Genomic DNA, 111,111 nt, shown 5'->3' with positions numbered 1-111,111 from the left:
GGGAGCTGCTGACCCGGGCGACCGAACTGACCCTCGCCTTCCGGGCGGCACAGGAGCGGGCCGTGGAGTTCCAGGCGCTGGCGGCCGCCCAGCTGGCGGATCCGCGGCGCTTCGACCGGCTCTCGCCCGCGGTGATCGCGGAGCAGGCGGAGTGGACCGAGGACTACGCCCTCAAGATGATCGAGTTCGGCGAGACCCTCCAGCGCGGAGCCGGTACGCCGTAGCGGGGCCGGGCCGACCCGCTGCGCGGAGCCTCCTGGGGCTCCGTCCCAGACCCCAGACCCCGCGCCTCCATCGCCGGGGCGGGGCCGGATGGGGCTGGCATATGCGGGGCGCAACATACCGCAGCGAGAGCCGCCGCGTCCCGGTTTCTGGTAACTCCTGGAAACCGGGTCGCTACGGCCGGTAGACCTTGGCATATGACGACGCTGACGACGGCTCCCGGTCCCACCCTCACCGCACGGCCCGCGCACGCCACCCACGTCACCCCGCAGGGCGCCGCCTGGCTCGCCTCCGCCTCCGCCCACCCCCGGAGCACCCTCGCGCTCTGGGAGGCACGGCCCGGCCTGCCCGCCACGCTTCCCTGCGGGAGCGCCTTCGACGTCGTCAACGTCCCGCTCGTCCTCGGCCGTCGCGTCCTGGACCTGCTCTGGGCCGAGGGGCCCGGCTCCGGTCCGGTCGCCGTGCACCGCGGCCGGATCCTCCTCTTCGCCTCCCCCGGCACCGCCCACCGGCTTCCCGCCCTGCTGGCGTGGGAGGAATGGGGAGCTTCCCGTGCCGCCCCGGTGCCCCTGTGCCACGGCCCCGGCGACGCCGTGACCGTGCCGCCGCTGGCCGCCGCCCCCGGCCCCTCCCGGTGGCTGGTCGCCCCCGACGCGCGGACGCCGTGGCTTCCCGGGCCCGAGGCCCTGCTCTGGGCCTTCGTACGGGCGGCCCGCAGCCCCGCACCGACCGGACCTGGGGATATCGATTTTTCGTTCCGCGGATCCTCCTGCTAATGTCTTCCTCGTCAGCAAGCGCCGCTAGCTCAGTTGGTTAGAGCAGCTGACTCTTAATCAGCGGGTCCGGGGTTCGAGTCCCTGGCGGCGCACAGACAAGAAGAAGGCCCCCACGCGAGTGGGGGCCTTCTTCGTCGTGCCACGACCGCGCACGACCGCCCCGCGGCCGCCCCGCGGCCGCGCCCCGCTCACGTCGTGATCTTCACCGTGTACGCGCCCGACCGGGTCCGGTCCGCCACCTCGATGGTGATCCGCTCCCCCGGCACGGTGTACGTCTCGCCCACCTCCAGCGGCGCGTCCGCCAGCGGCGGGTACACCGAACGGTCCCAGCACGCCTCCGTGTCCGGGTGCGCGTCCATCACCTCGATGGGACCGCCGCCGGACGCCGCCTCGTTGCGCACCCGGTAGACCAGGACCCCTTCCGTGCAGGTGTCCCCGTCGTTGCCGGCGGAGCCCCGCGCCTCGACGGCGATGGCGCTGCCGGGGCCCGTACGGATCACCGCCAGCCGGGTCCCGCCCGTGCCTCCGCTCGGCGGGGCCTGTGCCAGCGGCTGGAGCGTGTGCAGGGAGGAGCCCGACTGCACGCAGTCCACCTGGGAGGCGTCCAGCCAGCCCAGCTTCCACTTGTGCCAGGCGAAGAGGTCCGGGGCCATCCCGAACTGGCTGCCCATGACGTCCCAGTCCCCGACGTACGTATCCCAGTCGCCCTTGCCGTCGGTGGGCCGGTGGTAGAGGTCGGGGAGGTCGAAGACGTGGCCGGTCTCGTGGGCCAGTACGTTGCGGTCCGGCGGGTGGCGCTCGAAGACGGTGACGATCCGCCGCAGTTCGGTGCCGTCCGCGACGATCGGGCGGTCGAAGTTGACGACCTTGGTGGCGTCGGAGTCCACTCCGGGCGCGTCCGGGTCGGCGACGAAGTAGACGATGTCGTACTTGGCGAAGTCCACCTCGGCGTCGGCCGCCCTGACCGCGTCGCGCAGGTAGGTCGCCCGGTCCCCGGGGGCCCAGTCCCGCCTTATCCCGTACGCGGTGGACGGCTTGGGCATCCGGATCCACTGCTTCTGCGGGTGCGGGGCGAGCCGGAACCGGCCGTACGAGGCCTGCTCGAAGAACTCGCTGGTGGCGGGGAAGTGGTCGCGGGCGAGCTCCGTGGTCGTGAGGGTGGTGCGGTGGTCGGGGAAGGAGAGGAAGACCATGACCGCATCGAGCGTGCGCTCGGGCTTGGGGTAGGCGCCGTTCCAGCTGTCCAGGCCCAGCGAGTGGTGCGCGCCCGTCCGGGTCAGCGCGCAGGGGCCGGCGCCGGAATCGGCCACCGCGGGCCCCGCGACGAGCGACATGGCGGCGAGCGCGGTGAGGGAGGTGAGCGCCGCGGCGGTACTTCGGATGCGGGAACGGTCCACTCCCCCGGGTGTCTGCTGTCGCGCCACATCGACCTCCGGTGGTGGATTCGTGCCTGTTTAGCCACCTTGAGGCGATTGTCTTACTAATGCCCTGTTCCGCTGCCCCACACGAGTGAGCGATGAGGCAAGCCGGTGACCCCCGGACTTCACGCACCTGCCTACAGAACGTCACGACCGATCACCCGAGATCAGCCAGGGCTTTCACATGTTCACAGCCGCGCAGAAACGATCAAGCGATCTTGGTCCGGCAATCCGTCATCACGCCGAACTCCCGGGGCTCACGCGGCGACGCCGCTGGATAGGGCCTCCCGGCAGCCTCTATGATCGGCACACTTTCCTGCACGGACACTCACGAACACTGCGGGAGCCAACGGTGAGCGGAACCTCAGAGGGAACCGGTTCGGCGGCCGATAGCATCCGATCGGCCATTACGGAGCGTCACTTGGCAGTGCCGGCAGCGTCGGCGGCGCCGTCGCGCGCCGGCGAGTCGGAGCGGCGCGATTACCGGGCCGCCTTCAACGCGGCCCACCTCGCCATGGCGGTCGTGGACCGCGACGGCTACGTGGTCGCCGCCAACGAGGCCTTCGCCGGGCTGCTGGGCAGCGAGCCGCAGGCCCTCGTCCACCAGTGCGCCGCCGACCTGGTGGACCTGGCCGCGGAGGCCCGCACCTGGGCCGCGTACCAGGAGGTGCTCCGCGGCCGGCAGGCCCGGCTGCGCTGCACCCGCCGCCTCAAGCACCCCGACGGGCACTCGCTGTGGACGGAGGTCACCCTGGGGCCCGTACCCGGGACCGGGGACGTCCTGCTGTCCGTCTCCGACATCAGCGACCGCCGCGACCTCCAGGCCCGGCTCCGGCACCTGCAGATGCACGACCCGGTCACGCGGCTGCCCAACCGGGCGCTGTTCTTCGAGCGGCTCTCCGCCGCCCTGGAGGCCTCCTCGTACGAGCACGGGGGCACCGGCCGGATCGGGCTGTGCTACCTGGACCTCGACGGGTTCAAGGCCGTCAACGACACCCTCGGCCACCGCGTCGGCGACCGGCTGCTGACCGCCGTCGCGGCCCGGCTGACCCAGTGCGCCGACCAGTCGGGGTACGGGCGTACCGGCGGGCACCTGGTCGCACGGCTCGGTGGCGACGAGTTCGCCCTGCTGGTCGAGGACTCCACCGGCACCGAACAGCTCGCGGACCTGGCGCGGAGCGTACTGGCCGCCGTGCAGGAGCCGTTCGACCTGGCAGGGCAGCGGCTGTCGGTCTCCGCGTCGATCGGGGTGGTGGAGCGGACCACGGCCGGCACCTCGGCGACCGGGCTGATGCAGGCCGCCGACACGACCCTGTACTGGGCCAAGGCCGACGGCAAGGCCCGCTGGACCCTCTTCGACCCGGAGCGCAACGCGCACCGCATGACCCGGCAGGCGCTCTCCTCGACGCTGCGGCCGGCGGTGGAGCGCGGGGAGTTCGAGCTGGAGTACCAGCCGCTGGTCGACCTGGAGAGCGGAGTGGTGCGCGGGGTGGAAGCCCTGGTGCGCTGGAACCATCCGCAGTTCGGCACGCTCACGCCGAATCGGTTCATCGGAATCGCGGAAGAGGACGGATCCATCGTCCAGTTGGGACAGTGGGTCCTGCGGACCGCCTGCCGGCAGGCCCGGCGCTGGCAGATCGAGCAGCCCAGCGACGCACCGGTCTTCGTGTCGGTCAACGTGGCCGTGCGCCAGGTGTGGGACTCCGACCTGGTCGGCGACGTCGCGGAGATCCTGGCCGAGACGGGCCTGGCGCCGCAGCTGCTCCAGCTGGAGCTGACCGAGTCGGCCGTCATGGGCTCGGCGGGCCGGCCGTTGCAGGCGCTCCAGGCGCTCAGCGACATGGGCGTGCGGATCGCGATCGACGACTTCGGCACCGGGTACTCGAACCTCGCCTACCTCAGCCGGCTGCCGGTCTCGGTGCTGAAGCTGGACGGCTCCTTCGTACGGGGCTTCCGCTACGAGGAGGGCACGCACCCGAACCCGGCCGACGAGACCATCGTCGAGGCCCTGGTCCAGCTCGCCCACCGGCTGGGCCTGACCGTGACCGCGGAGTGCGTGGAGACCGCCGGGCAGGCGGCCCGGCTGCGCGGCGTCGGCTGCGACACCGGGCAGGGCTGGCTGTTCTCGCGCGCGGTGGCCCCGGACGTGATCGCCGGCATGATCGGGCGCCAGACCGCGGCCTCCGAGGCCTCCGCCGCCTCCGCGGCCGTCTCGGAGGCGGCCGCCGCGCAGCCCGACGGGCCCGCCCCGCAACCGCCCGGCCCCGGACTGTGAAATTCGTCGGAGTGTGGAACCGAACGGCCTAGCCCGGTGGGCAGTTGTCCGTCGTACGCCCCCTTGTGATGATCTTCCTGCTGTCGAGAACGGACAGTCATTCGATCGAGGGGGAACGATGAAACTGACCCGCGCCGCACTCGTGCTGGCCGCGGGCGCCCTGGCGCCCGCCCTGCTGCTCTCCACCCCGTCCTTCGCCGCCACGCCCGCCGCCGTGCCGGCGTCCGCGTCCGCGTCGGTGGACTCGGACACGGAGAACGCCGTCGCCATCGCCAAGATCCTGGCCGACCCGGCCAGTGGCAAGGCGGTCAAGCGGGAGGCCGACAAGGCTCTCAGCGGCACCCCGGCCGACCGCGTGGCCTTCCTGACCACGGGTCTCGCGAAGGCCCAGGACGAGGACAACCTGGTCGCGATCTTCAGGATCCTCGGCGACCCGTCCACCGGCAAAGGCGTGAAGCGCGAGGCCAACAAGGCCATCGACGGCACCCCGGCCGACCGTGTCGCCTTCCTCGCCACCGGCCTCGCCAAGGCACAGGACGAGGACAACATGGTCGCCATCCTCAAGGTCCTCCACGCCAATCCGGCCACCGGCAAAGCCGTGAAGCGCGAGGCCAACAAGGCCCTGGACGGCACCCCGGCCGACCGGACCGCCTTCCTGAAGACCGGCCTGCGCCTGGCCCAGGCAGAGGACGACCGCGTGGACGTCGTGCGGATCCTGGCCCGCCCCGGCATCAGCGACGCGCTGCGCGCGGCGGCCGAGAAGGCGCTGAACGGCACCCCCGAGGAGCTGCGGTACTTCCTCACGGTCGGCCAGTCCCAGGTCTGACCGCCGGCCGGACCCACGAGCGAAGGCCGGACCGCCCGACGGGGGCGGTCCGGCCTTCGTTCGCGTGGGGGCTATCCGTTGACGACGTTGTCGTAGCGCAGGGCGACGTAGCCGGAGGCGGCGTGGCCCGCGATTCGTCCGTCGCTGCCTCCGTTGAGGTAGTCCTGACCGCGCATCATGTCGTCGTTGGTGTTGGCCTCGTGGATGTACGAGAACTTGCCGGCGGCCTTGTCGACCCACTTCTCGAAGAGCACCACGTGCCCGTCCTGGGTGTTCAGCGCGTCGCCGGGCTGAAGGTCGGACTTGGAGATGGTGGCGGCGACGCTCGGCAGGCTGTAGGTCGTGTAGCTGCTGGCGGCGTGCCAGACCATGGAGACGAAGCCGGAGCAGTCGGTGCGGTAGGTGTGGTCGCCGTCCGGGTCGGGGGCGTACGCGCCCTGGTTGTAGGGGATGTCACGGCTCAGCCAGTTCGCGGCGCGGCTCATGATCTCGCTGCGGGCGATCTGCCCGCCCTTGGTGGAGGGCGTGGGGGTGGGGGGCGCCGGCGGCTGGTAGGTGCAGTCGTTGGCGAAGGCGGAGAGCAGGCTCTGGGTCCAGCCGCTCTCGTCGACCGGGTCGGCGGGGTGGTAGGCGATGTCGTCGCCCTTGCCGTCGGTGGGGTCGGCGTCGTGGTACCAGTACATCCCGCCGTTCGTACGGCCGTAGTAGAGGCCGCCGCCGGGCGAGACGAGGTTGTCGACCGCCGACCAGCCGGAGCTCTTGAGCACCGAACTCTCCCAGTCCCCGACGCCGTTGATCTGGTACGAGAGCAGGCGGCCGTCGGCGGTGCTGGCGATGAGGACGTCGTCGCCGGCGGCGGCGAGCGTCTTCAGGACGAAGCCCGTGTCGATCACGGCGTGCTTGGCGATGTGGGCGGGCCCGCTGGGCTTGGCCTGGGAGACGTTGTAGCGGTGGAGCTCGCCGCCGACCGTGCCGTAGAGGTGACCGGCGCCGTCGTAGGTCAGCTTGTCGAAGGTCCAGCCGCTGTCCCAGATCTTGGTGACACCGGCCAGCGCCAGGGCGCTGTCGTTGGTCTGGATGTCGACGCGGTACAGCTCGCCGGCCGTCGAGGTCACCAGGACGGTGTTGAAGTTGAGGGTGGCCATCGCCTTGGGCGTGAAGCCCAGGTCCGCGCCGATCAGGGTCTTGACGCGGTCGCCGGTGTTGGGGGCTATCGCCGTGTAGGTGAGGCGTCCGTCGGGGAGGGTGCCGTAGACCGACACGTTGCCGCCGCAGATGGCGGCGGCCTGGGCGGGCGCCGAGGTGAGCGTGACCATGCCGAGGGTGGTGGCAGAGACGGCCAGGGTGGCGGCGAGACGGCGCTTGAGGGACGACGAGGACATGGGTGTCTCCGGATTCTGGGCAGCCCTGACGTACGCGCGTCGGGCCGGGGAGGTGAGGGGAGGGAGAAGGGGAGAGCGGGCGTGACTCGGGCGCCGCTCAGTACCAGTTGTTGTTCAGGAAGTGGGTCCAGGCGCCGCAGGGCGTGCCGTACTGGCCGTCGATGTAGGACAGGCCCCACTTGATCTGGGTGACCGGGTTGGTGCGCCAGTCGTCACCGAAGGCGTCCATCTTCGAACCGGGCAGGGCCTGGGGGATGCCGTAGGCCGTGGAGTTCGGGTTGTCGGCCCAGTAGCGCCAGCCGCTCTCCCTGTCCCAGAGCTGCTCCAGGCAGTTCCACTGGGCGGTGCTGTTCCAGGCGCCGCCGTCGTGCTTGTTCATCAGGTCGCGGCCGGCCGCCTTCACGGCGGGTATGTCGTGGCCGTCGAGCGGGTCCGCGGTGGTGGTGCAGGCGAACGTCTCCGGCTGGGCGGAGAGCAGCTGCTGCGTCCAGCCGCCGGTGTTGACGGGGGTGTCGTTGTGATACGCGATGTCGCCGCCGCTGCCGTCGGCCGGGTTGGCGTCCTTGTACCAGTACATGGCACCGGTGGTTTCGATCCGGCCGTAGTAGAGACCGCCGCCGGGCGATACGACCTGGTCGAACCCGGACCAGCCGGAGGTCTTGAGGTCGTCCCGGTCCCAGGTGCCATCGCTGTTGATCTTGTAGGAGTAGAGCGCGCCGGCCGACGTGGTGGCGAGCAGACGGTCGTCTCCGGCGGCCGTGAGGGTCTTCAGGACGAAGCCGCTGCCGATCTCCGCGCGCTGGCCGATGTGCGCCGAGCCGGTCGGCTTGGGCTGTGAGACCAGGTACTGGAGCAGGACCCCGCCCGCCGTGCCGTACAGGTGGCCGTGTCCGTCGTAGGTGAGCTTGTCGTGGGTCCAGCCGCTGTCGAAGATCTTGACGGGCGGGCGTTCCAGGACGAGGGACTCGTTGTTGGTGAGGACGTCGAGGCGGTAGAGCGCGCCCGTCGTCGAGGTCACCAGCACCGTGTTGAAGTTGAGGGTGGCCATCGCCTTGGGCTCGAACCCCAGGTCCGCTCCGACCCGCACCTTCTTCAGCGCACCGGTGGCCGGGGTGATGGTGCTGAAGGTGAGGCGGCCGTCGGGAAGGACGCCGTAGATCGAGGCGGTCCCGCTGCACGTGGTCGCGGCCTCGGCGGCCGGGGCGGCGGCGACGGCCGCGGCGGTGAGCAGTCCGGCGCCGAGGGCGGTGGAGAGGACGGCTACCGCGCTCTTACGGGCAGCCTGGCGGAGGGTGGTGGTCACTGCGTTCTCCTGAGGAACGTTCGCGGCGCGGCTCGGTGGGGCGGTAGCCGTGCGCCCGCAGCGGGGCGCGGGCGCCGTCGAGGATCGCGTGGGCCTGGGTGAGGGCCGCGGCTTCGGAGGCGGCCCGCAGGAAGAGGTAGACGTCCACGCCGTCGGCTGCGGCTTTGGTCCGCAGGTGTTCGAGGCCGTGGGCGGCGGGCGTGTGGGCCCAGATCAGATCGGAGACGAGCGCGAGCACGCACTCCTGGTCCGGATCGGCACGAGGCCCTGAGAGTGAGGCTCGGACGACACGCATCCCGGCTAGTCCCAGTTGATGCTGTCCTCGACCGACGCCGGCGCCGTGTCCCAGTTGATGCTGCCGTCGGCGGAGGCGCTGACCCGGTGGGTCTCGGCGGCGGCGGTCACCGAGGCGGTGGTGACCGCGCCGGCGCACAGGGCGGTGAGGACGGCGGCGACAGCGGCGAAGCGGGCGGTGCGGGCGGTGCGGGACATGGTTTCCCCCAGGTCACAGGCTCGGAAGCGATGCGTTCGGTGCGGTGTGCTGCGCGCTGATCCGGATCGTCCTTGCGGCTCTGGCCTGAGTCGGTGACTTTCGTCCCCGCCGTCCCGGTGAACACAATGTTGCTGCCGCCAGGACCCGCGAAGAAGAGGTTTCGGCTGTCACCAACAGGCCTGGCACCTTGGTGACAGACTTCGCCTACGATCACCGAGGCGGCGCGCGGCGGGGGCCGCCCAACTACTGCCGGGGGGCTGGGAGATGCTGCAAACGCTGGGGCTCGGAGCCGACGTGGAAGCCGTGTACCGGGGCATGCTGGCCGACCCTTCGGGAGGCATCGCCGAGCTCAGCGCCCGCCTCGGCCTCACGGAGACCCAGGTCCGCGAGGGCTTGGACCGGCTCGTCGACCTCGACCTGCTCAGACCGTCGCGGGACTGCACGGGCGGCCTGCGCGCGGTGAGACCCGAACTGGGCCTGGAGCTGCTGCTGCGCCGCCAGGAAGAGGAACTGGCCCGGCAGCAGCAGGAGCTGGCCCGCAGCAAGGCAGCCGCTGCGCAGGTGGTCTCCGAGTTCGCCGAACTCAGCCCGAACACCGAGGTCGACGGCGCGGAACGGCTCGTGGGGATGGACGCCATCCAGGGCCGTCTGGAACAGCTCGCCCACGGACTGACCCGGGAGTGCCTGGCGATCCTGCCGGGCGGCGCACTGTCCGAAGCGAGCCTGGAGGCCTCCCGGCCGCTGGACCGGCGCGCGCTGGACCGCGGCATCGAGATGCGCTCGGTCTACCAGGACAGCGCCCGCAACGATCCGACGACGCTGGCCTACGCGCGGTGGCTGACCGAGCAGGGCGGCCAGGTGCGGACGAGTCCGCTCCTGCCGCCGCGCCTGCTCATATTCGACCGCGCGGTGGCGGTCGTCCCGATCGACCCGGACCACTCCCGCCTGGGCGCCCTGTGCACCAGCGCGCCCGGCATCGTGGCCTCGCTGACCACCCTGTTCGAGCAGACGTGGAACTCGGCCGTACCGCTCGGCGCGGACCGCCCCCGCCCCAGCGACACCCGGCCCACCACGACCGAACTCGAACTGCTGAAGCTCCTGGCCTCGGGCATGACCGACGAGGCCGCCGCCAAGCGCCTCGGGGTGTCCCTGCGCACCGTCAGGCGCCAGATGGCCGCCCTCATGGAACGCCTCCACGCGACGAGCCGCTTCGAAGCCGGCCTCAAAGCCGCCCAGCAGGGCTGGCTCTGACGGTCAGAGACTCCGCACGAAGACGCCGAACGCCTCTGCCGTGACCGTGAAGACCGGCCCGCCGGGGTTCTTGGAGTCCCTCACCGCGACCTGGCCGTCTCCTCCGGTGGTTCCGCCGTACGAGGCCTTGCGCCAGGCGGCTCCGCCGAGGGGGGCGCACTCGACGCACTCGCCGCCATTGGTGCTGCTGTAGGTCGACTTACGCCACTGCACGCTCCTCAGGTCCACACTGGTCCCCATAGCGTTCCTCCATTACGCGTGCGATCAGAAGGGCCGACTCCTCCGGCGAGAGTGCGTCGGCCTGCAGCCGAGCGTAGCCGAGGGAACGCTCCCGGATCACGGGAGGATTGGCCGTCATATGGCCCGAGTCATAGCTCTCCGTGTAGAAGAGATCGGGGTCGTTGTCGAACCGGAGAAGGGTGAACGATCCTGTCATCCCTGTGTGTTCGCCAGCCGAGAAGGGCATCACCTGGATCTGGACCCACGGCCGCTCGCAAAAGGTCAGTAGGTGGGCCAGTTGTTCCCGCATGACGTCGCGGCCACCGACCTTGCGATGCAGCAGCGCTTCGTCCAGCACCACCAGCAGGACCGGCGGGGTCTCGCGGGCCAGTATGCGCTGACGCTCCAGACGGGCCGCCACGATCTCGTCAACCCGCCCCGAATACTCCACGCTCAGCAAGGCCTTCGCATAGGCCTCCGTCTGGAGGAGTCCGTAGACCACCTGCGACTGGAACGTGGAGATGTACGTGGCCCGGGCCTCCATCTCCGCGTACGGCTGGAACCACGTCGGCAGCACGCTCCGCAGAACCAGTCCCACCAGTCGGGAGAAGTGCCCGTCCGTGCCGAGCGCAGCATCCACCCGTTCCGAGAAGTCGCGGGTCGGCACCCGCTTCGTGGTCTCCACCTGCCCGATCAGGGAGCCGGTGCAGAAGATGATGTCGCCCAACTGGGCCTGTTTCAGCCCGGCCCCTTCCCTGAGGCGGCGCAGCTCGTAGCCGTAGTAGTCCAGCGGCGAGGCGCTGGGGTCGAGGTCGCGGGCCAGGACCATGGGACGGTCACCCCCATGCAAACGCGGGTCGGAGCCGGATTCGGCTTGTGGCCGAGCGTAACGACACCTGCACGCAGAGATGGCGCGAATCCCGCAACCATGTCACACACCTCCGCCCCGCCCCCGGAGAGGGGACAGGGCGGGGTGTCGCTCGGCGCGGGGTGGGGGGAGATCAGCAGGCGCCGAGGTCCTTCCAGACACCCCATTCACCGGTGGTGCCCGGCGTCTCGTTCTGCGTCCACCACTGGGCCTTGTACTTGCGGCCGTTGTGGGAGACCTCGTTGCCGGCGGTGTAAATGGTGCCCGCGACGTACGCCGGGGTCGAGCCGCAGCCCGTGGTCGGCGGGGTCGTCGGAGGCGTGGTCGGAGGCGTCGTGGGCGGAGTCGTCGGAGGCGTGGTCGGCGGGGTGGTCGGCGGGACCGTGGTGCCGCCCAGCGCGTCCGAGATCTGGTTCAGCAGCGTGGTGTTGTTGTCCAGGCCGAGCAGGGAGTACATCATCGCTCCTGCCAGGCCGCGCTGCTTGCCGTAGTCGACCCGGGCCTGGATGGACTTCTGGTTCAGGCCGGTGAAGAACTCGCCGTCCTTGTAGAAGTACGAGGCCTTGGCCTGGTCGTCCCAGAAGGTGGTCGCCGGGTTGTCGACGAGGCCGCCGAGCTCCTTGTAGTTGGCGATGCCGGCCTGCTGGCTGGTGGGCCGGGCGGCCGAGGCGCCGGTGGCGGACTGCGCGAGGCCGCCCGCGGTCCCGGCGGGGACGCCCTTCCAGCCGCGGTAGTAGAACTCGTAGCCCAGGGTCAGCTTGTTGGCGGGGAAGCCGCCGGTGATGCCGTAGGCCGGGTTGCCGTCGATCCAGGAGTCGATGGCGTTGTCGATGCTGTACTTCTGGGTGCCCGGCGCGATCGGGTCGGTCGGGTCGTTGGCCCCGGAGTACAGCGGGGACTGGTGGTACGTCGGCCCGTCGCCGTCCCAGGCTCCGTGCATGTCGTACGTCATGATGTTGGCGTAGTCCAAGTACTGGCCGATCTTGTCGGTCTCGATGTACTTGATCTTGTCCTGGCCGGCCGGGAGGGCCGAGGTCAGCAGGTACTTCTTGCCGCCGTTGGCCGCGCCGTAGGCGTCGAGCTGGGTGCGGAACTCCTTGAGCAGGAGCGTGAAGTTCTGCTTGTCCTCGGGGGCGTAGTGGTTGCCGAGGTGGCCGCCGGAGGAGCCCGGGTACTCCCAGTCGATGTCGATGCCGTCGAAGATGCCGGCCGCGACGCCCTGGCCGCCGTAGCCGCCCTCGACCGGCAGGTTGCCCTTGATGTACTGGTCGATGCAGGAGGACACGAGCTTCTTGCGGGAGGCGTCGGTCTTCGCCGCGTCGCTGAAGTACTTCGAGTAGGTCCAGCCGCCGATCGAGATGTTGATCTTCAGGTGGGGGTACTTGGCCTTCAGCTGCTTGAACTGGTTGAAGACGCCGACGATCGGCTGGTCCCACTTGTCGGCGACCCCGCTGACGCTGTCCGCGGCGCTGAAGGACTTCTGGTAGTCGGCGTACGAGTCACCCGCGCCGTCACCGGCGTTGGGGTTGTTGTCGTCGCCCGCCGCCTTGTTCGCCTCGAAACAGGTGAGGTCGGTGGGGTGGATGTTGCCGAACGAGTAGTTGATGACGTCCAGCTTGCCCGCTATGCCGCGGGTGTCGAGGTGCTTGGGGTAGAAGGCGTTCCCGTACACGCTCCACTGGTCGTAGTAGGCGATGCGGACACCGCCCGCCGCGGCGGTGGTTCCGGCGTCGGCGGCCTGGGCCGTGCCGAGTCCCGCGAAGGAGGCAAGCGCTCCGGCTGCCAGCGCGGCCGTGGCGGCGGCTGCGATGAGGGGTTTACGGATGTGCATGAACCGCTCCGTGGGGGTGGGAGGAGAGAGCAAGAAGTTCAGGTGAGAGAAGTGATAGCGATCACTCCGACCCGGCGTCAATGGTTCGGACCAAAGAAGGACTAGACCACTCCCGCGCCATCTCCCCAAGTCAGAGACCTGAGCGCACAGCAGAAACCGCTCGCCACCCCGGGTGACGAGCGGTTTAAGGCTGCCTTCAGACATCCCCCCGCAAGGTTTCGTCAACAAACCAGCCAAACCCCGTTCGCGTACGGTCAGTCGGCCGCCGGTGCCTGCACGGGCATGCCGTACGCATCTGCGACGAGCTCGTACGAACGCAGGCGGGCCGCCCCGCTGTGGGCGTTGGCGGTCAGCATCAGCTCGTCCGCACCCGTCCGCTTGGCGAGGTCGTCCAGTCCGGTGCGGACCTCGTCGGGGGTGCCGTGGACGATGTTCGCGAGCCAGCCGTCGACGAACTCCCGCTCCGCCGGGGAGAAGGGGTACGCCGCCGCCTCCTGCGGCGTCGGGACCAGCCCGGGCCGCCCGGTGCGCAGCCGCAGCATCGACAGCGCGCCGGTGAGCACCTGGGCGCGGGCCTCCGCGCCGGTGTCGGCGGCGAGCGCCGAGACCCCGATGACGGCGTACGGGGCGTCCAGCACGGCCGAGGGGCGGAAGCTCTGCCGGTAGAGGTCGAGGGCGGGCAGGGTGCCCGCCGCCGAGAAGTGGTGGGCGTAGGCGAAGGGGAGGCCGAGCTCGCCGGCGAGCCGGGCGCTGAAGCCGGAGGAGCCGAGCAGCCACAGCGGCGGCCGCCCGGCGGGGCCCTGGACCGGGCCCGGTACGGCGTGCACGCGGGCGTACGGGTGTCCGTCCGGGAAGTCGTCGTCGAGGAACCGGGTGAGCTCCATGAGCTGCCGGGGGAAGTCGTCCGCGGACTCGTCGAGGCGCCCGGCCCCGCGCAGCGCGGCGGCCGTGCGTCCGTCGGTGCCCGGGGCCCGGCCGAGCCCGAGGTCGATCCGGCCCGGGGCGAGCGCCTCCAGGGTGCCGAACTGTTCGGCGATGGCGAGCGGGGCGTGGTTGGGCAGCATGACCCCGCCCGATCCGAGCCGTATGCGGGAGGTGTGCGCGGCGAGGTGGGCCAGGATCACGGCCGGCGAGGAGCTGGCGACGCCGGGCATGGAGTGGTGTTCGGCCACCCAGTGGCGGTGGTAGCCGCGGGACTCGGCGAGCCGGGCGATGGCCACGCTGGTGCGCAGGGAGTCGTGGGCGGTGCTGCCGGCGCCGACGGTGACGAGGTCCAGGACCGAAAGCGGTACGGTCGCCCGGCCCTGCGCGGCACCCCGGATGCCGCCGTTCCTGCCATGCTGTCCATGTGCGCCACCGGTGTCACTCATCGTCGCTCCCGTTTCGCCGTGTCGTCCGTACGAAGAATTCGAACCGTGAGCGGCGGCCGGGCATTCCCGGCGCACCGGGGACAGCGCGCATGACCATGGCATATGCCAATGGAGTAGATCCAGGCAGACAGATATGATTGAGCCATCAATCTCCTCAACAGGCGCTCCACATGGGCCTCTTGATGGCTATCGTGGTAGGGCAAGCGGTAACAACCTGCTAGGGGGAAACCGTGGCGCTGAAGCCCGAGCCGACCGCGCCGTTCCACTCGGTGCAGTACGCACTACGCGTACTCGAAACGATCGCACGGCACACCGGTGGTGTGACCGACGTGCAGATCGCGCGTGAGACCGGCCTGCCCGCCGTCCATCTCGCTCCGATGCTGCTCATGCTGCGTCGGGAGGGTTATGTCCTGCAGGTGTCCGACGGCGCCTACGCCATAGGGGACTCCCTCGTCCTGCTCGGCTCGGGCATCGACCGGCAGCAGGCGCTGACGGACAAGCTGCAAGAGACCCTGGACCGGCTGCGCGACTCGGTCGGCGCGGCCGTCTACATCAGCCGGTACGTGGACGGCGAGGTCAGGATCACGCAGTTCGCGGACAGTCCCCGCACCCCGAAGGTGCACGAGTGGGTCGACTTCCGCTCCGCCGCGCACGCCAGCGCCGTCGGAAAGTGCCTGCTCACCCAGCTGGACCTGAACGGGCGGCGCGACCACCTGTCCCGGCACAAGATCGCCCGGCTCACGTCGAAGACGATCGTGAACGAGCGGATCCTCTTCTCCAAGCTGGACGCCCAGCCGGCGACCGTGCCGATGCTGGACCTGCAGGAGTACGCCGTGGGCACGGTCTGCGCGGCGGTCCCGATCACGGCCGGGGCCTCGGTGGGCTGCCTGGCCCTGTCGATGCCGGTCGAGCACGCGCACCGGCTGCGCGCCGCGGCGGACACCCTGAACCGGAAGGCCGCGCCGCTGCTGCTGTCGCTCACGCTCTGACGGCGCGGGCAGTCGGCGGGCCGGAAAACACTTCGGGCGGTTCCCGGTGAACCGGAAACCGCCCGAAGGACAGGTGCGCCGCCAGGGACTCGAACCCCGGACCCGCTGATTAAGAGTCAGCTGCTCTAACCAACTGAGCTAGCGGCGCCTGCTGACAGAGAAAATACTACCTGGTCCTCAGGGGTGCTCAAAACCAATGGGAAGGTCCCGGCGAGGGGCCCTAGCCGCGGAGGTACGCGAGGACCGCCAGGACCCGGCGGTGCGTCTCCTCGGCGGGCGGCAGGTCGAGCTTTCCCAGGATGTTCCCGATGTGTTTGCCGACGGCCGCCTCGGAGACCACCAGCGCGCGGGCGATGGCCCCGTTGGACTTCCCCTCCGCGACCAGGCCCAGCACCTCCCGCTCGCGCGGGGTCAGCGCGGCGAGGGGATCACGCCGCCGGCGCAGGAGCTGGCGCACGACCTCCGGGTCCACCACCGTGCCGCCGCCGGCCACCGTGACCACCGCGTCGAGGAACTGCTGCACCTGCCCGACCCGGTCCTTGAGGAGGTAGCCGACGCCACTGCCGTCGCCGGAGTCCAGCAGGTCGGCGGCGTACGAGCGCTGCACCTACTGGCTGAGCACCAGCACGGGCAGACCGGGCCGGGCCGTCCGCAGCTCCACGGCGGCGCGCAGTCCGTCATCGGGTGTGGCCGGGGGGCATCCGTACGTCGGTGACGACGATGTCCGGGTCGTGGTCGGCGACCGCGGTACGCAGCTCCTCCGCGTCCCCGACGGCGGCCGCCACCTCGTGACCGAAACGCGTCAGCAGACCGACGAGGCCCTCGCGGAGCAGGACCCCATCCTCGGCGAGGACGATCCTCAGGGCCTGCTCGCGGGGCTGCGCGTGGGGGTGCTCACCGGGCACGGGATCTCCAGGCTCAGGACGGTCGGCCCGCCGGGCGGGCTGGTGATCGTCAGCGTGCCATCGAGGACCGCGATCCGGTCCGCCAGTCCGGTCCGCCCGGATCCGGCCGCCGGATCCGCTCCGCCGCGACCGTCGTCCCGTACGTCGATCAGCAGCGCGGCGCCGGTGTGCCGGGCGGTGACGGCGGCGCGGGCGGCGCCGCTGTGCTTGCCGATGTTGGCGAGGGCCTCGCAGACACCGAAGTAGGCGGCGGCCTCGACGGACTCGGGCAGCCGGCGCAGGCCGGCGGCCAGGTCGGTGTCGACGGGGACGGCGGAACGCTCGGCGACATCGGCGAGCGCGCCGGTCAGGCCGTAGTCGGTGAACACCTGGGGGTGGATGCCGTGGATCAGCTCGCGCAGTTCGCCGAGCACCTTGCGGCGGGCCGGCGTTTGAGGCGCGGGGGGCTGGGGGCCGGCCCCCGGCAGTGGTGGGGCGGCTAGCGGTGCAGGAGGTCCGCTCGGCCGTGGGACTCGTACGTCGCGAGGAGGGCGGCCACACCGGCCTCGGTCAGCAGGGCGTAGCCCCCCGCAGGGGAGCGGCGGTGCCAGACCGGGTCGGTGCAGCGGAAGGCGGCCCGGCGGAGGGAGACTCTGTGGATCTTGTTCGTGGCCGTGACCGGCATGGCCGGGAGGATGCGGACGTAGCGCGGGGACATCTTCGTGCCCAGGTCCGGCTGCGCAGAAAGGAAGGCCTCGAAGGAGGCCGGGGAGAACACCGCGCCCTCCCGGAGGGTGATCGCGGCCATGACCTGGTCCCCCGCCACCTCGTCCGGGACGGCGTAGACCGCGACCGCCGCCGCGTCGGCCCAGCGGGCCAGGATGTTCTCGATCACCGCCGCGGCGAGGTTCTCGCTGTCGACCCGCAGCCGGTCGTCCGTGCGGCCCGCGAAGTAGAGGAAGCCGGCCGCGTCGCGGAAGAAGAGGTCTCCCGTCCAGTACCAGCCGTCCCGGGTGCGGTCGGCCTCCGCGGCCGGGTTGCGCCAGTAGCCCTCGAACAGGCTGCGGCCCCGGTTGACGAGTTCGCCGATGGCCGCGGAGCCGTTGAGCAGGCGGCCGTCCCCGTCCAGCACCGCGGCCGGGCATTCCGCCCCCGTCTCCGGGTCGATCACCGCCAGGTCGTCCCCCGCGCCCGCCCGGCCCAGCGCGCCCGGCGGGGTGTCGGGGGTGCTCTGGACGGAGGCGCCGCCCTCGGTGGCTCCGTAGCCCTCCACCAGCCGGACCCCGAACCGCTCGGCGAAGCGGGCCGCGTCCACCGCCCCGGCCTCGGTGCCGAAGCCGAGCCGCAGGCTGTGCGTGCGGTCGTCGGGGCGGGGCTCGGTGGCCAGGAGGTACTGGATCGCCCGCCCGACGTAGGTGAAGTAGGTGGCCCCGTACGCCCGTACGTCGTCCAGGAACGCCGAGGCCGAGAAGCGTCGGCGCAGCGCCACCGCGGCCCCGCCGACGAGCGCGGGGAGCCAGTCGGCGATGACGGCGTTGCCGTGGAAGAGCGGCATGCAGATGTAGTGGACGTCGTCCGGGGTGACGGAGAACCGGCGGGCCAGGGCGGCTCCGGCGGCCGCGAGCCGGCCCTGCGTGCAGAGGGCGGCCTTGGGGGCGCCGGTGGAGCCGGAGGTGAAGTAGAGGAGGAGGCGCGAGTCGGGCGCGGGGGTGCGCAGGGCCGCCTCGCCGGGTTTGGCCGCGGCGTACGGCGCGAGCAGGGCCTCGTACTCCTCGGTGCCGGTGACCAGGACGCGTACGCCCGGCAGGTCCAGCCCGCGCAGCAGCGGCAGGTGGGCGCGCTCGGTGATCAGGATCCGGCAGTCGGTGTGCAGGATGTCGCGCGCCAGCTCGGGGCCGCGCCGGGTGGGGTTGATCCCGGCGACGGCGGCCCCGGCCAGGGCCGCCGCGCCGAGCCAGAACGGGAACTCGGGGGTGTTGTCGAGCAGCACCCCGAGGTGCGGCTCGCCCCCCGGGGGCATGAGGTCGACGAGGAGCGCGGCGCGCGCGGCGGCCTGCTGGGCGGTCCGGTGGTGGGTGAGGACACCGCCCTCGTGTTTCAGCCCGGGCCGGTGGTCGCCCCATTGGCGCGCTATGAGCTCCGCGACGGTTTCGGGTGCAGTCGTCGTCCGCATGCCGCCGGAGGGTAGCTGACGTTCCGTCAGAACTGAACGTCGGAGCAGGCGTAGAAGGCCATCGGGGTGTCGTTGACGGTCCAGACGGCCAGGATCAGGTGCCGGCCCGACTTGCCGCTCGGCATCGCCCCCTGGTGGACGGTGGTCATGGCGGGGCGGGCACCGTTGTAGGCGACGGTGAGGAAGGGCTGGGGTTCGAGGTCGGCGCGGGTGAGGGCCTTGGTGCCGGTCCAGCCGTTCTTGGTGACGTAGTACTTGAAGTCGGTGGTGGAGTGGTTGGCGGTGAACTGCCACCGGAAGGCGTAGCTCTGCCCGCTGGTCACCTTGGTGGTGGGCCAGGCGCCACCGCGCGGGTTGTCGAGCTCGGCGAACTGCGAGAGCCCGCCGGAACATATCTTGCCGTCGGCGGGGCCGGCGGCCGGGAAGCCCTTGAATCCCTCGACGCTCTGCGGCTCCCACTGGATCGCGCCGCAGTCGGAGACGGTCTTGTTGGCGCAGAGCTTCTGGCGGCTGATGGGGGTGTCGGTGTAGCCGTGGCTGCTGGCGCTGGGGGCGCCGATGAGGGTGATGCCGGCGACGAGGCCGAGGCCGAGCGCGGCGACGCCGGCCCGTCCGGGCATGCGGACGTTACGCATGATGCTCCTTGAACGTGGGGGGAGTTCGACGAGAGCGCGCGCTTGTGTGTGTGCGTGTGCGTGTGCACGTGTGGGGATTTCAGGTCTAGACCAAGTCCCAGATTATTGACGAGAGTTGGCCATGTCCATACCAATGGGAGAACGGGTGGTCCGGTTGCTTCCGGCCACCCGTTCTCGTCCCGCTCGTCCCGCTCGTCGTGCTGCCCGGGGTGCTACTCCGAGCGCCCCGTGTAGAAGGCGACCGTGAGGTCCTTCACCAGGGCCTTGCGCTCGTAGTCGTCGAGCTCGACCAGCCCGCGCGAGGTCAGCCGGTGCACGGTGTCGTCGACCGCGTCCACGACCGAGGTCAGCACGGTGTCCCGGTGCTTGGCGTCGATCGCCGCGACCCGGCGGCGGCGCATGGCCTCGGCGACCTCGGCGGCGTACTCGATCCGGGTCGGCTGGGCCGAGAACACCTCGATCCCGACGGCCTCGGTTTCGGCCGCCAGCATCCGGGTCAGCGCGTCACCGACGGCCTCGGCGTCGCGCAGGGTCGGCGCGTCCTCGTGGAAGGCGTCGGCTGGGAGCTGGGACAGTACGCGGGCCATGGCCGACTCGACCTGCTCGGCGAGGTACTCCGTGTGGTCCTCGACGGCGAGCATGGCCCGGGCCGTGTCCTTGACCTGCCAGACGACCTGCACGACGACCTGGAGGGCGAGGCCGCCGGAGTCCACGGCGGGCATGGGGTCGCTGCGCCAGTGCCGCAGCCGTACGTCGACCCGGCGGCGCAGCAGGAGGGGGCTGACCCAGGTCAGGCCGGTACGGCGGACCGTGCCGCGGTAGCGGCCGAAGAGGGTGAGCACCCAGGCGTGGCCGGTGCGGGCCCGGCCGAGGCCGCCGAGCGCGACGAGGGCGACGACGCCGAGGAAGGCGAGCGGGGGCCAGTGGGTGGCGCGCAGGCCGTGGTAGGCGCGGGGGGTCGCGCCGAAGGCGGCCACGAAGGGGGCGGGGACGGCCCCGGCCCGCCAGAGCACGGCGGTGCAGCCGGCGAGGGCGATGCCGCCTACGGCCACGCCGATCCAGCCGGGCAGCACCGGGCCGCGGCGCTCCCGCAGCCGGTCGTCGCCGCGGGGGACCCGGCGGCCGGGGGCGGGCCGGGGGGTGGCCCGGGACCGGCCGGGCCGGGGGGCGGGCGCCGGCATCGGCTTCGGGTCGCCGCGGAAGGGGAGGTGCACCGGCACCTCGGTGACGGAGGTGCCGCGTTGCCGCCCGAAGCGGGGGACGTCCTCGCGGTCGCCCTCCGCCGGGGGCTTGTCCAGGCCGCGCGACACGGCCTGGGCGACGATCTCGGCCGCACCGGGGCCGGGCACCCCGGAGTACGCGGCAACGGGCTCGGGCTCGGGGCCGGGCTCGGGGCCGGGCTTGGGCTCGGGCTCGGGCTCGGGCTTGATGGTCCGCAGGCTCAGGGTGGCCACCCCGGCGGCCTGGGCCTCCGCGTCCTGCGGGTGCGGGATCTCCGGGCCGGCGGCGGCCGCCGGCTCGGACTCGGACTCGGACTGCGCCCGAGCCGCCGGCACCTCCGGACCGTGCGACGGCACCGGTTCGTCGGCCTGCGCCGAGCGGTCCACCGGGGCCGCGGTCCAGCCGAACGAGGTCTCCGCCGGGGCACCCGCCCCGGCCTCCTCGCGCGGCGCGCCCACGGCCGCCGTTGCGGCCGGGCCGGACGAGGCGGAGGCCACGGCCAAGGCCTCCGCCTCCCACGCCGGGTGCTCGCGCGGCGCCTGCGCTGCCACGCCGGAGTCCGGGCGCGGCACGGCGACGGCCACGGCCGAGCCGTGCGCTCCGACGACCTCGGGCTCCGCCCCCACGGACCGCGCGGCGCGGCCGGGCCCGCCGTGGGCGACGGCGACCTGCGCGAAGTCCGGCCCGGGGACCGGCTCCGGCCCGGCCGCCGCCCACGCCGGGCGTGCCTGCGGTGCGGCCGGTGCCGGGCGGGACGGGGCGGCGGGGGCGGGTGCGGCCGTACGAACGGGCTCCGGCTCCGCGGCCGCCCACGCCAAGTGGGAGCGGGGCCCTTCGGATGCCGTCCGGGAGACAGGTGCGGGCTCGCCCCGGCCGGGCCCGGCTGGGGCGACGGCTGCCGACGCCGTACGGGGGTCCGGGCCGGGGACGGGCTCCGGCTCGGCCGTCCGTCCCGCGCGGACCTGGGCGCCGGACCCGGATCCGGCGGCGGCAGCGGGCGCGGGCCGCAGCTCGGTCGCCCACCCCGGGTGGGAGCGCGGCCCTTCCGGTGCCGTCCGCGAGACGGGCGCGGGCCCGCCGTACGCGGCGGCGGCCGGCTCCGGGAACGCGCGCTCCGCGCGGGGCGTGGATACGGCCGCGGGAGCGAGTGCCGCCGGCTCCGGCTCCGCGGCCGGCCACGCCGGGTGGGAGCGCGGTCCTTCCGGTGCCGGGCGGGACCCGGGCCCGGCCGGCGTGCCCCGGCCGGGCCCTGCTTGAGCGGCGGGGGCCGGCGCCGGGTGCGCGCGATCCGCGGCCGGGGCCGTGTGGGCGGGCTCCGGGCCGGCGGCCGCCCACGCCGGGCGGGACCCGGGCGCGACTCGGGCGGCGGGGGCCGGCGCCGGGTGCGCGCGATCCGCGGCCGGGGCCGTGTGGGCGGGCTCCGGCCCGGCGGCTGCCCACGCCGGGCGGGACCCGGGCGCGACTCGGGCGGGTCCGGCCGGGACGACGGCGGCGGGCTGCGGCACCGCCGGCCGCGCCGTCGGCGGTACGCGGAGGGTGCCCGTCGTTGAGGTGGTGCGCGTGGGGAACATCGTTACCTCCGTCATGCGAACAGCCGGCGCCAGGTTTCCGGGCCCGGGTAGCCGTTGGCCGAGGCGCCGCGCCAGCCCTGTGCGCGCTGGAACGCCTCGACGTTGCGGCGGTCGGCCTCACCCCAGCGGGGGCCCGGGCCGGATGTGTAGTACTTGCCGAAGCCCTTCTTGACCAGCTGCCGACCGAGGGCCTCGACGGCCGCGTTCGACTGGCCCGGGCGGAACAGCGCGGCCCCCGGGTAGGCCCGTACGCCGCCCGGTCCCGGGGCCGCACCCACCAGCGGCGCGATGTCGCTGCCCTGCTTCTCGACGAGCAGGCGCCAGGTGTGCGCGCCGGGGATGCCGTCGGCGTCGGCGCCCGACCAGCCCTGGGCACGCTGGAAGGCCTGGGTGGCGAGCTTGTCGTGGTCGCTCCACGTCCGGTCCGCCACCCCCTTGGGGTAGAAGCGGTACGCGCCGCGCTCGATCAGCATCCGGCCCAGCTGCGCCACGAAGTCGTTCGTGGCGCCCGGGGCGAACTTGTCCGCGCCCGGGAAGGTCTTGGCGTCGCCCGGCTTCGGGCCCGCCGCCGGAGGTTCGGGGACGACGCCCGGGACCTCCGGAACGAGCCCGCCCGTCACCCCGTTGAACCGGTACGGGACGTACTTGGCCGCGTTGCTCCAGTATCCGTAGGGCGTGGCCAGCTTCCGCGTGTTGGGGCGCGTCTGCTCGTAGGCGACGTAGTGCGTGCGCGTCTCGTCGACCCAGCCGCCGAAGAGGACCACGTGCGAGCCGTTGTTGGGGTCCGCCGGGTTGTGGAAGAGCAGCATGTCCCCCGGCAGCAGCTCCTCTTTGGTGATCTTGGTGGCGAATTTGTCGAGGCTGCCGGTCCACTCGTTCGAGCCGAGGTTCCAGGCCATGGAGACGTAGCCCGAGCAGTCCTGCCGGTAGCCGTCCGTGAAGTACGTGGACATGCTGTACGGGACCTGCGCGTCCAGCCACAGCTTCGCCCGGGTGATGATCGTCGTGCGGTCGATCCGCTTCACCGCGCCGGGCTTGGCGGGGGCGCCGGGCCGGCCGACCGGGCCGCCCGGGCCGTGCAGCGGGGTGCGGCCGCCCTGCGGGGAGCCGGGGTCGTCCAGGGCCACCGGGCCGGTGGCCGGGGTGGTCACGGCCACCGCGGCCGCGCTTCCACCACCCAGGACCACTCCCGCGGCCGTGGCCAGGACCAGCACCCGGCGGGCGCCGCGGACCGCGGGGTGGCCCCCGTCACGCAGGGGTATGGCCCGCGCGCGGGCGAGGGAGCGGCGGCGCTGGGCGCATCCCCGGCACACACAGTCACCCGCGGGCTCGTACTCCTCGAAAGCGGGCATCGGCATCTGCACATGCGTCGGAAGCTGCGTCGTCATGCGGATCCGTCCACTCCCCTGCTCGTCCCCTGCTCGTCCACTGGTCGCCCGGGCTCGCATCTGATAAAGCATCAGATGTGCACGGCGCAGACATATCGTGCACGATAGACCCTTCAAACATGGGTTAATCGGACAATGCGGGCGTGGCTGGTCATGAGCACCCGCGGAGGTGGGGTAGAGTTTTCCCTGTCAGCAAGCGCCGCTAGCTCAGTTGGTTAGAGCAGCTGACTCTTAATCAGCGGGTCCGGGGTTCGAGTCCCTGGCGGCGCACAGACGGAGGAAGCCCCCCGCAGCGAAAGCTGCGGGGGGCTTCTTCGTTCCCGGTCCGACTGCCGTTCGGGCCACCGCCGGTCGGACCGCCGCCGGACCGCCTCAGACCGCCGTCAGACCGCCGTGCCCGGGCGGGCTCCCACGCCCGTCAGGTAGGCGGAGACCACCACGTTCGCCGTGTACTCCTTGGCCGCCTTGTCGTAGGTGCCGCCGCAGGTCACCAGCCTCAGCTCCGCCCGGCCCCGGACCCGCGGGCCGTACGCCTTGTGCGCGTCGAAGTCCGCGCGCTCGTAGACCCGTACGTCCTCGATCGTGAACTCGGCGACCGATCCGTCCGCCCGCACCACCCGCACCTTGTCACCCGGTTGGACCGTGCTCAGGCCGTAGAACACAGCCGGCTTGGAGCGGGTGTCCACGTGCCCCACCATCAGCGCCGCCCCGGCCGTCCCCGGCTGGGCGCCCCGCCCCCACCAGCCCACCGTCCCCGGGCTCTCGTACGGGGGCGGTTCGAGCGCGCCGTCCTTGTCCAGGCCCCGGGAGATCACCGGGGCCTGGATGCCTATGGAGGGCACGTCGAGGCGCTGGGGCAGGGCCGCGGCGAGCGGGGCGTGCGCGGCCGGCAGCCCCGGGCCCACCGCTCCGCCGGCCTGGCCGGCCGGCGGGGCGGGCGCCACGGTGAGCTGGCGGCCCCACAGCCACAGGCCGAGCACCAGCACGGACCAGGCGGCGAAGGTCAGCAGCCGGCCGCCCCCGGAAACCCTGGCCTCACTCATCCGGCCCCCGCTCGTCCGGCCCCCGCTCGTCCGCCGTCCGGCCCCCGCTCATCGGCCCGCCTCATCCGCCGACCGCCTCACTCGCCGCTGCGGCGGCGGCGCAGGGCCAGCGCCCGGCCCGCGACGGCCAGGGTGGCGACGGCGGCCAGGATGGCGCCGATCACCGTGTGCGGCAGGCCCGGGCCGTCGCCGTGGTCCTTCTTGGCCGCCGCGGCGGCCGGCTTGCCCGCCTCCGCGAGTTCGGCGGACATGCCGCCGCCGCCCGCGTGGACCGGCCAGACCGGTGAGGCGTGGTGGGTGGGGTGGCGGTACTCCGAGATCTGGACGGAGCCGGTGACCTTGTCGTGGCCGTCGCACGTCACCCGGATGGAGTGCCAGCCGGGCGAGGCGTGCGAGCTGATCATCGCCTCGCCGTAGAGCGGGCTGCGGCCGCCGTCGCGGCCGTAGAGCTCGACGTCCGCGACGAAGACGGCGGACTTGGCCGCCCCTCTGGTGCCGTCACATCCGTTGACGCGCAGTTTGACCTGCGCTCCGGGGTGGGCCGGATCCGGGTCGACCGTGATGCTGCCGCGGTCACCGCGGTCCTCCTCGCCCGCCAGGGCGACGGGCGCGGACACCGCGGAGAACGCCGCCAGGGCGACGGACACGGCGGCGGCACGGACAGCGTTCGGGACACTGCGCATGGTGAACCTCCTCGTCAAGGAGATTCACGCGCGGCGCGCCGCTCCGCATCCGGAGCGGCGCCGTACGTGTCAGCCGTACGCCTCGAACGGGGTACGCCCTGTCGGCCGTACGCGCCCTGCGCGCCGCACGCGCCGTACGGCCGTACGCCTCAGACGAGGTCGACCAGGTCCGCGATCGAGTCAACCGTCTTGGTCGGGCGGTACGGGAACTTCTCGGTGTCCGCGACCGAGGTCAGGCCAGTGAGGACGAGGAAGGTCTGCATGCCCGCCTCCAGCCCGGCCAGCACGTCGGTGTCCATCCGGTCGCCGATCATCGCGCTGGTCTCCGAGTGCGCGCCGATGGCGTTCAGGCCGGTGCGCATCATCAGCGGGTTGGGCTTGCCGGCGAAGTACGGCTGCTTGCCGGTCGCCTTGGTGATCAGCGCGGCGACCGCGCCGGTGGCCGGGAGCGGGCCCTCGGTGGAGGGGCCGGTCTCGTCGGGGTTGGTGCAGATGAAGCGGGCGCCCGCGTTGATCAGGCGGACGGCCTTGGTCATGGCCTCGAAGCTGTACGTTCGGGTCTCGCCGAGGACCACGTAGTCGGGCTCGTGGTCGGTCAGGATGTAGCCGATGTCGTGCAGGGCGGTGGTCAGACCGGCCTCGCCGATGACGTACGCGGTGCCGCCCGGGCGCTGGTCGTCGAGGAACTTCGCGGTGGCCAGCGCGGAGGTCCAGATGTTCTCGACGGGCACGTCCAGACCCATGCGGGACAGGCGGGCCTGGAGGTCGCGCGGGGTGTAGATCGAGTTGTTGGTCAGGACCAGGAAGGGCTTGCCGGACTCGCGCAGCCGCTTGATGAAGGCATCGGCGCCAGGGATCGGGGTGCCCTCGTGGATGAGGACCCCGTCCATGTCGGTGAGCCAGGATTCGATCGGCTTGCGCTCTGCCACTGGACTGTTCTCCGCTCTCGGTGGCCCATGACCTATGGCCTCTGGCCTCTGGTCTGTACCACCCTATCGGGGCCGGGCTGTGGACGCCCTGGGCGTCCACAGCCCGGACCGCGGGGGCCCGCTCAGCCCAGCCGGGCGTTGTCGACGGTCCAGTACCAGTTGTTGTTCCCGCTGTAGCGGAAGCGGATCTGGAGGTCGGTGGCACCGGCCGGGACCTGGAGCGCGAGGGACTCGGCCTTGGCGACGGCGTCGGCGGGGTAGGACTTCACGACGGTCGGGGCGCCGCCGTCGTAGGAGACCAGGACCTGGGCGCTCTGACCGGCCTCCTGCCGGTAGTGGGTCTGGAAGGTCAGATTGCGGGTGCGGCCGCCGGTGACCGCCCACTTGGGGGTGATCAGGGTGGAGTCGAAGGTGCCCGTGTGGCTCGTGTCGTCCCACTCGTCGGAGTCGGCGACGGCGAAGACGTCACGGGAGCGGACGTTCAGCTCGCGCCACTGGTCACGCTGCGACCGGCTCCAGAACTCGTCGGTGGCGAAGGCCCAGCCGGCCCACTCGGTGACACCGCCGGTGCCCAACTTGGAGTTGTCCACGGACCAGCCGGCGGGCGGGGTGTGCGTGAAGCCCTTCACGCCCGCCGGGATGCCCGTCTCGTCCACGCGCGCCCGGAGGTTCGGGCGCAGGGTGTCGAAGGGGTCGTCGTCCGGGGCGTTCAGCGGGACCCCGTCGATGCCGGGGGCGCTCACGCCGACTTGGGCGAGCGCGGTCGCGGCCACGTCGACCAGCTTCACGTCGTCGCGGACCGAGCCGGCCGGGATGCCCGACTTGGGGATGCGGCCGTGCCCGGGAATGGCGGAAAGCACGGGTGAGCCGGGGCGGTGGCGCGGGGTCTGTTCCAAAGGTCGGGGCTCGGTCGGTTTAGGCCGGCGGGGCGGCCTGTTGTGGCCGGGGCCAAAGATCGGGGCTCCGCCCCGGACCCCGCGCCTCAAACGCCGGCGAGGCTGGTTTGGTGCGGCGGGGCCTGCTCGGGTGGGGGCCGGTTCCGGCGGGGCCGGGCAGCCGGGAGGGGGATCGGCAGGCGGTCGTGGGGACGGGGGCGGATCAGCGGCGGTCGTCAGGGTGCCGGAGTCGGCGGGCGCTCAGGAGAAGGCTGCCGCCGGTGGCGAGCGCGGCCACGGCGCCCGCTCCGTACGCCCACTCGCGCGGGCCGGTGTGGGCGAGGGAACCCGCTTCAACGGGGTCCTCCGGGCTCTCGACGGAGAAGCGGTAGCCGCCGGCCTCGCCGATCCAGTCACCGTCGTCGCCCTTGCGCTGGACGAGGGCGGCGTCGGCGAGGACCTCGCCGGTGGGGGCGTCGGGGGCGAAGGCCAGGCCGACCCTGACGGTCAGGGACCCGCCGGGGCCGACGGTGAAACCGGGGAAGGCGTCGCCGCCGTCGAAGACGGCGATGATCTCGTCGCGGTCGCTGCTCTCCAGGGTCGTGGGAAACGTGCCGCCGGGCGCGTCGAACTCCATCCGCAGGTGGGCGGGGCGCAGGGCGCGGGCCTTGTCGGTGAAGACGACGACGGGGTGGATGGCCGTGCACTCGGAGTCGGTGGTGTTGGTCAGGTCCAGGTACCAGGTCTGCGGGTCGCCGCCGGTGCGGTACACGGCCGGGCCGCCGCGGATGCGCGCACCGATGGGGAAGGCGGTGCTCTTCCCGTCGCCGCAGGTGGCCTGTGCGCGGGAGGGCAGCGCGGGTGCGGGTCGGGCCCCGCCGCCGGTCCCGATGTCCGCGGCCGCGGTGGGGGCGGTGGTGGCCACGAGTACGGCGGTGAGGGCAAGGGCTTTGCGCAGTCGCATGGAAGACCTTCGCTGCTCGCCGGACGGGATGATGATCGGACCAGGTGACTATCACCCTGGCCTGCCCGCACCGTGCCACGCCCGCGGACCCCCACCCCACGCGCCACGCCTGAGCCGTTCCGGTTTACGCCCGATGGGGTGATCCCCGCAGGGCGCCGAACGCACTTCCGCCCAGCTCTCCGACCCCTCGTCACGTTCGGCGCCCGAGGAGACGCCCCGGCGCGCGCCCGGCCCCGCCGGAACCGGCCCCCACCCGAGCAGGCCCCGCCGCACCAAACCAGCCTCGCCGCACAACTCCAGCCCCGCCGCATCAAACCCAGCCCCGCCGGCGTTTGAGGCGCGGGGTCCGGGGCGGAGCCCCGATCTTTGGCCTCGGCAACAACCGGCCGGCGCCAGAAAACCCGGCCCAAGCCACAGGCGGCGGAGCCGAGCCGCAGGCGGCAAGGCTAGCCGCGCCCGAACACCCGGCCCAGCACCAGCTCCGCGGCCCCCTCCGCCACCCCCACCTCCGCGAGCGCGACGAGAACCTCCGCCCCCCACCCCCGGAGGGCCAGCACCGACCGGATCCCCTCCAGGAACACCCCCGGCGCACCCGCCACCACCCGCCCACCGAGCAGCACCTGGTCGACGTCCAGCAGTGCGACCAGGTTCGCCGCCCCCTCCCCCAGGATCCGCGCCGCCTCGGGAAGATCACCCCGGGCCACCGCCCCCAGGCACAGCGCCTCCACGCAACCGCGTGCCCCGCACCGGCACGGCGGGCCGTCCAGCATGAGTACCTGGTGCCCGAACTCCCCCGCCGCCGAGCGCTCACCACGATAGACCTCGCCGCCCAGCCACAACCCCGCGCCGAGCCCGGTCCCGACGTGCAGGTACACGCAGGTGCGGGGTCCACCGCCGGCAAACGGATACGCATGCGCACCCGGCGCGGCATCGGCGACACGCCCGGCAGCCACGTCCCGCCAGGCATCCACATCCACGTTCGAAGCCGCATCCACATCCGCATCCGGCCAGGCGGCCCGGAGCCACGCCCCGGCCGCCGCGGCCGCACCGGCGTTCGTGTCCTTGTCCAGCAGCACCGGCAGACCCAGCCGCCCCTGCAGCACCCCTCGCAGTGGAAAGCCCTTCCAGCTCGGGAACCCCGTCACCCGCCCCATCGTCCCGGCCCGGTGGTCGAGTGGCCCCGGTGCGGCCACCCCGACGCCCAGGGGCGGCAGCCCGGTCGGGTCTCCGACCCGCGCGACCGCCCGTACGACCGCCTCCACCGCCGATTCCGGGCCGGCCCCGAAGTCCAGCGGGCCGGCGCCCTCGGCGACGACGCGGCCCGCCAGGTCGACCCGTACCGCTCGGAGCTCGTCCCGGTCCAGGTGCACTCCGACGGCGTGATGCACGTCCGGCACCAGCCGGAGCAGGGTGCGCGGTTTGCCGCCGGTGGACGCGGCTCGCCCGGCCTCGGCGATCAGCCCGTCCGCGCCGAGCCGGGCCGTGATCTTGCTGACGGCCTGCGGGGTGAGTCCCGTACGGGCCGCGAGCTCGGCGCGGCCCAGGCCCGCCGGGCCGGCGCCGCGCAGCAGGTCCAGCATCAGCGCCTCGTTGTACCCGCGCAGCGCCGGCAGGTTCACCCCGCCGCGTTCGTCACCGCTACCCCTGTTCACGAGTCCATTGTCCACCTTCCTTGCACTTCAGCAACACTGTTGCCAAAGTGGTGCCATGAGCAACCCCGCTTCCCCCTCCTCCCCCGCACCCCTCCGCGTCGGCCTCATCGGCTATGGACTCGCCGGTTCCGTCTTCCACGCCCCCCTCGTGGCCGCCACGGACGGACTCGTCCTCGACACCGTCGTCACCTCCGATCCGACCCGCCAGGCCCAGGCCCGCGCGGAGTTCCCCGACGTCCGCATCGCCGCCACCGCCGACGAACTGTGGGACCGGGACCTCGACCTCGTCGTGGTCGCCTCCCCCAACCGGACGCACGTCCCGCTCGCCACCACCGCCCTCGAAGCCGGGATCCCGGTGGTCGTGGACAAGCCGCTCGCCGCCACCGCCGCCGAGGCCCGCGCGCTGGCCGCCCTCGCGGACCGCAGCGGGACCTTCCTCTCCGTCTTCCAGAACCGCCGCTGGGACAACGACTTCCTCACGCTGCAGCGCCTCCTCGTGGAGGGCGAGCTCGGTGAGGTCCAGCGCTTCGAGTCCCGTTTCGAGCGCTGGCGCCCGCAGCTGAAGGGCGGCTGGCGCGAGTCGGGCGCCCCGGAGGAGATCGGCGGCCTGCTGTACGACCTCGGCAGCCACGTCGTGGACCAGGCGCTCGTGCTCTTCGGTCCGGCCGTACGGGTCTACGCGGAGACCGACGCGCGCCGCCCGGGAGCCGAGACCGACGACGACACCTTCATCGCCGTCACGCACGCGAACGGGGTCCGCTCCCACTTTTACGTCAGCGCGACCGCCGCCCAGCTGGGACCGCGGTTCCGGGTGCTCGGTTCGCGGGCCGGCTACGTGAAGTACGGACTCGACCCGCAGGAAGGCGCCCTGCGTGAGGGGCTGCGGCCGGACGGCGAGACGCCGTGGGGAGAGGAGCCCCCGCACCTGTGGGGGCGGGTGGGTTCCGGGGAGTCCCCGCTGACCGGCGGCGGGACCCCGCTGCCGACCGAGCCGGGCGACTACCCGGCGTACTACGCGGCGGTGGCGGCCGCCCTGCGCACGGGCGGGCCGGCCCCGGTCACGGCGCACGAGGCCGCGCACTGCCTCGACGTACTGGAGGCGGCGCGCAAGTCGTCCCGCGAGGGCGTGGTGGTGGAGATTCCCGCCGCACCGACCGGTTCGGAGTGAAAGACCGCGCGCGTACGAAAGGGGGGCGGGACCGCCGATGGCAGTCCCGCCCCCCTTTCGGGTGTTCCTAGGCGCTCTTGAACTCCTGGCGCTGACGGCCCAGGCCCTCGATCTCCACCTCGACGACGTCACCGGCGCGCAGGTACGGCTTCGGCTCCGGCTGGCCCATGGCCACGCCGCCCGGCGTACCCGTGACGATGACGTCGCCGGGGTAGAGGGTCATGAACTGGCTCAGGTACCGGACGACCTCGCCCACCGGGAAGATCTGGTCCGAGGTGTTGCCGTCCTGCTTCAGCTCGCCGTTGACCCACAGCTTCACGTCCAGGACCTGCGGGTCCGGGACCTCGTCGGCGGTGACCAGCCAGGGGCCGAGCGGGGTGAAGGTCTCGCAGTTCTTGCCCTTGTCCCAGGTGCCGCCGCGCTCGATCTGGAACTCGCGCTCCGAGACGTCGTTGACCAGCACGTAGCCGCCCACGTGGGCCAGGCCCTCCTCGGCGGAGGACAGGTAGCGGGCGGTGCTGCCGATGACGACGCCGAGCTCGGCCTCCCAGTCGGTCTTCACGCTGCCGCGCGGGATCAGCACGGTGTCGTCCGGGCCGACCACGGTGTCCGGGGCCTTCAGGAACAGGATCGGCTCGGCCGGCGGCTCCGCGCCGATCTCGGCCGCGTGCCCGAAGTAGTTCAGGCCGATGCCCACGACCTTGCCGACGCGGCCGACCGGCGCACCGATCCGGAGCCCTTCGGCGCCCAGGACCGGAAGCTCACCGGACTCGGCCGCGTCCCGTACCCGGGACAGCACGGAGTCGTCGGCCAGCAGGCCGCCGTCCACATCCGTGATCAGGCCGGACAGGTCACGCAGGGTCCCGTCCTGGTCGAGCAGCGCGGGGCGTTCCGACCCGACGGGTCCGACACGCAGCAGCTTCATGGGCATTCTCCCGTGGTCGTGGGTGGTCGGCCCATGGGCGTGCCACGGGCCGGCCGATGGGTTGCGGCCATCGGAGGATTGGTTGATCCTCCAAGAAGTCCGCCCCATCCGCAAGACCCTGTTCACGGACTGGAACGCCCTACTCCGCCGGCCGTCGCCACCCGCTCCACCTGCTCCGCCCAGGCCGCCTACGCCGCCTACGCCAGCTGTGCCACCTGTTCCGCCTGGCCCGCCTTTTCCGCGCGCTCGGCCCGCTCCTTGCGGTGCTGCAGCCAGATCCGCTCCGCCACCGACCACGCGGTGGTGGTCAGCAGGTACAGCCCAGCGGCCAGCGGCACCACGGCGGCCGTGATCAGCGTCCCGAACGAGAGCAGGGGCAGTACGCCGCCCAGCTTGCGCATGACCTCCTGCTGCTCGGCGGTCACCTCGGCCACGACCCCGGGCTTGGCGCCAGGCTTGGCGCCAGGCTTGGCGCCCGCCTTGGCCTTCGCCGCCCCCGGCTTGGCCTTGCCGCGGCCGGCCGGTGCCGCGGCGGCGGCAGCGGAAGCAGCGGCAGCGGAAGCAGCGGCCACGGCCGCCGCCTTGCGGCCCCGTACCGCGCTCCAGGCGGCGACCACCGCAATCGCCGCGAACAGCCCGAGGAACACCAGCCCCTGCGCCCCGAACGGGCCGCCCTCCCCCAGCGCCTCGGTCCACCGGGAGCCCAGCGGCGCGGCGAAGAGCCGGTGTCCGAGCAGCTCGTTGGCCTCGCCGCCGACCTTCGAGGAGGAGAACGCCTGGTACATCACGAAGAACACGGGCAGCTGGAGCAGCAGCGGCAGGCACCCCGCCGCCGGCGTCGCCCCGCGGAAGGCGGCCCGGCTCAGCGGGTGCAGGGCGAGCCGTACGAGCACGGTGAACAGCACGATCGCGGCGGCGGTCGCGGACTGGGCCAGTACCGGCTCCAGAAGCCGGCCCAGCTCAGCAACAAGGTGGGTGAAAACGGACACGTGGGCCCTCCGAAGGGTCTCGTCGAACGTCGAAAGACATGCATTTCGGCGTGACGACCCGCGAGGGGCGACAACAGTGATCAGTCAGCAGAAGGCGAGAACAAGCACGACAACAGGATGTACTGCGCGCCCCTACGCGGCCGTCAGGAGGGCGCGGCCGGGTGCCCTGGGCCGGGACCGGCCCGAGGCGTCGGGATCACGCTGCGGCAGGAACGCCGTGCGCTGCTCGCGATCACGTATCGCGGTGCGTATGCGGTGCGGCGGCACGGGCCGCACGAGCCGTGTGGCGGCGGCCAGGGCCTCGGTGCCCACGGCGACGGTGGCCGCGAGGGCGACCACGACGGCGCCCAGCCCGCTCTCGCCGGCGAACAGCCCGAGGACTCCCCCGAGCAGCACGAGAGGGAGCAGCACGGCGAGGGCTCGCGAGGCCCGGGCGAACACGTTGGCCATACGGACCTCCCCCTCTCCACTCCGGACTCCGGCACGCGCGTTCACGTACGCGTTCGATGGTAACGGGCCCCGCTGACAACGGAACCGGGCAGGGAGGACCTGAGGGTCAGGAGGGCCGGCTTGCGGGTCAGGAGGGCTTCAGGGTCCCCCAGACCACCAGCCGGTACTTGGAGCTGTACTCGGGCGTGCAGGTGGTGAGGGTGATGTACGCGCCGGGCTCGGCATATCCCTGGTCCGGCTTCACCACGCTCCGCGGCACGGGCGCGATCACACCGGTGTCCCGCTCGGTCGTCTCGCCCAGCGTCCTCCCGACCACGTAGGTGAACCTGCGCCCCCGTACCTCGACGATCAGCTCGTCGCCCGCCCGCAGCCGGTTGATGTACCGGAAGGGCTCGCCGTGGGTGTTCCGGTGGCCGGCCAGCGCGAGGTTCCCCCGTTCCCCGGGCCCGGCGGTCCCGGGGTACTGCCCGACGTAGCCCTTGTCGAGGACGGCCCGCTTGTCGATCCCCTGCGCGACGGGGACGACGAGCCCCAGGCGCGGGATGCGCAGGACGGCGTACGCCCGGTCCCGCTGCGCGACGGCGGGCCGGGCGGACCGGGACGGCCCGGCCCCGAGCCCGGCCGTCTCGGCGGGGACGGGTTCAGGTCCAGCTACGGGAACGGTCACGGCCGGCTCCGGAAGATCAGGTGCGCCAGACGGGCCAGGTGCGCCAGGTGCGCCAGGTGCGCCAGGTGCGGGATCCTGCCCCCAGGCCCGCTCCAGGGCCTGGACCCGGTCCTGCGCGGCGGCCGCGGCCTGCCGGTTGGTCCACCACACCTGGTGCACCACCAGCAACAACACCACCACGCCCACGGTGACGGTCAGCTCGGCGGCGGCCCACAGCACCCCCACGAGACCGGCCCGGCGCGCCCGCCGACCACTCCCCTGAACCACCACCGGTATGTGATCCCGCACGGGCGGCACCTTAAGTCCTCCCCCGTCAACTGACCAGCGGCAGTACGGTGTGAACCATGCGCCCCGACACGCCTGCCGAGCACATCGCCGAAGCCGAGCGCCTCATCCGCACGGCGACCCGCTACCCCGAGGACCAGGAGCCCTTGCTCCTCCAGGCCGCGGCCCACCTCGAACTGGCCGACGCACGCGACCGGGCGAGCGCCCTCTACGACCAACTCCTCTCCTCCTCCCCTTCCGACCCCCATCTGATCAAGGCCCTGCAGGCGGCGAACCTCTGGGAGTACGGCCACGAGCCGGAGGCCCGCGCCCTCATCTCGGGCATCCGCGCCGCCTCACCCAAGGACCCGGCGCCGTGGGAGGTCATCGCGGAAGCCCTGGAGGCCCACGACGAGTTGGAGGCCTCGCACGAGTGCTTCACCGAAGCGGCGACCCTCCTCATCACGGAGGACGACCCGCTCACCCAGGCCACCACCGCCCTCCTGACGGGTCGCCACCGGGTACGCCGCCTCCTCGGGCGCACGCACGACGACTGGGACATGGTCGCCGACACCCGTCACATCGGCCCGATCCCCCTGGACGAGCTCCACGACCCGAAGCGCATCTGGGCGCTCGGCTCCGACGACCCCGCCGAACTGCGCGCCGAGATCGCCCGCCTGCGCGCCGAACTGGGCGACCGCCGCGCGGCCCTCTCCCGCCCGTTCCCGGTGGCGATCCTCCACTGGCCCGCACGCGAACTGGCCGAGCTCGTCACCTCGTACCCCACCCTCGCCACGGAGTACGCCTCGCACGAGGCCCACCTGAGGGAGATCGAGACCTCGCTGCGCGCCCTGGCCGCCTCGGGCACCACGAACCTCGGCATCGTCACCGCGAGCGTCCCCTCCTACGAGGCCTTCGCGGCCTCCGAGAAGACCTCCCCGGCCTCCCCGTCCCTCCTGGCCGAATACGCCACCACCCTCGCCGCCCGCGGCAAAGCCACCCCCTGGCCCCCCACCCCCACCAACCCCTGCTGGTGCACGTCGGGCAAGCCGTACGCGGAATGCCACGGGGGCTGAAGAGCCCCGGGGGCGGCAGCCACCACGCTCCCACCCCCTAGGGGAGCCGGTTCGCCCACCGCTCGCGGTGCTTGCGCGCAAACTCGATGCCTATGTTGTGCCCCTTGGCTTGCGCAAGCGCCGCGCGGAACCGACCGGTGATTCCGTCGATCACGTCGAGTTCGTCCGTCAGCTGCAGTGCGCCTCGGTCGAACAACGCGTGGCAGTTGGGGCACAGGCACAGTACGTTTTCGATCCTGTCCTGGCCCAAGTGCGGCTTTCCGACGGCCTGTATGTGCGCTGCTTCGCTGTACGCCTCACCTTCCAGGGAAACGATCAGCCGCGCGCGACATATCTGGCAGGTGTTGTCGTACATCTTCTTCACCGCGCGCACGACCGTGGAGTCCCGCACCAATCGGTCCTGCGAGATGTAGCGCCGGGCCTGCTCCTCGAAGGGCGTCTCAGCGCAGCCCAACGGGTCCACCGGTTGAGGGGTCGGCAGCTGCCCAGGCTCGATCTTGAGCAGCTGGAACTGGCAGATGACGAAGCCTTCCTGTCCGACCGTCAGCCAGTGGTCGGCCACCCTGAACAGCCCGCGATAGCGGTATCCCTGGGTTGCTCGGCGGCGCTTGCCGCGGGTGACCCCGAGGCCTTCGATCACTCGTACGGGATGTCCCATGGCCTGGGATACGACCAGCGCAGCGTTGCCCCGCTCCCCAAGGGACTGATCGGCGACCATCCGCCCCGAGTCCCGGTCGCGGCCCCCTTCGCCCGTATAGACGATCACGTCGCCTTCATCGCGATCGTCTATGTACCCACCGGAGAGCACGATGGAGTCGGCGCCCGTCTTCTCGGTGCCCGCGATTCCGCGGCCGCTGAAGCGATGGACTCCGTGGGCGTGGAGCTCTACGTGCCCTTTGAACCAGTCCCCCTCAGCCACACCGTCAGGGGTACCGAACGCAACGGATCTTGAAGGCGCAGTCATGCGCGCATCATGCCAAAGGATCAATGGCGGGTCAGCGGTCGGCCGTGGTGTAGGCGGCTGCGGCCATTGTGGTGGCGGCGGTGAAGACGGCGGGCCAGGGGCCGATCTTCTTGGCCAAGGGGTGGGAGGCCGCGAAGGCGGCGATGTAGGCCGCGCCGAGGAGGGCCGTCGTCGTCGGGGTCGTGCGGCGGTGCCATTCGCGGGCGGCGACGGTGCCGGCGGCCGCGAGGACCACGCCGCCGAGGGGGCGCCTGCCGGTCCAGCGGGCGGCGGCGTAGCCGCCGACGAGGCCGGCTGCGGCCACGAGTGAGGTGGGGATCTGCGCCATGGTGGGGGCCTCCGGCCGTTCGGACGTCATCGGTCGAGGCTAACGCGCCCGCCGGGTGAAGCGGCGCGCGGCCGCCACCCCCAGCACCACGACGGCTCCGCCGAGGACACCGGGCGGGAGGGAGTCCTGAACGGCGCGGGGGAGCACCGCCATCACCCCCAGGATGATGAAGAACGCCACGGCGCAGCCCCCGAGAGCGACCAGGAGGCGGGTGATGAGGGTGTTCGTCGGCACGCTGGGCTCCGGGGTGTCATGCGAGTCGTACGGGTCCTGCGGGTCGTACGGGTGGTCCGGGTCCTGGGGTCCTGCGGGTCTGCGGGTCCTGCGGGGCCTGCGGGTCTGCGAGTCGTACGGGTCCTGCGGGTCTGCGAGTCGTACGGTCCTGCGGGTCTGCGGGTCTGCGGGTCTGCGAGTCGTGCTGTTCCTGCGGTTCCTGCGGGTCGTGCGATGCGTTCGGCTTCGCGCTCCACCCGTTCAACGTCCGCCCGTACGCCTCCGATACGGGCCGTCCGCGACACCGTACGGAAGTCGGATTTGTCGCACACCCTCCGGATCCGTGCACCTGCTCTCCAGGGAACCTTCCCGGCGTAGATTCACTCTCTGAGAGGGGCGATACGACCGAAGCCGCCCAAGCCGGCCCAAGGAGCTGCAAACGTGATCTGTTATGGACGGGCCGTCCTGGACCTGTCGGACGAACTCGCCGACGCCTACAGCGAGGTCTTCTCCGCTCCGCCGTGGAACGAAGGCGAAGAAACCATTCGCCAGTTCGCCGCCCGGCTCCAGGCCGACAGCCGCCGCACGGGGTTCCGTACCGCCTTCGCCCAGTCGGCCGTCGGCATCGACGGATTCGCCACCGCCTGGCTGACCCCCAGGACCTTCCCCACCGACCGGGCCTACGGACAGGTCACCGCACAGCTCGGCCGACCGCGCGTACGGGAACTCCTCATCGGCGCCCTGGAGATCGACGAGCTCGCCGTACGCCCGCACGCCCGCGGCCACGGCACCGGCCGCGCCCTCCTCGCCGAGATCACCGCCGACGCCCCGGACGCCCGCGCCTGGCTCCTCACCGCACGCATGGCCACCGACACCGTCGCCACCTACCGCCGGCTCGGCTGGCACGAGGTCACCCCGCTGCCCGGAACGGAGAACGGCGTCGTCGTCTTCCTCGCCCCGAACCACCCTTCGGCCTGAGCGTCGCCCGCACCCCACCGGGCATACCCCGGGCATGATCACACGCGTCGCCGTCGCCCAGCGCCAGCTCAACATGGCCACCCACCACCAGCTCAGGCGGGCCGGGATCCCGGCCGCCACCATCAGCGGCCGCAGCCGCCGCGCAGGGCCCTGGCAGCGGCTCCTGCCACGCGTGTACCTCCTGCAGACCGGCCCGCCGGACGCCCGGCAGCACGCGCTGTCCGCCGTCCTGTACGCCGCCGCGCCCGCCGCGGACCCGCTGTCCGGGGCGACCGCCGCCCTCACCGGCGGCGCCGCACTCGCACTCCTCGGCATCCGCGGCGCCCCGCCCGACCCGCTCCACGTCCTCGTACGCTCCCCGCGCACGGTGACGGCCACCGGCCGCGTCCGGCCCGCCCCGACCGCCCGCTGGCCCGCGACCATCCACATCCACGGCGTCCCCAGCGCCCGCCCGGTCCGGGCCGCCGCCGACTTCGCGGCCCGCACGGACGACCCCGACCTGGTGCGCTCCGTCCTCGCGAACGTCGTCCAGGGCGGCTGGTGCCACCCCCACGACCTGCACGCCGAACTGCGCGCCGGCCGCGTCCGGCACCGCCCCGCCGTCCGCGCCGCCGCCGCGGAACTGCTCGCCGGGGTCCGCTCGATCGCCGAGGGCCGCGCCCGCGACACCCTGTCGGCCACGGACCTGCCGGCACCGCTGTGGAACGCCCGCCTCTACGCGCCCGACGGCACGTTCCTCGCCACACCGGACGCGTACTGGCCCGAGGAGGGCGTGGCACTGGAGGTCGACTCCGCGGAGTACCACTACACGCGCGACGCCTGGCAGGCCACGCTGCACCGCCGGCTGCGCCTGGAGTCCCACGGCGTCCTGGTCGCCAGTACCACCCCGGCGATCCTCCGGGACCGGCCGGTGGACGTGATCGGCGCCCTGCGCGCCCTCCTCGCCCTGGGCGCGGCCCGCCCCGCGCCGCCGGGCGTCACCGCCCGCGGGCACGCCCAGCTGGAGCTGCCGCTCCCGTAGCGTCCTCTCCGGGGGCTACGCCCCGAAGGCGCGGGACACCGAATGGATCAGCAGGCCCGCCAGGGCGCCGACCACCGTGCCGTTGATCCGGATGAACTGCAGGTCGCGGCCGATGTGGGCCTCGATCTTGCGGGAGGTGTGCTCGGCGTCCCAGCCCGCCACCGTGTCCGTGATCAGCGAGGTGATCTCGGTCCGGTAGGTGGTGACTACGTAGACGACCGCGCCCTCGATCCAGCCCTCCAGCTTCGCCTGCAGCCCGCCGTCGGTGGCCAGCCGCGCGCCCAGGGAGATCAGCGAGGCGCGGACCCGCAGGCGCAGCTCGCTCTGCTCGTCCTCCGCCGCCGAGATGATCATCGAGCGGATCGCCGACCAGGCCGAGGCGATGACGTCCTGGACCTCGTCGCGCGCCAGGATCTCGGACTTGAGGCGCTCCACCCTCGCGCGCGTCTCGGTGTCCGACTGGAGGTCGGCCGCGAAGTCCCGCAGGAACCGGTCCACCGCCCCGCGCGCCGGGTGCTCGGGCACGTCCCGCATCTCCGTGACGAAACGGAGCAGCTCCTTGTAGACGCGCTCGCCCACCTTGCGGTCCACGAACCGCGGGGTCCAGCCGGGGGCGCCGCCCTGGACCGCGTCCGTGATCGAGTCCCCGTGCGTGACCAGCCAGTCGTGGGCCTTGGCGCAGATCAGGTCGACGGCCCGGCGGTGGCCGCCGTCCGCGACGACCCGACCCAGGGTCTTGCCGATGCCCGGCGCGATCTCGGCGGCCTCCGCGCGCCGGGTGATCGCCTCGCCGACGACGGCCTGCACGTCGGAGTCGCGCAGTACGGTCAGCGCCCCGCGCAGGGCGGCCGCCAGCTCGGCCGTGACCCGGTCCGCGTGGGCGGGCTCGGCCAGCCAGGCCCCGAGGCGGCCGCCGATGCCGAGCGCGTGGAGGCGGGCGCGGACCACGTCGGAGGAGAGGAAGTTCTCGCCGACGAACTCGCCGAGGGTGACGCCGAGCTGGTCCTTCTTGGTCGGGATGATCGCGGTGTGCGGGATGGGCAGGCCGAGCGGCCGCTTGAAGAGGGCGGTGACGGCGAACCAGTCCGCGAGCGCGCCGACCATGCCGGCCTCGGCCGCGGCGGCCACGTACGCGGCCCAGCCGCCGGCGCCCCACGCGTGCTGGGCGTACTTGGCCAGTACGTAGACCAGCGCGACCAGGATCAGCAGGCCGGTCGCGATGGTCTTCATCCGCCGGACACCGCGCCGGCGCTCCTCGTCCGCGGCGTTGAACACGAACGCTCCGCGGGCGGGCGGCGCTACGGGTGGTGGCGCCGGCGGCGGGGCGGTGCCTCCGGCTGTGCTGCGGTTCTCCACGTGCTCCTGCCTTCCCCCGGGGCGCCGGTTTTGTCTCCATAGCATCCGACTCCTGGGTAGCCCGAGGAGTTCCCGCCACGCCCTTTCGCTCCTGCGGGGGCTGCGGTACGGGAGGCCGCGCCCGGCCTCCCGCTCCCAGCGGGCCCCTGTACCGGAGCCCGAGCCCGGGCTGCCGCGCCGCGACGGGCCGTACGGTCGCCGCGCGCCGTGCCGGGCTGCCGCGCCGCGACGGGCCGTACGGGTCGCCGCGCCGTCCCGCTCCCGCGCGGGCTGCGGTACGGGAGGCTCGGTGCCCCGTGCCGTACGACCGGCGGGCTGCGGCGGGGAGAGCACCCCGGCCCCGCACCCCACGGGCCGCCGGCCCGGTAGCAGGCCGGGCCAGGGCCACGGTCCCTGTCCGGGTAGCTGCCACGACGGGGGGATGTCGCCCCGACCCCGAGCAACGGCACCCGGCGGCCGAAGCCGCACCACCGAGCGGCTCCGTCCGGGCCCCCTGGCGGGCGGTGCCGCAGGCCGGAGGCTTCGCGGGAGGCGCGGCGGGCGGAACACGGTCCCGTGCACCGCTTCTCGGCGCGCGGGCTGCCGTGAAGCATCGTGGTCGACGGGCGCCCGCAGGTGGCCATCGGACCGGCGTTACAGCTCCTTGCGGAGCGAAGGGCCGTCCAAGGGGCGCTTCGGGGGCTTGACCTTGATTTCGACGCCGCCCCAGAAGGCGAAGCCCGTGATGACGACCCGGGGGGCGCCCGGCACGGACGGGCCCGGGCTGTGGCGCTGGTCGAAGGCGCCCATGAAGCCGAAGCCCCGTACGTCGAGCTCCACCCCCGGCGGCACCGTGATCTCGATGCCGCCCATGATCGCGACGCAGTTGATCACCACCTCGCGCTGCGCGAAGTCCGCCTCGCGCAGGTCCAGTTCGCCGCCGCCCCAGAACGCCACCGCGTCGAAACGCGCGGGCACCGTCCAGCGGCCCTTGCGCTGGAACCCCGACATGACCGCGACCGCCGGCGTGGAGGTCCCCGCCCCGCCGATCCGCCCCGACCACGGCGCAGCCGCCGACCCGGCGGCCGGCACCGGCTGCGCGGCCGGCCCCGCCGCCGCCGGCAGGTCCCGAGTCAGCGGTTCCAGTTCCGCGTACGTCCGGGACTTGTACGCGACCTCCAGCCGCTCCTCGAATTCCTCCATGTCGAGCCGGCCCTCGGCGACGGCGTCCCGCAGACGCTCCGCCACCCGGTCCCGGTCGGCATCCGACGCCCTCAGCTCCGGCAACGGCTTCTCCGGCCGATCGTCACTCATGCGGACCAGACTATGCAGGGTTTCCCGGGAGTTGTACGGGGAGGACCTGGGCAGGTCCCTGAGATCGACCCCGGTTTTCCCCTGACCTGATCGGTTGATCGAGCCGCGGTGTCAGCCGCGGCCCGCGTACATGCGCGCGATCACGTCCTCGATGTCCGGCTCCCGCACCGACAGGTCCACCAGCGGGTACTCCGCCGCCACCGCCGCCACCAGCGGGGCCGCCGACGTCCCCGCCGGGAACGCCAGCCACTGCCGCGGCCCCTCCACCTTCACCACCCGCGCACCCGCCACCTCGATCGGCGCGAGCTCCCGCTCCAGGTCCACCACCAACGTCCGCTCGCCGGCCGCCTCCGAGCCCGCCGCGTGCAGACCGTCCAGCACCCCGTCGTACATCAGCCGCCCGTGGTCGATCACCATCACCCGCTCGCACAGCTGCTCGATGTCCTGGAGGTCGTGCGTGGTCAGCAGCACCGTCGTCCCGAGCTCCTCGTTCAACTGCCGCAGGAACCCCCGTACCTTCGCCTTGCTCACCACGTCGAGCCCGATCGTCGGCTCGTCCAGGTACAGCACCTCCGGATCGTGCAGCAGCGCCGCCGCGATGTCCCCGCGCATCCGCTGCCCAAGCGACAGCTGCCGTACCGGTACGTCGAGCAGCTCGGCCAGGTCCAGCCGGTCCACGCAGCGTTCCAGGTTCTCCGCGAACCGCGCCGCCGGGATCCGGTACATCCGCCGCATCAGCCCGTACGAGTCCTTCAGCGGCAGGTCCCACCACAGCGTGGTGCGCTGCCCGAAGACCACTCCGATCCGGTGCGCGAGGCGCATCCGCTCCCGCGACGGGTCGATGCCCGCGACCCGCAGCCGGCCGCCGCTCGGGGTCAGGATGCCGGTCAGCATCTTGATGGTGGTCGACTTCCCGGCGCCGTTGGGCCCGATGTAGCCGACCATCTCGCCCCGCGCGACCTCGAAGCTGATCCCGTCCACCGCCCGCACCTGGCGTTTCTCCCGGCGCATCAGACTCACCCGGCGCCGTACGTCGAAGACCTTCTCGACCCCGTCCAGCGAGATCAGCGCATCCGCGTCAGCCACAGCTAGCTCCCCGTGCTTCGGTACGAACGGACTCCCGCGCGCCACGCCAGCGACGCGGGCAGGAACACCACGAAGGCCACCAGCGGGCTCAGGTACGCGGCCCACCCGGGCAGTCCCAGCGGATCGGGCCGCCCCAGCACGTACAGCGCGGGCAGCCAGTTGACGAAGGCGAGCGGCACGATGAAGGTGACCCCGCGCAGCAGGTCCTTGGCGAAGATCGTCGGCGGGTACTGGAGCATCGTGCAGCCGCCGTAGGTGAAGGAGTTCTGCACCTCGGCCGCGTCCCCGGCGATGAACTGGAAGGCCGCCCCGGTCACCATCACCGCCGCGAAGATCGCCGCCCCGGCCACGATCATCACGGGCACCATCAGCGCCTTCCCTGCCGTCCAGTCCACGTCCAGGGACCAGAGCGCCCAGCCCAGCACCCCGAGCCCCTGCATGACCCGGCCCAGCCGGCGCAGCGCGAACCGGTCCGCCGCCACCTGCGCGAGGACCGGGACGGGACGCACCAGCATCGTGTCCAGCGAGCCGTCCCGGATCCGGGCACCGATCCGGTCGGTGTTCCCCATCAGCAGGTCCGCCAGGCCCAGGGAGGCCGAGCAGGACCCGTAGAGGAGGGCGATCTCGGGCAGGGTGAAGCCGCCGAGGACGTCCACGTGGGAGAACATGATGGAGATCGTGACGAAGTCGAGGAGGGTGATCGCGGCGTTCCCGACGGCGGACAGCGCGAAGGACGCCCGGTACGTCATCGTCGAGCGGATCCACATCGCCACGATCAGCCCGTAGCCGCGCAGCCCCTCCCGGACCTGCCGTACGCGAGCGGACCCACCGAGCGGGCGCACCCCGGCCTCCGCCCCCGGTACCGCCCCAGGTCCCGCCCCCGGTGCGCTCTCACGTCGCGCCCCCGGCGCCGTCAACTCCCGCCCCGGCGCCGCCTCGACGGCCTCGAACGCCTCACCGGCTCCGGCCCCCACCGCTTCCTCCGCCTCGGCCTCAGCCACCCTGGACCACCACCTTCCGCGTCGCGGCCGACTGCAGCAGCCGCCCCGCGCCCAGCAGTACGAGCGCCCACCCGGCCTGGAACCCCAGCGCCCCGGCCGCGCCCCCGGCCCCCGCATGCTTGCCCAGCAGGACGTCCATCGGCACCTGGAGCATCGCCGACCACGGCAGGACGCGCACGAACTCGCCGAAGCCGCCCGGGAAGACGGTCAGCGGCAGCAGCATCCCGGAGAAGAAGATCGAGACGACGGTCGCCATCATGTTGATGCCGGACCCGTCCATCAGCCAGAAGGCCAGCAGCCCCAGCAGGAAGCGCACCGCGAAGCTCACCACCAGCCCGAGCACGACCGAGACCAGGAACAGCAGCCAGCGCAGCGGATCGGCGGGCAGCGCCAGCCTGAACGCCAGCGCCCCCGCCGCCAACGGGACCAGCCCGCGCCCCAGCAGCTGGAAGCCGGCCCGCCCCATGTCGGCGGCGAGCCACCACATCTGGAGGTCCGCCGGCCGGTACAGGTCGACGGCGATGTCGCCCGTGCGCACCCGCTCCTGGATCTCCTCCTGGAAGCCGCCCCCGATCAACGCCCCTGCGGCGAGCAGCGACTGGCTCACCCACACGAAGGTGAGGGCCTGCGCCTGGTCGTAACCGCCGAGCCCGGGGCGCTCGTCCCACAGCGCGATGTACGTGTACGCCACGATGAAGCCGAACGTGGTGTTGGTGAAGACCCCGGCGGCCGTCGCCGTTCCATAGGTGGCGTACCGCCTGAATCCGCCTGCCGCGACCGCCAGGTAGAGACGCACTCTCCGGCGCACCGTATCCCTCCGTTTTCCACGTCGTTCCTACGTCGGCCAAAGCGCGCGAGCTTAGTGCGGAGGGGCGAGCCACGCGACCGATTTACGCCCGTCCGGAGCGGAATCACCGGCCATCGGGTAGACACCATGAGGTACAGAAGTGGATATTTCGAACGGCGTCGAGGAGTCCTGGAGATGAGCGACCAGTCACCACCCCCGGGCTGGACCCCTCGCGACCCGGACACCCCGCCCGAAGCACGGCAACCACGGGCGAACCAGCGGCCCCGACCGGGGCCGCAGACCCGGCGCCAGCCACAGCCGCAACCCGGTCCGCCCGCACCGGGGAAGAAGCCCCGCCGCAAGCGCACCGGCTGGCGCCGCCTCGTCCCCACGTGGCGCATGGTCCTGGGCGTCGTCCTGCTCCTGGCCCTGCTGATCGGCGGCGCCCTCGTGGCCGGCTACCTGCTGGTCGACATCCCGCCGGCCAACGCCGCCGCCACCGCGCAGTCCAACGTCTACCTCTACTCCGACGGCTCGCAGATCGCCCGCGACGGCGAGGTCAACCGCGTCAACGTGCCGCTCTCCCAGATCCCGCGGACCGTGCAGGAAGCCGTACTGGCCGCCGAGGACCGGGACTTCTACTCCGAACGGGCGGTGGACCCCAAGGCGATGCTCCGCGCCGCCTGGAACACCGCGACCGGCAAGGGCACCCAGTCCGGCTCCACCATCACCCAGCAGTACGTCAAGAACTACTACCTGGGCCAGGAACAGACGATCAAACGCAAGGTCAAAGAGTTCTTCATCGCGATCAAACTCGGCCGCGAGAAGTCGAAGGACTACATCCTCGAGGGTTACCTGAACACCAGCTACTTCGGCCGCAACGCCTACGGCATCCAGGCCGCCGCCCAGGCCTACTACGGCAAGGACGTCAGCAACCTCACCACCGCCGAGGGCGCCTACCTCGCCACCCTCCTCAACTCCCCCAGCGCCTTCGACGTGGTCGCCCACCCCCAGAGCCGCCCCCGCGCCCTCGCCCGCTGGAACTACGTGCTCGACGGCATGGTCAAGAAGGGCTGGCTGTCCGAGACCGAGCGCGCCACGACGCGGTTCCCCGAGCCCGGCAAGGTCCGCACGGCCGCCGGCCTGTCCGGCCAGCGCGGCTACCTCGTGGAAGCGATCAAGGACTACATCGTCGAGAACAAGATCCTCGACGACAAGACCCTCGCCGAGGGCGGTTACCGGATCGCCTCCACCATCGACAAGCGCCGCCAGACCGCCTTCGTCGAGGCCGTCGACGACCAGATGATCGGCAAACTCGAACCGGAGACGCGCAAGGCGGACCGGCTGGTGCGGGCCGGCGGGGTCTCCATCGACCCGGCGACCGGCAAGGTCGTCGCCATGTACGGAGGCATCGACTACACCAAGCAGTACGTCAACAACGCGACCCGGCACGACTACCAGGTCGCCTCCACCTTCAAACCGTTCGTCTTCGCGTCCGCCGTCGAGAACGGCTCCCGCACCCAGGACGGCCGCCGGATCACCCCGAACGCCCTCTACAACGGCGACAACAGGCGCCCCGTCGTCGGCGGCCGGATCCGCTTCAACCCCGAGAACGAGGGCCAGGTCTCGTACGGGAACATCACCGTCAACACCGCCACCGACCTCTCCGTCAACGCCGTGTACGCACAGATGGTGGTCGACGTCGGCACCGGGAAGGTCAAGAGGACCGCCATCGCCCTCGGCATCCCCGAGGACACCCCGAACTTCGTCACGGGCCCCGCCATGGCGCTCGGCACGATGCAGGCCAGCGTCCTGGACATGACCCAGGCCTACGCGACCCTCGCCGACCACGGCCGACGCACCCCGTACACCTTCCTGGAGAAGATCACCAAGGGTGGCGACACGATCGGCCTGCCCGAGCGCACCCCCACGCAGGCCATCAGCCACGAGGCCGCCGACACCACCACCTCCATGCTGGTCAGCGTCGTCGACAACGGCACCGGTACGGCGGCCCTCGCCGCCGGCCACCCGGCCGCCGGCAAGACCGGCACCGGCGAACTGGACCGCTCGGCCTGGTTCGCGGCCTACACCCCGAACCTGGTCACGGTCGTCGCGATGATGGGCCAGGACCCGGACACCGGAACCCTGCAGTCGCTCTACGGAGCCCTGGGCGAGCCCCGGATCGGCGGTGGCGGCTACCCGGCCCGGATCTGGGCCGCGTACACGAAGACCGCGCTGGAGGGCACCGACCCCGTCGACTTCGACCTGGAACTCCAGCCGGGCGCGGCGCAGCCCCCGCCGCCGCCCTCCCCGGAGTCCAACCCCCCGCAGGAGACGCCGGACGACGAACTCACGCCCACGCCTCCGCTACGGCCGACCCCGCCGACGGGCGGCCGGGACAACGGCGGCCAGAACCAAGGCGGTCAGGACAACGGGGGCCGGACGCAGGGCGGCCAGAACCAGGGAGGACAGAACAACGGCGGCCAGAACAACGGGGGCCAGACCCAGGGCGGGCAGAACAACGGGGGCCGGGACAACGGCGGCCAGACGCAAGGCGGCCAGGACAACGGCGGCACCACCCAGGGCACCCAGGGCACCCAGGGGACGACGGGCACCCAGGGCGCCGACGGCGGGCCGGGCGACGGCCTGCGCCCGCCACCGTCGGCGTTCCTGGAATGACGGCCGCCGCGGGCGGTCAGTGACCGGAGGTCGCCTTCAGCCCGACCACGGCGACCAGCAGCAGACAGATGAAGAAGATCCGGGAGGCGGTGACGGGCTCGCCCAGCACCGCCATGCCGAGTACGGCCGCTCCGGCGGCGCCGATGCCCACCCACACCCCGTACGCGGTACCGATGGGCAGGGTCTTCGCGGCGTAGGACAGCAGCACCATGCTGGCGACGATCCCGGCGCCCGTGAACACACTGGGCCAGAGCCGGGTGAAGCCGTCGGTGAATTTCATGCCGATCGACCAGGCGACTTCGATCACACCGGCGACAACAAGAAGAACCCAGGCCATGACGGCACCTCCGAGACATCGAGCGATACGGGGTGCGTCGTCTTGTCGTACCCGGTACGGCGCGTCTCGTCGGGTTCTCCTCCACCGTAGCAAGGGGCAGCGAAAAGGGCCGGTGACAAAGGCCACCAGCCCTTTTCGGCTCAGCTCAGCTCAGCTCGGCTCGGCTCGGCAGTGTGCGCTCACAGGTACAGACCGGTGGAGTCCTCCGACCCCTCCAGCCGCTCCGCGGCCACCGCGTGCAGGTCCCGCTCGCGCATCAGCACGTACGTGGCGCCCCGTACCTCGACCTCGGCACGGTCCTCGGGGTCGTACAGGACCCGGTCCCCGGGCTCGACCGTCCGTACGTTCTGCCCGACGGCGACCACCTCGGCCCAGGCCAGCCGCTTGCCCACCGCGGCCGTCGCCGGAATCAGGATGCCGCCGCCCGAGCGCCGCTCGCCCTCCGGCAGGTCGGACTTCACGAGCACGCGGTCGTGCAGCATGCGGATGGGCAACTTGTCGTGGGTGGTGTTCTCGCTCACGCCCCGAACCTACCTGTCCGCGCCCGCTCCGTGCCGCTCAGGGTCACGCGCGCCTGCGTCGTGCCGACAGGACAAGCACACCGACCACACCCACCGCGAGTAGGGCGACCGGCACGATCCGCTCGAGACGCGGAGTCCCGTCTTCGTGGCGCAGGCCGTCCCGCAGGTCCGTCACGACACGGTTCACCGCGGCGAAGGCCCGCCCGGCCGTGTGGTCGACGGTCGAGACGACCTTGGCCCGCGCATCCCCGATGATCGTCTTCGGGTGCACGCGCACGCCGATCTCGTCGAGCGTCTCGGCGAGCTGTTCGCGGCGGCGGACGATGTCCGCCTCGATCTGTGCGGGGGTCCTGGCTTCGGGCACCGCGCTGCCTCCGTCGTCGTGGTCCGGTGGGGGGTAGTCCCCGGTGAACAGTCTGTCAGCTTAGTCTCGGGACGTACCGATCCCCTCTTGAGGAGACTGTCCAGATGAGCGAGCGACTTCAGCCGGGCGACCCCGCCCCCGCCTTCACCCTGCCCGACGCGGACGGCAACGAGGTCTCGCTCGCCGACCACAAGGGCCGCAAGGTGATCGTCTACTTCTACCCGGCCGCCCTGACCCCTGGCTGCACCAAGCAGGCGTGCGACTTCACGGACAATCTGGACGTCCTGGCGACGGCCGGCTACGACGTCATCGGCGTCTCCCCGGACAAGCCGGAGAAGCTCGCGAAGTTCCGCGAGAAGGAGCACCTGAAGGTCACCCTGGTCGGCGACCCGGAGAAGGCGACCCTGACGGCGTACGGCGCGTACGGCGAGAAGAAGCTCTACGGCAAGACGGTCACCGGGGTCATCCGCTCCACGGTGGTGGTCGACGAGGAGGGCAAGGTCGAGCACGCCTTCTACAACGTCAAGGCCACGGGCCACGTAGCCAAGATCATCAAGGACCTGGGCGTCTGACCCACCCCACCCCCGCAGCGGCCCGCCCCCAATCGGGGCGGGTCGCTCCGCTTATCGGACGAAACCGCCCGTAACCGCCCCGACCATCGCTCCGTTACTCCATACGAGCGCCGCACAGGCGGCCGAGGGATGGAGGGGCCCGATGCCGGTCAGCCCGTACACGAGGGAACGCCTCACGGAGGCCGCGAGCACGTCGCGCACGCTGACGGAAGCACTGGAACGGCTGGGGGTCGACCCGAAGAGCGGCTCGCGCGAGTACATACGCAGGCGCATGAACCAGCTCGGCGTGGACGTCTCCCACTTCGAGCGCGACGGGAACCGCTGGACCCGGAAACTCCTACAGGAGGCGGTAAGCACCTCCCGCAACATGTGCGAGGTCCTGAGACGCCTGGGGCTCGATGCGGTCGGCGGGCATCACACGCACATCAGCCGCAAGGTCCGCGCGCTCGGCATCGACACGCGGAGAACCTTCGGCTGGTGTGCCCGAACTGCCACTCCACGACGGACTCGTACCGCGGCCGGGGCAAGGGGCGCCGATGAACAGCCGGCGCCACGACCGCCCGTCGCGAGAAGAGCTGGCGCAGGCGATCGCCGACTCGGTCAGCATCGCCGGAACACTACGGCTCCTGGGTTTCCCCGACCACGGCGGGCAACGCGGCCACTTGCGTGCATGGATCGCCGAGGAAGCGCACGACACATCGCACTTCCTCGGCCAGGGGCACCAGCGCGGCACAACCCGACCCGGACCGGCCAAGGCCGCAGAAGAGATCCTCGTCCAACGGACGGGAGGGCAGCGGACGCGTACCTCGCTCCTGCGCCGCGCCCTTCGGGAGATCGGAACCCCTGAGCGCTGCGCCTGTTGCGGAAGCCCGCCCGAGTGGTGCGGGCGACCCATGACGCTTGAGGTCGACCACATCAACGGCGACCGGAGTGACGACCGCCGCGAGAACCTGCGGCTCCTGTGCCCCAACTGCCATGCGACGACCAGCACCTGGTGCCGTTGGACGTCGCCCCGACCCCACACGCTGATCTTGCTCGAACAGCCACAGCCGCTGCCGCTATCATGGCAGGCGGCTAGCGGCGGTGGCGCAACGGCGACGCAGCAGACTTAGGATCTGTGGCCCGTGAAACGGCTTGAGGGTTCGAATCCCTTCCGCCGCACCAAAACGGCCTGCGAATCGAAGCTTCGATTCGCAGGCCGTTCTCATGCGCAGGGTCAGCCCAGGAGGTCGCGGACCACCGGGACGAGGGCGCGGAAGGCTTGTCCTCGGTGGGAGATGGCGTTCTTCTCGGCCGGGGTGAGTTCGGCGCAGGTGCGGGATTCGCCCAGGGGCTGGAGGATCGGGTCGTAGCCGAAGCCGCCCGTGCCGGACGGGGTGTGGCGGAGGGTGCCCAGGAGGCGGCCCTCGACCACGCGTTCCGTGCCGTCGGGCAGGGCGAGGGCGGCCGCGCAGAAGAAGTGGGCGCCGCGGTGCTCGTCGGCGATGTCGCCGAGCTGGGCCAGCAGCAGGTCGAGGTTGGCCTTGTCGTCGCCGTGCGCGCCGGCCCAGCGGGCGGAGAAGATGCCGGGGGCGCCGTTCAGGACGTCCACGCAGAGGCCGGAGTCGTCGGCGACGGCCGGGAGCCCGGTGGCTTGCGCGAGGGCGTGGGCCTTCAGGAGGGCGTTCTCGGCGAAGGTGACCCCGGTCTCCTTGACGTCCGGGATCTCCGGGTACGCGTCCGCGCCGACCAGCTCGTGCGGCAGGCCGGCTTCGGACAGGATGGCGTGGAGCTCGGAGACTTTGCCCGCGTTGCGGGTGGCCAGGATCAGGCGGCTGGGCGTCGAGGTCATGCGCCCATTATCCCGGGGTGCAGACCTTGGAGATCTCGCCGGCCGCGTCGGCGACGGGCTGGATGTCCGGGACGGTGTTGCCGCTCTCGATGGAGGCGCGGACGTTCTTGACCGCCGTGTTCATCGAGGTGATGGCCTTGCCCAGGTCGGCGTTGTCCGTCTGGTCGCCGATCTTCTTGAGGTTCGCCTCGATCTGGTTGAGCGCGTTCTGGGCGTCCTGGGGGCTGTTGCCCGCCTGGGAGACCGCCTGCTGGAGGTCGTTCGCGCCGTCGGTGATGGCCACCGCCGTGTTCGCGCAGTCCATCGCCGTGGAGATCGCGTCGCAGGCGGACAGGGCCGGGACGGTCAGTACGGCGGCCACGGCTATGGCCGCGATGCGGAGCTTCATGCGGTTCCCCCGGGAAACAGGATTCGGATGCGTGGACGGGCGCACGGCTGTGACACCGTGCGCCCGTGTTGTGCTAGACGCCGGGCCGGGCCCGGCGGTTGCCGCCCAGGGGAGCGGACACGCGCCTACAGTTCGAGCGCGCCCAGCTGGATGGCTTCCAGGTCCGCGCAGCCGCCGGCGGCGAGGTCGAGGAGGGCGTTGAGTTCCTTGCGGTCGAAGGGCTCGCCCTCGGCGGTGCCCTGGACCTCGACGAAGCGGCCGTCGCCGGTGCAGACCACGTTCATGTCGGTCTCGGCGCGCACGTCCTCCTCGTAGCAGAGGTCGAGGAGCGGGACGCCGTCGACGATGCCGACGCTGACGGCGGCGACGGTGCCGGTCAGGGGCTTGCGGCCGGCCTTGATGAGCTTCTTCTGCTGGCCCCACGCGACGGCGTCGGCGAGGGCGACGTAGGCGCCGGTGATGGCGGCGGTGCGGGTGCCGCCGTCGGCCTGGAGGACGTCGCAGTCCAGGACGATGGTGTTCTCGCCGAGGGCCTTGTAGTCGATGACGGCGCGCAGCGAGCGGCCGATGAGGCGGGAGATCTCGTGGGTGCGGCCGCCGATCTTGCCGCGGACGGATTCGCGGTCACCGCGGGTGTTGGTGGAGCGGGGCAGCATCGAGTACTCGGAGGTGACCCAGCCTTCGCCGCTGCCCTTGCGCCAGCGCGGGACGCCTTCGGTGAAGGAGGCGGTGCAGAAGACCTTGGTGTCTCCGAAGGAGATGAGGACGGAGCCCTCGGCGTGCTTGCTCCATCCGCGTTCGATGGTGACCGGGCGGAGCTGTTCGGGCGTACGGCCGTCGATGCGAGACATGGCTCCGAGCCTAGTCCCTGCGGTGGAACGCGAGGACCCCGTCCGGGTGGTTCCGGGACGGGGTCCGATGTGTGAAGCGTCCTAGGGGGTGCGGATCACATCATGTCTTCGATGTCGGCGGCGATCGGGTCGGCGTCGGTGCCGATGACGACCTGGATGGCGGTGCCCATCTTGACGACGCCGTGGGCGCCGGCGGCCTTGAGTGCGGCCTCGTCGACGAGGTCGGGGTTGACGACCTCGGTGCGCAGGCGGGTGATGCAGCCCTCGACCTCTTCGATGTTGTCGATGCCGCCGAGCCCGGCGACGATCTTCTCAGCCTTGGTGGCCATGTGTTTCTCCCTGAGTGTTTCGAAGAACGAGTCTCGGCGCGGCCGGTACATGGAGAGCCACCCGTGCGGTCTGCTTTGTCACGGTAACGCACGGTTGGCGCATCTACGCGAGCGCGTGACCGGTCCCTGCCGAATGATGACGGTCAGCAGCAACCTGCCCACAACTGGTCTACACCAGTGTGCCGTAAGTGTTGCGGCAGCCAAAAACGGGCCCGTCAGGGAGGACTCCGATGAGCGCGAGCATCTCCAAAGCAGCACCACGCCCGTCGTGGCGGAACAACCTGTTCCAGGGACTGCAGAAGATGGGGCGGAGCCTTCAGCTCCCGATCGCCGTACTGCCCGCGGCAGGCATCCTGTTGCGGCTGGGGCAGCCGGACGTCTTCGGCAAGGACGGCTTGCGGTGGACGGACGTCGCCAGCGTGATGGCGGGCGCGGGCGGGGCGCTGCTCGACCCCGATCTCGGCCTTCCCCTCCTCTTCTGCATCGGCGTCGCCATCGGCATGGCGAAGAAGGCGGACGGTTCGACCGCCCTCGCGGCCACGGCCGGCTTCCTCGTCTACCGGGGGGTGCTGCACGCGTTCCCGAACGCGTGCCCGGAGGGCAGTCGGAACGTCGGGGGCGGCTGCCTGGGGCAGGACGACACGTTCATCGCGTTCACCTACCAGAACCCGGGCGTCTTCGGCGGCATCATCATGGGGCTGCTGGCGGCCTGGCTGTGGCAGCGCTACCACCGGGTGAAGCTGGTGGACTGGCTCGGCTTCTTCAACGGCCGGCGGCTGGTCCCGATCATCACGTCCTTCGCCGCCATCGCCTTCGCCGCGCTCTGCCTGTGGATCTGGCCGCCGGTCGGCGCCGGGCTGGAGAGCTTCTCCGACTGGCTGCGCGGTCTGGGCTCGTGGGGCGGGGGCATCTTCGGTGTCGCGAACCGCGCGCTGCTGGTGATCGGCCTGCACCAGTTCCTGAACGTGCCGATGTGGTTCCAGTTCGGGTCGTACACGGCGCCGGACGGGAAGACGTACCACGGCGACATCAACATGTTCCTGCACGGCGACCCGGACGCGGGCCTCTTCCTGTCGGGCTTCTTCCCCATCATGATGTTCGCGCTGCCGGCGGCGGCGCTGGCGATCACGCACTGCGCGAAGCCGCAGCGGCGCAAGGAGGTCGGCGGCCTGATGCTGTCGGTGGCTCTGACCTCGTTCGTCACCGGGATCACCGAGCCGCTGGAGTACTCGTTCCTCTTCGTCGCGCCGGCACTGTACGCGGTGCACGCGGTGCTGACGGGTGTGTCCATGGCGGTGACCTGGGCTCTGGGCGTCCACGACGGCTTCAGCTTCTCGGCGGGCCTGATCGACTACGTCATCAACTGGAAGCTGGCGACGAAGCCCTGGCTGATCGTTCCGATCGGCCTGTGCTTCGCGCTCGTCTACTACGTCGTCTTCCGCTTCGCGATCACGAAGTTCGACCTCGCGACGCCCGGCCGGGAATCGGACGAGGAGATCGCGGCGATGGAGTCGGAGACCACCAAGGCCTGAGCCCTCCGGCAAGGTTGGAACCCGGCCCGTCAAGGGCCCCCGGATCACGATCCGGGGGCCCTTCGGCATACCCCGGGACGTGTGATCCAGGCCACAGGAAATCGAAGGTTCCTTATCTAACCCTCACCGTGTTACAACTGGTCTACACCACAATTGGTGTAGACCACGAGGCGCGTTCGAGCCCCCGTGTATCCCCCCTTTCGAAGACGCCGCCGTCCCCGTTTCCTCTGGCGGCGCCTTGCCCACTGGAGGACCTTGTGACCACGGCTGCCGCTCCCGCGGCCGAGAAGAAGAAGGGCGCCGGCGTGATGGCCGTCATGCAGCGCATCGGCCGGAGCCTCATGCTCCCGGTGGCCGTGCTGCCTGCCGCCGCACTCCTGGTTCGCCTCGGCGACAAGGACATGCTGGGCTCGGCTTCGATGCCGGAGTTCATCAACAAGATCGCCGGCTACATGGCCGCCGGTGGTGGCGCGATCCTCGACAACATGGCGCTGCTGTTCGCCGTGGGCATCGCGATCGGCTTCGCCAAGAAGTCGGACGGTTCCACCGCACTCGCCGCCGTCACCGGCTACCTGGTCTTCAAGAGCGTCCTCGCCACGTTCACCGACTCCAACCTGCCCAAGATAGCCAAGGCCGTCGACGGCAAGGTCGTCATGGTCGACGCGCCCGTGGACGCCAAGGTTCTCGGCGGTGTCGTCATGGGCATCGTGGTCGCCCTCCTGTACCAGAAGTTCTACCGGACCAAGCTGCCCGAGTGGGCGGGCTTCTTCGGCGGCCGCCGCCTGGTCCCGATCCTCTCGGCCTTCGCCGGCCTGGTGATCGGCATCGCCTTCGGTCTGATCTGGCCGGTGCTCGGCACCGGTCTGCACAGCCTGGGTGAGTGGCTGGTCGGCTCCGGCGCGGTCGGCGCGGGCATCTTCGGTGTCGCCAACCGCGGTCTGATCCCCGTCGGCATGCACCACCTGCTCAACTCCTTCCCGTGGTTCCAGGCCGGCGAGTACCAGGGCAAGAGCGGCGACATCTCCCGCTTCCTCGCCGGTGACCCGACCGCCGGACAGTTCATGACCGGCTTCTTCCCGATCATGATGTTCGCCCTCCCGGCGGCCTGCCTCGCGATCGTGCACTGCGCCCGGCCCGAGCGCCGCAAGGTCGTCGGCGGCATGATGTTCTCCCTCGCGCTCACCTCCTTCGTCACCGGGGTGACCGAGCCGATCGAGTTCACCTTCATGTTCATCGCCCCGGTGCTGTACGCGGTCCACGCGGTCCTGACCGGTGTGTCCATGGCCCTGACCTGGTCCCTCGGCATGAAGGACGGGTTCGGCTTCTCCGCCGGCGCCATCGACTACCTGCTGAACCTCGGCAAGGCGACGAACCCGTTCGGCCTGGCGCTGGTCGGCCTCTGCTTCGCGGTGGTCTACTACGTCGTCTTCCGCTTCGCGATCGTCAAGTGGAACCTCCCGACGCCGGGCCGCGAGTCCGACGAGGAGCTCGCCGAGCTGCTGAAGGCCGAGGCCAAGTAAGCCCGCTCGCCCACACGTCGAAGCCCCCGCACTCCCGGAAGGGAGGGCGGGGGCTTCCGCGTGTTCAGGCCCGTACGACCGGTCGGATCTGACCGATCCGTCAGATCTCGTAGACCGCGCCCGCGTACGCCAGGTCGATCCGGCCGTCGTAGACCGCGCGGGCGTCGGCGAGGTTCTGCGCCGCGTCCGTCCACGGCGGGATGTGCGTGAGGACGAGCCGGCCGACATCGCCGCCGCGCGCGTACTCGCCGGCCTCGCGGCCGTTGAGGTGGAGGTCCGGGATGTCCTCCTTGCCGTGCGTGAAGGAGGCCTCGCAGAGGAAGAGGTCGGTGCCGTCGGCGAGCAGCGCCAGCTCGGGGCAGGCGCCGGTGTCCCCGGAGTACGTGAGCGAGCGGCCGCCGTGCTCGATGCGGATGCCGTAGGACTCGACGGGGTGGGCGACGCGCTCGGTGCGGATCTGGAAGGGGCCGATCTCGAAGCTTCCGGACTTCAGGGTGCGGAAGTCGAAGACCTCGCTCATCGAGCGCTCGTCGGGGACGTCGTCGTAGGCGGTGGTCAGGCGCCGCTCGGTGCCCTCGGGTCCGTAGACGGGGATGGTGCCGCAGCGGCCGCCCTCGTGCCGGTAGAAACGGGCGACGAAGTACGCGCACATGTCGATGCAGTGGTCGGCGTGCAGGTGGCTCAGGAAGATCGCGTCGAGGTCGTAGAGACCGCAGTGGCGCTGGAGGTCCCCGAGGGCGCCGTTGCCCATGTCGAGGAGCAGCCGGAAGCCGTCGGCCTCGACGAGGTAGCTCGAACAGGCCGATTCCGCGGACGGGAACGACCCCGAACAGCCGACGACGGTGAGCTTCATGGAGCGTGAACCTCCGTGGACGGTCCGTGGACGGAATGCGGGCCGTGCGTGCGTCGAGCGTAAGGCGCGAAACGTCCGGTCGCTCCTCCGCGGCGGGCCGTTGTGGGGGAAGTCACCGCCTGCACCACTCATACCCAGTAATGGCAAGCGGTCAGGTGTGCGGGCCTAGATGCGCCGTGCCCATCCCGCCGTGCGGCCGCGCCGGGTGCCGGGTGCCGGCGGCACGGCTACGGTCGAAACATGGACACGTCCTGGTGGCCCGCCGTGGCTGCGGTCGTGGCCGTGGCGCTGGTGGCGTTGGTGGCCGGGGCGCGGCTGGGTGTCCCCCGCCGGGCCCCGCCGGCGCACGGGTCCGGTCCGCCGCCGCATCCGCACGCCGGGGAGCTGTGGTCCCTGGCGGACGGGCGTACGTGTCTGGTCCTCGCGGTCGAGACGGTACGGGGTCACCGCGCGCGGGTCGCGTGGATCACCGGGAAGTACGACGACCGGCGGGCCGGGGTGATTCCGCTGCCCCCGGGGACGGTGGGGGCGCAGGGCCGGGCGGGCTTCCTGGAGGCGGACCGGCCGGCGGAGGTGTCGCTGTGGGAGTTCCGGACGCGGATGGGGATGCTGGATCCGGCGCTGTGGGACGAGATCAAGGGACTGGGAGGCGGCCGGTGAAGCCGGGGATCCGCTTGCGGCGCGTGTACGACCCGCCGGAGCCGGGCGCGGACGGGGTGCGGGTCCTGGTGGACCGGCTCTGGCCGCGGGGCCTGGCGAAGGAGGCGGCGGGGGTGGACGAGTGGCCGAGGGCGGTCACGCCGTCGGCGGAGCTGCGGAAGTGGTTCCACGCGGGTGGCTCCGCCGGGGAGTTCCGGGAGCGGTACCTCGCGGAGCTGGCCGGGCCGGAGGCGGTGGCCGAGCTGGCGCGGCTCCGTTCGCTGGCCGAGGCGGGCCCGCTCACCCTCCTGACCGCGGTCAAGGACCCGTCGTCCAGCCACGCGGCGATCCTGGCGGAGCGGCTGTCCCACTGACCGGGCTCCGCCCGGACCCGGTCCTCAAACGCCGGACGGGCTGGATTGTGCCCGGCGCCACCACACGGCGCTCCGCGCCCGCGTCTCAAACGCCGGCGGGGCTGGAAGATCCAGCCCCGCCGGCGTTTGAGGCACGGGGTCTGGGGCGGAGCCCCAGCAGCGGCCCGCAGGGGCTACGCCCAGAGCTGGCCCTGGAGGGCCTCGATGGCCTCTTCGGTGGTCGCGGCCGTGTAGACGCCTGTCGAGAGGTACTTCCAGCCGCCGTCGGCCACGACGAAGACGATGTCGGCCGTCTCACCCGCGGCCACCGCCTTGCGGCCGACGCCGATCGCCGCGTGCAGGGCGGCTCCGGTGGAGACGCCCGCGAAGATCCCCTCCTGCTGCAGCAGCTCCCGCGTGCGGGTGACCGCGTCCGCCGAGCCCACCGAGAAGCGCGTGGTGAGCACGGAGGCGTCGTACAGCTCGGGGACGAAGCCCTCGTCGAGGTTGCGCAGCCCGTACACGAGGTCGTCGTACCTCGGCTCCGCCGCGACGATCTTCACTCCGGGCACGTTCTCGCGCAGGTAGCGGCCGACGCCCATCAGGGTGCCCGTGGTGCCCAGGCCCGCCACGAAGTGGGTGATCGACGGGAGGTCGGCGAGGATCTCCGGGCCCGTGGTGGCGTAGTGCGCGCCCGCGTTGTCCGGGTTGCCGTACTGGTAGAGCATCACCCAGTCCGGGTGCTCCGCGGCGAGTTCCTTGGCCACGCGGACCGCGGTGTTCGAGCCGCCGGCGGCCGGCGACGAGATGATCTCGGCTCCCCACATGGCCAGCAGGTCGCGCCGCTCCTGGCTGGTGTTCTCCGGCATCACGCACACGATGCGGTAGCCCTTGAGCTTGGCCGCCATCGCCAGGGAGATGCCGGTGTTGCCCGAGGTCGGCTCCAGGATGGTGCAGCCGGGGGACAGCCGGCCGTCCTTCTCGGCCTGCTCGACCATGTGGAGCGCGGGGCGGTCCTTGATCGAGCCGGTCGGGTTGCGGTCCTCCAGCTTGGCCCAGATGCGGACGTCGTGCGAGGGCGACAGCCGGGGCAGCCGGACCAGCGGCGTGTTGCCGACCGCGGCCAGCGGGGAGTCGTAGCGCATTACTTCGATCCGCCGGCCACGGCCGGGAGGATGGTGACGCTGTCGCCGTCCTTGAGCTCGGTGGAGATGCCGGCGAGGAAGCGGACGTCCTCGTCGTTGAGGTAGACGTTCACGAAGCGGCGCAGCTCGCCGCCCTTGGACTCGTCGACGATGCGCTCCTGGATGCCCTTGTGACGGGTCTCCAGGTCGGCGAAGAGGTCGGCGAGGGTCGCGCCCTCACCGGAGACGGCCTTCTCGCCTTCGGTGTAGGTGCGGAGGATGGTGGGGATGCGGACCTCGATGGCCATGGCTGTCTCCAGTCGTCAGGGCGTAAGCAGGGGCGTGAGGAACGTGCGGCGCGCGGTTCGTCGGCCCCCCGCGCAGAGGGGCTCTGGTGCTCAGACGGCAGGACAGATGGCACTGGCGAGGCGGCACAGGTCGACGTGCAGCCGCGCCACGAGCAGCAGCCTGCCGGGCGTCTCGATGCTCACGTCGTGGGAAACCATGCGGTCATGTTAACGATTCCCGGTCCCCGGTTTGGAGTGTGATCCCGCATCGTGGACGCCATGCGCTCACATGGTGGTCAGTAGGCCTCGACGACCTGCACTTCTTCCTCGGTGATCACGCCGTCGACGATCCGGTACGAGCGGAACTGGAACTCTCCGAGGCCGTCCTTGTCCGCCGTCGAGACGAGGACGTAGTGCGCGCCCGGCTCGTTCGCGTACGTGACGTCGGTGCGCGAGGGGTAGGCCTCGGTGGCGGTGTGCGAGTGGTAGACGATCACCGGATCCTCGTCCCGGTCGTCCAGCTCGCGGTAGAGCTTCAGCAGGTCCTTCGAGTCGAACTCGTAGAACGTGGGCGAGCGGGCCGCGTTGAGCATCGGGATGAACCGCTCGGGGCGGCCGGTGCCCGCCGGGCCGGCCACGACGCCGCACGCCTCGTCGGGGTGGTCCTGGCGGGCGTGCTCGACGATCTGGTCGTACAGGGCCTGGGTGAGGGTCAGCATGAGCGACAGGATAAGCAGACGGGCCCTTCCGTACCGAGGAGTGGTACGGAAGGGCCCGCATGGTGGACACAAGGTCCGTGGGAGCGCGGTTCCCGGCCGTGGCAGGCGGCCGGGACTCACGGTCTTCGGGTGCTACGAGGCCTTGGTGAAGGCCGCGCCGCGCGGGTCGCGGGACTTCATCACCAGGTACGAGACGCCCAGGATCAGGCCCCACAGCGGGGCGCAGTACAGCGAGACGCGGGAGTCCTTGTCGGCGCCCATCATCACGATGACCATGCCGATGAAGAGCAGGGCGAACCAGCTCGTGTACGGGGCGCCCGGCGCCCTGAACGGGGAGGCGGGCAGCTCGCCGCGGTCCGACTTGGCGCGGTAGCGGATCTGGCAGACGAGGATCATGATCCAGGCCCACATGCCGGAGATGGTGGCGAAGGAGACGACGTAGTCGAAGGCCTTGCCCGGGGCGACGTAGTTGATCCAGACGCCCACCAGCATCAGCGCGGCGGAGAAGGTGGTGCCGACCAGCGGGGTGCCGCTCTTGGTGAGCCTGGCGAAGAACTTCGGGCCCTGTCCGTTGAGCGCGAGGTCGCGCAGCATGCGGCCGGTGGAGTACATGCCCGAGTTGCAGGAGGACAGGGCGGCGGTCAGCACGACGAAGTTGACGATGGCCGCGCCGATGCCGAGGCCCATGCGCTCGAAGGCGGCGACGAAGGGCGAGACGCCCGGCTGGAAGTTCGTCCACGGGACGACCGACAGGATCATGATCAGCGCGCCGACGTAGAAGACGGCGATGCGCCACGGCACGGTGTTGATGGCCTTGGGCAGGGTCTTCTCGGGGTCCTTGGACTCGCCGGCGGTGACGCCGACCAGCTCGACCGCGAGGAAGGCGAACATGACGATCTGCAGGGTCATCAGCGTGCCGCCGATGCCCTTGGGGAAGAAGCCGCCGTCGTTCCACAGGTTGGTGACGGTGGCGGTGTCGGCCGCGTCGGAGAAGCCGATGGTGAGGATGCCGGCGCAGATCAGGATCATGCCGACGATGGCGGTGACCTTGACCATGGAGAACCAGAACTCCAGCTCACCGAAGAGCTTCACGGAGATCAGGTTGGCGGCGTAGAGGATGACCGTGAAGATCAGCGCGTAGGCCCATTGCGGGAAGCTGTCGTGGGTCCAGTACGACATGTACTGCGCGGCGGCCGTGACCTCCGTGATGCCGGTGACCACCCAGAACAGCCAGTACGTCCAGCCGGTGACGTATCCCCAGAACGGGCCCAGGAACTCGCGGGCGTAGTCCGAGAAGGAGCCGGAGACGGGGCGGTACATGAGCAGCTCGCCCAGGGCCCGCATGATGAAGAAGATGACCAGGCCCGCGATCGCGTAGGCCAGGATCAGGCTCGGTCCGGCCTTGGAGATCGCCTTGCCGGCGCCCAGGAACAGGCCGGTGCCGATGGCTCCGCCGATCGCGATCATCTGGATCTGGCGGGCGCCGAGCGAGCGGTGGTAGCCCTCGCCGCCCTCGCCCTGAGTGCCCTCGCCGGGCGTGTTGCCGTGCTGCTCGACCTGCACAGAGGTCATGTCTGGTGCGCCTTTCTCCACGCCGACCCGCGCCTTGACTGGCTGCGGATCGGGTCCTCGATCCCCCCGGATACGGATGGAGTTGCACGCCGGCGGTCCGCCGGTCCAAGCGAGCCGGGGGACATGGGTGGCGTCCCTTCGGCAGTCGTGAAGATTTATCACGGGCTTACGACTGCCGGAGGGGGAGAAAAGTGGCGGAGGGCACTAAAAAATCTGGACAAAGGCAAATGAAAGGATCAGATCACCGCATGGCGGTGATCTGATCGTTATCCGGATTTGAGCGTCCGCTGAGCGAACGGTGTTCCCTCTTGAGGATTCTCAGAGGGTTTCGATCAAGGTTTCCTGGAGACCGCCCAGCCAGAGGTACGCCATCACCATCGGCTTGCGCGGGTCGTCGTCCGGCAGCCGGAACAGCGCAGCGCTCTCGTCGTCCTCGACGATGCCGAGGCGGGCCGCGAGGGTCAGGCGGAGGTCGTTGAGCGCGCCGAGCCAGCGCAGCGGCAGCTCCCCGGTCAGCTCCAGCACCGCCGCCCCGTCGCCGGCCGGCGTGAGCCCGTCCAGGCTGCGCACGACGGCCAGCGCGTCCTCCCGCTTGCGGGTGCGCAGGTCGTTCTCGGTGAAGCGGCGGAACTCCGCCGAGTGGGCGCGCAGCTCCTCCGGGTCCTCCTTCGGCCCCGGCCCGTCCGGGCCTCCGTAGGCGTCGGGGAAGAGCCGGGCCAGCGCCGGATCGGACGGGGGCTCGGAGGGGCCCTCGGCGAACAGCGCGGCGAGCGGGTCGGCGTCCTCGGCGGGCTCGGGCTCGCCGGGGCCGATCAGTTCGAGCATCTGGACGGCCAGGGAGCGCAGGATGGAGATCTCGATCTCGTCGAGCGCGATGGCGGCGCCGCCGCCCGTCAGGGGCTGGAACGTGCCGCCCATCAGTTGCGGTCCTGGGAGAGGGTCGCCCACAGGCCGTAGCCGTGCATGGCCTGCACGTCGCGCTCCATTTCCTCGCGGGTGCCGCTGGACACGACCGCCCGCCCCTTGTGGTGGACATCGAGCATCAGCTTGTGCGCCACGTCCTTCGAATAGCCGAAGTACGCCTGGAACACGTACGCCACGTAGCTCATGAGGTTGACCGGGTCGTTGTGCACCAGGGTCACCCAGGGGACGTCGGGTTCGGGGACCGCGAAGGTCTCTTCGGCCGATTCGGTGCGTTCGATCTCTACAGGAGCAACACTCACTTGTCCCATGCTGCCACCGCGAAGGGCCCGTCGCACAAACGGGTCCTACATCTCGTCACTTTGACGAGATGTGCGCTAGCATCCGTGACATGAACCCTGCGGACCTGGGCCTGCCGGTGGACGTGCCGTCGACAGCGCTCTTCACGGACCATTACGAGCTCACGATGCTGCAGGCCGCGCTGGCCAACGGCACCGCCGACCGCCGCTCGGTCTTCGAGGTCTTCACCCGGCGGCTGCCCGAGGGGCGCCGCTACGGGGTGGTCGCGGGAACCGGGCGGGTGCTGGACGCGGTGGAGAACTTCCGCTTCGACAGCGCGGTGCTGGAGTTCCTGCGCGAGCGGGCCGTCGTCGACATGCGCACCCTGGACTGGCTGGCCTCGTACCGCTTCTCCGGCGACATCTGGGGCTACCCGGAGGGCGAGGTCTACTTCCCCGGCTCGCCGGTGCTGCGCGTCGAGGGCAGCTTCGCCGAGTGCGTGCTGCTGGAGACCGTGATCCTGTCGATCCTGAACCACGACTCCGCGATCGCCGCGGCCGCCTCCCGGATGTCCTCGGCGGCGGGCGACCGCCCGCTGATCGAGATGGGCGCGCGGCGCACGCACGAGCTGGCGGCGGTGGCCGCGTCGCGGGCCGCGTACGTGGGCGGTTTCGCCTCCACCTCGGACCTGGCGGCCGGCTTCCGGTACGGGATCCCGACGGTCGGCACGAGCGCGCACGCCTTCACGCTGGTCCACGACAGCGAGCGGGACGCCTTCACCGCGCAGGTGGCCTCGCTGGGCCGGGGCACCACGCTCCTGGTGGACACCTACGACGTGGCCGAGGCCGTCCGCACCGCCGTCGAGTTGGCGGGCACCGACCTGGGCGCGGTCCGGATCGACTCCGGTGACCTGCTGCTGGTGGCCCACCGGGTGCGGCAGCAGCTGGACGAGCTGGGGGCGACGGCGACGAAGATCGTGGTCACCTCGGACCTGGACGAGTACGCCATCGCCTCGCTGGCGGCGGCGCCGGTGGACGCGTACGGGGTGGGCACGCAGCTGGTGACGGGCAGCGGGCACCCGACGTGCTCGATGGTCTACAAGCTGGTGGCGCGGGCGACCTCGGCCGACCCGAAGGCGGCGCTGGCCCCGGTGGCGAAGAAGTCCTCGGGCGGCAAGACCTCCATCGGCGGCCGCAAGTGGGCGGCGCGGCGGGTGGACGCGGAGGGGATCGCCGAGGCGGAGGTCGTCGGGACCGGGCCGGTCCCGTCGGCCCTGGCCGACCACCAGCTCCTGACCCAGCTGGTCAAGGCCGGCGAGGTGGTCGCCCGCGAGCCGCTGGAGGCCGCGCGCGACCGCCACCGCGCCGCCCTCGCGCGGCTGCCGCTGTCCGCGGCGCAGCTGTCGCGCGGCGAGGCCGTGCTCCCGACGGAGTACGCGTAGCCGGGGCTCCGCAGCCGGGGCTCCGCGCCGGACCCTACGGCGCTCCGCGCCCGCGCCTCACCCGCCGGCGGGGCCGGATCGGGCCGAGGCCGCCTGCCCGGCGTGGCTCGGCTTGCCGGCAGGGCAATCCCGGCCCCGCCTGCGTTTGAGGCGCGGGGGTCCGGGGGCAGAGCCCCCACGCGGGGCAGCCGCCATACAGCACAGCCGCACAGAGACATCGAGCCGAAGGACAACGTCATGCACCGCGCACTGATCGTCGTCGACGTACAGAACGACTTCTGCGAAGGCGGCAGCCTCGCGGTCGCCGGCGGAGCCGACGTCGCCGCCGCCGTCACCGAGTACATCGGCCAGGCCACGCCCGCGTACCGGCACGTGGTCGCCACCCGCGACCACCACGTCGACCCCGGGTCGCACTTCGCGCACCCGCCCGCCGAACCGGACTTCGAGAACTCCTGGCCCGTCCACTGCGTCGCCGGTACCGAGGGCGTGGGCTTCCACCCGAACTTCGCCCCCGCCGTCGCCTCGGGCGCCGTCGCCGCCGTCTTCGACAAGGGCGCGTACGAGGCCGCCTACAGCGGCTTCGAGGGCGCCGACGAGAACGGGGCGACGCTCGGCGAGTGGCTGCGGGACCGGCACGTCACCGAGGTGGACGTGGTCGGGATCGCCACCGATCACTGCGTCCGGGCGACCGCCCTCGACGCCGCCCGCGCCGGCTTCGCCACCCGGGTCCTGCTGGACCTGACGGCCGCCGTCGCCCCGCACACCACCGCACGGGCCCTGGAGGAGCTCCGTGCGGCGGGCGTGACCCTGGTGGGCCACAAGCCGGGCGGTGACGGCCAGGAGGGCGCCGAGGACGGCCAGGGCGGCCAGGGCGGCGAGGGCGGCGAGGGCGGCCAAGAGCCGGCGTAGGCCCCCACGCGTCCCTAGGTCCCCAGCAGGGCCCGGATCGGGTGCCAGAGCTCCTGCGCGCGGTCGGGTGCGCCGCGCCACAGCAGGCCGTCCGGGTGGTGCAGGACGGCCGTGACCTCGTCCGGCGTCGGCGGGTGCGCGTTGCCCCGCAGGTACACCGCCCGCATCCCGAGGTTCCGCAGCCTGGTCAGGGCGCGGGCCCGGTTCGCGGCGTGCACCAGCACGCGAACATTTCCACCCTCTCCGCAGGGCCTCGGCAGCGTGAGCGCCACGACCACGCTGCCGCCTGGCAATCTGACGAAACCTCCACCGGGCATGGCTGTCATCTCCCCCGTCAATAAGAAACTCGTACCGGGCATCTAAACGCGATCGGCCGCCGCCCGCTAGAGGGCGACGGCCGATCATGCTTTGACCTGCGGTTTTACCGAATTACTTCGAGGAGGGGCCCACCTCGACGGTCATGACCTCACCGTCGTAGGTCTCCTTCAGGATCTTGATCTTGGTGTTGGTGTCAGTGACCTTCACCGATCCGGTCGGGTTCTCGTCGTAGAAGTACTTGCCCTTGTGGTCGTCGAAGACCAGGTTGGCGGGCTTGGGCTTCAGGAAGAGCGACTCGCCGTTCTTGTGCAGCGTGAACGCGTCCGTCGAGTAAGCGCTGAAGGTCGCGTCGTACGGCTGGACCTTGTTCCGCAGCAGGGTGCCGTCGGCCCACTTCATGGGCTTGGCGTTGGCGTCGATCGGGAGGATCAGACCCTGGCCCGGGTGGACGCTGGTGTTGTTGTCCTTCTGGCTGGTGTCCCACTGCCAGATGAGCAGGCCGTCCTGGTACGGGTAGTGCTCGACCCAGTCGGGCTTGGTGTTGCCGAAGCCGAAGTTGTACGGGCCGACCTTGAGGGTCTTGTCGTACGAGACGTAGCGGCGGTTCTCGGCCAGGTAGTACTGCGCGTACTCCTTGGAGAAGTTGGCGCCGATGCGCGAGAAGCCCTTGCCGGTCCAGCCGTTGTCGCCGTTCTCGGCGCCGTCGGTGAACAGCGCGGAGCCGTCCGCGGTGAGGGTCACGGCGTCGGCGGTGAAGCCCTTGCCGCCCGCGCCGCCGTCCGTCTGGTAGCGGAAGCGGAGGTCGACCTTCTTGCCCGCGTAGGCGTCGAGCGGGAAGTTCAGGTTCTTCCAGGCACCCGAGACACCGGTGAGCGACGGGCTGCCGGAGGCGTCGGCCGGGATGGCCGTGCCGTCGGCGGTGCCGGCGAGGGCGGTCCAGGTGGCGCCACCGTCCGTGGACACCTCGGTGTAGAGGTAGTCGTAGTCGGCCTCGATGTCCCACCAGCCCTTGAGGGACAGCGCGGCGGACTTCTTGCCGGTCAGGTCCACGGAGCGGGTGAGGGTGTTCTTGAGGTCGTCACCCATGCCGCTCCACCACTGGGCGGAGCCCTCGGCGGGCGCGACGACGTCCGTCTGGACCTTCTTCTTCGGCAGCTCGACGACCAGGGCCTGCTTGTCCTTGGTGTTGAACTCCGCCACGCCCAGCTTGTGGGTGGACTTCGTCGCGGCCTTCGCCGTGTCGTAGTTCAGCCAGCCCAGCTGGAGCTTGTCCCAGGCGTTCATGTCGCCCGGGAGGTCGCCTATGGAGTCCTTGCCGGTGCCGAGCCAGGAACCGGCCGACATCAGGGACCAGAAGCCGACGCTGTTCTCGCCGCCACCGGTGGTGTCGTAGAGGTCGGGCAGGCCGAGGTCGTGGCCGTACTCGTGCGCGAAGACGCCGAGGCCGCCGTTCTCGGGCTGCATCGTGTAGTCGCCGACCCAGATGCCGGTGTCGCCGATCTGGGTGCCGCCGGCCTTGTTGTTGTCCGGGCCGGTCTTGCCCGCCGCGGTGCCGTAGGCGTACCAGCGGTGCGCCCACAGCGCGGTGGTGCCCTGCACGCCGCCGCCGGCCGACTCGTCCTCGCCCGCGTGGACGATCTGGAAGTGGTCGATGTAGCCGTCGGGCTCGTTGAAGTTGCCGTCGCCGTCGAAGTCGTAGCGGTCCCACTGGTCGTACTGGGCCAGCTGCGCCTTGATCTGCGCGTCGGTCTTCCCGGCCTTCTTCTGGGCCTCCGTCCACGCGAGGACGCCGTCCTTGACGGTGTCCCACACGTTGGAGCAGTTGGTCTGGCCGCAGTAGTTGGAGCCGTAACGCCCCTCGTTGTACGGGACCTTGACCCAGTCGGCGACCTCGCCCTCGACCGAGTAACGGCCCGAGGAGGTCTTCTCGTAGTAGGTCTTCAGCGAGTCCTTGCCCTCACCCGACGCGAAGTACAGGTCCTGGAAGTACTCGCGGCTGAAGTCCTTGCGCCAGGCGGTGCTGTTGTCCTTCGCACGGTCCGGCTGGGCGATCGTGTTGTGCAGCGGACCGGGGGTGCCGCCGTACTTCGGGACCGCCGGCTGCGGGCCGGGGCCGTCCGGGTCGAACATGGTCGTGTTGTCGACCTGGTCGCCGAACTCCACGAGGATCGTGAAGATCTTGTCGGTCCGCTCGCGGCCGAGCTCGACGTACTTCTTGTCGTCGAGCTTGACGACCTTCGAGGCGCCGCGCTGCTCGATGTCCTTCTTGCCCTGGAGCACCTGGTCCAGAGCGGCCTTGCGCTGCTGGGCCTGCTGCTCGCTGAACGGGCCCTTGAGGTCGTGCTCGACGACCTTGGCGGGAGCCGTCGGGTCCTGCCGGTCGGCCGCCGGGGCGCCCGGCCCCTTGATGTCGGCCTGGGCCGCGGTAACGCTGAAGAAGGTGGCGCTTGTCGCACAAGCAGCCATGGTCACGGTGACGGCGGCAGCACGGATTGCACGCCGTCTGGCGGAATTGCTGGTCACTTGATGTCGTTCCCCTCCCGCGGCCGCGACGTAGGTCGGAACTTCTCCATAGGAGCGGGGGGTTCCGCGCGGCGCGCGTCTCAAGTGACGACATTTGACCGGAGAGAAGCAAGAAAAGACAGACCTTGACTTGCGCCTTACAACTGCACTATGCGGTCAGGCAGTTCCGCTATCCGGACGTTCCCCTGCCATACGGGGCGAAGGGCCCTTCCCGACCCCGTCGGAGGTCCGTCCCGTCCCCATTTCCCCCTCCGGTGCGGCGCGGAAAAATGATGCCGTGCGCCCCCCGTGCTCCGGCACCGTGTGTTAGGTCACGCTTACCGGCGGTTCCTCTCGGGCATCTCCCGTCGTAGAGTCACTTGACGCGCGACCTAGTTGAGCCGACTCCCCCTCCCCTCCCGAGGACGGATATCGCCATGCCGCGTCCGACTGCCGCACAGCTCGCCTACGGATCCGCCACGGTCATCGTGTCGACGATCGCCATGCTGTTGCTGTCGCAGACGAGTACCGGGCTCGGGGTCGCGGTCATCTCCGCAGCCGCGCTCGCCCTGGGTCTGCTCGTCGCCCTCACCGTGCCCGTGCCGCGGCGCCGCGGCCGTCATGCGGCCCGTTCGGGGACCTCCGCGGCCCCGGCACGCGCCGGGGAGCCCGCCTCCCACGAGGGTGCGTCGCCGGCCGGCCGGGTGCCCGATCCCCGGACAGCCGAGGCCGAACACCCCGTCCACCACTGACGCTTCGCCCGCCGCGCGGATGGGGCGGGGTGCGCGTGATGCGCAGGGTGCGCGGGGTGCGCGGGGTGCGCAGGGCGCGGGGTGCGCAGGGTGCGGACGTGAGCGCGACGCGACGCGGGCGGCCGCCCCGGAGGACGGCCGCCCGCGCTGTGTCGCGCTGCCCGCGCTAGGTGGTGGCCTGGACCACGACCGTCTTGGCGACCTTGTCGTGCAGGCCCTGCTTGTACGGCTTGTCGACGAGGATCGAGACCACCAGGGCGATCGGCCACAGGCAGAAGCAGCAGACCAGCGTCGGCAGCCAGAGCACGGCGGCGCGGCTCAGGGCCGCGTTGGAGCTCGGCACGCTGCCGTCGTTGAGCATCGCGACGCGCAGGCCCAGTGCCTTCTTGCCTACCGTCTGGCCGCTTTTCCTGGTGAACCACCAGTCGTAGCCGACGTACGCGACGATCGAGATCAGTGTCATCACCAGGCCGCTGCCGCTGTACGACTTGCTGATGACCTCGCTGACGTCCTCGCCCCGGTCCGTCTCGACCATGTAGCGGTTCGTGCCGAAGGCCAGCTGGATGAGGAACAGCGGCACGGCGACGATCAGCACGTCGATGATGCGCGCGGCGAGCCGCCTGCCGAAGTCGGCGAGCGGGGGCATCCCGGCGAGCGGATCGGGCATGCCGTGGCCGCCGCCGTACGGGTCACCGCCGCCGTACGGGGGCGGCGGGGGCGGGTATCCGCCGGCGCCCGGGCCTCCCGGGGGCGGCGGGGCGCCGCCGCTGCCGGGGGGTGGCGGCGGCGAGCCGTACGGCGAACCGCCCGACGGAGGCGTCGGTTCCTGGGGCTTCTTGAGGAACGGGTCTTCCTCGGGGGACTCGCCCGGCGGCGGCTGGTCGGTACTCATGGCCCGAGTCGAACCCGCCTCCGCCGCCCCCGCAACGGGACGGCGTCCGTTCGGGGGAGACGGGCGGGTGGCTGCGCCGGGGGTTGGCTGCGCCGCCGGTTGGCTGCGCCGCTCGGGCGGGGTCGGGTGGGGGCCGGTTGTGCCGGGGGCGGGCGTGCGCCGGGGCGTCTCCTCGGGCGCCGAACGTGACGAGGGGTCGGAGAGCGCAGCCTCGTTGCGTTCGGCACCCTGCGGGGATCACCCCGACACACACCCACCCCCGTCCCAACCGGCGGCTGCCCCGACCCCTCGGCCCCGCCGCACCAATTCAGCCTCGCCGCGCACATTCAGCCCCTCCGGCGTTTGAGGAGCGGGGTGCGGGGCGGAGCCCCGATCTTTGAGCCGCACCTTCCAGCCTGGGCGCACCACCCGCCGCACCAATTCAGCCTCGCCGGCGTTTGAGGCGCGGGGTCCGGGGCGGAGCCCCGGTGTTTCAGCCTCGCTGGGTTTGAGCCCCGGCGGCGGCGCGCGGCGGGACTGCCCTGGCACACCCAACCGGCGCCTAGCGGGCCACGTAGGTCTTGGCCGCCTTGTCGTGCCAGGCCTGGCGGCGGGGGCGGTCCACGAGGCACCAGAGGCTGCCGGGGAGGCCGAGGAGGGCGTAGACGAGCCAGCGGCGCAGGGCCGCGCCGAAGGTGGGCGGGCGGAGGGTGGCGGTGGCCAGCACCCGCACGCCGAGCAGCTTCTTGCCCGGGGTGCGGCCCCAGAGGGCGGTGGGCAGCGCCTCGTACAGCACCCCGAAGAGGAGGACCGCGCCGAGGACCAGGCCCAGCTGGCCGGCGATGGTGGTGTCGAACAGCCAGACGGTGGTGGTGCGTCCGCTCGCGCGGGCGGCGTCCACCTTGGCCTGCACGTGCGCGGTGGCCTCGGGGAGGAGGGGCCGGGCGACGGCGGCCGCGACGGCGGTGAGGACGAGGGAGTCCAGTGCGCGGGCCACGAATCTGCGGGTCAGCCCGGCGGGGCGCACGGCCCGTTCGGCCATCCGCTCGAAGACGGCCCGGGGCGTGCTGGCGGCCGCCGGGCGAGCGGAGTCGCCCGGGCGGTCCCCCTCGGACCCGCGCGGCTCCCACCCCTTGGTGCCGGGCTCCGCCGGGGCCGCCGCCTCGGGGGCCGGCACCTTCGGGCGGACGCCCGCGGGCCGCGGCGCCCACACCTCGTGCCGGGGTGCCTCGGCGGGCTGCGCGGTGCCGGGGCGGGGAGCGGCGGGGAGCCCGGCCTCCGGGCCGGGGTCGGCCGGTGCGGCGGGCTTGGAGGGCGCGGGGGCGGGCGCCGGGGCGGCGGCCGCTGCCCCGGGCCAGGACGTGGTGGCTCCGGACACTCCGGCTCCGGGTGCGTCGGGCCATGCGGGGGCCGGAGCGGGGGCGGACGGAGCCGGGGCGGCCGGGGCCGGGGCGGCCGGGGCCGAGGCGGGCGGGGCCGGGGCGGGCGGGGCCTGCGCGGCCGGGGAGCGCGCCGACAGGATGCCCATGGAGGCCGCGGGCAGGCGCGCGGGCGCCGCGGCGGCGGCCGGCGTACGGGCCAGGGAGATGCCCGCCGGCCGGGCGGCGGCCCGGCCGGCCTCGGGTTCGGCCTCGGGCTCGGCCGGGCTGCCCCACGAGACCCGGTGGTCGCGGGGCCCGCCGAAGCCGGCCTGGTGCACGGGGTCGGCCTGCCACACCGCGGGTTCCGGCTCGCGTACGCGCTCCGGTTCTCGTACGCGCACCGGTTCGGGCTCGGGCAGTGCCTCGGTCGCGGAGGTCTCGTCCAGGAACACCGGCCCCGTCTCCTGGGCGGGGGCGGGGCGGCTCGTGCCCGGCACCCAGGCCGCACCGTTCCAGTACCGGATGTACCCGGGGATGGACGGATCGGGGTAGTAGCCCTCGCGGGCCGCGTGCTCGCCGTCACCAGGGGAGGCCGTCATGTCCCCAACTCCGATCGTGGCTTGAGGCTTGTGCAAGGGAGGACCATAGCCAAGAACCTCGGCCCGACAGGTCCGGTAACGGGAGAATCCAAGCCATTGAGCTAACGTCGCGCCCCACGACGAATTTCGGTCAGCCGACAGAATTCGGCCAATCTCCGGTTCGTTGCCCGAACTCGCGTCATAGTCGGGCGCATCGGCGCTCTCCCGGGATGTGGGGCGCCATCAGGCCCTGCGCACCGAACCGAAGTGAGGCCGTCATGCACCACCCCGTCATCGAGCGCGAGCTGGAACTGAAGCTGGTCCTGTCCCCCGAGCGCAGCATCCCCGTCCCGGCGCGGCTCCTCTACCTCACCGACGACCCGTACGCCGTCCACATCACCTTCCACACCGGCTCCAGCACCCCCGTCAACTGGACCTTCGCCCGCGAGCTGCTCGTCGAGGGGGTGTTCCGCCCCTGCGGCCACGGCGACGTCCGGATCTGGCCCACCAAGGTCGACAACAAGTCCGTGCTCTGCATGGCGCTCAGCTCCCCCGACGGCGACGCCCTCCTGGAGGCCCCCGCCGGTTCCGTGTCGGCCTGGCTGGAGCGCACCCTGCGCATGGTCCCGCCCGGCACCGAGGCCGAGCGGCTCGGCCTGGAGGCGGCCCTGGCCGAGCTGCTCACGCCGACGCCCGCCGACGACCTGTGGCTGCGCGACCCGTGGCCGTCGGACGAGTCGGCGGACGGGGACCTGTGAGGGCGGACGGTCCCGGCCGCGCACGGCAGGCCGCGGGGCCGGTGTCAGAAGAGCTTGCCCGGGTTGAGCAGCCCCAGCGGGTCGAAGGCCTGCTTGACGGCGCGCTGCATCTCCAGCCCCACCGGGCCGAGTTCGCGGGCCAGCCACTCCTTCTTCAGGACGCCGACCCCGTGCTCTCCGGTGATGGTCCCGCCCAGCTCCAGCCCCAGCGCCATGATCGCGCCGAACGACTCGCGGGCCCGGCGCGTCTCGTCCTCGTCGGCGGGGTCGAAGCAGACGATCGGGTGGGTGTTGCCGTCTCCGGCGTGCGCGCAGACCCCGATGAGCAGGTCGTGGGTGCGGGCGATGGCGGCCGTCCCGTCCAGCATCTCGGCGAGCCGCGAGCGCGGTACGCAGACGTCGTCGATCATCGTCGCGGGCCGCAGGGCCTCCAGCGCGGGGAAGGACATCCGGCGGGCCTGCAGCAGCAGTTCCGACTCCGCCTGGTCCTCGGCGGGCACGACGGCGGTGGCCCCGGCGGCGGTACAGAGCTCCCCCACGGCCGCGAGGTCGTCCGGGGCGTGCGGGGTGTCGAAGGCGGCCAGGAGCAGGGCCTCGGTGGCCTCCGGCAGGCCCATCTTGCCGAGGGCGTTGACGGCGCGGACGGTCGTACGGTCCATCAGTTCCAGCAGCGAGGGGGTCAGGCCCGCCTCCATGACGGCGCAGACGGCCTCGCAGGCCGCCGCGACGGAGGGGAACTCGGCGGCCAGCGCGAGCTGCCGGGGCGGCGCGGGCTTGAGGGCGAGGACGGCCTGGACGACGACGCCGAGGCTGCCCTCGGAGCCGACGAAGAGCCGGGTGAGGTCGTACCCGGCGACGCCCTTGGCGGTGCGCCGGCCCGTGCGCAGCAGCCGTCCGTCGGCCAGGACCACGTCGAGGCCGAGCACGTACTCGGCGGTGACGCCGTACTTGACGCAGCACAGGCCTCCCGAGGCGGTGCCGATGTTGCCGCCGATGGTGCACTGCTCCCAGCTGGAGGGGTCGGGCGGGTAGTACAGGCCCTGTTCGGCGACCGCCCGCGAGAGGACGGCGTTCACCACGCCCGGTTCGACGACGGCGATCCGGTCGACGGCGCTGATCTCCAGGATCCGGTCCATCTTCACCAGGGACAGCACGATGCAGCCGTCGGAGGCGTTGGCGCCGCCCGACAGGCCCGTGCGGGCGCCCTGGGGGACGACGGGGATCCGTAGGGCGGTGGCGGTGCGCATGACGTGCCGGACCTGTTCGACGGTCCGGGGCAGTACGACGACGGCGGGGGTCCCGGCGGCGCAGAAGCTGGCCATGTCGGTGGCGTAGGAGGCCGTCACCTGGGGGTCGGTGAGCAGGGCGTCGGCCGGGAGCCCTTCGAGGAGGTTCGCTCGCAGACGTGCGGAGAGATCGTCATCCATGGGACCAGCGTGGCACCTCGGGGGCCCCTGGGGGTCCCCCCGGACGGAGTCCGGGGGAGGTCGTCGCGGGACCATCGGTGTGAACACGCCCGCGCCCCTCTTCGGGCACCTCCGTGAACTCTTCATATTGACGCACAGTGACCCCATGGACCGTATCGACGAGGAATCACAGACGCCGGCGCCGCCCGTGACCTTCACCGGCCGCAAGACGCTCGTGGCCGCCGCGGTCGCCGTGGTCCTGATCGCCGGGGCCCTGCTGATCCGCCCCGCCCGGACCGGTGACGACGCCCGCCCGCCGGGGCCGAGCGAACGCGCCGCGTCGGCGGTGGGCATGGGCGCTCCCGCGGCGGCGGTGGACCTGACGGCGCTGGTGGCGGACCGGGAGAAGTGGGTCGCGCGGCACGCGGACGACGACGCCTCGTGGGCGGTCCTCGGCTCCGCGTACATCGAACAGGCCCGGCGCACCGCGGACTCGGGCTGGTTCCCGAAGGCGGAGAAGGCCCTGAAGCGCTCGCTGGAGGTCCGCCCGGTGGAGAAGGGCAACTTCGACGCGATGACGGGCATGGGCGCGCTGGCCAATGCCCGCCGGGACTTCGGGACGGCCAGGAAGTGGGGTGAACTCGTACGGGCGCAGGCGCCGAAGCGGTGGACGGCGTACCCGGTGCTCGTGGACGCGTACACGGGGCTCGGCGACTACAAGGGCGCGCAGAAGGCGATGGAGCTGCTGCTGGAGCTGCGACCGGGCCTGGCGGCGTACGTGCGGGCCTCGCAGGTCTACCGGGACCGCGGCTGGCGCGAGGACGCGGTGGTGTCGATGGAGCAGGCGGCGGGCGCGGCGAAGGCCCCGGCGGAGAAGGCGTACGCGCTGTTCCGGCTCGGGGAGCTGTCGTGGGAGCGGGGCGACGCGGCGGAGGCACTGCGGCAGTACGAGGGTGCGCTGCGGACGGATCCGGCGCAGCCGGAGGCGCTGGGCGGCCGGGCGCGTGCGCTGGCCGCGCTGGGCCGCTCCGGGGAGGCGGTGCGGGACTACCGGCTGGCGCTGGGACGGACCCCGGTGCCGCAGCTGGCCAGGGAACTGGGCGAGCTGCTGGAGTCGCTGGGCCGGACGCAGGAGGCGCGCGTTCCGTACGACATGATCGGCTCGCTGGCGGCGCGGGACGCGCAGAACGGCGTGGACGACGACGTGGTCCTCGGCCTGTACGAGGCGGACCACGGCGATCCGGCGGCGGCGGTGCGGCGGCTGTCGGAGGAGTGGTTGCGGCACAAGAGCGTGCAGGTGGCGGACGCGCTGGGGTGGGCCCTGCACCGGGCGGGCGAGGACGCGGCGGCGCTGGAGTACGCGAAGAAGGCCACGGAACAGGGCCTGCGCAGCGCCGACTTCTCGTACCACCGGGCGATGATCGAGCGCGGCCTCGGCGATGTGGCGGCGGCCCGCCGCCACCTGCAGGAGACGGCGCGGACGAACCCGCACTTCTCGCCGCTGCGCGGGCCGCTGGCCAAGGAGGCCCTGACGGCGATCGGCCAGCCGCCGCCGGGCGGCCCGGAGCACCTGCAGCCCGTCACTCCGTGGGTGGAGCCGGAGCTGCCCAAGCCGAATCCCAAGCCGACGCCGAAGGCGTCCCAGGAGCCGAAGGCGGCCCCTTCTCCGTCCGGCCGCTGACCGTCGGGGGTGGCTGACCGGCCCGTCGCCGGCCCGCTGACCGGCCGGCGGCGCCGCGGCCCTCCCCTCACGGGGCCGCGACGCCGTCGGACACGGGCGGGCCCCCCGGCGCCGGCCGGGGGGCCCGAAGCCGCTGGGAACGGCTAGAGGTTGCCGCGCTTCTCCTGCTCGCGCTCGATCGCCTCGAACAGGGCCTTGAAGTTGCCCTTGCCGAAGCCCATCGAGCCGTGGCGCTCGATGATCTCGAAGAAGACGGTCGGGCGGTCCTGCACCGGCTTGGTGAAGATCTGCAGCAGGTAGCCGTCCTCGTCGCGGTCGGCCAGGATCTTCAGCTCGCGCAGCTCGTCGATCGGCACCCGGGTGTCGCCGACCCACTCGCCGAGCGTGTCGTAGTAGCTGTCCGGGACGGAGAGGAACTGGACGCCGGCCGCGCGCATCGAGCGCACCGTCGCGACGATGTCGTTCGAGGCCAGCGCGATGTGCTGGACACCGGGGCCGCCGTAGAACTCCAGGTACTCGTCGATCTGCGACTTCTTCTTCGCGATCGCCGGCTCGTTGATCGGGAACTTGACCTTCTTGGTGCCGTCCGCGACCACCTTGGACATCAGCGCCGAGTACTCGGTCGCGATGTCGTCGCCCACGAACTCCTTCATGTTCGTGAAGCCCATGACCTTGTTGTAGAACGCGACCCACTCGTTCATCCGGCCGAGTTCGACGTTGCCGACGCAGTGGTCGATGGCCTGGAAGGTCCGCTTGGCCGGGGGCGCGACCATCGGGTCGACGGCCACGTAGCCGGGGAGGTACGGGCCGGTGTAGTCGCCGCGCTCGACCAGCGTGTGGCGGGTCTGGCCGTACGTCGCGATCGCGGCGAGCACGACGGTGCCGTGCTCGTCCTTGACCTCGTAGGGCTCGTCCAGGCCGCGGGCGCCCTGCTCGACGGCGTACGCGTAGGCCGCACGGACGTCCGGGACCTCGATGGCGAGGTCGATGACGCCGTCGCCGTGCTCGGCGACGTGCTCGGCCAGGAAGCGGCCGTGGTCGGTCGCCGGCTTGATGACCGAGGTCAGCACGAAGCGCGCGGAGCCGTTGGTCAGGACGTAGCTGGCCGTCTCGCGGCTGCCGTTCTCCGGTCCGGAGTAGGCCACGAGCTTCATGCCGAAGGCGGTCGAGTAGTAGTGCGCGGCCTGCTTGGCGTTGCCGACGGCGAAGACGACCGCGTCCATGCCCTTCACCGGGAAGGGGTCTGCCTCACGCGCGGTGTGCGGGGTGGTTTCGAGGTTCGCCAGAGACTCAGTCATGAGCGCAGAGTCCCGCCGATCCACAAGCTGCGCAATAGTTTCCTGTTTGCCTGTACAAACTGACCAGTCTGGGCGCAGCATGGCTGAAACATCTGTGCACTATGACCACCCACGGGCACGCGTGGGCACCCGGAGGCGTCCATGGGCATCGACGAACTCGACGGCCGGCTTATCGTCCTGCTCGCCCGCGAGCCCCGGATCGGGGTCCTGGAGGCCTCGCGCCGCCTCGGCGTGGCCCGCGGGACGGTGCAGGCCCGCCTGGACCGGCTCCAGTCGAACGGGGTCATCCGCGGGTTCGGGCCGCAGGTCGATCCGACGGCCCTCGGGTATCCGGTGACCGCCTTCGCCACGCTGGAGATCAAGCAGGGGCAGGGGGCCGACGTACGGGCCCACCTGGACGGGGTGCCGGAGGTGCTGGAGCTGCACACCACCACCGGGCACGGGGACATGCTGTGCCGGCTGGTGGCGCGGTCCAACGCCGACCTGCAGCGGGTGATCGACCGCGTCGTCGGGTACGAGGGGATCGTGCGGGCCTCGACGGCGATCGTGATGGAGAACCCCGTGCCCCTGCGGATCATCCCGCTGGTGGAGCAGGCGGCCGAGGACGACACCCGGGCCTGACGTCCAAAGAAGGCGTTGCAAAGAAATCCTTGCACAGAACTCGTTGCAACCCTATCGTCGAGCCATGCCCGAGAAGCCGGTGGAACCCGCAGGGCCTGCGGGCCCCGCAGAGCCCAACGTCCGTACGCTCGACGCCCGTTCACTGCGCGGCCTCGCCCATCCCCTGCGCATCCGCCTGCTGGGCGCCCTGCGCCACGACGGCCCCGCGACCGCCTCCCAGCTGGCCGACCGGCTCGGGGAGTCGAGCGGCGCCACCAGCTACCACCTGCGCCAGCTCGCGGCGCACGGGTTCGTCGAGGACGCGCCCGAGCGCGGCAAGGGCCGCGAACGCTGGTGGCGGGCCGTGTACGACGGCACGGCGTTCGACGAGACGCTGACGCTCGACGAGGACCCGGCCGTGCGCGGCGCGGCGGACCTCTTCCTGCACGAGATCGCGACGATCCACACCCAGGAGCTGAGCACCTGGCTCGGCAACGCCCACAACTGGCCCACGCAGTGGCGGCGCGGCGCGGACATGAGCGACTTCACCCTGCACCTGACCCCCGAGCAGAGCCACGAACTGATCCACAAAATGCACGACCTGATCAACAGCTATCGCGACCTGCCGGCCTCGGAGGGCACGAAGGCGGTCCGCTTCCACACGCACGCCTTCCCGCGCGAGACGGCCGAGTAGCGGCTCGCCACACCCGTCACCCCGGGATCCCCGGGGCCCCCGCCACCTCTTCCCCACCCATCCCAGGAGCCCTGCTGTGCACGCCTTACTCCCCGACGGGCCGCCGCGCGCGGAGCGCCGTACGGACAAGCGCCCGCTGATCGCCGTACTGGCCGCCAACACCATCTCCATAGCCGGAAGTTCACTGACCCTCATCGGCGTCCCGTGGTTCGTGCTGCAGACCACCGGCAGCGCCGGGCGGGCCGGGGTCGTCGCCTTCTGCGCCACCCTGCCCGTCGTCGTGGCGGCCCTGGTCGGCGGCCCGGTCATCGACCGGATCGGGCGTCGCCGGGTCTCCGTCGCCTCCGACCTGATCAGCGGTCTGGCGGTCGGTGCGATCCCCCTGCTGCACCACGCCGGCGTGCTGGAATTCTGGATGCTGTGCGCACTGATGGCCCTCGGCGGCCTCGTGCACACCCCGGGCCTGACCGCCCGGGGCGTGCTCCTGCCGAACCTGGCCCAGCACGCGGGCACCACCATCACCCGGGCGGCCGGCCTCTACGACGCGGTCTCGCGCGGGGCCCGGATGATCGGGGCCGCCGTGGCCGGCGTACTGATCGCGGCCTTCGGCGCCGAGACCGTACTGCTGCTGGACGCGGCGACCTTCGGGGCGTCGGCGCTGCTGGTCGCCGTGTTCCTGCGCGGGGTCCCGGCCGCCGAGCCGCAACGGGCCGCCGGGAAGGCGTCCTTCACGGCGTACCGCGCCGAACTGGCCGAGGGCTGGGCCTTCCTGACCCGCTCCCGGCTGCTGCTGGGCATCACGGTGATGGTCATGATGACCAACGGCCTGGACCAGGGCTGGTCCTCGGTACTGCTGCCCGTGCACGGCCGGGACGCCCTCGGCGGCGCCACCACGCTCGGCCTGATGATCTCCCTCTTCGGCGGCTTCGCACTGCTGGGCGCCCTGTTCTACGGGATGTGGGGCGAGCGGTTCCCGCGCCGGGCCGTCTTCGCCGGAGCCTTCCTGCTCGCCGGGGCGACCCGGTACGTGGTGGCCGCCGTCACCGACACCCCGCTGCCCCTCGCGGTGACGATGGCCCTGGCCGGGCTGGGCGCGGGCGTGCTCAACCCGATCCTGACGACGGTCATGTACGAGCAGGTGCCGGAGGAGCTGCGCAGCCGCGTCGCGGGGGTGACCACGGCCGGCTGTGAGCTGACCATGCCGCTGGGCGGCCTGGCGGCGGGCCTGCTGGTCGACGGGTTCGGGGTCGGCCGGGCGCTGCTGCTGTTCGGCGGCACCTACCTGCTGACGACGCTCGCCCCGCTGGTCTTCCCCGCCTGGCGCGGCCTGGACCGCAAGCCGGCCGTCAGCAGGACGGAACGTCCTCTCCCCGCTTCAGCGCGCGCAGGGAGTTCACCGCGTCCGTGAGCGAGGTGACGGGGAGCAGCCGCAGTCCCTCGGGAAGTTCCGACCGCGCGTCCGCGCACTCGGCCTTCGGTACGAGGAACACGCTCGCCCCGTCGCGCCGCGCGGCCTGGGTCTTCAGGGCCACCCCGCCGACCGCGCCGACCGTGCCGTCGGCGGTGATGGTTCCCGTACCGGCGATGCTGCGTCCGCCGGTGAGGTCGCCGCCGCTGCCGTCGCCGTCGAGCTTGTCGACGACGCCGAGGGAGAAGAGGAGGCCGGCGCTGGGGCCGCCGACGTCGGCGAGGTTGAGGTCGACCTTCACGTCCTCGGGGTCCTTGTGGAGGTAGCCGAGCGCGGCCTCGGCGGCGGCCGACTGCGACTTGGCCATTTCCTCCAGGTTGTGCTTCTCGATCTCCTCGTCGCTTCCGCCCGAGGAGTAGACGGCCTCCTTGGGCATGACCGCCTGATCGGTCTTGAACCAGTGGTCGACGAGCTCGTGCAGCCGCATGGTCGAGGACGGACCGGTGGCCCGGATGGTGGTCATCCGCAGCTGGCCCTCGGTCTCCCGGACGGGCGCCCCGGTGACGGTGATGACCGGCTTGCCCTTGTCGGACCCGAGCACGTCGGCCGTCGGCCCGGGCACGGCGACCACGTAGGGCAACGGCGCGAAGGCGGCGGCGACGAACAACCCGACCACGGGCACGGCACAGACGGCCAGGGCAACGGGACGCGAGAGGCGTGAGAGGGCTGAGAGCACCCGCCCAATCTATCCGGCCAGGCTCACCCCCGGCCCCGCCGGGCGATCCAGCCCGCCGGGCCACTTCAGCCCGGCCGGGCCAATCCTGGCGCGCCGCGCCGATCCAGCCCCGCCGGCCCGGTCCAGCCCCGCCGGCGTTTGAGGCGCCCTTTCAGCCCCGCCGGCGTTTGAGGCGCTCTTTCAGCCCCACCGGCGTTTGAGGCGCTCTTTCAGCCCCGCCGGCGTTTGAGGCGCGGGGTCTGGGGCGGAGCCCCGGCAACGGCGCCGCACCCGCACCCCGCACCGCCCCGCACCCGGCGAAAACCAGTCGGGCACAGCGCAGCGCGCCGGCTCAGCGCAGCGCATCGGCGACTTCGCGCGCCGCGTCCACCACCCTCGGCCCCACCCGCTCCGGCACCGCGTCCGCCAGCATGACGACCCCGACGCTGCCCTCCAGCCCGGTGATCCCCACGAGCGGCGCGGCCGCGCCGCTCGCGCCCGCTTCGAGCTCGCCGTGCGTCAGCGTGTACCCGGGTTCGATGAGGGAGCCCTGACGGGCGGCCAGGATGGCCCGCCCGGCGGCCCCGCGGTCCAGCGGGTGGCGGAAGCCGGCCCGGTAGGCCACGTGGTAGTCCGTCCAGGTCGGCTCCACGACGGCGACGGCGAGCGCCTCGGTGCCGTCGACGAGGGTCAGGTGGGCGGTGGCGCCTATGTCCTCGGCGAGGGAGCGCAGCGCGGGCAGGGCCGCCTCGCGTACGAGGGGATGCACCTGCCGGCCCAGCCGCAGTACGCCGAGACCGACGCGGGCCCGGCCGCCGAGGTCGCGGCGGACCAGGGCGTGCTGTTCGAGCGTGGCGAGGAGTCGGTAGACCACGGTGCGGTTCACACCGAGGCGGTTGGAGAGCTCGGTGACGGTCAGACCGTGGTCGGTGTCGGCGAGCAGTTTGAGGACTCTGAGCCCTCTGTCGAGAGTCTGGGAGGTTTCCGCGGTCACGACGCCTCTCCCTCTTTCGGTGAGCGGCGGTGACTCTCGGGGTGGAACGCCGCCGGTCCCGCGGCGGCGCACGGAGAGGCCGCCGGTAGCGGCCATGGCACCGGCTGCGCTCCCGCGGCGGCGCTGCCACGGTGCGTTCGATGCGGGGACATTAGCGAGCAGGTCCGCTCAGCGGAAGGGCTCGTCCAGAATCCGGGCGCGCGCTACCTGTTTATGCCGATTCCTGATCGCTACCGGGGCCGATTCGTAACCTCATTTTGCACAGGAGACCTTTCCCGCCCCACGACCGCCAAGGGCGACACCGCGGACCGCGTCCCGTACGGGTCGGGGGCGGTCACGGCGGACGGGACCCGTGCGATGCTCCGCACGGACCCCGTCCCCTGTTCTGTGTGAACTGTTCTGTGTGAACCGTTCTGTGTGAACCGTTCTCGTGGACTCACCGCATGCGGGTGGCCCACTCCTGCACCTTCTTGATCCGCTCGCGCAGCTGCCCCGCCGTCGCCTCCGCGCTCGGCGGCCCGCCGCACACCCGGCGCAGCTCCGTGTGGATCACCCCGTGCGGCTTGCCGCTCTGGTGAACGTACGCGCCGACCATCGTGTTCAGCGACTTCCGCAGTTCCAGCAGCTCCTTGTGCGAGACCACCGGCCGCCGCTCCGCCGGCAGCTCCAGCAGGTCCGCCTCGGAGTCCGGCTTGCGGCGGCTGTGCGCGATCTGCCGCGACTGCCGCTTCTGCAGCAGCATCTGCACCTGGTCCGGCTCCAGCAGTCCGGGGATGCCGAGGTAGTCCTGCTCCTCCTCGCTGCCCGGGTGCGCCTGCATGCCGAACTCGGCGCCGTCGTAGAGCACCCGGTCGAAGACCGCGTCGGACTCCAGCGCCTCGAAGGACATCTGCTCGTCCTCGCCGGTGTCCTCGTCCTCCTGCTTGTTCGCCTCGTCCATCTCCTTCTCGGACTCGGCGTACGGGTCTTCCTCGCCCTGCTTCTTCGGCTTGTCGAGGACGTGGTCGCGCTCGACCTCCATCTCGTTGGCGAAGCCGAGGAGGTAGGGAATGGTCGGCAGGAACACGGACGCGGTCTCGCCGCGCCTGCGCGAGCGCACGAAGCGCCCGACGGCCTGGGCGAAGAACAGCGGGGTCGAGATGGTCGTCGCGTACACGCCCACCGCGAGGCGCGGTACGTCGACGCCCTCGGACACCATCCGGACCGCGACCATCCAGCGGCTGCCGTCCTCACTGAACTCGTCGATCCGCTTCGACGCGCCGGTGTCGTCGGAGAGCACCACGGTCGCCTTGCTGCCCGTGATCTCCCGCAGCAGCTTGGCGTAGGCGCGCGCCGAGTCCTGGTCGGAGGCGATGACGAGGCCGCCCGCGTCGGGGATGCCCTTCCTGACCTCCGTCAGCCGCTGGTCGGCGGCGCGCAGCACGTTCGGCATCCAGTCGCCGCGCGGGTCCAGCGCGGTGCGCCAGGCCTGCGAGATGGCGTCCTTCGTCATCGGCTCGCCGAGCTTGGCGGCGATCTCGTCACCCGCCTTGGTGCGCCAGCGCATGTTGCCGCTGTAGGAGAGGAAGATGACGGGCCGGACGACGCCGTCGCCGAGCGCGTTCCCGTAGCCGTAGGTGTAGTCGGCGGACGACCGGCGGATCCCGTCGTTCCCCTCCTCGTACGAGACGAAGGGGATCGGGTTCGTGTCGGACCGGAAGGGCGTGCCCGTCAGGGCGAGGCGCCGGGTCGCCGGGTCGAAGGCCTCCAGGCAGGCCTCGCCCCAGGACTTCGAGTCGCCGGCGTGGTGGATCTCGTCGAGGATGACGAGGGTCTTGCGCTGCTCGCAGCGGTTGCGGTGCAGCATCGGGCGCACGCCGACACCGGCGTAGGTGACGGCGACCCCGTGGTAGTCCTTGCTGAGCGGTCCGGCGGAGTACTCGGGGTCCAGCCGGATGCCTATCCGCGCCGCGGCTTCCGCCCACTGCTTCTTCAGGTGCTCGGTCGGCGCGACCACGGTCACCTGCTGGACCACGTGGTGGTGCAGCAGCCAGGAGGCGAGGGTCAGCGCGAAGGTCGTCTTGCCTGCGCCGGGGGTCGCGACCGCGAGGAAGTCCCGCGGCTGCTTCTCGATGTACCGGTCCAGCGCTCCCTGCTGCCAGGCACGCAGTTTGCCCGCCGTACCCCAAGGGGCGCGGCCGGGGAAGGCGGGTGAGAGGTGGTGGGAGGCGGTAGTAGTCACGGTCTCCGGTTCGTCGCTCTCGGCAGTCGTACGTAGGACAACCGGGCCACCCTACCGGGACGGGCCGGCCCTCGCGGAGGGACAGGCCCGTGACCTCGCGCGGTGCGGCGAGCGTCACACCGGAGGGCGGAGCAGTGCCCTCAGCCGGCCGGCGATGCGTGCGACGTCCGTCTCGTGCCCGGCGGCGACGTCGATGACGAGCGCGTACGCGGCCTCCTGGTCGGCGTCACCCGGGTCGGCCCCGTTCATGGCGAGGAAGGTGGCCGCGGCGAGCCAGGCGGTGCGCTTGTTCCCGTCGACCAGGGGGTGGTTCGTCGCGATGCCGTGGAGCAGCGCGGCGGCTTGCTCGTACGGGTCCTCGTAGGCCGGGGTCCCGAACTCCCCCAGCTACCGCTGGGAGGGGCCCCCAGGGCCCGGGGCCGGTGCACCGCCGACTCCAGCAGCCCGGGGGCGCGCAGTTCGACGGGCTGGTCCTGGGCCAGGCAGGCGTGCCGGGCCAGATCGAGGACCTCGGCGAGCGTGAGGTGGCACACCGGGACGGCGCCGGCGGTGGCGGCGGTGGCGGTGGCGGTCATTCGCCGAGCCGCTTCAGCAGGGGCGCGTGCCGCCGCGCGAGCCGCAGCGCCTCGGCCCCGACCCGGTCCCGCTCGGCGCGCAGCCGCGCCCGTACGGCGTCCAGCGCGAACTCTTCGGGCGACTGGCCGGTGGCATCGGCGAGGTCGGCACACTCCGCGCGCTCGGCGTCGGACAGCCGGATGATCAGCTCGTTCATACCCGCAACGCTAGTGCGGCCGGCGACCGCGACGCAGCCCAATTCCCGCGCACCCACGGCTTCGACCTGGCCGGGCACGCACGCCCTCGGCGGCCTTAGGCACTCACGCCTCGGCGTCTCCCCGGGCCCGCACGCCCCCGCTTTGCCCCGGCGCTCACGCCTTGGCGGGCTCCAGTCGGGTCGCGACCCACGCCCCCACCAGGGCCACGCAGGCCATCGGCAGGAACACCACCACGAAGGCGGCGGGGTGCGAGGCCGACGCCCCGTCCGCCAGGGCGTGGGAGGCACCGACGGCTCCGCCGCCCAGCGCGGCGAACGCGGCGCCGCCCCCCGCCAGCAGGACCACGTTGGCCAGCGCGTCCGAGATCTGCAGCGCGGCGGAGTTCGCCCCTGCCTCCTCCGGCGCCGACAGCTTGAGCAGCAACACGCTCGTGGAACCGATCACCAGCCCCATGCCCAGACAGCCGACCGCCCAGGCCAGCGCCAGCGTCCACACCGGCACGGACTCGATGAGCACGGCGGGCGCCGCCGCGATGGCCAGGGCCACCATCACCATGCCGGCCACCATCAGCCGTTCCCGGTACGGGGCCATCCGCCCCTTCGACTGCACCCACGAGCCGCCCGCCCAGGTCACTCCGCCCAGCGCGAGCGAGAACCCGGCCAGCGTCGGGCTCAGCCCCCGCTGGGTGACCAGCATCAACGGTACGAAGCTCTCCGCCGCGATGAACGAACCCGCGGCCACCCCGCGCAGCAGCACCACGGACGGCAGTCCGCGCCGCGCCAGGTACGTCCCGCGCGGCAGCAGCCCGAGCACGGCGGGCACCAGCAGGGCCGCGCCGGCGACGCCCGGCAGCAGCGACAGCCACCGCAGGTCCTGGGCGGCGTACTGGAGCAGCCCCGCGCCAAGCGAGATCCCGAGGGCCAGCCGGATCCGCCGCCGGTCGAAGGCCACGGGCGGCGCGTCCGGGTCGACGGGCCCGGACGCGGTCCGGCGTATCGCCGGCAGGGCCACCACCAGCGGCACGACGACGAGGGCCGGTATCCCGAGGAACACCCACCGCCACCCGAGGTGCTCGGTGACCGTCCCCGAGGCCAGCGGCCCGACGATCGACGGCACCACCCAGCTCGCGGCGAAAGCGGCCATGATGGCGGGGCGCAGCCGCTCCTCGTAGGCCCGGCTGACCACCACGTACAGGGCGACGATGACCAGCCCGCCGCCGAAACCCTGCACGGCCCGGCCGAGCACGAACACCCACATCGCCCCGGCGGTCCCGGACACGACGAGCCCGGAGGCGAACGAGGCGATGCCGACGGTCAGCGGCCGCAGTGGCCCCTGCCTGTCGGCCCACTGCCCGGACAGGACCATGCCGAAGAGGCTGGTCGTGAAGTAGGCGGAGAAGGCGAAGGCGTAGAGCGCGATCCCCTCCAGCTCGCGCGCGGCGACGGGCATCGCCGTCCCCACGGCGGTGGCCTCGAAGGCGATCAGGAAGATGACGGAGATGATGCCGATGCTGAGCGTCCGGTACGCGGGCCCGAGGACCCCGCCTTGCTGCAGGGGCGGGATCGGGGGCTCGGTTCTCTGGGGCACGCGGGGCTCAAGGGCACTCATCGCCCCAGCGTAAGGTGCGTAGCCCTATCTCGCCCCTGTCCATTCGACGGATCCCGCCTCCTCCCGGAGACCTAGGCCATCAGTCACTGTGAACGTGGCATGGCGGTCGTGTTGCACCCGCCGCGGAACCCTTCCCGCTCCCCCGCGGCCCCCGTACGGTCGTGCACATCACCACCTCATAGCCGTGTGCCCGAGTGGTTGAGGGACTCGCCTGCAAAGCGAGTTACGCCGGTTCGATTCCGGTCACGGCTTCTGGACGCCTGAGCAGGCAAAACGAAAGGGCGGCATCCATCCGCGGGTGCCGCCCGTTTGGTCCTCCGTTTCAGTTCCCGTCTCACTTAGACCGTAATTTGCCTAGCAATCAGTCGTCTCGCCAGGCTCCCCGGGCGGCCCGCCTCCTGGTGGGGTGCGCCTTCCTTTAGTGCCCCAGTGCCAGCCAACGGGCTGGAGGTGCTGGCTCCGGCGACTCCTAGCGGCACCGCGGGCGGTCTCCACCGCAGGGGCAAACCACCAAAGCACGCTGCTCTTCGCCTTGCACCGCCCGCGGTTGGCGGCAGCCCGAGGCACACTTCTGGGCAGCCTCAGCTCAGCTGGGGCACCCAAACATCTGCACATATGTCAGGGCCGGAGTGGTAGACCCGGCCGCCGGATCTGCACTACCCCATGCCACGGAAACACGCATCTCCCCCCACTGCGGGTTGAGGATGTTCTCCCGGTGGCCAGGGCTATTCATCCAAAACCTGAGAGCTGCGCGGGGTGTCACGCCATCGCGCCCCCACCCCGCATAGGTGTTCTCGCCGACGCATTGCCCGAAGCCCGAATCCCGTGCACGGCTCTCCGGCGTCGACTTGGTCTGCGGGTTGATATGCGGGTCGCATCGACTGGGGTCGCTCTTCTTGGGGACACAGTTCCCGACTTCCGCTACCGTTCCCCACCAGCGTAGAGCCACCGCAGCGTTGGCGTGGCTGCTTGCGGCGCCTCCGAGCCCTAGGCGCCCTGGGGGCGTTCCCTTCATAGCCAGATATCTCTTCACCGGAGGAACGTGATGCGCGGCTCGTTCGGCGTTGACGAGACACAGCACCGATTTCTCAATGTCCCAACTCTGCCGCATGTAGTTAACTCGCCCAATCGGCGTGTCGGGAAACGCAGATGCGTCTTGGTAGACAAGGTCGACGTTCTCACAGTTTGCGGCTGATGCCTGCGGGGCCACGGTCCATGTAATCGCAACGGCACCCCCGAAAAGGAGCGGGCTCAAAAGCGAGGCCGCGATCTTCTTTGAGCGCACAACGATCCCCTTTCGGGCAGATAAGACGCAGGAGTCCCGCCGCACAGCGGAGGCGATGGAAGAACCTGCGTACACATGAGACGCTGCGTGGAGGGGGAAAGGCGGGAGGCGTACAGATCGTGTCTCCCGAATCCTCGATATCTGGGCGGAGGGGGCCTGCGCACGCGTCCTTCGCTTCTCTAAGACTCCTCCCCCGCCACATATCTGTCCAACTGAGCAGCCTTTCATAGTGCAGTGTTGCCCTGATCTGACTGACCGTTGAGGCCCGCCCCTAGCGGGATGCGTGAACTAGGAGCCTTCCTGAACAGGAAGGAAGAGGGACTGGGCGGCCCGCAGCAGGCAGCCCCGTATTCTCGTTCTCAGTGGGGCGGCACGAGAGAACCCGCGGCGCCGTTGCCGTCATTCCGGCCGGTCTGCCTCGGTGTTCCAGATCAGGCCATCGACCTGCCTCGCCACATCGGACCGCACTGCGTCAACCATGTGCTGGTACCGGCCAGCCATCGCACTGGTCGACCATCCCATGAGGCCCATGACGGCTCGCTCGGGTACACCTAGGATCAGCAGAACGGTGGCAGCCGTGTGGCGCGCGTCATGCAGACGCCCATCACGAACTTTCGCTTCTACCAGTAGGGCCTTCCACTCGGCCCAATCCCTGCGGTGGGACGGGCTGCATCCGTGTTCGTTGGGAAAGACCCAGTCGCCTTTCACCCAGCGCTTCCCGGCCGCCTGCCGCTCCGTCTCTTGAGCCTTGCGGTGGGCTCGTAGTAGATCAACGAGCTGTTCCGGAAGACCGACCACGCGGCGGCCGGCACGCGACTTGGTAGTGGACGTCTCCGGGTTGCTGCGTCGCCTCTGCGGGCAGTACCCGGCCTTTCGTCCGCAGGGCTCCGCGCACCCGTGCGCGTATTGCGGGCGGTGGCGACTGCGGCGGACCACCAGAAACCCACCATCAAGGTCTACGTCCTCCCACTTCAGAGCCAGTACCTCTCCCTGGCGCAGTCCGAGAGCAAGGGCAACGGCCCAGCGCGCAGAGTTGCGCTGACGGCCAGCGGCCTTCAACAGACGCTGTACTTCTTTCACCGTGTAGGGCTCCACCTCGTAGTCCCCCGTCTTCGGAGCCTTCGCCAACTGAACCGGGTTCTTGCCGAGATGACCGCGGCGTACCGCCTCGTTGAGGGCGGTCCGGAAGGTGCGGTGCACTTGGTGGGCAGTCGCGGACTTGCTGCCGTTGGCCTGCATCTTCGCGTAGAAGATCTCGATGTGCTCGGGCGTGAGCCTGTCGAGACGATGAGCCCCGAGGCCGGGGATGAGGTGCTTCCTTACGGCGACTCCGTACCCGACCATCGTGTTGTCGTTGACCCCGAGCGGGGCGACGTTCTCGATCCAGTGCGTCATCCAGGCCTTGACGGTCATGGCCTTGCCCGGCTTCCGCACGGTCTTGGCCTCCCGCTCCTTCTCCAGCTTCCGTACGGCGGTCGTGACTTCAGCGCGGGTCTTGCGTTCGACATGGCGCCGGTCGGGTGAGCCGTCATCGCGTACGCCGACGGTGACGCGACCGTGCCACTTTCCGTCCTTCCCGAGGTAGATGGAGCTGCGGCCGTTGGGCTGACGGGTGCGCTTGTTCTCTGTCACAGGCAAGGTCCTCAGGCAGCGATGGAGGTAGGGCGGTTCGCTTCGCGGAGTCGTGCAAGGAAGTCGTGCACGGCTTCGGCCGGCACTCGGCGAAGGTGACCGATCGGCACGGACTCCAGCTGTCCGGAGCCGATGAGGCGAAAGCACGTGGTCCGGCCGATGGAAAGTCGACGGGCTGCTTCCTCAACGGTCAGCAGCACCAGCGTTGGATCTGCCACGTAGGACGCGGCGGCATGGGTGTCGTGCATGGGCTCACTCCTTGGCGGGCCGCCACAGAAACCACGAAATACACAGAAACCCTGGGCGGGGCCGCTGACCTGCGCGAACGGCGTGGTTGGGGCCGGTGGGCTGGCTGCCACAGAAAGGGCAGGAAGTCCCACAGAAATAGGCGGGCCGGGGTGGGCTCGTATTTGTGTGGTTCTTCTGCGGGTTTCTGTGGCAGCCGTCCGACTGCGGCCCGTAGCGGCGTTTGCACAGGTCAGGGGCCAGGTGAGGCTATTTCTGTGATTCTGTGGTTTCTGTGGCGGGGGTCAGACGGCGGGTTCGCTCAGCTGGGGGTGGATGAGGTAGCGCGGGGACGGCGGCCGGCCACGCCCGCCGGTGCGTAGGGTGAGCTGGGCTCGGATGTATCCGTGCTCTTCGAGCAAGTTCAGCGCGGGATCGAGATCGGTCACGGTGGGGAACTCCGCGCGGGAGAGCTTCACCATGAGGTCGCGCTTGCTGACCTCGCTCCACTTCTGGGTGCGCAGCAGCTCCAGCGCGGAGCGGGCGCGGCCCACGGTGGGATCGGCGCCCATGACGTCGAAGACGCCGAGGGCGTGGGCGGTGAAGTACTCCCCCAAGGTGATCGCCGCGCGCATGGTGGTCTCGGTGACGGGCTTGGTGTGCCCGCCCTCCATGTGCTCGGCCAGGTGCAGCAGGGCGGCCATGCGGGCCACGGCCCCGGCGAGCTTGCCGGCCCAGTTGGCGATGTGTCCCAGCGCGCCGCTTTGGGCCGCGAGCTGCGGCTCCACCCGCTGTTGGTAGGTGATCAGGGCCTTGTCTGCTTCGGGGCTGAGCTGGATGACGGCGGGGTCGGTCCACTCGGCCAGCCACAGCGTGAGCGCGAGAACGTTGCTCTCGTAGACCGCCGCGATGTCCTCGGGGATCTGCTCGGTGATGACCGCGCGCTCACCGACCAGGGAGCGGGGCATGGAGTACAGGAAGCGGGCCAGCAGGCCGCGCCCGTCGAAGCCCTTGACCTTGGCGATGTCCCGGAGCACGTCCGGCTGGACGGCCAGCCCGATCGTCAGGGCCGGGTGGTCGATGTACTCCCGGCGAGTCTGCCGGTTGACCCTCAGCCGGTCCCCCGCATGCCCTTTGAGGAACACCTCCATGTTCGGGGCGCCGGAGTAGCGTCCGGCGATGATGTCGAAGATCCCGCCCTCGGCCGACATCACGGCGAGCCGGCCGCCTTGCTCCGCGATGAGCGAGGTGACCGTCTCGGAGGTGGAGTCATCGGCCAGCAGCAGAGGTTCTACCGGCACCGCCACCGATTCGGCGGTCTGTGCCAGCCCGATCGCCTCGGCGATCAGCTCCTCGCGCTTCCCTCCATCGGCCTTCACGGCCTTGGCCGCGGCGTTGTCGGCTGCTTCCTTGGCCAGCCGGGCGGTCATCGCCGCTTCCACGATGGCCGGGGCCATGGTCACCTGAAGCTTCTTCTCCGCCTCGTACAGCGGATCGGTCAGCAACGCGAAGACCGCGGACTTCCGGTTGGCCGGGGGCAGCGCGCACACCACGTACAGGTTGGTGGGCTCCCTCCAGCTACCTCGGACGTGGACGACCGACCGACCGCCGGCCGCTGCCGCGAGCACCGACAGGGCGATGGACCCTGGCAGGTCGATGGGTGTCTGTGTCTCCTCGGCAACGGCCTTCACGTACGAGCCGAGCCATTCCGGGAAGACGTGCGCGGGGAAGACGGGAAGCTCGCGCCGCCCGGTCAGCGGGATCGGCTTTTCCCATGTCGGTTCTGCGGGCTGAGGTCCGTCGGTCGTGTCCAGTCCCACCCACAGGTCACCGTCCCCTGGCTGGCCGGTCATGCCGCGTCTCCCGTGGTGTTGCGGGCGCTGCGATGGATGCCGTCGCGGATGCTGGCAGCAACCCGGGAGGGCGCGAGCCCTTCCGGCGCAGCAGCGGTGAGCGCGTCGGTGACTTCCGTCTCGGTGAGGGTGCCAGCGGCGATGAGGCGGCCGAGGGCGTAGGCCGCGTTGTAGAGCGTCGTGTTCTGGGCGCCGGTGACAGCGGCGGCGACCTTGGCGACCTCACCGTTCAGGGCGGCCGCCGCGTACCGGTCCGCCTTGCCGATCCGGGCGCGGAGCACGGCCACGGGGACGGGGTCGGGTGCGGGAGGCGTCGTGAGCAGGTCACCAAGCCACGTGGGGAGGGGGGCCGGGGGCGCGTCGTGAATGATCTCGTACGAGCCTGTGCCGACGGTGCTGCCGGCCGCGACCACGTACCCGCCCCAGGCTCGCGTGTCGACCTTCCAGCCCAGGCGCCCTGCACTCCCACGTAGCCGCTTTTGGGCGGGGGCGGTGAAGTACAAGTGCTGTCCGCCACGGCGGGTGCGCACCGTGTACGTCTCGGTGGGCAGACGCTCACCGGCGCGCTCGCAGATCATGGCGAAGACGTCCAGTCCGTCGGTGGCTCCGGCCCATTTCGGGGGCGGGGCTCCGTCGTCGTCCTTGGGGATGTCGAGGTCGACGACCAGGAGTCCGGCGGGGCCGGTGGCGATGCCGACGTTGTAGGGGGCCGCCTGCCAGCAGGCGGTGATCTGCTCGGCGACGAGGGTGGCGCGCTGTTCGGGGGTGCGGTGGCCGTCCGTGCAGCGGCCGGTGCGGGGGCAGTTGCGTTCGGGGTGGCCGGCGGGCCGCTTGTCTCCGGGGCGGAGCGGGAAGACGGGCCAGCCGCGGTCAGCGGCGGCGAGGGCGGCGCGCAGCAGCGCGGGGTTGGGGGTTGGTGTCATGCTGGGGGTCTCCTGTTTCTGCGAAGGGACGGAGAAGCCGGGGCGGTCGCGGTCTTGTGGTGAGAGGCGACCGCCCCGGGCATAGCTAGAGGTCGGTGAGCACGGCGGTGGGGATCTCGTAGACGTCGATGACGTCGTTCACGCCGTGCCAGCGGCCGGGGGCGTGGTGGATGTAGACCACGTGCAGCGGGATTCCGTCGCGGCCGGTGAACGCGTAGACGTTCACGACGTCCACGTTCTTGCGGCTCTTGCGGGCGCTGCGAATGTGGGACAGGGCCGCGATCACGCTGACGTGCTCGGGCCGGTAGTTGAGACCGTCGACCTGCGTGTGCATCGTGGGGTGCTGCGTGGTGCTCAGGGCCGGGCTGGAACTCATGGCGGGGTCTCCTCAGTGGTGGCGGATCCAGAGGGCGTATTCCTGGCGGACGTAGCCGCGGGGCTCGCGGACGCTGTCCGGGTGGTCCGGGGTGTAGGGACCGTCCGCGTAGCCGGACGGCCCGAGGCCGGCGGCGTGGTCGATCTCCATCAGCCGCCGGGCCGCTTCGACGGCGAGGGTGGCGGCGTCGCCGCCCACAGGGTCGTCGTCGGTGACGGCGATGCGATCCAGGAGTGCGGCCTTGCGGAGCCAGAACTCGCGGACCGCGATGCCGTGCAGGCAGTCCCGGGCACCTCGGAAGGTCCAGCCGATCTCGCTGATGATGCTCGGCGCGGTGGCGTACGCCGCTTCAGGCGCGGGCCAGTGGCTGGGCTGCTGCTCGGCGGTGACGTAGAGGCGGACGCGCTCCCCGTCGCGGGTGGGGTGCTGGCGGACCGGCCCCGTCGCGAACGTCTCGGAGAGGGCCTTGGTGATCTCGGGAACTTCGGTCGGGGCGCAGATGACGCGGATCTCGAACATGACTTCCTTCCGGGTTGGGGTCAGATCTCCTTGCGCTGGACGCTGGGGAGTTCGGGCAAGCCCGCGTCCGTGAGGGCCTGGGGGTTGAAGCCGGGGAGCGCGGCGCGGGTGATGAGGGCGTTGGCGAGCTGTTCGGCGTAGGCGGCGCCGGAGCGGGCCACCTCGATCTGGGCTCCGGCGCGCAGCGCTTCCACCCGTTCCACGTGGGCGTGGTCTTCGCGACGTCCGAGGGTCTGCCGCTCGTGTGCGACGCTCTCGCGGCGATCGGTGCGCCAGTAGCGGGCCGCGAGTCCGTAGGCGACCGCGGTGGCCAGCGCCCACAGGAGGATCGGCAGGGAGAGTCCGTCGGCGTATCCGGCGACTCCGGCCAGGGCCAGCCCGCCGGATGCGGCGAACGCGGTTCCGGCGATCACGCTGCCACCGGCGCGGTTGCCGGAGGAGAACGCGCCGGCCGCCGCGGCTCCAGTGGCGAGGACGACCATGAGCGCGGCGTTTCCGACGGAGTGTTCGGCGCCATTGGCGTTCCAGATACGACCCAGGATGAGAACCGTGGTCGTGGCGAGTGCGGGGGCGGCCCTGGGGGCGAGGACGATGGCCCAGTGGCGGTAGGTGATGGGGTCGTTCATCCCTGGCTGCCCAGGTCCGAGACGGCCTTGATGATCGCGGTGGTGAGTTCGTTGATGGGGCCGGAGGCGCCGGTGGAGGCGAGGAAGAAGCCGAACATCATGGCGACGAACGCGGAGCCGTAGCCGAGGGTCTTGGAGCGGAGGAGGAAGAACAGGACCAGCCCGAACAGGGCGACGAGTGAGACGGTGATGGCCATGGGTTATCCCTTCGGGGCGAACGTCTTGCGGGGGGCGGGGTTGGCGTCGCGGTAGAGGTGCAGCCAGAGGTTGTAGAGGTGGCGGCCGACGCGTATGCGCTTGCCGTGGCCGTCGCAGCGGCGGCAGTGCTTGCCGCGCTTGAGGCGGCCCTTGCGGTCGGTCTTCATCGCGTAGCCGAAGCCACGGCACTTGCGGCAGGTGCCGAACGGCGATCCCGCACACAGACTGACGTAACCGAGGGTGACGACGAGTAGGCAGGCGCTAGCAAGGAGGGTGAGGGCCATGGGGTGCCTTCCGGGCGGGGTTTCCGGTGTTTTCGCAGGTAGGCTGCTAGGTGCGAGATCGCTGATGAGAGCCGATTCGGGGTGCTAGCGAGGGTGCTAGACCTAGCAGCGCGGGCCGCTAGGTCTAGCAGCGGTGCGAGTCAGTTCGCGGACCGCTTCCCGTCACGTTGGGTGATGGCAGTGGTGATGTCGGCGCGGGCGATGCCGCGTCGGGTGGTGCCCTTGCCAGCGGTGGTGGAGCCCCAGACGTCCTGGGCGGTGATGCCGTGCGGCTTGAGGTTCGTCGTGACCGTCTCGGCCTTCCAGCCGCTGTAGACCTCGGGGCGCAAGGCGGCGAGGCGGGCGGCGACCTTCTCGTTCCAGACCTTCTCCTCATCGGCCGGCACAACCTTGAGGATGTCGGCCAACAGGTCGAAGGAGGCTTCGCCGCTTTCGGGTTCCTGGCCGATGGCGTGGCCGGTGACGTTGCCGTACTCCTCGCGCATCCGGCGGGCCCGCACGACGACCTGTTCGGCTCCGAGCGCATCCACGAACGCGGAGGCCACGATGCGCGGGTCGTCCCCTTCGCCGGCCATCCAGCAGATGCCGCGGTCGGTGCGGGAGAACATCGTGGCCCGGTACCCGGCCTTGTACATCGAGGTACCCAGCACCATGTCGTTGGCGGGCTGGCCCATAACCTTCAGGCAGAACCGCAGCACCGCGTTGGCGGAGATGCCGGTGGGCAGCGACTTCGCGTCCGGGCGCTGGGTCCCGAAGAGCGTCACCATGCCGAGGGCCGGGCCGCGTTTGCCGAGGTCGGTGCAGATCTCTTCGATCTCGGCGCCGTACTTGTCGTGCTCGAAGGGGACCTGGCACTCGTCGAACGCGGCCACGATCGGGTGCAGTCCCAGGCTCTTGTCGTTGGCCAGGTCCGGGGTCACCTTCGACTCCGGGCAGCGCGAGCGGGGCAGGGACTTGATGACCTTCGCCCGGCGGCGCAGTTCCTGGCGCAGTTCCCGCAGGGATTCGAGGACGTAGAGGATGTCCTCGTCATCGTCGCCGGCCCGGTAGCGGTGGCAGACCGGCTCCAGCGCGCCGAAGTCGCCGGTGCCCTTGAAGTCGAACGCGTACAGGGCGGCGCGCGGGTCGAGTGCGGCGATGAGCAGGAAGAGGCGCATCAGGAACGTCTTGCCCATGCGCGGGATGGAGCCGACGACCACGGAGGCGAACATCAGGGTCACGGCGACGTCGCCCATGCGCTGGTCGTTGCCGAAGACGACCGGCTTGAACAGGTCCACGCTGCCCGACTTCAGCAGCGGCCAGGCGGGCTTCTTGGTCTCGTTCATGGGCTTGTCGCCCACCCACAGGATCAGTCGGCCCTCGTGCTCTTCGGGGTCGGAGGACGGCCAGACGGAGCCGACCTTGCGGCGCAGGCCGGAGGCGAGCGGCTTGCGGGCCTCCATGATGTCCTCGGGGGTGACGCCCCAGGGAAGGTCAAGGTCGGCGCGGTAGCCGGGCCCGTCCCGGGTGATCTCCGAGGTGAACCGCAGGCCGTTCATGTCGCCGCCCTTCTTGATGGCGGCCGACAGCTTCGCGTTGCCGATGTTGTCCAGCGCGCGGAGCACGATCGCCCCGGTCAGCTTCTGGATCTCGGTCTTGAGTACGGCAGGCCCGATCACGGGCTGATCCTGCGGAGTCCCCCAGAAGCCCGCGGTGAGCACCGCAGCAGAGGCCAGGACGGCCAGCCAGGCCGGGGCCATGACGTACATGGTCAGCGCGAAGCCGGTACCGAAGATCAGCGCCACCGTGGTGACGAGCGTCCGCAGCCGCACCCGGCTGTCGCGCTGCCGCGACAGCTTGAGGTACTCGGCGGTGTTCTCCTTGTAGACCTCGTACGCACGGAGCGGGGCCGCCTCGGCGTCCCACACCCACCGGTTCGTGTCACGGACCAGCCGGGCCATGCCGCGCGGGGCGTGCAGCCCGAGCTGCAGCGCGTACCAGGGGGTTCGGATGCCGTGGAAGACGGTGGAGTAGAAGGCGTTGCTCGCGGCGCGCTGGGTGGTGGAGACGAACCCCGGCTTCGACTTCAGCCAGGTCGGGATGATCGGCAGGCGCTTGTAGGTGGTGACGCCCGGCGACGGCAGGTCCGGCGAGTCCACCGGCCGCGGCCGCGGCGACTCGTCCTCGTCGTCGTCCAGGTCGGCCGGCGGAGCTGCCGGGGCGGGGGTCGGGTTGGTGGGGCGCTTGGTGGTGATGTCGAAGACCTCGGCGCCGGGACGCTCGGGCTCTTCGCTCTGGCCGGTGACGTGGACATCAGACACGGTGGGTCTGCTCCCTCATAGCGAGTGGGGTGGAAGGGCCCGGACAGCGAGGTGTTCGGGCCCGCCGTGCAGGTCAGGCGGCGCGCTGGTCTTCGGGGTAGGCGCAGGGCACGCACATGCCGAGTGAGGTCGGGATGACGTAGCCCGCGTCCGTGCGGCACTGGGGGCAGGTCCGGCGGGCGGTGTTCGCCTTGGCGAGCGCAGCGGCCTTGCCTGGGGTCATTGGCCGGACCGGCTTGGCCAGGTCGACGCGGTACAGGTAGGCGGTCAGCGGCTCCCGCCGGAAGCGAGGCCGCTCCAGCTGGGCCACGACGTCCTGTCCGCCGGGGCGCAGGCCGGCCGCGCGGAGCTGACGGCGCGTGGCCAGCCCGTCCGGGGCCAGCCGCCAGGAGTAGACGGGTATGCCGTGCCCGGCCATCACGCGGCCGTCGCTTCAGCCGCGGCGGCGCGCTCGGCCTTGAGCGTGTCGCGCAGCAGGCGGCCGTTTGCGGACGAGGTACGGACCGCCTTGCGGATGGCCTCGGCTGTCAGCTCGCCTTCGGTCCAGTTGGCCGTGACCGACCGGGCCTCGTCCAGCAGCTCATCCGAATCGCGCGTCGGTCGGGGCGTACGGGCCGACTTCGGTACCCGACCAGTCGCCCTACGCGGAGCCGACTCTGGCACCCGACGCGGCGGGTGACGGGTCGGCGGCGGTTCGATCGGCAGCCCAAGGCTCTTCAGAACCCGATCACGGGCGGTCGGTACCGAACCAACCGACTCCGGAGCCGGGAGCTCGGCCGTCACGGGCGGGGCCTCGGGGGCCGACTCCCGCAGGTCAGACCCCAACCGATTTACAGTAGTCTCTGTCGTTTCCTGGTGGTTTGAGGATCCGATGAACATGGCGGCCAGGGCGGCGTCCGCGCCGCTGGTGAGTCGGTCGCGCTGGACGTCCAGGAGCCGGGCGCCCAGCGACGCGTCGCCCAACCCAACCTTCCGGGCCAGCCGCCACGACGTCTGGTCGGACCACTTCCGCACCAACGACCACGGGTGGTTCGCAGCACGGGCCCGGTGGTAAGCCAGAGCCCGCACCACGGTGGCCGCCTTCGCTTCCGCCTCGGCGTCGTGGCCGTCCTGGTGGACCACTATCCGCCGGGCGAGGAACGCCATGCCTTCCGCTGCGACGCACATGCCCATCGGGGTCACGGCGTAAATCACGGTGCGGCCCGGGTCATCAGCGGCCATCGCGGCCATCACCGACGCGGCGGCCGGCAGGGCCCACAAGCCCACCCGGATGATCCCCGGGGAGGACTGGCCCAGCATCGTCAGCCCGAGGAGCACCAGCGCCAGAACGGCGGTCGCACCCTCACCGGCCGCCACCGCGCCCAGCGCCGTGCCGGAGCCATAGGCGCGGCTGATGTTGCTGTAGGTGCCCACCCCACCGGCAACCCCGGTGGCAAGCATGGGCACGAACGCAGCCGTCAACACGATCTTCTGTGCCTTGCTCAGTGCGTTGCGGGTCGCCATCACGCCGCCACCGCGCTCGTGCCACGGCGGCCGTCACGGCGGCCGTTGACCGTGCCCGTCACAGGGACGGTCAGCCGGTGCGCGATGCGCCAGCCTCCGCCGCGCTGCTTGGCCCTGTACATCTGCTCATCAGCGCGGCGCAGCAGGGTGGACAGGTCGCCGGTGCCGCTGCGGTAGTAGGCGGCGCCGATCGAGGTGTGCACCTCGATCGGGTGGCCGTCGAACGGCACGGGCTGGTCGAGTCGGCCGGTCAGCATGAACAGGTCCACGCGCAGCTTGTCGATGCCGTAGCCGGGGATGACAGCGGCGAACTCGTCCCCGCCCAGGCGCCCGGCTACGCCGGCGTGTTCCTCGGCCCACCGGCCCAGACGCTGCCCAGTAGCGCGGATTACCGCGTCTCCGGCCGCGTGGCCGAGGGTGTCGTTGATCTGCTTGAACCGGTTGAGGTCCAAGACGAGAACGGCCCGTTGGCACTTGTGGGCCAGGCTCTTGCGGGCCCGCTCCTCGAACGGGTCCCGCGTCCACAGGCCGGTCAGCGGGTCGCGGCGGGCAGCCTCGATCCGGCGCCGCATCCACAGACTGTGGACCGACCAGCCGGACACGAGCGGCAGCGCTGCGGACAGAGCCGTCATGGTGTGACTCATGCCGCTTCCCCCGTCCGGGCGGAACGGCCAGCGTCACGGGCCGCGGCGCGCAGGAAGGGGACCGTGCGGGTGAGCGCGTCGGCGTAGAGCGCGTCCCACGCGGCGATCTCGTCGCCACCCTCACCCAGCTCGGCCAGCTCCGCGATGACCTCATGGGCCACCGCCTCACGGGCCGCCCGCTCCTGGGCCGTCTCCGGCCCGAGCGGGCCGCGGAACAGGTCGCGGTCCAGCCCGAGGGGCAGTTCATCGAAGCCGAGCGCCAGCTCCTCGAACTCAGCGAGGTTCACGATCTGGTGGTTACCGATGTACGAACGCATGTCGATCTCTCCTGATGAGCGAAGGGAACCGGGGCGCCTCGGTCCGTGGTGAGAGGCAGCGCCCCGGTGGTGAAGCCCGAACTTCGCGGCTCCCCTCCACCCCGCCCGTACGTGACGGGCGGGGGAGGCAACCGGCCGCAGGCTGCGAGCACTGCGGAAGGGAGAGCGAGCTGTGCGAGCAATGCCGGGCGGTGAAGCCCGTAAATACCTCGCACGGCGGTTGAGCGGTGACACGAAGGGCAAGGCCGCCGCACCGGTCCAGTGCGGCGACCGCCGAGGGTCTTAAGCGGCTCACGACGACTCCTCTGTAGGCGGTCAATGTCTGTGGGAGCGGGCTTCACCCGGTTCCGCTCGATCCGGAGGCGGTCCCTGTCTCCGGATGTCGTGGCGGCCCAATGTCGGCCGGGTGGTTCTTTAGAGCCGATGGCGTGTCCCCCTGCTGGGGTGTAGGGCCCGGTTGTGACGCGGGCCCGTTCTCGGTCGGCTGGTCTCCACTCGCCTCGGCTGGTGCGGTCACGGCCGTCCTGCTGCGGTGGATCACGCTGTGGAGTTATCAGCGGTGCATTCGTGCAGCTCAGAGCAGCCCAAAGAAGGCCCCTCTTGAGTCGTTGATCAGCAGTTGGGCCACCGTTTCCGGGGCGCCCTGCTTGTTGACAAGCCTCTCCGCGTTGAGCTCCGGAATCGAATGACGGCTTGTCATATGGGGCCTGCCACAGATGGGTTGGCCTCACGACAAACATGGTGCACCTAGTGCACTAAGTTGGCAAGTGGCTCGGCCTACCTGAAGGGAATGGATGCGGGGAGACTGGTGTACTAGGTACAACAACCCTGACTGGAGGACTATCCCGATGACCGAGTTCCGAGGACAGCCGGCGTACCTTCAGCTGGCCGATGACCTGCGTGAACGGATCCGCAGTGGCAAGCTCGCCACAGGCGCCGCGCTGCCATCGGCACAGGAGTTGATCGCAAGTTCCGGCGCCTCAAGCACCGTGGTGAAGAACGCGGTGTCTCTGCTTCGAGCGGAGGGATACGTCGTGGGACACCAGGGCAAGGGGGTCTTCGCTCAGTTCCCGCCTCGACTCGCGGATCACTCGCGCGGTGCGGCGGATTGGGCCCTGCCGCTTCTGCTGGCGGGCCTGGAGGTCGAGGCAGCACTACGCCAGTCACTGGGCAAGAACGGCACCGGTTCCGCAGACGGCGAAGCGGCCCTTGAGCACTGGCGGGAGGCCTTCGATAGCCTGCCTGCAAGCGTCAAGGACCGCTTGGCCAAGCCTTAGCGATCGCCGCCTGAGACTGCCGACCAGGCGTCGGTGACCAGCGCCTCAAGGCTGGACCGCTCGGGTTTCCATCCCAGGTCAGTCGTGATCCGGGAAATGTCGGCGACCAGCCGCGGAGGCTCAGGCTGAGGCGGGCGGTGCACTACCGGCACCGGCTTTCCGGTTACCCGTTCAACGGTGGCTACGATCTCGCGCATGCTCGCCGCCGTGGCACCGACGTTGTAGAGCCGATACGGGGCCGACGTGGCCTCAAGGGCCAGCACGTAAGCGCGAGCCAAGTCGTCGACGTGGACGAAATCCCGGACCGCGTCGCCGTCGCCGTTCATTTCAAGGTGCGGGTAGCGGCCGGCCGCCACCGCCACGGCCTTCGGGATGATCCGGCTTTCATCCGCGTCCCCCACCCCCGACACAGCCCCCGAGATGTTGAAACAGCGCAGGCTCACGGCCTCGATCTCGCCCGCCTCGGCTCGGACCCGAAGCGCATCGTCTGCGGCCAGCTTCGAAACGCCGTAGGGGTTGCTCGGCGCGGGCACCGTGTCCTCGCTGATGGGCTGCCGCTCGGGTGCACCGTAGACCGCCGCGGTGGAGCCCAGGATGACCCTCGGGATCAGGCTCCGGGAAGCGGCGGCCAGTGCGTCAAGCAGTGCCACGGTGCCGCCGGCGTTCACGTCCTGGTACTCCTCCGGACGGTCGAAGGATTCACGAACCCGGGTGAGAGCCGCAAGGTGGCACACACCCTCGACGCCGTCGAGCGCTGCCGCGAGAGCCGTCTTGTCCCGGATATCGCCGCGGACGACCTGCGAAACGGGCAGCTCCGGGAGCGGGGCCTCCGCTGGCCGATGCGTGAGTGCCACGACCTCGTGTCCCACTTCGGCGAGCCGTCGTACAACCGCGTTCCCTACGAACCCGTAGGCACCGGTCACAAGTACGCGCACTGATCTGCCTCTCAGCCCAGGATGAACCCGCGATGCTGCCACGCCAGGTCGAGGCACGCGGCGGCGGCGGATGCCAGAGGTTCATTGTCCAGCAGGCGCCGGATGTTGGGCTCGGTGAACTCGATCCCGGTACCGCTGCCCCCGGCTCGGCCAGCCACGACCGAGCCTTCGGAGTTCCGCGACACCATGCCGGAGAAGACGGAGTCGTAGACGTCGGCGTCGATGACGACCACGCTCAGAATCTCCCCCGCCAGGGTGAGTGGGTCCAGGCCGATCCCGAAGCAGAACGGGCGCACCTTGCCCTCTCGGCGAGCCTGGTTGAGCGTTCGGAAGGGCTCCGTACCGTCATAGTCGATCGGCTCGCCGCTACTGCCATCTGCTTCGGGGTCGCCGAGGAACTCTTCCGCGTACTCGCGCAGCACGTTGCGCCAGAGGTTGAAGTCGTTTGACTGATCCCAAGGCATCACCGAGGACGGCTGGAACACCCCCGCTGGCATGACGTGGTAGTTCCCGCCGGCCAACGCAACATTGCTCGCGGACCGGTGGTGGAGTGGGAACGATGCACCTTCGGGGCCCAGCCGGATAGTCAGGGTGTCGATCGACGGCAGCAACGGCCGGTGAGCCAGGTCAAAGGGGTCTCCAACCAGAGCCCGGAAGGGAAGTTCCGCCCAACTTGGATCGCCAATCCACGCGGGGTCACTGCCGGTCTTCAGCCAGGCGCTCGCCAGCTCGTGCGCCACTCCCTCGCAGACGTCGGCCATATCGAAGTACGTCGTGTACCCGAACGACAACTTCGGTCGGCCCTCAGCTTGGGCGACATCGAGCAGGCGGAAGCTCGGACGGTTTACGAACAGAGACGGTCGGTCGATCATCCTGATGGCTTGGGTGTAGCGATCGAACTTGGCGCCGTTCGCCGCGAGCGGCCGGACGCCCTCCGACTCCTTCTCCCGCCCACTCACCTCAGGTGGACGCGTCTGGGTGAGCCAGGACAGCTCAATGTCCGCGAAGTCGACTGGCTCAGGCCACATCCAAGACTCACGGGTGAGTACCGGGCTCCTTCCGGCGCGGGGTGCGTCCGGATATAGGCGCGCGGCGGCCTGAGTAAGGCCGGCCCGATGCCGGTTGAGCTCGCGACGCGTCATGCGCCAGCGACGTTGGTCATCGACAGCGGCAAGTGGGCTCCGCTCGCCCGTGTCATGAGCGGAGGCGACTGTGACCACGGCTTCTGCCGGCGGGAGCAAGCCCAGCTCTTCCTCAGGTAGGGCCAGTGCGGTAGCTAGCCTGCGGAGCTCGACCATGTCCCGGATCGTCCGCTTGCCTCGCTCAAGTAAGGACACGTACGACTGGTCGTACCCCAGCAGGTCGGCGAGATCCTGCTGCTTGAGCTTGTGGAGTACCCGATACGCCTTGAGTACGTCGGCAAGGTTTGATCCATCTGGAGGGGCACTCCGCTCCGTATCGTCGATGAGCCAGTGCGGCGCGGCCGAGGCAGGCCCTACAGCCTGCAACGGGCGCTTCATCGCACCCGCACCAATCGTCCGGCGGCAGGGACTGCACACGACGTCGGTGTTGCTTCGACTCAGCTTAGTGCCGCACTGGGCACATAGGGATGGTGCGGGCGTTGCCGCGGCCATGGACGTTGCTCCCTTCTGCAGAAGTGCAGTGACTCCAACGGCGTAAGTGGTCGGCTTGATTGAGCATCCGCTGCCATCAGGGTGGGCTTCTACAGCTTCCCCATCCGAATCATCTTGCAGATGACTGGCCCGCAATGCTCGACGCAAGAAGGTTCAAGCGACGGGCCGTCGTTCCCGGATCCTCAAGAATCGAATACTGGACTCCTACTTTTCGGATCGCGTGAACAATCTCCGAAGAAAGAAAAGTCAATACAGATTCAATTTCGTGCGGCGTCGGCGGACTTTCCACTTCGGAGCGGAAAATCAAGTAGAGATCGTGAGCCGAGAGGGCGCCAGTCGTCACAGCATCCGCAGAAGCGGCCTCGGCAGCCAATTGCCGCAAAACTCGATCACACAATCTATACATCCTCTTCTCCGCACTCCAGCGCTTTTCAAGCACCCCGCCCTCCACCACGCCGACACGCTTGCACAGCTCCCTAAGCTCGTGAAGCGTGAGGGGCGCTTGCCCATGGTGCTCGGCAATCGAAATCAGAGTCTCCACGTCCACCAGCCCAACACCATGCGCTTCGGCTCGCACGGCCAGCCGACTGCCGGGGAATCCGGGACCGACAACGAGAATGTAGTCTGCCGAATTTGCCGCACGGTGCTCTTTAAGCGTGTCGAAGTTGACCTGCCCCTCGCCAATTTTTCCGGACGCCGAGGACTTGGCGTCGACAATAACGCTGTACTTAGCATCGCCAGAAAGGTGCGCCGTCACCAGGACATCAGTCTGCCCGGAGCCCCCTAGAAGCTGACTGTCGTAGCCAAGGTGTGCGAATGCTTCGGACACTGCCCGCTCGAACCGATCAGGGCTACCCGAGTCTCGGGAGGTTGACCGTAGAGAGCTGGCGATCGAACTGAGTGCATCCCCCACCTCAGGGGCGGACGGTTCCGTCTGCGCCTCTCCCACAGCGATAGACGCATCCGTTGGCAGGTCGGCGAGCAGAGCCCGCCCAAGAGGCAGAACTCGATAGTGACCCCACGTTACTTCCTCGACGAGGCCACACTCTCGCAGCATCTGCAGTCGCGTCCGCACCTCCGGAATGTCCTCGCGCGGAACTTGGTAGCGAGTCCGCGCCAAGGCCGCCAAGTCGCGGGGAGTATCCACCTCCTCAAGGGCTTCTAGGATTTCACCTACAAACTTAAATTTCGAATGGATGATACGCAGGTAGTCAAGGTCATGCGGCGAGGCAAGGCAGGCTTTTGCGATATCGGTAGATCGATAGATGCCGAACCCCACCTGCTCAATCATCCCAGCAGACTTGAGAGTGCCAAGTGCCGAGGCGACCGATGAGGGCCTGAGGCCGAATTCAACCGAAGCAAACTCGTCAATCTCTTCACGAGATGTATCCTTAGCCAGCGCTTGGGAAAATTTGCGCATAGTCGCAAAGGAGTCACCGTCATTACGCGGAATGTATCCAATGCTGGCTTTACGATCACCCTCAGGTCGCTCCAACTGAGCCCGGACAAGTGGATGTGCTATGGGTAGCTCGGCGGCAGCATCTTGGCTACTGACGCGCCTCTTCCCGCTTCTCGGATCGACCAGTTCCAAGCGTTGCAAAAGCTCTAGGCCCGATGCTGTGGGCGTAATGTCGTGCCGGAAGTCAAGCTCGACAAATCCGCCTGCTCGAAGCCAAGCTGTCCGCCTTCTGATCTGATCGAGACTCTCCCATGTACAGCCATATTTCTCGGCTGCTCGTGTCAAGAGATCGGCCTGCGTACAGCCGTCGAGAGACTCGTGAATCAGCTCCCCCACGAAGCGAATGTTGGCATGCAGAATCGCGATTAGATACGCGTCGTCTCCGCAGCTCAGCCATTCCTCGGCATGTGGTGTGAGCGCCCATGAGCTCCGGCCCATCCTCGTAACCAGTCCCGCTGGCTGCAGTCGCTGACCGACCACGGCGAGAGTTGTCTCGCCGCCCACGTCTCCAGGAAGGGCGATAGCTTCCTCCACTGAGACACCGTCGCGAAGGGCCGCCAGCAGGACACGCAGAACCTCAATCTGCGCGTCAGTCCCACCCGGCAGCGCCGGCATGGAGAAGGCTCGGTTACTCCACGGCCTTGCCGGTAGCAGTACCTGCGCGCTTTGTACTCGTTCGACGCTCACAGCGCCCTCCCCGCTTCGTACCAGATCACCGTCATGATCCGCCTTCACATGCCGGGCTGGCGGCGTTTCGTCAGATTTGATGCGCGACAGGTTGGAGGCGGCACCGCCACCTCGCGGGCGCTCCGACTCTGGCTCGCAAGCTGCCAGCCAGGACCTCCTCGCTGAAGCAGGCCAGCGTGCGCGCTCGTAAGTCTTGTGCAGAGCCTAGGTGTTGGGGCCCGCAGGTGCTGGCGGACGAGCCTGCCTAGGAGATCACTCCTGGGCAGGAGACCTCCTAGCGAGACGCTGCGTTCGGTCTTGCTGTCGTGAAACAGAGTTTGGGTCATTCCGCTCCGCTTGATCCTCTCCAGTGGGATCCTCCGATCATGAGACGTAGCGGGGCTGCGAAAATCGCGATTTCAGTTGCTGCCGGGATGATGTTGGTCAGTTGTGGGGAGCCGGCGGACGCACCCAGGGCTGTGCGCCCTGCGTCCGTAGAGCCGCCGCTTCCTTCCCCCACCCTCGCCGAGACAACCCCATCTCCTGCACCGGTGTTGCCGCCGACCCCTGAGGGGGAGATCGACAAGCTTGCGACGACGAAGGGCTGGGATGTCGATGCGCTCTACCCCTCAGCGTCGGCCTTCGTACGAGACATGTGTGCGTCCCTTCCCGTCAGCGCCATCGACGGGGCTTCGCGACCTCAATGGTTGGCGGACTACCTGAAGGGTGACGGCCAAGCAGTCTTGGAGGCGGGGATCCCGAAGCTCTGCCCTGCATGGACGAAGACGCTGGAGGAAGCGGTGTCAGGGGATTACGAGGTCTGGTTCAGCAACGGCGACTATGAGGTCAACTCAGAGCCGAAGCCGGGCGAGGAGTCGATCAAGCCTGGCACCTACCGGATCAAGGGCGACCTCAAGAACTGCTACTGGGAGCGGCTGACTCGCTCTGGCGAGATCATTGACAACAACTTTGCCCCTGCCGCCCGAGAGATCACCGTGACCATTCGGGCTTCTGACGGACTGTTCAGGTCTGAAGGGTGCGGGGGGGCATGGAAACCTGTGAGGTAGCCGGGCACAGCCCTCACCGTCTCAGTTTCCGTCTCGTTCATCCTCGTGCGCGGCCGTCCAGAGCCGTTCATGCACCCCGGGTGGTCGCTGCCGCGTACGGGGACGAACGTCCTTGAACGCGTCCGGATCACGCTCTGACTGGAGCGGACAAACCTGCAAAGCGAGTTACGCCGGTTCGATTCCGGTCACGGCTTCGCGGCGAGCCGCTCGGGGGCAGGCGCACCCCCGAGCGGCTTTCGCCTTGTCCGGCGCTAGCCGGCGCAATGGTTCTGCCGCTTCGCCCGGTCGACGTACTTCTTCATGAGCTCGGCGAGCAACCGGCGCGTCTCCTCGGCCTTGCCGTCGACGGTCCCGGACAGCCCCAGGGCCAGCTCGAAGGAGTCCTCGGCCGTCGTGCAGGAGATCCCCGCGACGGCCCCCGCGTCCCACACCTTGCCGTTCTCCACGGCGGGAATCGCATCGGCGTTCGCCGTTTCCGGTAGCGGCTGGAAGCCTCGCCCGAGAGGCTGCCAAGTCGCCGTGGCGAGCAGTCCGCTCTTGCCGTCGACATAGATGTTGCAGGTCGCACCGCGGCGCTGTGCGTTCAGTTCGAGGTCGTGGGGGGAGTCGACCGTGACCTCGTCCCCCGCACCCAGTAGGGGAGCCAGCTCGTCCGGAGTGAAGATCCCGAAGCAGGTCTCGGGCCGCACCTTCGTGGCGGCCGACGGCTTCTCCTCCGTGGCGCAGCCGGGGAGGAGGACGACTGCCACCGCAAGGGTGGCCGTGAGTACCAGCGCGGTGCGAGTGCGGGGGGCGGGGGGCATTCAGGAGCTTCCCTTCGAGGAGTCGACCAGATTTCGACCGGCACCGTACCCATTCGTCGTCTCGGTGGCCGCGACGCCAGCCAGTGCACCGATGGTGCGCTCGCTCATGCCGGAACCCTCCGCCGCCTTGCGCACGGAGGCCGCGGCCGACGCCCCAGCTGCCTGCTCCGCATCGACGTAGGCGCTCGCCGCCGCCTGGTCACTGTCACCGGTCTTCTCCACGATGTCTTTCTTCGCGCCTTCGACCACGCTCTCGGTGATGTCCTCCTGGAGCCACTCCACGACGTCCCCGGCCAAGGGGACCATCTCCAGGTACTTGCCACCGGCCGCACTGATGGCCCGGTTGATCCACTTCGCGTTGTCCTCGACGCCCTTGACGTACTCCTCCTGCTTGTGGCCATTCTCGGCGTACACGCCTTCGACCCTGGCCTCGGAGAGAATGCCCGCTATCTGACCTCCGGGGTGGACGGCACTGTGGATCGCCGCGTCCAGGTCGTCGTACTCACTGCGGTGGGCGATGACGTCGTTGATGAGTGTGGTCGTGAAAGCCCGCTGGGAATTGGTGATCGCCCCGTACGCGTCCGGATCCTGCGCGACCGCCCCAAGGAAGCCCGCCATTTCGGACTTGTTGAATTCGGCCATCAGGCCGTTCGCCTTGATCAACCCGCTGTTGTTCTCCGCCGCGGCCTGGATGTCCGGCATGTACTCCGCCGCCATCTGGCCGAAGTGCCCGGACAGCCCGTTCAGCGGGCCCTCCGGCTCGCCCGGATCCGCGTCGACCAGTTCCGGCTTGTCGCCGATCTTTTCGACGACCCGTTCCATGACGGCCGCCATCTCCTTGGTGTGCGCGACGGGCGGGGAGTCCTCGTCGCCCGGGCTGCGGTGGGAGACCGCCGCCATGAGGGCGTCGCCGAGCGCCTGCTGGGCCGGGTGGAGTTCGCCGGTCCTCGTGATGTCGAAGCTGTCCATGTACGGCTTCTTGTCGAGCATGTAGTCGACCATGCCCCGGTCCTTGCCGTGCTGACCGCCGACCGGCTTGTCGTCCTTCGTGACGACGCCGTCCTTGTTGCTGTCCTCGCGGACCGGTTCGTTGAAGAAGGCCGTCGCCGCGTCCGGGTTGTTGCCCAGCGCCTCCATGAGTCCGGTCAGCGGGTAGAAGCCGCGGCCGTCCCCGCCCTGGTTGAGGACCGACTCGATGCCGTACGGGGTGTGGAACTCCCACGCCTTCGGGTCCTCGCGGTCCATGGCGACCATGTCGCGGCCGACCGACGTCAGGAACTCCGTGTCGTACTCGCCCTCGCGGAGCAGCGCGCCGAGGGCCTGGTAGCCGTAGATCTGCCGGACGCCGCCGAAGACGTCCATCTCCTTGCGGCCCGCCTTCATCAGCTGGGTCGTCCAGGCGGCGTCGAGGTGGTGGGGGACGTCCTTGTGCGTGGCGAGGCCGAGCAGGGCGCCCATGTCGCTCTGGATGTTCGCCACCATCAGCGCCCGGTCCTTGCCCGCCGCCCCGAGGCTCGTCGCGTCGAGGGACAGCTTGGAGTACAGCTCCAGCGTGCCCTCGGCGCCGAGCGTCCGGTAGAAGCCCGTCGAGAACTCGGGGTCCGCGCGGTTGTCGTCAAGCAGCTCCTCCAGCTCGCGCAGCGCCTCGACGTTGCGCGCCGTGCCACCCTCGCCGGTGACCTTCTTCAGCAGGTCGGCGGCGCGGGCGGCCTGTTCGGCGTCGAGGGTCTCGAACTTCGGCCCACTGAAGTCGTGTTCGTCGGCGACGTTCGCCTGGAGGGCGCGGACCAGGGAGTCGTCGGCGTCTTGGGCGTCCTCCACCGCGCGGTTGACACGGGACTGCCAGGCATTGCGGTTCGCGGTCAGGGTCTGCTGGTAGTCGGGGTCGTGCCGGGCCGCGTTCCGGTCCGCCTCGGTGGGCAGGGGGATGGCGGTGACCCGCCCGGTGGCATCGATCCGGAAACCGGCCGCCGGGGCCTCGGCGACGAGCTTCTTCAGTTCGTCCTGGGCGGCCTTGAAGGTCGCGTGCGCGTCGGCGAGGACCCGGTGCATGCCCTTGGCGGCCTTGGCCGCGTCCTCGAACTCCTTGGCCGTCTTGTCGACGAACCCCCGCGCCACCCCTGCGGTGACCCCGCTCCAGTCGGCCTTGCCGGCCTTCGCCTTCATGCCCGTACGAGCGGCCTCGGCCATCTCGTCGAGCTTGCCGGCCATCGCGGTCCAGTCGGTGACCGCCGTCTGGAGCTTGTCCAGCGGTGCGTTCATCACGTTCTCGTACGTCAGCATGTCGGCGCCCCGTCTACTTCAGGTACTTGTCGATCGCGGACGCGGTGAAGTCGGCGTGGAGCTGCTGCTCGTCCTTGGCGTGGGAGGAGAGCGAGTAGTTCAGGCCGTTGGAGATGGTGGCGCAGGCGGCCAAGAGGGTCTTGACCTGGCTCTCCCAGAGGCCGTGGGCCTTGAGCAGCGCCGCCCCGCTCGCGAAGCCCTCCCTGGTGAGGGCCCCGGCGGCCTCGGAGGTGGCGGTGGCGGCGTGCTTGCCGTCCGTTTGGAGGCGGGTGTGCAGCTTGTACGCGTCGGAGCCGATCGCGCCGATGTGGTCCTGATTGAGTTCGAGGTCACCTCCACCGCCGCCACCGCCGCCGCCTGGGTCGGCGGGCGCCTGGTTGAGCCGCATGGACACGTTGGCGGTGGCCGTGGCGCGAGCCGCCGACCATTCCTTGTCGAACGACATCGCGCGAACTCCCGAGTCAGAGCCGGTAGATCAGGGTCAGGTCAAGGCAGGTGAAGCCAGGTCGTACCGATGCTCAGCGGTTTCGGCGTACGACGACCACGGTGACGGCCCCGCCGATGAGCACGCAGGCTCCCAGACCGAGTGCGATCCAGGGAAGCGAGCTACCGCTCTTCTTCTCCTCGGCCTTCGCCGCCGGCTTGGACGCGGCGGCGTCGGGGGCCTTGCCGGCCGTAGCCGATGTAGTCGTTGCGCGCAGACCCGTCGACGGGCTTGCCGGCGGTGTTCAACAGGACCCGCAGGACCTGGTTGTTGGTCCAGTCGGGGTGGGCGGACCAGAGAAGGGCGGCAGAGGCGGATGCGAGGGCTGATGAGTCACTGGTGCCGTGGGTCTTGCACAGCCCCGTTTTACCCTTGCATGCGGTGACAATGTCGATGCCAGGTGCGGCCACATCCACCTGGGGGCCGTGCTGAGACTCCTTGGTCGGCTCGCCACTGCTGTCCACGGCTCCGACGCCCACGACTCCGGGGGTCCCGGCTGGGTAGGCGAGCTCGTTGGTCGAATCACCATAATTGCCAACGGAAGCAAAGATCAGCTTGCCCTTCGAGAGCGCGTACTTCACAGCGGCGGCTCGCTCCGCATCTTCCTCAGGCTTGCTGGACAGACCCATGGAAATATTGATGACCTTGGCCCCTGAGTCTGCCGCGTACCGAATGCCCTGGACCATCGAGGGGGTGTTCGCCCCTTCCAGCATGTCCGGCACTCGGATCGGGAGAATCTTGACTCCGGGTGCAAGCCCGAATGCACCGTCACCGCTTGGGTGCTTTCCGGTAGCGGCGATCATCGCGGAAATTCCGGTGCCGTGACCGTAATAGTCGTTCGCCGGTAGATCAGGGTCAGGTCAGGCAGGTCGAACCAAAGTTCAGCGGTTGCGGCGTACGACGACCACGGTCACGGCCCCGCCGATGAGCACGCAGGCCCCCAGACCGAGTGCGATCCAGGGAAGTGAGCTACCGCTCTTCTTCTCCTCGGCCTTCGCCGCCGGCTTGGACGCGGTAGCGTCGGGGGCCTTGCCGTCTGCGGAGGGCGAGGGGGACTTGCCCGCGTTCGCCGCAGCCGCAAGGTCGGGCAGCGGGTACACGTCCGCCGGGCCGGGGTCGCCGGGGGTGGAAACCGCGATCCGGGGGCGGACGATCCCGTAGCCGATGTAGTCGTTGCGCTCGACGCCGTCGGTGGGCTTGCCCGCGGTGTTCAGGAGGACGCGCAGAACCTGGTTGTTGGTCCAGTCGGGGTGGGCGGACCAGAGGAGGGCGGCGGAGGCCGAGGCGAGGGCGGAGGCGTCACTGGTGCCGTGGTTCTTGCAGATCCCTGTCTTACCCGAGCACGCCGTGACGATGTCCACGCCGGCTGCAGCCAGATCCACCTGAGGACCATGCTGCGATTCCTTGGTCGGCTCACCACTGGCATCTACCGCCCCAACTCCGACCACCCCAGGGGTCGCACCCGGATATTCAACCCAATTGGTCGAATTGCCGGTGTTTCCGACAGCCGCGAAGATCAGCTTGCCCTTCGCAAGGGCATACTTCACCGCTTCGGCCCGCGCCTGATCATCTTCCGGCGTTCCGCCCCTTCCCAGGGACATATTGATGATCTCGGCGTCCGAGTCTGCTGCGTACCGAATTGCCGCAACCCATGACGGCGTTGCCTTTTCAGTGTCCGCAACCAGGATCGGGAGAATCTTGACACCGGGAGCAAGGCCATAGCCACCGTCGCCACTCGGGTGTTTTCCCGTGCCGGCGATCAAGGCCGCCATGGTTGTGCCATGACCGCCCTGGTCAGTAGGTCCGTCGCCGCCTTGCGGGGTGAAACGCTTGCCGGAGACGAGCTGGCCTTCCAGTTCGGGAATTTCCCTGACCCCATCGTCGATTACCGCGACGGTGACGCCCTTCCCTGTACTGATCTTCCAGATCTCGTCCGCCTTCATGACATCGAGATGCCATTGCTGCGATCGAATCGTGGCCGCGTGGGCCGGGGTCGCGGCGACCCCGGCCAGCAGGAGACCCACCAGGGCCGAGGTCGCCTTGCGCATGCGCATCCCGTGCAACGTCCGTTCTACTCAGTCGATCACAGGCGGAACAACACGACGGTTGCCCTGCCAGGTCTCTTCGTCCTCGACCAGGTAGTCGGCGCGTTCGCCCGGCTGGTCGTCCGGTCGCTTGCCCGGCGTCTGCGTACGCGCACCCGCGTGCCCCGTGGCACCCACGCCGGTAGGTCAGGGTCAGGTCAGGCAGGTCGAACCAAAGTTCAGCGGTTGCGGCGTACGACGACCACAGTCACGGCGCCACCGATGAGCACGCAGGCTCCCAGACCGAGCCCGATCCAGGGAAGCGCGCTGCCGCTCTTCTTCTCCTCGGCCTCGGCCGCCGGCTTGGACGCGGCAGCGTCGGGGGCCTTGCCGTCGGAGGCCGCGGAGGGCTTCTTGGCCGCATCCGCCGCCGCGAGATCGGGCAGCGGATAGACGTCGGCCGGGCCGGGGTCACCGGGGGTCTGCAGCGCGACGCGGGGGCGGATGATGCCGTAGCCGATGTAGTCGTTGCGCTCGACGCCGTCGGTGGGCTTACCCGCGGTGTTCAGGAGCACGCGCAGGACCTGGTTGTTGGTCCAGTCGGGGTGGGCAGACCAGAGGAGGGCGGCGGAGGCGGAAGCGAGGGCTGTGGCGTCACTTGTGCCGTGCTGCTTGCATACACCCGTCTTGCCGCCGCACGCCGAGACAATGTCCACGCCGGGTGCGGCCATGTCCACTTGGGACCCGTGCTGCGACTCCTCGGTCGCCTTGCCCTTGGCATCTGCTGCGCCTACACCAACCACCCCAGGGGTCGCACCCGGGTACTCAACCTCGTTGCCTACGTCCCCGGTATTCCCTACGGCAGCGAAGACCAGTTTCCCCTTCGAGAGCGCATACTTCACCGCTTCAGCCCTCGCTAGATCATCCTCCGGCTTACTGGCGATCCCGAGGGAAATATTGATGATCTTGGCATCCGAGTCTGCTGCATACCTGATGGCCTCAACCCAGGGCGGGGTCGCCAACCCTTCAACATCAGAGACTCGGATGGGCAGAATCTTGGCAGCCGGTGCGAGGCCGTAAGCGCCGTCACCTGTCGGGTGCTTCCCCGTGCCGGCGATGATCGCAGCCATAGCGGTGCCGTGTGATCCGGAGGAAGTGCGCTCGTCCCCTGGGAGCGACGTTGCGAGATTCTTTCCGGGGACGACCTGACCCTCCAGCTCAGGAACGTCCTTGACCCCACCGTCGATGACAGCAACAGTGACGCCCTTACCGGTACTGACCTTCCAGATCTCGTCGGCCTTCATGGCGTCGAGATGCCATTGCTGTGAGCGAATGGTCGCCGCGTGGGCCGGGGTCGCGGCGACCCCGGCCAACAGCAGACCCACCAGGGCCGAGGTCGCCTTGCGCATGCGCATCCCGTGCAATGTC

Annotated in this window: 105 protein-coding genes, 5 tRNA genes, 7 pseudogenes and 1 riboswitch (1 of these 118 only partly in view); of the genes and pseudogenes, 32 read left to right on the top strand and 85 right to left on the bottom strand. The window is 70.8% G+C overall.

Annotated features, from left to right (window positions below; all coding sequences use genetic code 11):
• The 3 genes and pseudogenes from IF88_RS0127525 to IF88_RS0127515 form a co-directional block, all read left to right on the top strand.
• A protein-coding gene (locus tag IF88_RS0127525) for a hypothetical protein (protein WP_030718117.1) crosses the window boundary here: on the top strand, positions 1-224 show its 3' portion. Its footprint begins 118 nt before the window's first position; the window shows 224 of its 342 coding nt (coding positions 119-342); its start codon lies off the left edge, out of view; its stop codon occupies positions 222-224.
• Between the two features lie 195 nt (positions 225-419).
• Positions 420-1,026, top strand: a pseudogene (locus tag IF88_RS40965) (bifunctional DNA primase/polymerase).
• Positions 1,017-1,090, top strand: a tRNA-Lys gene (locus IF88_RS0127515). Before IF88_RS40965 ends, IF88_RS0127515 begins: the two are co-directional and overlap by 10 nt.
• A gap of 96 nt (positions 1,091-1,186) precedes the next feature.
• Here IF88_RS0127515 and IF88_RS0127510 read toward each other — a convergent pair.
• On the bottom strand, positions 1,187-2,422 hold the full coding sequence (locus tag IF88_RS0127510) for a M6 family metalloprotease domain-containing protein (protein WP_030718108.1): 1,236 nt from the start codon (positions 2,420-2,422) through the stop codon (positions 1,187-1,189).
• Positions 2,423-2,732: 310 nt separating this feature from the next.
• Between IF88_RS0127510 and IF88_RS0127505 the strand changes: the two genes are divergently transcribed.
• Both IF88_RS0127505 and IF88_RS0127500 read left to right on the top strand, forming a co-directional pair.
• Positions 2,733-4,691, top strand: coding sequence for an EAL domain-containing protein (locus tag IF88_RS0127505; protein ID WP_030718105.1), 1,959 nt, complete (start codon positions 2,733-2,735; stop codon positions 4,689-4,691).
• Positions 4,692-4,809: 118 nt separating this feature from the next.
• On the top strand, positions 4,810-5,517 hold the full coding sequence (locus tag IF88_RS0127500; protein WP_030718102.1) for an ALF repeat-containing protein: 708 nt from the start codon (positions 4,810-4,812) through the stop codon (positions 5,515-5,517).
• A gap of 71 nt (positions 5,518-5,588) precedes the next feature.
• Here IF88_RS0127500 and IF88_RS40960 read toward each other — a convergent pair whose 3' ends face one another.
• The 4 genes from IF88_RS40960 to IF88_RS42370 all read right to left on the bottom strand — a co-directional run bounded on the left by IF88_RS40960 (position 5,589) and on the right by IF88_RS42370 (position 8,694).
• Positions 5,589-6,899 (bottom strand): tachylectin-related carbohydrate-binding protein, encoded by a 1,311-nt coding sequence (locus IF88_RS40960; protein ID WP_037807222.1) that lies wholly within the window; start codon positions 6,897-6,899, stop codon positions 5,589-5,591.
• 97 nt (positions 6,900-6,996) lie between these two features.
• Positions 6,997-8,202 carry a peptidase S1 gene (locus tag IF88_RS0127490; protein ID WP_030718095.1) on the bottom strand — a complete coding sequence of 402 codons (1,206 nt, stop codon included), beginning with the start codon at positions 8,200-8,202 and terminating at the stop codon, positions 6,997-6,999.
• Positions 8,171-8,440, bottom strand: coding sequence for a hypothetical protein (locus IF88_RS0127485; protein ID WP_051837649.1), 270 nt, complete (start codon positions 8,438-8,440; stop codon positions 8,171-8,173). The genes IF88_RS0127490 and IF88_RS0127485 overlap by 32 nt, the downstream gene beginning before the upstream one ends.
• Positions 8,441-8,502: 62 nt before the next feature.
• Positions 8,503-8,694 carry a hypothetical protein gene (locus IF88_RS42370; RefSeq protein WP_051837647.1) on the bottom strand — a complete coding sequence of 64 codons (192 nt, stop codon included), beginning with the start codon at positions 8,692-8,694 and terminating at the stop codon, positions 8,503-8,505.
• Positions 8,695-8,959: 265 nt separating this feature from the next.
• Here IF88_RS42370 and IF88_RS0127470 point away from each other — a divergent pair, with 265 nt between their 5' ends.
• Positions 8,960-9,946, top strand: coding sequence for a helix-turn-helix domain-containing protein (locus tag IF88_RS0127470; protein ID WP_030718089.1), 987 nt, complete (start codon positions 8,960-8,962; stop codon positions 9,944-9,946).
• Positions 9,947-9,949: 3 nt separating this feature from the next.
• Here the strand turns inward: IF88_RS0127470 and IF88_RS0127465 are convergent, their stop codons facing one another.
• The 4 genes from IF88_RS0127465 to IF88_RS0127450 all read right to left on the bottom strand — a co-directional run bounded on the left by IF88_RS0127465 (position 9,950) and on the right by IF88_RS0127450 (position 14,234).
• Positions 9,950-10,186, bottom strand: a complete 237-nt coding sequence (locus IF88_RS0127465) for a DUF397 domain-containing protein (protein WP_030718086.1) — start codon at positions 10,184-10,186, stop codon at positions 9,950-9,952.
• Positions 10,146-10,994, bottom strand: a complete 849-nt coding sequence (locus IF88_RS0127460) for a helix-turn-helix domain-containing protein (protein ID WP_030718083.1) — start codon at positions 10,992-10,994, stop codon at positions 10,146-10,148. Before IF88_RS0127460 ends, IF88_RS0127465 begins: the two co-directional genes overlap by 41 nt.
• 172 nt (positions 10,995-11,166) lie before the next feature.
• The gene (locus tag IF88_RS0127455; protein ID WP_030718079.1) at positions 11,167-12,864 is read right to left on the bottom strand and encodes a glycosyl hydrolase family 18 protein; all 1,698 of its coding nucleotides are present in this window, start codon (positions 12,862-12,864) and stop codon (positions 11,167-11,169) included.
• Positions 12,865-13,118: 254 nt separating this feature from the next.
• The gene (locus tag IF88_RS0127450; RefSeq protein WP_030718076.1) at positions 13,119-14,234 is read right to left on the bottom strand and encodes an LLM class flavin-dependent oxidoreductase; all 1,116 of its coding nucleotides are present in this window, start codon (positions 14,232-14,234) and stop codon (positions 13,119-13,121) included.
• Positions 14,235-14,464: 230 nt separating this feature from the next.
• Here IF88_RS0127450 and IF88_RS0127445 point away from each other — a divergent pair, with 230 nt between their 5' ends.
• Positions 14,465-15,223: an IclR family transcriptional regulator gene (locus tag IF88_RS0127445; RefSeq protein ID WP_030718073.1), complete on the top strand. Its 759-nt coding sequence runs from the start codon at positions 14,465-14,467 to the stop codon at positions 15,221-15,223.
• A 74-nt stretch (positions 15,224-15,297) separates the two neighbouring features.
• On the opposite strand, the gene IF88_RS0127440 is transcribed toward IF88_RS0127445, so the two are convergent.
• The 7 genes and pseudogenes from IF88_RS0127440 to IF88_RS0127410 form a co-directional block, all read right to left on the bottom strand.
• Positions 15,298-15,371, bottom strand: a tRNA-Lys gene (locus tag IF88_RS0127440).
• Between the two features lie 72 nt (positions 15,372-15,443).
• Positions 15,444-16,086: pseudogene (locus IF88_RS40950) on the bottom strand (response regulator).
• A pseudogene (locus IF88_RS0127430) lies at positions 16,083-16,616 on the bottom strand (sensor histidine kinase); the annotation flags it as partial. The pseudogenes IF88_RS0127430 and IF88_RS40950, both read right to left, overlap by 4 nt.
• A complete protein-coding gene (locus tag IF88_RS0127425) occupies positions 16,607-18,280 on the bottom strand; it encodes an AMP-binding protein (protein ID WP_030718068.1) in 1,674 nt (557 codons plus the stop codon). The gene IF88_RS0127425 and the pseudogene IF88_RS0127430, both read right to left, overlap by 10 nt.
• 26 nt (positions 18,281-18,306) lie before the next feature.
• A complete protein-coding gene (locus IF88_RS0127420) occupies positions 18,307-18,900 on the bottom strand; it encodes a lytic polysaccharide monooxygenase auxiliary activity family 9 protein (protein ID WP_030718064.1) in 594 nt (197 codons plus the stop codon).
• Positions 18,901-19,127: 227 nt separating this feature from the next.
• Entirely contained in the window at positions 19,128-20,954 is a 1,827-nt protein-coding gene (locus IF88_RS49135) for an SPFH domain-containing protein (protein ID WP_267884533.1), read from the bottom strand.
• A gap of 764 nt (positions 20,955-21,718) precedes the next feature.
• The gene (locus tag IF88_RS0127410; protein ID WP_030718058.1) at positions 21,719-23,065 is read right to left on the bottom strand and encodes a peptidoglycan-binding protein; all 1,347 of its coding nucleotides are present in this window, start codon (positions 23,063-23,065) and stop codon (positions 21,719-21,721) included.
• A 226-nt stretch (positions 23,066-23,291) separates the two neighbouring features.
• Here IF88_RS0127410 and IF88_RS0127405 point away from each other — a divergent pair.
• Positions 23,292-23,365, top strand: a tRNA-Lys gene (locus tag IF88_RS0127405).
• Positions 23,366-23,478: 113 nt separating this feature from the next.
• Here the strand turns inward: IF88_RS0127405 and IF88_RS0127400 are convergent.
• From IF88_RS0127400 to IF88_RS0127375, 6 genes are all read right to left on the bottom strand, one after another.
• Positions 23,479-24,138: a class F sortase gene (locus IF88_RS0127400; RefSeq protein WP_030718055.1), complete on the bottom strand. Its 660-nt coding sequence runs from the start codon at positions 24,136-24,138 to the stop codon at positions 23,479-23,481.
• 77 nt (positions 24,139-24,215) lie between these two features.
• Positions 24,216-24,821, bottom strand: a complete 606-nt coding sequence (locus tag IF88_RS0127395; protein WP_030718052.1) for a hypothetical protein — start codon at positions 24,819-24,821, stop codon at positions 24,216-24,218.
• Between the two features lie 149 nt (positions 24,822-24,970).
• Positions 24,971-25,750 (bottom strand): HAD-IIA family hydrolase, encoded by a 780-nt coding sequence (locus tag IF88_RS0127390; RefSeq protein ID WP_030718049.1) that lies wholly within the window; start codon positions 25,748-25,750, stop codon positions 24,971-24,973.
• Positions 25,751-25,872: 122 nt separating this feature from the next.
• Positions 25,873-26,610, bottom strand: coding sequence for a hypothetical protein (locus tag IF88_RS0127385; protein WP_199808143.1), 738 nt, complete (start codon positions 26,608-26,610; stop codon positions 25,873-25,875).
• Positions 26,611-26,848: 238 nt separating this feature from the next.
• Complete coding sequence (locus IF88_RS0127380; protein WP_051837646.1) at positions 26,849-27,589, bottom strand: hypothetical protein; 741 nt, start codon at positions 27,587-27,589, stop codon at positions 26,849-26,851.
• Between the two features lie 446 nt (positions 27,590-28,035).
• Positions 28,036-29,169, bottom strand: coding sequence for an ROK family transcriptional regulator (locus IF88_RS0127375; protein ID WP_078893186.1), 1,134 nt, complete (start codon positions 29,167-29,169; stop codon positions 28,036-28,038).
• 127 nt (positions 29,170-29,296) lie between these two features.
• Here IF88_RS0127375 and IF88_RS0127370 point away from each other — a divergent pair, with 127 nt between their 5' ends.
• Complete coding sequence (locus IF88_RS0127370; RefSeq protein WP_030718036.1) at positions 29,297-30,409, top strand: Gfo/Idh/MocA family oxidoreductase; 1,113 nt, start codon at positions 29,297-29,299, stop codon at positions 30,407-30,409.
• A gap of 67 nt (positions 30,410-30,476) precedes the next feature.
• Here IF88_RS0127370 and IF88_RS0127365 read toward each other — a convergent pair whose 3' ends face one another.
• The 4 genes from IF88_RS0127365 to IF88_RS0127350 all read right to left on the bottom strand — a co-directional run bounded on the left by IF88_RS0127365 (position 30,477) and on the right by IF88_RS0127350 (position 33,728).
• Positions 30,477-31,334, bottom strand: a complete 858-nt coding sequence (locus IF88_RS0127365) for a fumarylacetoacetate hydrolase family protein (protein ID WP_030718033.1) — start codon at positions 31,332-31,334, stop codon at positions 30,477-30,479.
• 197 nt (positions 31,335-31,531) lie between these two features.
• Positions 31,532-32,323: a YidC/Oxa1 family membrane protein insertase gene (locus IF88_RS0127360; protein ID WP_051837642.1), complete on the bottom strand. Its 792-nt coding sequence runs from the start codon at positions 32,321-32,323 to the stop codon at positions 31,532-31,534.
• Positions 32,324-32,455: 132 nt separating this feature from the next.
• Positions 32,456-32,773, bottom strand: coding sequence for a DUF6412 domain-containing protein (locus tag IF88_RS0127355; RefSeq protein ID WP_030718027.1), 318 nt, complete (start codon positions 32,771-32,773; stop codon positions 32,456-32,458).
• Positions 32,774-32,900: 127 nt separating this feature from the next.
• Positions 32,901-33,728: a class E sortase gene (locus tag IF88_RS0127350; RefSeq protein WP_234323721.1), complete on the bottom strand. Its 828-nt coding sequence runs from the start codon at positions 33,726-33,728 to the stop codon at positions 32,901-32,903.
• A 56-nt stretch (positions 33,729-33,784) separates the two neighbouring features.
• On the opposite strand from IF88_RS0127350, the gene IF88_RS0127345 reads away from it, so the two are divergent.
• A complete protein-coding gene (locus tag IF88_RS0127345; RefSeq protein ID WP_030718021.1) occupies positions 33,785-34,780 on the top strand; it encodes an SEC-C domain-containing protein in 996 nt (331 codons plus the stop codon).
• A gap of 37 nt (positions 34,781-34,817) precedes the next feature.
• On the opposite strand, the gene IF88_RS0127340 is transcribed toward IF88_RS0127345, so the two are convergent.
• Genes IF88_RS0127340 through IF88_RS0127330 form a run of 3 tightly spaced genes read right to left on the bottom strand, consistent with a single transcriptional unit; the run spans position 34,818 to position 36,306 of the window.
• The gene (locus IF88_RS0127340) at positions 34,818-35,744 is read right to left on the bottom strand and encodes a YDG/SRA domain-containing protein (RefSeq protein ID WP_030718016.1); all 927 of its coding nucleotides are present in this window, start codon (positions 35,742-35,744) and stop codon (positions 34,818-34,820) included.
• Between the two features lie 31 nt (positions 35,745-35,775).
• Positions 35,776-36,102 carry a hypothetical protein gene (locus IF88_RS0127335; protein WP_030718013.1) on the bottom strand — a complete coding sequence of 109 codons (327 nt, stop codon included), beginning with the start codon at positions 36,100-36,102 and terminating at the stop codon, positions 35,776-35,778.
• 9 nt (positions 36,103-36,111) lie between these two features.
• On the bottom strand, positions 36,112-36,306 hold the full coding sequence (locus IF88_RS0127330) for a hypothetical protein (protein ID WP_030718010.1): 195 nt from the start codon (positions 36,304-36,306) through the stop codon (positions 36,112-36,114).
• A 420-nt stretch (positions 36,307-36,726) separates the two neighbouring features.
• Between IF88_RS0127330 and IF88_RS0127325 the strand changes: the two genes are divergently transcribed.
• Positions 36,727-37,263, top strand: a complete 537-nt coding sequence (locus IF88_RS0127325; RefSeq protein ID WP_037807215.1) for a GNAT family N-acetyltransferase — start codon at positions 36,727-36,729, stop codon at positions 37,261-37,263.
• A 34-nt stretch (positions 37,264-37,297) separates the two neighbouring features.
• A complete protein-coding gene (locus IF88_RS0127320; protein ID WP_051837638.1) occupies positions 37,298-38,284 on the top strand; it encodes a hypothetical protein in 987 nt (328 codons plus the stop codon).
• Between the two features lie 15 nt (positions 38,285-38,299).
• On the opposite strand, the gene IF88_RS0127315 is transcribed toward IF88_RS0127320, so the two are convergent.
• From IF88_RS0127315 to IF88_RS0127295, 5 genes are all read right to left on the bottom strand, one after another.
• On the bottom strand, positions 38,300-39,685 hold the full coding sequence (locus tag IF88_RS0127315; protein ID WP_078893177.1) for a DUF445 domain-containing protein: 1,386 nt from the start codon (positions 39,683-39,685) through the stop codon (positions 38,300-38,302).
• A 588-nt stretch (positions 39,686-40,273) separates the two neighbouring features.
• Positions 40,274-40,933 carry a DUF1707 SHOCT-like domain-containing protein gene (locus IF88_RS0127310; RefSeq protein ID WP_030718004.1) on the bottom strand — a complete coding sequence of 220 codons (660 nt, stop codon included), beginning with the start codon at positions 40,931-40,933 and terminating at the stop codon, positions 40,274-40,276.
• Between the two features lie 111 nt (positions 40,934-41,044).
• On the bottom strand, positions 41,045-42,019 hold the full coding sequence (locus IF88_RS0127305) for an ABC transporter ATP-binding protein (protein ID WP_037807214.1): 975 nt from the start codon (positions 42,017-42,019) through the stop codon (positions 41,045-41,047).
• A 2-nt stretch (positions 42,020-42,021) separates the two neighbouring features.
• Positions 42,022-42,861, bottom strand: a complete 840-nt coding sequence (locus tag IF88_RS0127300) for an ABC transporter permease (protein ID WP_030718000.1) — start codon at positions 42,859-42,861, stop codon at positions 42,022-42,024.
• Between the two features lie 151 nt (positions 42,862-43,012).
• Entirely contained in the window at positions 43,013-43,816 is an 804-nt protein-coding gene (locus IF88_RS0127295) for an ABC transporter permease (RefSeq protein WP_030717997.1), read from the bottom strand.
• Between the two features lie 186 nt (positions 43,817-44,002).
• On the opposite strand from IF88_RS0127295, the gene IF88_RS40940 reads away from it, so the two are divergent.
• The gene (locus IF88_RS40940; protein WP_078893176.1) at positions 44,003-46,486 is read left to right on the top strand and encodes a transglycosylase domain-containing protein; all 2,484 of its coding nucleotides are present in this window, start codon (positions 44,003-44,005) and stop codon (positions 46,484-46,486) included.
• A 16-nt stretch (positions 46,487-46,502) separates the two neighbouring features.
• On the opposite strand, the gene IF88_RS0127285 is transcribed toward IF88_RS40940, so the two are convergent.
• The 3 genes from IF88_RS0127285 to IF88_RS0127275 form a co-directional block, all read right to left on the bottom strand.
• Positions 46,503-46,823 (bottom strand): DMT family transporter, encoded by a 321-nt coding sequence (locus IF88_RS0127285; RefSeq protein WP_030717991.1) that lies wholly within the window; start codon positions 46,821-46,823, stop codon positions 46,503-46,505.
• Positions 46,824-46,854: 31 nt separating this feature from the next.
• Positions 46,855-46,924, bottom strand: a riboswitch (guanidine-III (ykkC-III) riboswitch).
• 78 nt (positions 46,925-47,002) lie between these two features.
• Positions 47,003-47,344 carry a GroES family chaperonin gene (locus tag IF88_RS0127280; protein WP_030009035.1) on the bottom strand — a complete coding sequence of 114 codons (342 nt, stop codon included), beginning with the start codon at positions 47,342-47,344 and terminating at the stop codon, positions 47,003-47,005.
• Between the two features lie 43 nt (positions 47,345-47,387).
• The gene (locus tag IF88_RS0127275; protein WP_030717989.1) at positions 47,388-47,708 is read right to left on the bottom strand and encodes a DUF3618 domain-containing protein; all 321 of its coding nucleotides are present in this window, start codon (positions 47,706-47,708) and stop codon (positions 47,388-47,390) included.
• Positions 47,709-47,812: 104 nt separating this feature from the next.
• On the opposite strand from IF88_RS0127275, the gene bcp reads away from it, so the two are divergent.
• From bcp to IF88_RS0127255, 4 genes and pseudogenes are all read left to right on the top strand, one after another.
• Entirely contained in the window at positions 47,813-48,280 is a 468-nt protein-coding gene (gene bcp, locus IF88_RS0127270) for a thioredoxin-dependent thiol peroxidase (RefSeq protein WP_030717987.1), read from the top strand.
• A 142-nt stretch (positions 48,281-48,422) separates the two neighbouring features.
• Positions 48,423-48,746: pseudogene (locus IF88_RS48300) on the top strand (HNH endonuclease); the annotation flags it as partial.
• Between the two features lie 70 nt (positions 48,747-48,816).
• On the top strand, positions 48,817-49,392 hold the full coding sequence (locus tag IF88_RS44195) for an HNH endonuclease (protein WP_078893175.1): 576 nt from the start codon (positions 48,817-48,819) through the stop codon (positions 49,390-49,392).
• Positions 49,358-49,444 (top strand) — tRNA-Leu (locus tag IF88_RS0127255). The genes IF88_RS44195 and IF88_RS0127255 overlap by 35 nt, the downstream gene beginning before the upstream one ends.
• A 52-nt stretch (positions 49,445-49,496) precedes the next feature.
• On the opposite strand, the gene rdgB is transcribed toward IF88_RS0127255, so the two are convergent.
• The 4 genes from rdgB to IF88_RS0127235 form a co-directional block, all read right to left on the bottom strand.
• Entirely contained in the window at positions 49,497-50,111 is a 615-nt protein-coding gene (rdgB, locus tag IF88_RS0127250; protein ID WP_030717983.1) for an RdgB/HAM1 family non-canonical purine NTP pyrophosphatase, read from the bottom strand.
• A gap of 7 nt (positions 50,112-50,118) precedes the next feature.
• Complete coding sequence (locus IF88_RS0127245; RefSeq protein WP_030717980.1) at positions 50,119-50,499, bottom strand: hypothetical protein; 381 nt, start codon at positions 50,497-50,499, stop codon at positions 50,119-50,121.
• 125 nt (positions 50,500-50,624) lie between these two features.
• A complete protein-coding gene (gene rph / locus IF88_RS0127240; RefSeq protein ID WP_030717976.1) occupies positions 50,625-51,350 on the bottom strand; it encodes a ribonuclease PH in 726 nt (241 codons plus the stop codon).
• Positions 51,351-51,445: 95 nt separating this feature from the next.
• Positions 51,446-51,730, bottom strand: coding sequence for a glucose PTS transporter subunit EIIB (locus IF88_RS0127235; protein ID WP_078893174.1), 285 nt, complete (start codon positions 51,728-51,730; stop codon positions 51,446-51,448).
• Positions 51,731-51,909: 179 nt separating this feature from the next.
• Here IF88_RS0127235 and IF88_RS0127230 point away from each other — a divergent pair, with 179 nt between their 5' ends.
• The gene (locus tag IF88_RS0127230; protein ID WP_030717971.1) at positions 51,910-53,211 is read left to right on the top strand and encodes a PTS transporter subunit EIIC; all 1,302 of its coding nucleotides are present in this window, start codon (positions 51,910-51,912) and stop codon (positions 53,209-53,211) included.
• Positions 53,212-53,519: 308 nt separating this feature from the next.
• Complete coding sequence (locus IF88_RS0127225; protein WP_051837661.1) at positions 53,520-54,731, top strand: PTS transporter subunit EIIC; 1,212 nt, start codon at positions 53,520-53,522, stop codon at positions 54,729-54,731.
• Positions 54,732-54,831: 100 nt separating this feature from the next.
• Here IF88_RS0127225 and IF88_RS0127220 read toward each other — a convergent pair whose 3' ends face one another.
• On the bottom strand, positions 54,832-55,584 hold the full coding sequence (locus IF88_RS0127220) for an MBL fold metallo-hydrolase (RefSeq protein ID WP_030717965.1): 753 nt from the start codon (positions 55,582-55,584) through the stop codon (positions 54,832-54,834).
• Positions 55,585-55,824: 240 nt separating this feature from the next.
• Between IF88_RS0127220 and IF88_RS0127215 the strand changes: the two genes are divergently transcribed.
• Both IF88_RS0127215 and IF88_RS0127210 read left to right on the top strand, forming a co-directional pair.
• The gene (locus IF88_RS0127215; protein WP_030717962.1) at positions 55,825-56,244 is read left to right on the top strand and encodes a hypothetical protein; all 420 of its coding nucleotides are present in this window, start codon (positions 55,825-55,827) and stop codon (positions 56,242-56,244) included.
• A complete protein-coding gene (locus IF88_RS0127210; RefSeq protein WP_030717959.1) occupies positions 56,241-56,597 on the top strand; it encodes a DUF488 domain-containing protein in 357 nt (118 codons plus the stop codon). Before IF88_RS0127215 ends, IF88_RS0127210 begins: the two co-directional genes overlap by 4 nt.
• A gap of 173 nt (positions 56,598-56,770) precedes the next feature.
• On the opposite strand, the gene IF88_RS0127205 is transcribed toward IF88_RS0127210, so the two are convergent.
• From IF88_RS0127205 to clpS, 7 genes are all read right to left on the bottom strand, one after another.
• On the bottom strand, positions 56,771-57,721 hold the full coding sequence (locus IF88_RS0127205) for a PLP-dependent cysteine synthase family protein (RefSeq protein WP_030717956.1): 951 nt from the start codon (positions 57,719-57,721) through the stop codon (positions 56,771-56,773).
• The gene (locus tag IF88_RS0127200) at positions 57,721-58,008 is read right to left on the bottom strand and encodes a MoaD/ThiS family protein (protein WP_030717953.1); all 288 of its coding nucleotides are present in this window, start codon (positions 58,006-58,008) and stop codon (positions 57,721-57,723) included. Before IF88_RS0127200 ends, IF88_RS0127205 begins: the two co-directional genes overlap by 1 nt.
• Positions 58,009-58,098: 90 nt before the next feature.
• Positions 58,099-58,206 carry a putative leader peptide gene (locus IF88_RS49420; RefSeq protein ID WP_312847437.1) on the bottom strand — a complete coding sequence of 36 codons (108 nt, stop codon included), beginning with the start codon at positions 58,204-58,206 and terminating at the stop codon, positions 58,099-58,101.
• 77 nt (positions 58,207-58,283) lie between these two features.
• Positions 58,284-58,706: a Mov34/MPN/PAD-1 family protein gene (locus IF88_RS0127190; RefSeq protein ID WP_030717950.1), complete on the bottom strand. Its 423-nt coding sequence runs from the start codon at positions 58,704-58,706 to the stop codon at positions 58,284-58,286.
• A 132-nt stretch (positions 58,707-58,838) separates the two neighbouring features.
• Positions 58,839-60,278 (bottom strand): amino acid permease, encoded by a 1,440-nt coding sequence (locus tag IF88_RS0127185; protein WP_030717947.1) that lies wholly within the window; start codon positions 60,276-60,278, stop codon positions 58,839-58,841.
• A 318-nt stretch (positions 60,279-60,596) separates the two neighbouring features.
• The gene (locus IF88_RS0127180; RefSeq protein WP_030717945.1) at positions 60,597-61,196 is read right to left on the bottom strand and encodes a DUF2017 domain-containing protein; all 600 of its coding nucleotides are present in this window, start codon (positions 61,194-61,196) and stop codon (positions 60,597-60,599) included.
• Positions 61,196-61,510 (bottom strand): ATP-dependent Clp protease adapter ClpS, encoded by a 315-nt coding sequence (gene clpS, locus IF88_RS0127175; RefSeq protein WP_030717942.1) that lies wholly within the window; start codon positions 61,508-61,510, stop codon positions 61,196-61,198. The genes IF88_RS0127180 and clpS overlap by 1 nt, the downstream gene beginning before the upstream one ends.
• Positions 61,511-61,590: 80 nt before the next feature.
• Here clpS and IF88_RS0127170 point away from each other — a divergent pair, with 80 nt between their 5' ends.
• Both IF88_RS0127170 and IF88_RS0127165 read left to right on the top strand, forming a co-directional pair.
• Entirely contained in the window at positions 61,591-62,919 is a 1,329-nt protein-coding gene (locus IF88_RS0127170) for a nicotinate phosphoribosyltransferase (protein ID WP_030717939.1), read from the top strand.
• A 237-nt stretch (positions 62,920-63,156) separates the two neighbouring features.
• Positions 63,157-63,735 (top strand): annotated as a pseudogene (locus tag IF88_RS0127165) (isochorismatase family protein); the annotation flags it as partial.
• 107 nt (positions 63,736-63,842) lie between these two features.
• Here the strand turns inward: IF88_RS0127165 and IF88_RS0127160 are convergent.
• Positions 63,843-64,145, bottom strand: coding sequence for a hypothetical protein (locus IF88_RS0127160; RefSeq protein WP_037807208.1), 303 nt, complete (start codon positions 64,143-64,145; stop codon positions 63,843-63,845).
• Between the two features lie 112 nt (positions 64,146-64,257).
• Positions 64,258-66,612, bottom strand: coding sequence for an immune inhibitor A domain-containing protein (locus IF88_RS0127155; RefSeq protein ID WP_030717933.1), 2,355 nt, complete (start codon positions 66,610-66,612; stop codon positions 64,258-64,260).
• A 473-nt stretch (positions 66,613-67,085) separates the two neighbouring features.
• Between IF88_RS0127155 and IF88_RS0127150 the strand changes: the two genes are divergently transcribed.
• A complete protein-coding gene (locus IF88_RS0127150) occupies positions 67,086-67,400 on the top strand; it encodes a hypothetical protein (protein WP_030717930.1) in 315 nt (104 codons plus the stop codon).
• Positions 67,401-67,566: 166 nt separating this feature from the next.
• Here the strand turns inward: IF88_RS0127150 and IF88_RS0127145 are convergent, their stop codons facing one another.
• On the bottom strand, positions 67,567-68,292 hold the full coding sequence (locus IF88_RS0127145; RefSeq protein WP_030717920.1) for an RDD family protein: 726 nt from the start codon (positions 68,290-68,292) through the stop codon (positions 67,567-67,569).
• Positions 68,293-68,833: 541 nt separating this feature from the next.
• Positions 68,834-70,231, bottom strand: a complete 1,398-nt coding sequence (locus IF88_RS0127140; RefSeq protein WP_030717918.1) for an RDD family protein — start codon at positions 70,229-70,231, stop codon at positions 68,834-68,836.
• Between the two features lie 257 nt (positions 70,232-70,488).
• Between IF88_RS0127140 and IF88_RS0127135 the strand changes: the two genes are divergently transcribed.
• Entirely contained in the window at positions 70,489-70,968 is a 480-nt protein-coding gene (locus IF88_RS0127135) for an SsgA family sporulation/cell division regulator (RefSeq protein ID WP_030717910.1), read from the top strand.
• A gap of 44 nt (positions 70,969-71,012) precedes the next feature.
• Here IF88_RS0127135 and IF88_RS0127130 read toward each other — a convergent pair whose 3' ends face one another.
• Positions 71,013-72,395 (bottom strand): FAD-binding oxidoreductase, encoded by a 1,383-nt coding sequence (locus IF88_RS0127130; protein ID WP_030717907.1) that lies wholly within the window; start codon positions 72,393-72,395, stop codon positions 71,013-71,015.
• 145 nt (positions 72,396-72,540) lie between these two features.
• Here IF88_RS0127130 and IF88_RS0127125 point away from each other — a divergent pair, with 145 nt between their 5' ends.
• The gene (locus IF88_RS0127125; protein ID WP_234323720.1) at positions 72,541-74,055 is read left to right on the top strand and encodes a tetratricopeptide repeat protein; all 1,515 of its coding nucleotides are present in this window, start codon (positions 72,541-72,543) and stop codon (positions 74,053-74,055) included.
• A gap of 143 nt (positions 74,056-74,198) precedes the next feature.
• Here the strand turns inward: IF88_RS0127125 and hppD are convergent, their stop codons facing one another.
• Positions 74,199-75,353: a 4-hydroxyphenylpyruvate dioxygenase gene (hppD, locus tag IF88_RS0127120; RefSeq protein ID WP_030717898.1), complete on the bottom strand. Its 1,155-nt coding sequence runs from the start codon at positions 75,351-75,353 to the stop codon at positions 74,199-74,201.
• Positions 75,354-75,494: 141 nt separating this feature from the next.
• Between hppD and IF88_RS0127115 the strand changes: the two genes are divergently transcribed.
• The 3 genes from IF88_RS0127115 (at position 75,495) to IF88_RS0127105 (ending at position 78,055) form a co-directional block, all read left to right on the top strand.
• Entirely contained in the window at positions 75,495-75,974 is a 480-nt protein-coding gene (locus tag IF88_RS0127115) for an Lrp/AsnC family transcriptional regulator (protein ID WP_030717895.1), read from the top strand.
• A gap of 64 nt (positions 75,975-76,038) precedes the next feature.
• Positions 76,039-76,647 carry an ArsR/SmtB family transcription factor gene (locus tag IF88_RS0127110; protein ID WP_030717894.1) on the top strand — a complete coding sequence of 203 codons (609 nt, stop codon included), beginning with the start codon at positions 76,039-76,041 and terminating at the stop codon, positions 76,645-76,647.
• 76 nt (positions 76,648-76,723) lie between these two features.
• Positions 76,724-78,055, top strand: a complete 1,332-nt coding sequence (locus IF88_RS0127105) for an MFS transporter (RefSeq protein WP_234323719.1) — start codon at positions 76,724-76,726, stop codon at positions 78,053-78,055.
• Here IF88_RS0127105 and IF88_RS0127100 read toward each other — a convergent pair.
• The 6 genes and pseudogenes from IF88_RS0127100 to IF88_RS0127075 all read right to left on the bottom strand — a co-directional run bounded on the left by IF88_RS0127100 (position 77,994) and on the right by IF88_RS0127075 (position 84,366).
• Positions 77,994-78,791, bottom strand: coding sequence for a S16 family serine protease (locus tag IF88_RS0127100; RefSeq protein ID WP_030717888.1), 798 nt, complete (start codon positions 78,789-78,791; stop codon positions 77,994-77,996). The genes IF88_RS0127105 and IF88_RS0127100 overlap by 62 nt on opposite strands.
• A 331-nt stretch (positions 78,792-79,122) precedes the next feature.
• Entirely contained in the window at positions 79,123-79,764 is a 642-nt protein-coding gene (locus IF88_RS0127095; protein ID WP_007264382.1) for an IclR family transcriptional regulator, read from the bottom strand.
• 436 nt (positions 79,765-80,200) lie between these two features.
• Positions 80,201-81,985, bottom strand: coding sequence for a DEAD/DEAH box helicase (locus IF88_RS0127090; RefSeq protein WP_030717885.1), 1,785 nt, complete (start codon positions 81,983-81,985; stop codon positions 80,201-80,203).
• Between the two features lie 114 nt (positions 81,986-82,099).
• Positions 82,100-82,560: pseudogene (locus IF88_RS40935) on the bottom strand (type II toxin-antitoxin system death-on-curing family toxin).
• Complete coding sequence (locus IF88_RS0127080) at positions 82,557-82,757, bottom strand: hypothetical protein (protein ID WP_030717883.1); 201 nt, start codon at positions 82,755-82,757, stop codon at positions 82,557-82,559. Before IF88_RS0127080 ends, IF88_RS40935 begins: the two are co-directional and overlap by 4 nt.
• 154 nt (positions 82,758-82,911) lie before the next feature.
• A complete protein-coding gene (locus IF88_RS0127075) occupies positions 82,912-84,366 on the bottom strand; it encodes an MFS transporter (protein WP_030717882.1) in 1,455 nt (484 codons plus the stop codon).
• Positions 84,367-84,546: 180 nt separating this feature from the next.
• On the opposite strand from IF88_RS0127075, the gene IF88_RS0127070 reads away from it, so the two are divergent.
• A tRNA-Cys gene (locus tag IF88_RS0127070) sits at positions 84,547-84,618 on the top strand.
• A gap of 1,392 nt (positions 84,619-86,010) precedes the next feature.
• On the opposite strand, the pseudogene IF88_RS0127065 reads toward IF88_RS0127070, so the two are convergent.
• From IF88_RS0127065 to IF88_RS0127000, 14 genes and pseudogenes are all read right to left on the bottom strand, one after another.
• A pseudogene (locus IF88_RS0127065) lies at positions 86,011-87,283 on the bottom strand (tyrosine-type recombinase/integrase).
• 11 nt (positions 87,284-87,294) lie between these two features.
• The gene (locus tag IF88_RS0127060; RefSeq protein ID WP_030717877.1) at positions 87,295-87,531 is read right to left on the bottom strand and encodes an excisionase family DNA-binding protein; all 237 of its coding nucleotides are present in this window, start codon (positions 87,529-87,531) and stop codon (positions 87,295-87,297) included.
• 282 nt (positions 87,532-87,813) lie between these two features.
• Entirely contained in the window at positions 87,814-89,361 is a 1,548-nt protein-coding gene (locus tag IF88_RS0127055) for a YfjI family protein (RefSeq protein ID WP_030717873.1), read from the bottom strand.
• Positions 89,358-90,284, bottom strand: a complete 927-nt coding sequence (locus IF88_RS0127050) for a bifunctional DNA primase/polymerase (protein ID WP_037807205.1) — start codon at positions 90,282-90,284, stop codon at positions 89,358-89,360. The genes IF88_RS0127055 and IF88_RS0127050 overlap by 4 nt, the downstream gene beginning before the upstream one ends.
• Positions 90,285-90,369: 85 nt before the next feature.
• On the bottom strand, positions 90,370-90,660 hold the full coding sequence (locus tag IF88_RS0127045; RefSeq protein ID WP_030717862.1) for a hypothetical protein: 291 nt from the start codon (positions 90,658-90,660) through the stop codon (positions 90,370-90,372).
• Between the two features lie 12 nt (positions 90,661-90,672).
• Positions 90,673-91,179 (bottom strand): hypothetical protein, encoded by a 507-nt coding sequence (locus IF88_RS0127040; protein WP_030717860.1) that lies wholly within the window; start codon positions 91,177-91,179, stop codon positions 90,673-90,675.
• A 20-nt stretch (positions 91,180-91,199) separates the two neighbouring features.
• A complete protein-coding gene (locus IF88_RS0127035; RefSeq protein WP_030717857.1) occupies positions 91,200-91,805 on the bottom strand; it encodes a hypothetical protein in 606 nt (201 codons plus the stop codon).
• Positions 91,802-92,002 carry a hypothetical protein gene (locus IF88_RS0127030; protein WP_030717854.1) on the bottom strand — a complete coding sequence of 67 codons (201 nt, stop codon included), beginning with the start codon at positions 92,000-92,002 and terminating at the stop codon, positions 91,802-91,804. Before IF88_RS0127030 ends, IF88_RS0127035 begins: the two co-directional genes overlap by 4 nt.
• A 3-nt stretch (positions 92,003-92,005) precedes the next feature.
• The gene (locus IF88_RS0127025) at positions 92,006-92,287 is read right to left on the bottom strand and encodes a hypothetical protein (protein WP_030717846.1); all 282 of its coding nucleotides are present in this window, start codon (positions 92,285-92,287) and stop codon (positions 92,006-92,008) included.
• A gap of 140 nt (positions 92,288-92,427) precedes the next feature.
• Positions 92,428-94,587, bottom strand: coding sequence for a cell division protein FtsK (locus tag IF88_RS0127020; protein WP_030717843.1), 2,160 nt, complete (start codon positions 94,585-94,587; stop codon positions 92,428-92,430).
• A 73-nt stretch (positions 94,588-94,660) separates the two neighbouring features.
• The gene (locus tag IF88_RS0127015; RefSeq protein ID WP_030717841.1) at positions 94,661-95,005 is read right to left on the bottom strand and encodes an RRQRL motif-containing zinc-binding protein; all 345 of its coding nucleotides are present in this window, start codon (positions 95,003-95,005) and stop codon (positions 94,661-94,663) included.
• Entirely contained in the window at positions 95,005-96,090 is a 1,086-nt protein-coding gene (locus IF88_RS0127010) for a hypothetical protein (protein ID WP_030717840.1), read from the bottom strand. Before IF88_RS0127010 ends, IF88_RS0127015 begins: the two co-directional genes overlap by 1 nt.
• Positions 96,090-96,734 (bottom strand): GGDEF domain-containing protein, encoded by a 645-nt coding sequence (locus tag IF88_RS0127005; protein WP_030717838.1) that lies wholly within the window; start codon positions 96,732-96,734, stop codon positions 96,090-96,092. The genes IF88_RS0127010 and IF88_RS0127005 overlap by 1 nt, the downstream gene beginning before the upstream one ends.
• Positions 96,731-97,051 carry a hypothetical protein gene (locus IF88_RS0127000; RefSeq protein ID WP_030717834.1) on the bottom strand — a complete coding sequence of 107 codons (321 nt, stop codon included), beginning with the start codon at positions 97,049-97,051 and terminating at the stop codon, positions 96,731-96,733. The genes IF88_RS0127005 and IF88_RS0127000 overlap by 4 nt, the downstream gene beginning before the upstream one ends.
• 848 nt (positions 97,052-97,899) lie before the next feature.
• Here IF88_RS0127000 and IF88_RS42365 point away from each other — a divergent pair.
• Positions 97,900-98,328, top strand: coding sequence for a winged helix-turn-helix domain-containing protein (locus tag IF88_RS42365; RefSeq protein WP_051837633.1), 429 nt, complete (start codon positions 97,900-97,902; stop codon positions 98,326-98,328).
• On the opposite strand, the gene IF88_RS0126990 is transcribed toward IF88_RS42365, so the two are convergent.
• The 3 genes from IF88_RS0126990 to IF88_RS44190 all read right to left on the bottom strand — a co-directional run bounded on the left by IF88_RS0126990 (position 98,325) and on the right by IF88_RS44190 (position 103,043).
• Positions 98,325-99,263: an NAD-dependent epimerase/dehydratase family protein gene (locus tag IF88_RS0126990; RefSeq protein WP_037807200.1), complete on the bottom strand. Its 939-nt coding sequence runs from the start codon at positions 99,261-99,263 to the stop codon at positions 98,325-98,327. The two genes, IF88_RS42365 and IF88_RS0126990, sit on opposite strands and share 4 nt — an antisense overlap.
• Before the next feature lie 11 nt (positions 99,264-99,274).
• Entirely contained in the window at positions 99,275-100,783 is a 1,509-nt protein-coding gene (locus IF88_RS0126985) for a helix-turn-helix transcriptional regulator (RefSeq protein WP_078893173.1), read from the bottom strand.
• A gap of 223 nt (positions 100,784-101,006) precedes the next feature.
• Positions 101,007-103,043, bottom strand: a complete 2,037-nt coding sequence (locus IF88_RS44190) for a restriction endonuclease (RefSeq protein ID WP_158754594.1) — start codon at positions 103,041-103,043, stop codon at positions 101,007-101,009.
• A 365-nt stretch (positions 103,044-103,408) separates the two neighbouring features.
• Between IF88_RS44190 and IF88_RS0126980 the strand changes: the two genes are divergently transcribed.
• On the top strand, positions 103,409-104,089 hold the full coding sequence (locus IF88_RS0126980; protein WP_158754592.1) for a hypothetical protein: 681 nt from the start codon (positions 103,409-103,411) through the stop codon (positions 104,087-104,089).
• Between the two features lie 251 nt (positions 104,090-104,340).
• Here IF88_RS0126980 and IF88_RS0126975 read toward each other — a convergent pair whose 3' ends face one another.
• The 7 genes from IF88_RS0126975 to mycP (IF88_RS0126950) all read right to left on the bottom strand — a co-directional run bounded on the left by IF88_RS0126975 (position 104,341) and on the right by mycP (IF88_RS0126950) (position 111,098).
• Positions 104,341-104,892 (bottom strand): hypothetical protein, encoded by a 552-nt coding sequence (locus tag IF88_RS0126975; protein ID WP_030717822.1) that lies wholly within the window; start codon positions 104,890-104,892, stop codon positions 104,341-104,343.
• Positions 104,893-107,175 carry a hypothetical protein gene (locus tag IF88_RS0126970; protein WP_030717818.1) on the bottom strand — a complete coding sequence of 761 codons (2,283 nt, stop codon included), beginning with the start codon at positions 107,173-107,175 and terminating at the stop codon, positions 104,893-104,895.
• Between the two features lie 13 nt (positions 107,176-107,188).
• Positions 107,189-107,620, bottom strand: coding sequence for a hypothetical protein (locus tag IF88_RS0126965; protein WP_030717815.1), 432 nt, complete (start codon positions 107,618-107,620; stop codon positions 107,189-107,191).
• 161 nt (positions 107,621-107,781) lie between these two features.
• Positions 107,782-108,462, bottom strand: coding sequence for a S8 family serine peptidase (locus IF88_RS40930; protein ID WP_107050645.1), 681 nt, complete (start codon positions 108,460-108,462; stop codon positions 107,782-107,784).
• Positions 108,463-108,540: 78 nt separating this feature from the next.
• Positions 108,541-109,713 (bottom strand): type VII secretion-associated serine protease mycosin, encoded by a 1,173-nt coding sequence (gene mycP / locus IF88_RS0126955; RefSeq protein ID WP_030717811.1) that lies wholly within the window; start codon positions 109,711-109,713, stop codon positions 108,541-108,543.
• A 21-nt stretch (positions 109,714-109,734) separates the two neighbouring features.
• Complete coding sequence (locus IF88_RS47390; RefSeq protein WP_199808142.1) at positions 109,735-109,881, bottom strand: hypothetical protein; 147 nt, start codon at positions 109,879-109,881, stop codon at positions 109,735-109,737.
• 41 nt (positions 109,882-109,922) lie between these two features.
• Positions 109,923-111,098: a type VII secretion-associated serine protease mycosin gene (gene mycP, locus IF88_RS0126950; protein WP_030717808.1), complete on the bottom strand. Its 1,176-nt coding sequence runs from the start codon at positions 111,096-111,098 to the stop codon at positions 109,923-109,925.
• Positions 111,099-111,111: the final 13 nt, after the last annotated feature.

The organism is Streptomyces sp. NRRL F-2580, assembly GCF_000720115.1.
In the GTDB taxonomy this organism is placed as follows: domain Bacteria; phylum Actinomycetota; class Actinomycetes; order Streptomycetales; family Streptomycetaceae; genus Streptomyces.
This window is presented reverse-complemented; position numbering and strand designations above follow the sequence as displayed.

Coding starts and splice junctions, on each gene's coding strand:
- IF88_RS0127500 (WP_030718102.1), top strand. CDS start 4,810: ATGAAACTGACCCGCGCCGCACTCGTGCTGGCCGCGGGCGCCCTGGCG.
- IF88_RS40960 (WP_037807222.1), bottom strand. CDS start 6,899: ATGTCCTCGTCGTCCCTCAAGCGCCGTCTCGCCGCCACCCTGGCCGTC.
- IF88_RS42370 (WP_051837647.1), bottom strand. CDS start 8,694: ATGTCCCGCACCGCCCGCACCGCCCGCTTCGCCGCTGTCGCCGCCGTC.
- IF88_RS0127470 (WP_030718089.1), top strand. CDS start 8,960: ATGCTGCAAACGCTGGGGCTCGGAGCCGACGTGGAAGCCGTGTACCGG.
- IF88_RS0127465 (WP_030718086.1), bottom strand. CDS start 10,186: ATGGGGACCAGTGTGGACCTGAGGAGCGTGCAGTGGCGTAAGTCGACC.
- IF88_RS0127460 (WP_030718083.1), bottom strand. CDS start 10,994: ATGGTCCTGGCCCGCGACCTCGACCCCAGCGCCTCGCCGCTGGACTAC.
- IF88_RS0127455 (WP_030718079.1), bottom strand. CDS start 12,864: ATGCACATCCGTAAACCCCTCATCGCAGCCGCCGCCACGGCCGCGCTG.
- IF88_RS0127450 (WP_030718076.1), bottom strand. CDS start 14,234: ATGAGTGACACCGGTGGCGCACATGGACAGCATGGCAGGAACGGCGGC.
- IF88_RS0127425 (WP_030718068.1), bottom strand. CDS start 18,280: ATGCGGACGACGACTGCACCCGAAACCGTCGCGGAGCTCATAGCGCGC.
- IF88_RS0127420 (WP_030718064.1), bottom strand. CDS start 18,900: ATGCCCGGACGGGCCGGCGTCGCCGCGCTCGGCCTCGGCCTCGTCGCC.
- IF88_RS0127410 (WP_030718058.1), bottom strand. CDS start 23,065: ATGCCGATGCCCGCTTTCGAGGAGTACGAGCCCGCGGGTGACTGTGTG.
- IF88_RS0127400 (WP_030718055.1), bottom strand. CDS start 24,138: ATGAGTGAGGCCAGGGTTTCCGGGGGCGGCCGGCTGCTGACCTTCGCC.
- IF88_RS0127395 (WP_030718052.1), bottom strand. CDS start 24,821: ATGCGCAGTGTCCCGAACGCTGTCCGTGCCGCCGCCGTGTCCGTCGCC.
- IF88_RS0127380 (WP_051837646.1), bottom strand. CDS start 27,589: ATGCGACTGCGCAAAGCCCTTGCCCTCACCGCCGTACTCGTGGCCACC.
- IF88_RS0127375 (WP_078893186.1), bottom strand. CDS start 29,169: ATGCTGGACCTGCTGCGCGGCGCCGGCCCGGCGGGCCTGGGCCGCGCC.
- IF88_RS0127370 (WP_030718036.1), top strand. CDS start 29,297: ATGAGCAACCCCGCTTCCCCCTCCTCCCCCGCACCCCTCCGCGTCGGC.
- IF88_RS0127365 (WP_030718033.1), bottom strand. CDS start 31,334: ATGAAGCTGCTGCGTGTCGGACCCGTCGGGTCGGAACGCCCCGCGCTG.
- IF88_RS0127355 (WP_030718027.1), bottom strand. CDS start 32,773: ATGGCCAACGTGTTCGCCCGGGCCTCGCGAGCCCTCGCCGTGCTGCTC.
- IF88_RS0127345 (WP_030718021.1), top strand. CDS start 33,785: ATGCGCCCCGACACGCCTGCCGAGCACATCGCCGAAGCCGAGCGCCTC.
- IF88_RS0127340 (WP_030718016.1), bottom strand. CDS start 35,744: ATGACTGCGCCTTCAAGATCCGTTGCGTTCGGTACCCCTGACGGTGTG.
- IF88_RS0127335 (WP_030718013.1), bottom strand. CDS start 36,102: ATGACGTCCGAACGGCCGGAGGCCCCCACCATGGCGCAGATCCCCACC.
- IF88_RS0127320 (WP_051837638.1), top strand. CDS start 37,298: ATGATCACACGCGTCGCCGTCGCCCAGCGCCAGCTCAACATGGCCACC.
- IF88_RS0127315 (WP_078893177.1), bottom strand. CDS start 39,685: ATGCTATGGAGACAAAACCGGCGCCCCGGGGGAAGGCAGGAGCACGTG.
- IF88_RS0127310 (WP_030718004.1), bottom strand. CDS start 40,933: ATGAGTGACGATCGGCCGGAGAAGCCGTTGCCGGAGCTGAGGGCGTCG.
- IF88_RS40940 (WP_078893176.1), top strand. CDS start 44,003: ATGAGCGACCAGTCACCACCCCCGGGCTGGACCCCTCGCGACCCGGAC.
- IF88_RS0127285 (WP_030717991.1), bottom strand. CDS start 46,823: ATGGCCTGGGTTCTTCTTGTTGTCGCCGGTGTGATCGAAGTCGCCTGG.
- bcp (WP_030717987.1), top strand. CDS start 47,813: ATGAGCGAGCGACTTCAGCCGGGCGACCCCGCCCCCGCCTTCACCCTG.
- IF88_RS44195 (WP_078893175.1), top strand. CDS start 48,817: ATGAACAGCCGGCGCCACGACCGCCCGTCGCGAGAAGAGCTGGCGCAG.
- rdgB (WP_030717983.1), bottom strand. CDS start 50,111: ATGACCTCGACGCCCAGCCGCCTGATCCTGGCCACCCGCAACGCGGGC.
- IF88_RS0127245 (WP_030717980.1), bottom strand. CDS start 50,499: ATGAAGCTCCGCATCGCGGCCATAGCCGTGGCCGCCGTACTGACCGTC.
- rph (WP_030717976.1), bottom strand. CDS start 51,350: ATGTCTCGCATCGACGGCCGTACGCCCGAACAGCTCCGCCCGGTCACC.
- IF88_RS0127235 (WP_078893174.1), bottom strand. CDS start 51,730: ATGTACCGGCCGCGCCGAGACTCGTTCTTCGAAACACTCAGGGAGAAA.
- IF88_RS0127230 (WP_030717971.1), top strand. CDS start 51,910: ATGAGCGCGAGCATCTCCAAAGCAGCACCACGCCCGTCGTGGCGGAAC.
- IF88_RS0127225 (WP_051837661.1), top strand. CDS start 53,520: ATGGCCGTCATGCAGCGCATCGGCCGGAGCCTCATGCTCCCGGTGGCC.
- IF88_RS0127220 (WP_030717965.1), bottom strand. CDS start 55,584: ATGAAGCTCACCGTCGTCGGCTGTTCGGGGTCGTTCCCGTCCGCGGAA.
- IF88_RS0127215 (WP_030717962.1), top strand. CDS start 55,825: ATGGACACGTCCTGGTGGCCCGCCGTGGCTGCGGTCGTGGCCGTGGCG.
- IF88_RS0127205 (WP_030717956.1), bottom strand. CDS start 57,721: ATGCGCTACGACTCCCCGCTGGCCGCGGTCGGCAACACGCCGCTGGTC.
- IF88_RS0127200 (WP_030717953.1), bottom strand. CDS start 58,008: ATGGCCATCGAGGTCCGCATCCCCACCATCCTCCGCACCTACACCGAA.
- IF88_RS49420 (WP_312847437.1), bottom strand. CDS start 58,206: ATGGTTTCCCACGACGTGAGCATCGAGACGCCCGGCAGGCTGCTGCTC.
- IF88_RS0127190 (WP_030717950.1), bottom strand. CDS start 58,706: ATGCTGACCCTCACCCAGGCCCTGTACGACCAGATCGTCGAGCACGCC.
- IF88_RS0127185 (WP_030717947.1), bottom strand. CDS start 60,278: ATGACCTCTGTGCAGGTCGAGCAGCACGGCAACACGCCCGGCGAGGGC.
- IF88_RS0127180 (WP_030717945.1), bottom strand. CDS start 61,196: ATGGGCGGCACGTTCCAGCCCCTGACGGGCGGCGGCGCCGCCATCGCG.
- clpS (WP_030717942.1), bottom strand. CDS start 61,510: ATGGGACAAGTGAGTGTTGCTCCTGTAGAGATCGAACGCACCGAATCG.
- IF88_RS0127170 (WP_030717939.1), top strand. CDS start 61,591: ATGAACCCTGCGGACCTGGGCCTGCCGGTGGACGTGCCGTCGACAGCG.
- IF88_RS0127160 (WP_037807208.1), bottom strand. CDS start 64,145: ATGCCCGGTGGAGGTTTCGTCAGATTGCCAGGCGGCAGCGTGGTCGTG.
- IF88_RS0127155 (WP_030717933.1), bottom strand. CDS start 66,612: ATGGCTGCTTGTGCGACAAGCGCCACCTTCTTCAGCGTTACCGCGGCC.
- IF88_RS0127150 (WP_030717930.1), top strand. CDS start 67,086: ATGCCGCGTCCGACTGCCGCACAGCTCGCCTACGGATCCGCCACGGTC.
- IF88_RS0127145 (WP_030717920.1), bottom strand. CDS start 68,292: ATGAGTACCGACCAGCCGCCGCCGGGCGAGTCCCCCGAGGAAGACCCG.
- IF88_RS0127140 (WP_030717918.1), bottom strand. CDS start 70,231: ATGACGGCCTCCCCTGGTGACGGCGAGCACGCGGCCCGCGAGGGCTAC.
- IF88_RS0127135 (WP_030717910.1), top strand. CDS start 70,489: ATGCACCACCCCGTCATCGAGCGCGAGCTGGAACTGAAGCTGGTCCTG.
- IF88_RS0127130 (WP_030717907.1), bottom strand. CDS start 72,395: ATGGATGACGATCTCTCCGCACGTCTGCGAGCGAACCTCCTCGAAGGG.
- IF88_RS0127125 (WP_234323720.1), top strand. CDS start 72,541: ATGGACCGTATCGACGAGGAATCACAGACGCCGGCGCCGCCCGTGACC.
- hppD (WP_030717898.1), bottom strand. CDS start 75,353: ATGACTGAGTCTCTGGCGAACCTCGAAACCACCCCGCACACCGCGCGT.
- IF88_RS0127115 (WP_030717895.1), top strand. CDS start 75,495: ATGGGCATCGACGAACTCGACGGCCGGCTTATCGTCCTGCTCGCCCGC.
- IF88_RS0127110 (WP_030717894.1), top strand. CDS start 76,039: ATGCCCGAGAAGCCGGTGGAACCCGCAGGGCCTGCGGGCCCCGCAGAG.
- IF88_RS0127080 (WP_030717883.1), bottom strand. CDS start 82,757: ATGAACGAGCTGATCATCCGGCTGTCCGACGCCGAGCGCGCGGAGTGT.
- IF88_RS0127075 (WP_030717882.1), bottom strand. CDS start 84,366: ATGAGTGCCCTTGAGCCCCGCGTGCCCCAGAGAACCGAGCCCCCGATC.
- IF88_RS0127060 (WP_030717877.1), bottom strand. CDS start 87,531: ATGCACGACACCCATGCCGCCGCGTCCTACGTGGCAGATCCAACGCTG.
- IF88_RS0127055 (WP_030717873.1), bottom strand. CDS start 89,361: ATGACCGGCCAGCCAGGGGACGGTGACCTGTGGGTGGGACTGGACACG.
- IF88_RS0127050 (WP_037807205.1), bottom strand. CDS start 90,284: ATGACACCAACCCCCAACCCCGCGCTGCTGCGCGCCGCCCTCGCCGCC.
- IF88_RS0127045 (WP_030717862.1), bottom strand. CDS start 90,660: ATGAGTTCCAGCCCGGCCCTGAGCACCACGCAGCACCCCACGATGCAC.
- IF88_RS0127040 (WP_030717860.1), bottom strand. CDS start 91,179: ATGTTCGAGATCCGCGTCATCTGCGCCCCGACCGAAGTTCCCGAGATC.
- IF88_RS0127035 (WP_030717857.1), bottom strand. CDS start 91,805: ATGAACGACCCCATCACCTACCGCCACTGGGCCATCGTCCTCGCCCCC.
- IF88_RS0127030 (WP_030717854.1), bottom strand. CDS start 92,002: ATGGCCATCACCGTCTCACTCGTCGCCCTGTTCGGGCTGGTCCTGTTC.
- IF88_RS0127025 (WP_030717846.1), bottom strand. CDS start 92,287: ATGGCCCTCACCCTCCTTGCTAGCGCCTGCCTACTCGTCGTCACCCTC.
- IF88_RS0127015 (WP_030717841.1), bottom strand. CDS start 95,005: ATGGCCGGGCACGGCATACCCGTCTACTCCTGGCGGCTGGCCCCGGAC.
- IF88_RS0127010 (WP_030717840.1), bottom strand. CDS start 96,090: ATGGCGACCCGCAACGCACTGAGCAAGGCACAGAAGATCGTGTTGACG.
- IF88_RS0127005 (WP_030717838.1), bottom strand. CDS start 96,734: ATGAGTCACACCATGACGGCTCTGTCCGCAGCGCTGCCGCTCGTGTCC.
- IF88_RS0127000 (WP_030717834.1), bottom strand. CDS start 97,051: ATGCGTTCGTACATCGGTAACCACCAGATCGTGAACCTCGCTGAGTTC.
- IF88_RS42365 (WP_051837633.1), top strand. CDS start 97,900: ATGACCGAGTTCCGAGGACAGCCGGCGTACCTTCAGCTGGCCGATGAC.
- IF88_RS0126985 (WP_078893173.1), bottom strand. CDS start 100,783: ATGAAGCGCCCGTTGCAGGCTGTAGGGCCTGCCTCGGCCGCGCCGCAC.
- IF88_RS0126980 (WP_158754592.1), top strand. CDS start 103,409: ATGAGACGTAGCGGGGCTGCGAAAATCGCGATTTCAGTTGCTGCCGGG.
- IF88_RS0126975 (WP_030717822.1), bottom strand. CDS start 104,892: ATGCCCCCCGCCCCCCGCACTCGCACCGCGCTGGTACTCACGGCCACC.
- IF88_RS0126970 (WP_030717818.1), bottom strand. CDS start 107,175: ATGCTGACGTACGAGAACGTGATGAACGCACCGCTGGACAAGCTCCAG.
- IF88_RS0126965 (WP_030717815.1), bottom strand. CDS start 107,620: ATGTCGTTCGACAAGGAATGGTCGGCGGCTCGCGCCACGGCCACCGCC.
- IF88_RS40930 (WP_107050645.1), bottom strand. CDS start 108,462: ATGATCGCCGCTACCGGAAAGCACCCAAGCGGTGACGGTGCATTCGGG.
- mycP (WP_030717811.1), bottom strand. CDS start 109,713: ATGCGCATGCGCAAGGCGACCTCGGCCCTGGTGGGTCTCCTGCTGGCC.
- mycP (WP_030717808.1), bottom strand. CDS start 111,098: ATGCGCATGCGCAAGGCGACCTCGGCCCTGGTGGGTCTGCTGTTGGCC.